This is a genomic window from Anabaena sp. UHCC 0399, from assembly GCF_034931465.1.
Lineage (GTDB): Bacteria > Cyanobacteriota > Cyanobacteriia > Cyanobacteriales > Nostocaceae > Trichormus > Trichormus minutissimus.
This window is the reverse complement of record NZ_JAYGGZ010000021.1, coordinates 1-91,700: the sequence shown is the minus strand read 5'-3', so window position 1 is coordinate 91,700 and position 91,700 is coordinate 1. Positions and strand designations below refer to the sequence as shown.

The 91,700-nt window shown below is 40.9% G+C and carries 84 protein-coding genes, 1 tRNA gene and 1 pseudogene; 51 read left to right on the top strand and 35 right to left on the bottom strand.

Annotation, left to right across the window (positions count from 1 at the left end; genetic code table 11):
* From VB693_RS13525 to VB693_RS13495, 7 genes and pseudogenes are all read left to right on the top strand, one after another.
* A pseudogene (locus VB693_RS13525) lies at positions 1-275 on the top strand (Uma2 family endonuclease); the annotation flags it as partial.
* Between the two features lie 372 nt (positions 276-647).
* The gene (locus tag VB693_RS13520) at positions 648-2,936 is read left to right on the top strand and encodes a serine/threonine-protein kinase (protein WP_323266721.1); all 2,289 of its coding nucleotides are present in this window, start codon (positions 648-650) and stop codon (positions 2,934-2,936) included.
* Positions 2,937-2,990: 54 nt separating this feature from the next.
* A complete protein-coding gene (locus tag VB693_RS13515) occupies positions 2,991-3,212 on the top strand; it encodes a hypothetical protein (protein WP_323266720.1) in 222 nt (73 codons plus the stop codon).
* Between the two features lie 3 nt (positions 3,213-3,215).
* Positions 3,216-3,545, top strand: coding sequence for a type II toxin-antitoxin system PemK/MazF family toxin (locus VB693_RS13510; protein WP_323266719.1), 330 nt, complete (start codon positions 3,216-3,218; stop codon positions 3,543-3,545).
* A gap of 83 nt (positions 3,546-3,628) precedes the next feature.
* On the top strand, positions 3,629-3,871 hold the full coding sequence (locus tag VB693_RS13505; RefSeq protein ID WP_323266718.1) for a hypothetical protein: 243 nt from the start codon (positions 3,629-3,631) through the stop codon (positions 3,869-3,871).
* 185 nt (positions 3,872-4,056) lie between these two features.
* Positions 4,057-4,857, top strand: a complete 801-nt coding sequence (locus VB693_RS13500; protein ID WP_323266717.1) for a Uma2 family endonuclease — start codon at positions 4,057-4,059, stop codon at positions 4,855-4,857.
* An 82-nt stretch (positions 4,858-4,939) separates the two neighbouring features.
* The gene (locus VB693_RS13495) at positions 4,940-5,833 is read left to right on the top strand and encodes an SDH family Clp fold serine proteinase (RefSeq protein WP_323266716.1); all 894 of its coding nucleotides are present in this window, start codon (positions 4,940-4,942) and stop codon (positions 5,831-5,833) included.
* Positions 5,834-5,836: 3 nt separating this feature from the next.
* Here the strand turns inward: VB693_RS13495 and VB693_RS13490 are convergent, their stop codons facing one another.
* The gene (locus tag VB693_RS13490) at positions 5,837-6,583 is read right to left on the bottom strand and encodes a peptidoglycan-binding protein (protein ID WP_323266715.1); all 747 of its coding nucleotides are present in this window, start codon (positions 6,581-6,583) and stop codon (positions 5,837-5,839) included.
* 258 nt (positions 6,584-6,841) lie between these two features.
* Between VB693_RS13490 and VB693_RS13485 the strand changes: the two genes are divergently transcribed.
* The 9 genes from VB693_RS13485 to VB693_RS13445 all read left to right on the top strand — a co-directional run bounded on the left by VB693_RS13485 (position 6,842) and on the right by VB693_RS13445 (position 17,614).
* Entirely contained in the window at positions 6,842-8,284 is a 1,443-nt protein-coding gene (locus tag VB693_RS13485; protein ID WP_323266714.1) for a hypothetical protein, read from the top strand.
* Between the two features lie 338 nt (positions 8,285-8,622).
* On the top strand, positions 8,623-9,084 hold the full coding sequence (rimP, locus tag VB693_RS13480) for a ribosome maturation factor RimP (RefSeq protein ID WP_323266713.1): 462 nt from the start codon (positions 8,623-8,625) through the stop codon (positions 9,082-9,084).
* Positions 9,085-9,389: 305 nt separating this feature from the next.
* The gene (gene nusA, locus VB693_RS13475) at positions 9,390-10,676 is read left to right on the top strand and encodes a transcription termination factor NusA (RefSeq protein ID WP_323266712.1); all 1,287 of its coding nucleotides are present in this window, start codon (positions 9,390-9,392) and stop codon (positions 10,674-10,676) included.
* 109 nt (positions 10,677-10,785) lie between these two features.
* Positions 10,786-11,055, top strand: a complete 270-nt coding sequence (locus tag VB693_RS13470; protein WP_323266711.1) for a YlxR family protein — start codon at positions 10,786-10,788, stop codon at positions 11,053-11,055.
* 111 nt (positions 11,056-11,166) lie between these two features.
* Positions 11,167-11,526 carry a hypothetical protein gene (locus tag VB693_RS13465; protein WP_242039405.1) on the top strand — a complete coding sequence of 120 codons (360 nt, stop codon included), beginning with the start codon at positions 11,167-11,169 and terminating at the stop codon, positions 11,524-11,526.
* 18 nt (positions 11,527-11,544) lie between these two features.
* On the top strand, positions 11,545-14,667 hold the full coding sequence (infB, locus tag VB693_RS13460) for a translation initiation factor IF-2 (protein WP_323266710.1): 3,123 nt from the start codon (positions 11,545-11,547) through the stop codon (positions 14,665-14,667).
* Between the two features lie 130 nt (positions 14,668-14,797).
* Positions 14,798-15,409, top strand: coding sequence for a low-complexity tail membrane protein (locus tag VB693_RS13455; RefSeq protein WP_323266709.1), 612 nt, complete (start codon positions 14,798-14,800; stop codon positions 15,407-15,409).
* Between the two features lie 6 nt (positions 15,410-15,415).
* Positions 15,416-15,595, top strand: coding sequence for a hypothetical protein (locus tag VB693_RS13450; protein ID WP_190705163.1), 180 nt, complete (start codon positions 15,416-15,418; stop codon positions 15,593-15,595).
* Positions 15,596-15,976: 381 nt separating this feature from the next.
* The gene (locus tag VB693_RS13445) at positions 15,977-17,614 is read left to right on the top strand and encodes a DUF1565 domain-containing protein (protein ID WP_323266723.1); all 1,638 of its coding nucleotides are present in this window, start codon (positions 15,977-15,979) and stop codon (positions 17,612-17,614) included.
* Between the two features lie 254 nt (positions 17,615-17,868).
* Here the strand turns inward: VB693_RS13445 and VB693_RS13440 are convergent, their stop codons facing one another.
* Positions 17,869-18,135 carry a DUF3493 domain-containing protein gene (locus VB693_RS13440; RefSeq protein WP_323266708.1) on the bottom strand — a complete coding sequence of 89 codons (267 nt, stop codon included), beginning with the start codon at positions 18,133-18,135 and terminating at the stop codon, positions 17,869-17,871.
* A gap of 33 nt (positions 18,136-18,168) precedes the next feature.
* Here VB693_RS13440 and VB693_RS13435 point away from each other — a divergent pair.
* A tRNA-Thr gene (locus VB693_RS13435) sits at positions 18,169-18,240 on the top strand.
* Positions 18,241-18,250: 10 nt separating this feature from the next.
* Here the strand turns inward: VB693_RS13435 and VB693_RS13430 are convergent.
* From VB693_RS13430 to VB693_RS13410, 5 genes are all read right to left on the bottom strand, one after another.
* Complete coding sequence (locus VB693_RS13430) at positions 18,251-19,294, bottom strand: M42 family metallopeptidase (RefSeq protein ID WP_323266707.1); 1,044 nt, start codon at positions 19,292-19,294, stop codon at positions 18,251-18,253.
* A 51-nt stretch (positions 19,295-19,345) separates the two neighbouring features.
* Positions 19,346-20,653 carry an S-layer homology domain-containing protein gene (locus tag VB693_RS13425; RefSeq protein ID WP_323266706.1) on the bottom strand — a complete coding sequence of 436 codons (1,308 nt, stop codon included), beginning with the start codon at positions 20,651-20,653 and terminating at the stop codon, positions 19,346-19,348.
* Between the two features lie 47 nt (positions 20,654-20,700).
* On the bottom strand, positions 20,701-21,807 hold the full coding sequence (locus VB693_RS13420) for a glycosyltransferase (protein ID WP_323266705.1): 1,107 nt from the start codon (positions 21,805-21,807) through the stop codon (positions 20,701-20,703).
* 35 nt (positions 21,808-21,842) lie between these two features.
* On the bottom strand, positions 21,843-22,955 hold the full coding sequence (locus VB693_RS13415) for a glycosyltransferase (protein WP_323266704.1): 1,113 nt from the start codon (positions 22,953-22,955) through the stop codon (positions 21,843-21,845).
* Between the two features lie 146 nt (positions 22,956-23,101).
* Positions 23,102-24,610 (bottom strand): hypothetical protein, encoded by a 1,509-nt coding sequence (locus VB693_RS13410; RefSeq protein ID WP_323266703.1) that lies wholly within the window; start codon positions 24,608-24,610, stop codon positions 23,102-23,104.
* A 128-nt stretch (positions 24,611-24,738) separates the two neighbouring features.
* On the opposite strand from VB693_RS13410, the gene VB693_RS13405 reads away from it, so the two are divergent.
* Positions 24,739-25,944, top strand: a complete 1,206-nt coding sequence (locus VB693_RS13405; RefSeq protein WP_323266702.1) for a histidine kinase — start codon at positions 24,739-24,741, stop codon at positions 25,942-25,944.
* Positions 25,945-25,969: 25 nt separating this feature from the next.
* Here VB693_RS13405 and VB693_RS13400 read toward each other — a convergent pair whose 3' ends face one another.
* A complete protein-coding gene (locus VB693_RS13400) occupies positions 25,970-27,010 on the bottom strand; it encodes a PleD family two-component system response regulator (RefSeq protein ID WP_323266701.1) in 1,041 nt (346 codons plus the stop codon).
* Positions 27,011-28,080: 1,070 nt separating this feature from the next.
* On the opposite strand from VB693_RS13400, the gene VB693_RS13395 reads away from it, so the two are divergent.
* On the top strand, positions 28,081-28,341 hold the full coding sequence (locus tag VB693_RS13395) for a chlororespiratory reduction protein 7 (RefSeq protein WP_323266700.1): 261 nt from the start codon (positions 28,081-28,083) through the stop codon (positions 28,339-28,341).
* 211 nt (positions 28,342-28,552) lie between these two features.
* Here VB693_RS13395 and VB693_RS13390 read toward each other — a convergent pair whose 3' ends face one another.
* Positions 28,553-29,098: a DUF2854 domain-containing protein gene (locus VB693_RS13390; RefSeq protein ID WP_323266699.1), complete on the bottom strand. Its 546-nt coding sequence runs from the start codon at positions 29,096-29,098 to the stop codon at positions 28,553-28,555.
* A gap of 163 nt (positions 29,099-29,261) precedes the next feature.
* Here VB693_RS13390 and VB693_RS13385 point away from each other — a divergent pair, with 163 nt between their 5' ends.
* Positions 29,262-29,444 (top strand): hypothetical protein, encoded by a 183-nt coding sequence (locus VB693_RS13385; protein WP_190705123.1) that lies wholly within the window; start codon positions 29,262-29,264, stop codon positions 29,442-29,444.
* A gap of 134 nt (positions 29,445-29,578) precedes the next feature.
* Here VB693_RS13385 and VB693_RS13380 read toward each other — a convergent pair whose 3' ends face one another.
* From VB693_RS13380 to VB693_RS13365, 4 genes are all read right to left on the bottom strand, one after another.
* On the bottom strand, positions 29,579-29,995 hold the full coding sequence (locus tag VB693_RS13380) for a response regulator (RefSeq protein WP_190705121.1): 417 nt from the start codon (positions 29,993-29,995) through the stop codon (positions 29,579-29,581).
* A gap of 154 nt (positions 29,996-30,149) precedes the next feature.
* Positions 30,150-32,363, bottom strand: a complete 2,214-nt coding sequence (gene ppk1 / locus VB693_RS13375) for a polyphosphate kinase 1 (protein ID WP_323266698.1) — start codon at positions 32,361-32,363, stop codon at positions 30,150-30,152.
* Between the two features lie 152 nt (positions 32,364-32,515).
* On the bottom strand, positions 32,516-33,550 hold the full coding sequence (galE, locus tag VB693_RS13370; RefSeq protein ID WP_323266697.1) for a UDP-glucose 4-epimerase GalE: 1,035 nt from the start codon (positions 33,548-33,550) through the stop codon (positions 32,516-32,518).
* Positions 33,547-34,959 carry a sugar transferase gene (locus VB693_RS13365; protein ID WP_323266696.1) on the bottom strand — a complete coding sequence of 471 codons (1,413 nt, stop codon included), beginning with the start codon at positions 34,957-34,959 and terminating at the stop codon, positions 33,547-33,549. Before VB693_RS13365 ends, galE begins: the two co-directional genes overlap by 4 nt.
* A gap of 711 nt (positions 34,960-35,670) precedes the next feature.
* Here VB693_RS13365 and VB693_RS13360 point away from each other — a divergent pair.
* The 9 genes from VB693_RS13360 (at position 35,671) to VB693_RS13320 (ending at position 47,433) form a co-directional block, all read left to right on the top strand.
* Positions 35,671-37,875 (top strand): polysaccharide biosynthesis tyrosine autokinase, encoded by a 2,205-nt coding sequence (locus tag VB693_RS13360; protein ID WP_323266695.1) that lies wholly within the window; start codon positions 35,671-35,673, stop codon positions 37,873-37,875.
* Between the two features lie 613 nt (positions 37,876-38,488).
* A complete protein-coding gene (locus VB693_RS13355) occupies positions 38,489-39,811 on the top strand; it encodes a flippase (protein WP_323266694.1) in 1,323 nt (440 codons plus the stop codon).
* A gap of 122 nt (positions 39,812-39,933) precedes the next feature.
* Positions 39,934-41,040, top strand: a complete 1,107-nt coding sequence (locus VB693_RS13350; protein ID WP_323266693.1) for a glycosyltransferase family 1 protein — start codon at positions 39,934-39,936, stop codon at positions 41,038-41,040.
* 72 nt (positions 41,041-41,112) lie between these two features.
* A complete protein-coding gene (locus tag VB693_RS13345; protein ID WP_323266692.1) occupies positions 41,113-42,324 on the top strand; it encodes an O-antigen polymerase in 1,212 nt (403 codons plus the stop codon).
* Complete coding sequence (locus VB693_RS13340) at positions 42,321-43,064, top strand: class I SAM-dependent methyltransferase (RefSeq protein WP_323266691.1); 744 nt, start codon at positions 42,321-42,323, stop codon at positions 43,062-43,064. The genes VB693_RS13345 and VB693_RS13340 overlap by 4 nt, the downstream gene beginning before the upstream one ends.
* Positions 43,065-43,072: 8 nt before the next feature.
* The gene (locus VB693_RS13335; protein WP_323266690.1) at positions 43,073-44,266 is read left to right on the top strand and encodes a CgeB family protein; all 1,194 of its coding nucleotides are present in this window, start codon (positions 43,073-43,075) and stop codon (positions 44,264-44,266) included.
* A gap of 68 nt (positions 44,267-44,334) precedes the next feature.
* Complete coding sequence (locus VB693_RS13330; RefSeq protein WP_323266689.1) at positions 44,335-45,204, top strand: glycosyltransferase family 2 protein; 870 nt, start codon at positions 44,335-44,337, stop codon at positions 45,202-45,204.
* 60 nt (positions 45,205-45,264) lie between these two features.
* Positions 45,265-46,362 carry a glycosyltransferase gene (locus tag VB693_RS13325; protein ID WP_323266688.1) on the top strand — a complete coding sequence of 366 codons (1,098 nt, stop codon included), beginning with the start codon at positions 45,265-45,267 and terminating at the stop codon, positions 46,360-46,362.
* A 759-nt stretch (positions 46,363-47,121) separates the two neighbouring features.
* Positions 47,122-47,433: a hypothetical protein gene (locus VB693_RS13320; RefSeq protein ID WP_323266687.1), complete on the top strand. Its 312-nt coding sequence runs from the start codon at positions 47,122-47,124 to the stop codon at positions 47,431-47,433.
* A gap of 106 nt (positions 47,434-47,539) precedes the next feature.
* On the opposite strand, the gene VB693_RS13315 is transcribed toward VB693_RS13320, so the two are convergent.
* The gene (locus VB693_RS13315; protein ID WP_323266686.1) at positions 47,540-48,217 is read right to left on the bottom strand and encodes a class I SAM-dependent methyltransferase; all 678 of its coding nucleotides are present in this window, start codon (positions 48,215-48,217) and stop codon (positions 47,540-47,542) included.
* A gap of 98 nt (positions 48,218-48,315) precedes the next feature.
* Between VB693_RS13315 and VB693_RS13310 the strand changes: the two genes are divergently transcribed.
* Complete coding sequence (locus VB693_RS13310; protein ID WP_323266685.1) at positions 48,316-49,404, top strand: tetratricopeptide repeat protein; 1,089 nt, start codon at positions 48,316-48,318, stop codon at positions 49,402-49,404.
* Positions 49,405-49,634: 230 nt separating this feature from the next.
* The gene (locus VB693_RS13305; protein WP_323266684.1) at positions 49,635-50,330 is read left to right on the top strand and encodes a uracil-DNA glycosylase; all 696 of its coding nucleotides are present in this window, start codon (positions 49,635-49,637) and stop codon (positions 50,328-50,330) included.
* Between the two features lie 41 nt (positions 50,331-50,371).
* On the opposite strand, the gene VB693_RS13300 is transcribed toward VB693_RS13305, so the two are convergent.
* The 4 genes from VB693_RS13300 to tyrS all read right to left on the bottom strand — a co-directional run bounded on the left by VB693_RS13300 (position 50,372) and on the right by tyrS (position 53,712).
* On the bottom strand, positions 50,372-50,950 hold the full coding sequence (locus tag VB693_RS13300) for a Uma2 family endonuclease (RefSeq protein ID WP_323266683.1): 579 nt from the start codon (positions 50,948-50,950) through the stop codon (positions 50,372-50,374).
* 214 nt (positions 50,951-51,164) lie between these two features.
* Entirely contained in the window at positions 51,165-51,776 is a 612-nt protein-coding gene (locus VB693_RS13295) for a hypothetical protein (RefSeq protein ID WP_323266682.1), read from the bottom strand.
* Entirely contained in the window at positions 51,773-52,495 is a 723-nt protein-coding gene (gene pyrF, locus VB693_RS13290) for an orotidine-5'-phosphate decarboxylase (protein ID WP_323266681.1), read from the bottom strand. The genes VB693_RS13295 and pyrF overlap by 4 nt, the downstream gene beginning before the upstream one ends.
* A 20-nt stretch (positions 52,496-52,515) precedes the next feature.
* Positions 52,516-53,712 (bottom strand): tyrosine--tRNA ligase, encoded by a 1,197-nt coding sequence (gene tyrS / locus VB693_RS13285; protein ID WP_323266722.1) that lies wholly within the window; start codon positions 53,710-53,712, stop codon positions 52,516-52,518.
* Positions 53,713-53,885: 173 nt separating this feature from the next.
* Between tyrS and VB693_RS13280 the strand changes: the two genes are divergently transcribed.
* Positions 53,886-55,808, top strand: a complete 1,923-nt coding sequence (locus VB693_RS13280; protein ID WP_323266680.1) for a transglycosylase domain-containing protein — start codon at positions 53,886-53,888, stop codon at positions 55,806-55,808.
* Positions 55,809-55,868: 60 nt separating this feature from the next.
* Here the strand turns inward: VB693_RS13280 and VB693_RS13275 are convergent, their stop codons facing one another.
* Both VB693_RS13275 and VB693_RS13270 read right to left on the bottom strand, forming a co-directional pair.
* Entirely contained in the window at positions 55,869-56,192 is a 324-nt protein-coding gene (locus VB693_RS13275; protein WP_190705068.1) for a DUF1825 family protein, read from the bottom strand.
* Between the two features lie 117 nt (positions 56,193-56,309).
* On the bottom strand, positions 56,310-57,257 hold the full coding sequence (locus tag VB693_RS13270) for a J domain-containing protein (RefSeq protein WP_323266679.1): 948 nt from the start codon (positions 57,255-57,257) through the stop codon (positions 56,310-56,312).
* A gap of 194 nt (positions 57,258-57,451) precedes the next feature.
* On the opposite strand from VB693_RS13270, the gene VB693_RS13265 reads away from it, so the two are divergent.
* Both VB693_RS13265 and VB693_RS13260 read left to right on the top strand, forming a co-directional pair.
* On the top strand, positions 57,452-57,826 hold the full coding sequence (locus tag VB693_RS13265; protein WP_190705067.1) for an NINE protein: 375 nt from the start codon (positions 57,452-57,454) through the stop codon (positions 57,824-57,826).
* Between the two features lie 97 nt (positions 57,827-57,923).
* Positions 57,924-58,454, top strand: coding sequence for a ComEA family DNA-binding protein (locus VB693_RS13260; RefSeq protein WP_323266678.1), 531 nt, complete (start codon positions 57,924-57,926; stop codon positions 58,452-58,454).
* A 219-nt stretch (positions 58,455-58,673) separates the two neighbouring features.
* Here the strand turns inward: VB693_RS13260 and lepB are convergent, their stop codons facing one another.
* Complete coding sequence (gene lepB / locus VB693_RS13255; protein ID WP_323266677.1) at positions 58,674-59,246, bottom strand: signal peptidase I; 573 nt, start codon at positions 59,244-59,246, stop codon at positions 58,674-58,676.
* 372 nt (positions 59,247-59,618) lie between these two features.
* Here lepB and VB693_RS13250 point away from each other — a divergent pair, with 372 nt between their 5' ends.
* The gene (locus tag VB693_RS13250) at positions 59,619-59,945 is read left to right on the top strand and encodes a hypothetical protein (protein ID WP_323266676.1); all 327 of its coding nucleotides are present in this window, start codon (positions 59,619-59,621) and stop codon (positions 59,943-59,945) included.
* Positions 59,946-59,951: 6 nt separating this feature from the next.
* Complete coding sequence (locus VB693_RS13245; RefSeq protein ID WP_323266675.1) at positions 59,952-60,401, top strand: nucleic acid-binding protein; 450 nt, start codon at positions 59,952-59,954, stop codon at positions 60,399-60,401.
* Between the two features lie 329 nt (positions 60,402-60,730).
* Here the strand turns inward: VB693_RS13245 and VB693_RS13240 are convergent, their stop codons facing one another.
* Positions 60,731-61,639 (bottom strand): DUF4351 domain-containing protein, encoded by a 909-nt coding sequence (locus tag VB693_RS13240; protein ID WP_323266674.1) that lies wholly within the window; start codon positions 61,637-61,639, stop codon positions 60,731-60,733.
* Between the two features lie 106 nt (positions 61,640-61,745).
* Positions 61,746-62,498, bottom strand: coding sequence for a hypothetical protein (locus VB693_RS13235; protein WP_323266673.1), 753 nt, complete (start codon positions 62,496-62,498; stop codon positions 61,746-61,748).
* A 98-nt stretch (positions 62,499-62,596) separates the two neighbouring features.
* Between VB693_RS13235 and VB693_RS13230 the strand changes: the two genes are divergently transcribed.
* Positions 62,597-63,334, top strand: a complete 738-nt coding sequence (locus VB693_RS13230) for a hypothetical protein (protein WP_323266672.1) — start codon at positions 62,597-62,599, stop codon at positions 63,332-63,334.
* Positions 63,335-63,543: 209 nt separating this feature from the next.
* Here VB693_RS13230 and VB693_RS13225 read toward each other — a convergent pair whose 3' ends face one another.
* The 3 genes from VB693_RS13225 to VB693_RS13215 all read right to left on the bottom strand — a co-directional run bounded on the left by VB693_RS13225 (position 63,544) and on the right by VB693_RS13215 (position 66,504).
* The gene (locus VB693_RS13225; RefSeq protein ID WP_323266671.1) at positions 63,544-64,947 is read right to left on the bottom strand and encodes an NAD(P)(+) transhydrogenase (Re/Si-specific) subunit beta; all 1,404 of its coding nucleotides are present in this window, start codon (positions 64,945-64,947) and stop codon (positions 63,544-63,546) included.
* Positions 64,944-65,237 (bottom strand): NAD(P) transhydrogenase subunit alpha, encoded by a 294-nt coding sequence (locus VB693_RS13220; RefSeq protein WP_323266670.1) that lies wholly within the window; start codon positions 65,235-65,237, stop codon positions 64,944-64,946. Before VB693_RS13220 ends, VB693_RS13225 begins: the two co-directional genes overlap by 4 nt.
* Before the next feature lie 109 nt (positions 65,238-65,346).
* Positions 65,347-66,504, bottom strand: coding sequence for a Re/Si-specific NAD(P)(+) transhydrogenase subunit alpha (locus VB693_RS13215; RefSeq protein WP_190705048.1), 1,158 nt, complete (start codon positions 66,502-66,504; stop codon positions 65,347-65,349).
* Positions 66,505-67,217: 713 nt separating this feature from the next.
* Between VB693_RS13215 and VB693_RS13210 the strand changes: the two genes are divergently transcribed.
* From VB693_RS13210 to VB693_RS13180, 7 genes are all read left to right on the top strand, one after another.
* The gene (locus tag VB693_RS13210; protein ID WP_323266669.1) at positions 67,218-67,730 is read left to right on the top strand and encodes a DUF2808 domain-containing protein; all 513 of its coding nucleotides are present in this window, start codon (positions 67,218-67,220) and stop codon (positions 67,728-67,730) included.
* Positions 67,731-67,907: 177 nt separating this feature from the next.
* Positions 67,908-68,042 (top strand): 50S ribosomal protein L34, encoded by a 135-nt coding sequence (gene rpmH, locus VB693_RS13205; protein ID WP_190705043.1) that lies wholly within the window; start codon positions 67,908-67,910, stop codon positions 68,040-68,042.
* Between the two features lie 25 nt (positions 68,043-68,067).
* Positions 68,068-68,490: a ribonuclease P protein component gene (rnpA, locus tag VB693_RS13200; RefSeq protein WP_323266668.1), complete on the top strand. Its 423-nt coding sequence runs from the start codon at positions 68,068-68,070 to the stop codon at positions 68,488-68,490.
* The gene (locus VB693_RS13195; RefSeq protein WP_237988363.1) at positions 68,477-68,860 is read left to right on the top strand and encodes a PH domain-containing protein; all 384 of its coding nucleotides are present in this window, start codon (positions 68,477-68,479) and stop codon (positions 68,858-68,860) included. Before rnpA ends, VB693_RS13195 begins: the two co-directional genes overlap by 14 nt.
* 224 nt (positions 68,861-69,084) lie before the next feature.
* On the top strand, positions 69,085-70,227 hold the full coding sequence (yidC, locus tag VB693_RS13190; protein WP_190705035.1) for a membrane protein insertase YidC: 1,143 nt from the start codon (positions 69,085-69,087) through the stop codon (positions 70,225-70,227).
* Positions 70,228-70,230: 3 nt separating this feature from the next.
* On the top strand, positions 70,231-70,749 hold the full coding sequence (locus VB693_RS13185) for a protein jag (RefSeq protein ID WP_190705033.1): 519 nt from the start codon (positions 70,231-70,233) through the stop codon (positions 70,747-70,749).
* A 114-nt stretch (positions 70,750-70,863) separates the two neighbouring features.
* Positions 70,864-71,370, top strand: coding sequence for a DUF177 domain-containing protein (locus tag VB693_RS13180; RefSeq protein WP_323266667.1), 507 nt, complete (start codon positions 70,864-70,866; stop codon positions 71,368-71,370).
* A 42-nt stretch (positions 71,371-71,412) separates the two neighbouring features.
* Here VB693_RS13180 and VB693_RS13175 read toward each other — a convergent pair whose 3' ends face one another.
* The 3 genes from VB693_RS13175 to VB693_RS13165 form a co-directional block, all read right to left on the bottom strand.
* Complete coding sequence (locus VB693_RS13175) at positions 71,413-72,054, bottom strand: Uma2 family endonuclease (protein ID WP_323266666.1); 642 nt, start codon at positions 72,052-72,054, stop codon at positions 71,413-71,415.
* Positions 72,054-72,653: a Uma2 family endonuclease gene (locus VB693_RS13170; protein ID WP_323266665.1), complete on the bottom strand. Its 600-nt coding sequence runs from the start codon at positions 72,651-72,653 to the stop codon at positions 72,054-72,056. Before VB693_RS13170 ends, VB693_RS13175 begins: the two co-directional genes overlap by 1 nt.
* 124 nt (positions 72,654-72,777) lie before the next feature.
* Positions 72,778-74,808 (bottom strand): elongation factor G, encoded by a 2,031-nt coding sequence (locus VB693_RS13165; RefSeq protein ID WP_323266664.1) that lies wholly within the window; start codon positions 74,806-74,808, stop codon positions 72,778-72,780.
* A 281-nt stretch (positions 74,809-75,089) separates the two neighbouring features.
* On the opposite strand from VB693_RS13165, the gene VB693_RS13160 reads away from it, so the two are divergent.
* The 6 genes from VB693_RS13160 (at position 75,090) to VB693_RS13135 (ending at position 82,129) form a co-directional block, all read left to right on the top strand.
* A complete protein-coding gene (locus VB693_RS13160) occupies positions 75,090-76,004 on the top strand; it encodes a tetratricopeptide repeat protein (protein WP_323266663.1) in 915 nt (304 codons plus the stop codon).
* A gap of 187 nt (positions 76,005-76,191) precedes the next feature.
* Entirely contained in the window at positions 76,192-76,737 is a 546-nt protein-coding gene (locus VB693_RS13155) for a phosphate-starvation-inducible PsiE family protein (RefSeq protein ID WP_323266662.1), read from the top strand.
* A 444-nt stretch (positions 76,738-77,181) separates the two neighbouring features.
* Positions 77,182-78,255 (top strand): iron ABC transporter substrate-binding protein, encoded by a 1,074-nt coding sequence (locus VB693_RS13150; protein WP_323266661.1) that lies wholly within the window; start codon positions 77,182-77,184, stop codon positions 78,253-78,255.
* Positions 78,256-78,406: 151 nt separating this feature from the next.
* Positions 78,407-79,417, top strand: a complete 1,011-nt coding sequence (locus VB693_RS13145) for an iron ABC transporter substrate-binding protein (protein ID WP_323266660.1) — start codon at positions 78,407-78,409, stop codon at positions 79,415-79,417.
* Between the two features lie 3 nt (positions 79,418-79,420).
* A complete protein-coding gene (locus VB693_RS13140; protein ID WP_323266659.1) occupies positions 79,421-81,040 on the top strand; it encodes an iron ABC transporter permease in 1,620 nt (539 codons plus the stop codon).
* A gap of 36 nt (positions 81,041-81,076) precedes the next feature.
* Entirely contained in the window at positions 81,077-82,129 is a 1,053-nt protein-coding gene (locus VB693_RS13135; protein ID WP_323266658.1) for an ABC transporter ATP-binding protein, read from the top strand.
* Positions 82,130-82,200: 71 nt separating this feature from the next.
* Here the strand turns inward: VB693_RS13135 and VB693_RS13130 are convergent, their stop codons facing one another.
* Complete coding sequence (locus tag VB693_RS13130; protein ID WP_323266657.1) at positions 82,201-83,490, bottom strand: Glu/Leu/Phe/Val dehydrogenase; 1,290 nt, start codon at positions 83,488-83,490, stop codon at positions 82,201-82,203.
* A gap of 158 nt (positions 83,491-83,648) precedes the next feature.
* Between VB693_RS13130 and VB693_RS13125 the strand changes: the two genes are divergently transcribed.
* Positions 83,649-84,974 carry a cytochrome P450 gene (locus VB693_RS13125; protein ID WP_323266656.1) on the top strand — a complete coding sequence of 442 codons (1,326 nt, stop codon included), beginning with the start codon at positions 83,649-83,651 and terminating at the stop codon, positions 84,972-84,974.
* A gap of 60 nt (positions 84,975-85,034) precedes the next feature.
* On the opposite strand, the gene VB693_RS13120 is transcribed toward VB693_RS13125, so the two are convergent.
* From VB693_RS13120 to VB693_RS13100, 5 genes are all read right to left on the bottom strand, one after another.
* Positions 85,035-86,558: a carotenoid oxygenase family protein gene (locus VB693_RS13120; RefSeq protein WP_323266655.1), complete on the bottom strand. Its 1,524-nt coding sequence runs from the start codon at positions 86,556-86,558 to the stop codon at positions 85,035-85,037.
* Positions 86,559-86,950: 392 nt separating this feature from the next.
* Positions 86,951-88,345 (bottom strand): folate/biopterin family MFS transporter, encoded by a 1,395-nt coding sequence (locus VB693_RS13115; protein WP_323266654.1) that lies wholly within the window; start codon positions 88,343-88,345, stop codon positions 86,951-86,953.
* Between the two features lie 161 nt (positions 88,346-88,506).
* Positions 88,507-89,670 carry a beta-ketoacyl-ACP synthase gene (locus tag VB693_RS13110; protein ID WP_323266653.1) on the bottom strand — a complete coding sequence of 388 codons (1,164 nt, stop codon included), beginning with the start codon at positions 89,668-89,670 and terminating at the stop codon, positions 88,507-88,509.
* 75 nt (positions 89,671-89,745) lie between these two features.
* On the bottom strand, positions 89,746-90,534 hold the full coding sequence (locus VB693_RS13105; protein WP_323266652.1) for a peptidylprolyl isomerase: 789 nt from the start codon (positions 90,532-90,534) through the stop codon (positions 89,746-89,748).
* Positions 90,535-90,649: 115 nt separating this feature from the next.
* Entirely contained in the window at positions 90,650-91,219 is a 570-nt protein-coding gene (locus VB693_RS13100) for a photosystem I assembly protein Ycf4 (protein WP_190704996.1), read from the bottom strand.
* Positions 91,220-91,700: the final 481 nt, after the last annotated feature.

Below are 91,700 nucleotides of genomic sequence, written 5' to 3'. Positions count from 1 at the left end.
CCGGAGAGTTAGAGGTATATCGCCTAGATCAAAATGCAGGTAGATACAGCCCACAAACCCCCAACGAAAACCAACATTACTGGATAGCCGAAATGAATCTCTACCTTGGCGTATGGCAAGGTACGCGAGAAAACCGCACAGGTAATTGGTTACGCTGGTGGGATGAAACCGGACAGCTATTATTATGGGGTTCAGAGTTAGTGGAAAAAGAACGCCAACGCGCCGAAAGGCTAGCAGCACAACTACGCGCCGCAGGTATTGAGCCGCAAGATTAGACTGACTTTTCACAGGATCTGGAAAACCCCTCTCCAAACCTTAGATCCCGGATTTTTCCCAAAAGTCCGGGATTTGGACACCGCAACCTCTCTACTTTTCCTGTCGTGGATATTCTGGCGGAGTATGAAAACCTGCTTTTATCCAAAGTTGTCGAAATTTTTGAATGAAGCGATCGCTACAACATTTATCATTTCAATCTAATCACTTCTTAGTAAGGACTTTAGTCCTTTTTTGAAAACTGGAGTTCTCTCTGCGCGTAGCTTGCTTCCCCGCAGGGGTACACTACAAGCCTAGCACCTAAATCTTCCTGCCCCCAAGAGTAAGTTTTGCCTATGCCAGAATAGAATATCAGTAAAACTACGGTTTGACCTATGGTGTGGAATCCAGGGCGGCAGTTATTTGGCAGACGCTACATAATCGAGAAAAAATTGGGTGAAGGTGGAATTGGTATCACTTACCTAGCGAAAAATAAACAGGGTCAACTGCGGGTAATTAAAACCCTGCGTGAAGAAATCCTCAATGATCCTCGTTGCCAACCGCATCAAACTAAACTCAAGCAAGACTTCAAAGAAGAAGCATTACGCCTGGCTTTATGTCGCCATCCCCACATTGTAGAAGTAGAAAATGTTTTTGATGATGGTGATTTACCTTGCATGGCGATGGAATACATCCAAGGGGAAGATTTATATAAGCGGATAACCGAGAAGGGAGCATTACCAGAAGCAGAAGCACTGCAATATATTCGGCAAATTGGCGATGCTTTGATACTGGTTCACGACAAAGGATTGCTGCATCGGGATTTAAAGCCAGGTAATATTATGATGCGTGCAGGTAAACCAGAAGCGGTACTCATTGACTTTGGCCTGGCTAGACAATTTATTTCTGGTGGAGTGCAACAACATACACAAAGCTTGACCCCTGGTTATGCGCCACCGGAACAGTATGCACCCATAGAAGAACGGGGAGAATATATTGATGTTTATGCTTTAGCCGCCACACTATATTCTTTGCTGACTGGGCAATTACCAATGCCAGCACCAGCTAGACTACAGAATTTTACCATGCAACCACCAAAGGATTTAAACCCCAGTGTTAGCGACAGGGTGAATGGGGCAATTATGCGGGGGATGGCGTTAAATTATAAGTTTCGTCCCCAGTCAGTGCAGGAGTGGTTCGATTTGTTGGGTGTAGGGATAGTAGTAACATCCCGGACAAAACAAGTCACACAAACACTGCAACCACCAAGGCAAAGTCCTAGATTTACACCAGATACATGGGAATGTGTCCACATTATTCCAGGGATTTCTGGAAATATTGCCCTTAGCCCACAAGAAAATATCCTAGCCAGCGTCGTCGCAGACGGGGTGATTCACTTGTGGTCACTAAGTACAGGTCAACTTATCCGCACTGTTTATGGTAATTTCAGAGTTTTTGACGCTATTACTTTTAGCAGTGATGGAGAAATTGTTAACCTGACTCATTCCAACAGAGTGTCTTGTACAGTCTTAAGTCCTAATGGTCAAATTCTAGCTAGTTGGGATGACACAACGAAGATAATCAAACTATCGGAAGTAGCTACAGGTAGAGAAATTAGTTCCATTACTCATGATTTTCCTTATATTGCTTCTATAGCCTTCAGTTGCGATGGGCAAATTCTGGGTATTGGTGAATTGTCTTCTCGAAATGATACTTATTTCTATGGTAGTCTTGATTCCCACGATATCCAATTATGGGAAGTAGCTACAGGTAGAGAAATTCACATTTTATCCTTCAGTCACTTTTCGACAGTTAGTTGTCTTGCCTTCAGTAGTGACGGACTCATTCTGGCTAGTGGTAGTCATGATAAAACTATCAAACTCTGGGAAGTAGCTACAGGTAGAGAAATACGCACCGTAAGTCATTCAGATTGGAAGGGCGGTTGGGTTGAATTTGTCACTTTCAGTCCTGATGGACATACCCTTGTTAGTGGTGATACGGAGAGACAAATCCGATTATGGTCAGTAGAAACAGGTAGAGAAATTTTTACCCGCACTGATGAGGATGAGGATAAGAGTTTTCACATGGCTAATTGTTATGCCTTAAGTCCTGATGGGCATACTCTTGCCATTTGTGACCACCACACAATTCAGTTGTGGTCAATGGAAACAAGTAAAGAAATTCACACCCTCACTGGTCATTCCCAATGGATTAGTTCAATGGCCTTTAGTCCTGATGGGCGTATCCTTATAAGTAGTAGTCGAGACGAAACAATCCGATTGTGGTCAGTCAAAACTGGTAAACAAATTTACAGCCTAACTGGTCTTTCCTCGTGGTCTAATTCCGTCGCCTTTAGTCCCAATGGACGTACCTTTGCCGGTGGTAGTGACAACACAATTAAATTGTGGTCAGTGGAAACTGATTGGCTGCAAAAGATAAAAGTAAAAGAAATTCGCACCCTGAGTGGTAGTTCTTCTAATACTTCAATCGCCTTTAGTCCTGATGGGCGTACCCTTGCCAGTGGTGGTCGCCGTACAATCAAATTGTGGTCGGTGAAAACTGGTGAAGAGATCATCACTTTAGATCATTTCTCAGATGTTTATTCTATTGCCTTTAGCCCGGATGGCAATTGGCTGGCGGCTGGAGATAGTAGCGGATATATCAAAATATGGCGGCGCAGCTAGTTGTGCAATAACAGCGTCAAAATAGTATTAGAACTACCGAAGAATAAAAACAATATGAAAGCATACGAATTTCCTGCCAATGTCACCACTGAAGGCAAAATAGAATTACCAAATGCGATTTTGCAACAGTTAGTAAATAATCAGCAGGTAAAAGTAATTATTCTCGTCACTGAACCCACAGAAGAAGAACAAGAAGAAGCCGCTTGGCAACGTCTGGCAGCTGATCAATTATTGAAAGGTTACAGCGAAGAAGATGCAATATACGACACAATTTAAGCAATGCAAAATTATCAATCCGGTTCTGTTATATTGCTCAAACTGCCATTTTCTGATGCAGTAACATTCAAACTTCGCCCAGTATTAGTGCTTTTAGATACCGGAGATGATGATGTTATTGTGGCGCGGATTACCAGTCAAATCACTCACACTGCTTTTGATGTTGAAATTATCGAATGGCAGCAAGCAGGTTTAATGCGTCCTTCGGTAGTGAGATTGCATAAGATAAACACAGTAGAAAAGCGTCTATTAGAACGTCAATTAGGAACTTTACAACCAAATGATTGGGAAAAAGTGCGTCAACACATCTCTCAAATATGGTCTTCTATTTAATAGAAGCCTTTCTGACTATCATTATGATGTAGCGGTAGCGGTGCGGTGCGCTAGTACTTGGCGCGTCTAAATAGTATTAGGACTTGCCAATAATCAATTTAGATGCCACAAAAATGCTAGAAATTAATAAAAATTATGTCATGGACGAAAATCAGCAACCTATTGCTGTACAAATTCCCATAGCTGACTTTGAGAAAATTGAAGAAATCTTAGAAAATTACGGCTTAATCAAACTCATGGCAGAGTCAGAAGACGATGAACGTCTCACTAAAGATGAAGCCTGGCAATATTACCAATCATTAAAACAAAATAATGTGGAAAGTTGAATATACTAAAAAGTTCTTAAAAGAATTAGCAGATTTACCACAAGATATGCAAGCTAGGAATGCTTGCGTTATATGTAAACATGGCAACACTCAACCAGGATTAGTGACGGACTTTCATAGCTGAAAACTCTCTTTCCCCTACTTCCTACTCCATCTCTAATATCAATATTTATGCAGTTCCACTTATGACTACCTTCCCTAGATATATTCCCCAATCTGAGCCGCCGCGTCCTCCGTGGGAAACCCTGCCCACGATGTATGATTTACCTAGCGACAACCCAGAGGACTCAGGTTTGCCAGACGATTTTCACTTTTTACAACCCTTACTTTTATACTTAACCTTTCAACCCATTAACTGGAATGCGGAATTAGTTTACAGTGCGGCTGACCTAAATCTCTACTATGACGTTGAGCATCCATTATGGTATAAACGCCCCGATTGGTTTGGTGTAGTTGGAGTACAGAAACTCTACAAAGGTGAAGATTTGCGGTTAAGTTATGTGACTTGGCAAGAACCAGCAAATCCGTTTGTCGTAGTCGAATTATTATCCCCAGGTACAGAGGGCGAAGATTTAGGTAATAGTCCCAAAGTAAAAAATAAACCTCCTAGTAAATGGGAAGTTTACGAACAAATTCTGCGAGTTCCTTACTATATTGTGTTTAGTCGCTACACCAATGAAGTGAGAGCCTTTCGGTTAGTCGGTGGTCATTATGAACCAATAAATTTAACTCAGGGACGCGTACTCATGCCAGAGTTAGGTTTAAGTTTAGGTGTATGGCAAGGAGTATTCCGAGGTATTGATAGGTTATGGCTACGTTGGTTCACCTTAGCAGGAGAATTGATTCCTGAGCCTACAGAGGAAGTTGTTGCAGCTACGGAACGCGCGATAATTGCTGAACAAGAAGCAGAACAAGCCAACAGAAAAGCCGAACAACTGGCGGAACGTCTGCGACAACTAGGAGTAAATCCTGATGAGTTGGTTTAATGAGAGATTAACCCGTAGATAGAAATGCGATCGCTCAAAACTTGTCAAAATTATAACTATGTTGTAATTTTTGACCTAACCTATGGGCTTTGGTATCGGGGATTTATTCTGGATTTTCCTGCTTCTTTCTTCCTTACAACCCATCTGGCAGAAACGCCAAATGGAATATCGACGCTTTCGCGCCTTGCACGAATTTCAACAACAACGCAACAGCCGTGTAATTTTATTAATACACCGCCAAGAGTCCATCAGTTTGCTAGGTATTCCCATTTCCCGCTACATTACCATTGAAGACTCAGAACAAATACTGCGGGCAATTCGCCTCACGCCCCCTGATGTTCCCATAGACTTAATTCTGCACACTCCTGGCGGTTTAGTATTGGCTACCGAACAAATTGCTAGAGCATTAATTCGTCATCCATCAAAAGTCAGCGTGTTTGTCCCGCACTATGCCATGAGTGGCGGTACAATGCTCGCTCTCGCCGCCGATGAAATTGTCATGGATGCCAACGCTGTCTTAGGGCCTGTTGATCCCCAACTTGGTAACTACCCAGCCGCCAGTATTCTCAAAGTCGTTGAAGATAAACCCATTAGTGAGGTTGACGACCAAACACTAATTATGGCAGACCTAGCCGGTAAAGCTATTCAACAGGTACAACGCTTTGTGCGGACTCTGCTTAAAGATAATATACCCAGACAAAAAGTTAAGCCTGAAGATATCGAACCAATAATTGAAGCCTTAACCACTGGACGCGTTACCCATGACTACCCCATCACCGTTGAAGAAGCTACAGAAATGGGGCTGCCCATAACTGTAGGGCTGCCCCGTTCCATATATGAACTCATGGATTTGTATCCACAACCACAAGGTGGAAGACCTACCGTTCAGTACATTCCCATGCCTTATGATGACCGTCGTCCACTTCTACCAACACCTAAAGGTAGACCAATGGAAGAACCAAATCAGAACACCTAATGTTTAGGGTGTCGCGGTTGGAGTTGGCGTCGCGGTTGGAGTTGGTGTCGCGGTTGGTGATGGTGTCACGGTTGGAGTTGGTGTCACGGTTGGAGTTGGCGTCGCGGTTGGAGTTGGCGTCGCGGTTGGAGTTGGCGTTGCGGTTGGAGTTGGTGTCGCGGTTGGAGTTGGCGTCGCGGTTGGAGTTGGTGTCGCGGTTGGAGTTGGTGTCACGGTTGGAGTTGGCGTCGAGGTTGGAGTTGGCGTCGAGGTTGGTGATGGCTTTGTACTGGGCTGATTAATAATGTTCTTCGCTTCTTTATCTAGCTGTTGGCGGAGTGCCAAATTAGCTATACCAGTTTCTTGTAGTTGATTTTTTTTCTGATACTCTTTGACTAACTCTTCTGTGCGATCGCTGTAAAATTGGTCACGAGCCAAAGGAGATTTAGGCTTAAGGACAGCATTTAAATTACCTTGAAGAATTTGCACGATAGTAGCAGCAAAATCTTGGGTTTTTGGCCCGGCTATGCCATCGACAGAGAGCTTATAACCTCTTTGAAATTCACTAATTGCTTTTTTTGTTTCCTCATCAGTGAGGGGAGCATTTGTAACTTTAACGTTATAGCCTAGACCCCGCAATACCGAACGGAACTCTTGCGGTGTATAGTTACGTTGACGCGCTGCAAAGGTTGTATTTGAAATTACTACACTAGCAGTAACCAAACAAGCAGCACCGATAATCATGCTTGATTTTCCAAAACCACACCACATATTTCGCATTCCTTTGAATTAAATCAGCATTATAAACGCTAACAGAAAAATCTTATATTTTCTTATAATTTTTTCTTAATAATTCATGATTTCTGATTATTAAAAATCACCTTGACAAAATTTAACACACATATCAAAAATAAATTTTTTCATCTATCTTAGGGAGTAAGTTAGCGGATATATGATCCTACTGTGTAATTCACTGAATGTAGTTAAGTTAAAATATCGTATTAAAAACTGTATAATTTGCAACGAAAAATGGCGAATCAAAAAAAATCAAAGAAACAGAACTTATATTTTGAAAGATTGATGGCAACTATTGCCATGCTCAACCTCTGCTTAGTGCTGTTTGATTTAAGTTATGTACCCTGGCGGAATTTCTATTTAGGTAAATTTCCCCAAATTACTCAGATATATGATCCCATTAAAGGTATTGAACCTCATAGAGAAACAAAAAATTATCTAGAAGCAGTAACCGCCCTAGAAGCGCAAGTCAGCCAGACAGGCTTAACATCACCAGAGGCCAAAACTAAATTAGAGGAACTTAGCCGATTAAGCAGTGAGATGATTGAAACTAATCCATTCGCAAGTGCTAACAAAAGTGGAACTTTAGAAAAAATTAAAAACCGAATGCGCGATCGCATCGCCAAAGGGTCAGCAAAACAGTCCTTTGCCACTTTTTGGAGTCAACCATACTTATCCCAAAATGGTTGGCAAAAAGAGATGATTTTTTTTAATCAAAAAATTCGACCTTTAATTGCTACTAACTATTATCGCCAAGTTGATGAAAGTGGTGATTTTGTTGATATATTTTGGTGGATTGATTTACCCTTTGTCTTGTTATTTAGCCTAGAGTTTTTGACACGTATATTCTATATCAAACGTCGCCATCCTAGCTTTAGTTGGTTCAATGCTATTTTGTGGCGATGGTATGATCTCTTTCTGCTTATCCCCTTCTGGCGTTGGTTGCGAATTATCCCTGTAACTATGCGTTTAGATCAAGCAAAATTAGTAAATCTTCAACCATTCAATAGACAATTACACCAAACAGTAGTCGCAAATTTTGCCGAAGACATCACAGAAGTTGTAGTTATTCGAGTCATCAACCAGATGCAGATTTCTATTCAAGAGGGTGAAATTATCCGTTGGCTATTACAGAAAGATAATTTGCGCCCCTATATAGATATAAATGATGTAAATGAAATCGAAGCGATCGCTGGTCTTCTGGTACAAACAATTGTCTATCAGGTATTGCCAAAAATTCAACCCGAAATAACTGCGATTTTACACCACAACATCGAAACTGTACTCCATCAAGTCCCTCTGTCTCGTAATCTGCAAATCCTACCTGGAGTCACAAAGATACAAACTCAACTCAGCGAACAACTAGCAACTCAACTCACCACTAATCTCTACAAAGCACTAGTTAGTGCTGTCGAAGATCCTGTAGCCAAAAAACTTACTAATCAACTTGTAGAACGCTTTAGTCAAGCCCTAGGCACTGAAATACAGAAACAGCAAGTCATTTCTCAAATTCAGAGCTTACTTGTTGATTTTCTAGAAGAAGTCAAACTTAACTATGTGCAGCGTTTATCTCAAGAAGATATCGACCAAATTTTAGAACAAACCAGACAACTCAAAACCCAACCACCCATCCAACCAGTAGCAAAACAAGCTACACTCCCGGAGATTAGGTATTAGGGACTGGGGACTAGGAATTTTAGATTTTGCGGAAAGTTCTGTAGGCGGGTTTCCCGCCGTAGGAAACTTTTCAAGACGGATTTTGGATTGAATAATCTAAAATCCACTCATTGCAAATCCACTCATTGAAAAGCTGGGGACTGGAAAAAAGCATGGGAGCAGGGGAGAGTAACTAATGCCAATGTCCAATGCTCAATACTCAATGACTATTGACTATCAAAGAAATGCGCTACACTCAGATGAGAGGCGAACCAATTATGGTTCGTCAAAATACTTCTTGGAAGATATTTCTATCGCAGGAAGTGGGTTAATGCCCACTTTTTTTATTGGTTTCGGACATGGCTCATCCTCTAGTTCCACAAATTACAGATTTGGCAGTACCAGTGGCAGAACAACTGGGATTGGAAGTCGTTGGCATAGTTTTTCATACTAACCAACGTCCACCAGTCTTACGGGTAGACATCCGCAATCCCCTGCAAGATACTGGCTTGGATGATTGTGAGAGAATGAGCCGTGCGCTAGAAGCCGCCTTAGATGCAACAGAGATTATTCCAGATGCCTATGTTTTGGAAGTTTCTAGTCCTGGTATTTCACGGCAGTTAGTAACAGATAGGGAATTTATTTCCTTCAAAGGATTTCCTGTCATTGTCTCCACTTCTCCATCCTACGAAGGACAACAAGAATGGAATGGTCAACTGATTCGCCGCGATGAGACAAAAATTTACTTAAATCAAAAAGGTCGTGTCATTGAAATTCCTCGCTCCCTCATTACTAGGGTGCAGTTAGATGAACCACGATAACTGAGTAGTGAGGGACTAGGGACTAGGGACTAGTACCGCAAGGTGGAAATCAAAGGTCAAAAGGTTTGTATATCAAGGCTTTTACTTGTTTGAAATATCGCTTTATTTAAACCACGCTGTACTAGGGACTAGGGATTAGAAGTTAAAGGCTTAAAGCTAGGGCTAGAGTAGAACTTTGCTCTAATCCCAGTCACCTAATGCGTAATTTTTATTCTTCCCGAATTCCCAATTCCTAATCCCCATTGCCCCTTATCCCCAGAGGGGCCCCGAGTTCCCCAGTCCCCAATTTTTAAAGGAGATTGCTTATGTCAATGGTTACTTTACCAGGATTAAAAGATTTAATAGAAAGTATTAGTCGTGAGCGTAATTTGCCTCGCCTGGCAGTGCAATCAGCAATCAGAGAGGCATTACTTAAAGGTTACGAACGTTACCGCCGCGCTCAAAATTTAGAACGCAAACAGTTTGATGAAGATTACTTTGATAATTTTGAAGTTGAATTAGATATTGATGGAGAAGGGTTTCGCGTGCTTTCCACAAAAACTATTGTAGAAGCAGTTAATAATTCCGATCATCAGATATCCTTAGACGAAGTGCAGCAAGTAGCACCTGAAGCCCAGTTGGGGGATTCTGTAGTGTTGGATGTCACCCCCGATCAGGGAGAATTTGGGCGGATGGCAGCAATGCAAACAAAGCAAGTGCTAGCGCAAAAACTCCGGGATCAACAGCGTCAAATGGTGCAAGAAGAATTCCAAGACTTGGAAAGCACTGTACTGCAAGCAAGAGTTTTAAGGTTTGAACGGCAGTCTGTAATTCTAGCAGTCAGCAGTACCTTTGGGCAACCAGAGGTAGAAGCCGAACTACCCAAGCGGGAGCAATTACCCAACGATAACTATCGTGCTAATGCTACATTTAAGGTGTATCTCAAAAAAGTTTCACAAGGTCAGCAACGTGGGCCACAACTGCTTGTATCTCGTGCCGATGCTGGGTTGGTAGTTTATTTATTTGCCAACGAAGTACCAGAAATTGAAGATGAAGTAGTGCGGATTGTGGCTGTAGCCAGAGAGGCTAATCCTCCCTCACGATATGTAGGGCCAAGGACTAAAATAGCCGTAGACACACTTGATCGCGATGTAGACCCAGTAGGTGCGTGTATTGGTGCTAGGGGATCACGCATTCAAGTAGTAGTTAATGAATTACGCGGTGAAAAAATAGATGTAATTCGTTGGTCTCCAGACCCAGCCACATACATCGCCAACGCTCTCAGTCCAGCGCGGGTAGACGAAGTGCGTCTTATGGACACGGAGAGTCGGCAAACTCACGTATTAGTAGCCGAAGATCAACTTAGTTTAGCCATTGGCAAAGAAGGACAGAATGTACGTTTAGCTGCTCGGTTGACTGGCTGGAAAATCGATATCAAAGACAAAGCCAAGTACGACCACGCAGGAGAAGATGCAAAATTTGCTGCTGTTCGCGCCCAGTATACACCAGAGGAAGATGACATGGAATTTGAGGAGCTAGAGGATGAAGAAAATCAAATAGACGAAATGGAAGATTTCGAGAATGAACCTTTTGACACCAATGACGAAGAGTAATTTATCAGCTTAAATAAAGTTCTGGTAGGATTAATTTCAGTACCAATCTTCATGATTACTTAACTTTAATTATTACCGACCACAATCCTGTTAAATGCTCAGAATCCCGATGAAACCCAATTATCGGCGTTGTGTCAGTTGCCGCAAAGTAGGTTTAAAAGAAGAGTTTTGGAGGATTGTCCGTGTCTTTCCTTCCGGGAAGGTACAATTAAATGAGGGCATGGGGCGTTCAGCTTATATTTGCCTGCAACAGAGCTGTTTGCAAACGGCTCAGAAAAAAAATAAACTAGGGCGATCGCTACGTGCATCAGTACCAGAAAAACTGTACCAAACATTGTGGCAACATCTACCCCCAAACAATCCCCCAAAGCAAATTTAGGTCTAAATTACTTTCTTGACCTTAATTCCTAGGGAAATTTTGCTAAAAGCCCAAATATTTCGAGGGATGACACACCCTCTACAATTGTCGGGCTTAGTGCCAAAATAGTAAATGGGTGTAGTTAGCAAACTGCTCTCCCAAAACAAAGAAGAGCAAAGCAGTACTCCCAACAAATTTCATTCAATTGTGTTGTGGAAGACTCAGAATCAACAAAACAAAAAACCACCGAATGGCAACCTGGTAGCGTTCAGGCGCAGTTCGGCATCACCAGCAACCATAAACACTTTTTCTTTAGAAAAAATTTATGGTTGTCCGTTAACAACCGTTTACGGTGGAGATGCCAATATTAAACCGACACATCTCTCTTTCCTGATTGGAGGCACCGGCAAACACACCAAGGGCAACCTAAAAACAGTAATCGAAGGATGGAGATGTCGCACTCCCAGGCAACCATCCGCAAAAAAACTGTAAATTAAAGGGGAAGAGTGGATGAACAACGGCAAAGTTAGAATCTACGAATTATCAAAGGAATTGAATTTGGATAACAAAGAGCTATTAGCAATTTGCGACCAGCTCAACATCGCGGTCAAAAGTCATAGCAGTACCATCTCAGAAACAGAGGCAGAAAATATTAGGGCGGCCGCTGAAAAGCTAGCAGCTACACATGGAACGCCCAAAAAAGAATTCAATACATCTAGTCATAAACCCAATTCATCACCCACCGGCTCGCGCAACCGCCCAGCCCAACCTCACAAACAACAAATTTTGGAAATTCGCAAACCCAAAATATTGAAAAATCCTACTTCTAATGCCCCCGAAGCTTCAGTAGCTAGCAATCATCAAATTGCTTCATCTGACGTTAATTCTCCTGCACCACCAAAGCCCTTCGCTACACAAGTCTCACCCATGAAGCCGACGGCTCCCACTCGACCTGTTCCCCGGAATCAATCTGAAACTTCTCAAGTACAAGCTGCCCCAGAAACAGAGCCAACGCCAAAAACAGAGGCATCTGAAAAAATCGCAGATGAGAAACCAGAAAAAGTAGTTTCATCCAGACCAAGACCAGAGAAACCTCAAAAACCACAACTGGTAGCTCCACCTGCTAGACCTCTAGCAGAACAGTTAGACGTAGCAGAACAGGTAAGTACTTCAGAAAAACCGATCCTCAAACGTGAACGCCCACAGCGTGCAGATGAAGATCGCGATCAACCTAGGCCGAAAGTCTCTAAACCTACACAAACAGAGACCTCCCAAGCTCCAGTACAAAAACAGCTACGCACCACTCCATCCCCAGCCAAACCCGAACATCGAGCTAATCGACCAGGTGGGTCAGCAGGAGAAGGGCAACGTCCTAGTAGACCAGCACGTCCATCCGAAGCTGTAGCAGCAATGCCAGTAGCAACTCCGCCAAAACCGATGGCAGGAGGAGTATCGAACAGAGCAGAAGCTCCTAATGATCGAGCTACACCTGATCTCCTTGATTTAAAACGCCCGACACCGCCCCGTCTAGCTAAGGGTGGGAAAAAGTGGCAAGAAGAAGAGATCATTGACGAAATTAAAGAAAAAGCCGGTAAGGTAGGGGTCAAAGGTAAGCGAGTCAAGCCCATCCTAGAGGATGATTTTGAAGAAGATGATTTACTCGATGAAGACGGACTAGAAATACCAGCCGCCGTTCAAGTGAGCCTTTCTATTGCTCGTCCTCCCAAACCTAAAGCAGCCCGACCGGCACAGCCTTCTAGCGTTGCTGTGGTTAGTTCCCCAACTACCAGAAGTAAAAAGTTCGGTTCTCGTGACCATAATCGCCGCCAACAAGAAGTTGAGGTCAAACGCGATCGTCCAAGCACATTGGTAGTTACAGGCCCCATGACGGTGCAGGAACTAGCTGACGGTTTAATAGTAGCCGACACAGAGATTGTTAAAATCCTGTTTATGAAAGGCATGGCGGTGAGTATCACCCAAAATCTGGATATCCCGACAATTACTTTAGTTGGAAAAGAACTAGAAGTAGAAATCGAAACCGCCGAACCAGAAGCTGAAGCCCGCAAAGTCACAAATATGATTGATGTTGGCGACCAGGAATACCTCATCCGTCGTCCACCAGTAGTGACAATTATGGGTCACGTAGACCACGGTAAAACTACCTTACTCGACTCGATTCGGAAAACAAAGGTAGCCTCTGGTGAAGCTGGTGGGATTACCCAGCATATTGGTGCATACCACGTAGACATTGAACATGAAGGTCAGCCACATCAGATAGTATTCCTGGACACACCCGGTCACGAAGCATTTACTGCAATGCGGGCAAGGGGAGCAAGGGTGACAGATATCGCAATTTTAGTAGTGGCTGCGGATGACGGCGTGCGTCCCCAAACAGTAGAAGCGATTAGCCATGCTCAAGCCGCAGGCGTACCGATTGTTGTTGCCATCAACAAAATTGACAAAGAAGGGGCGCAGCCCGATCGCGTCAAGCAAGAACTCACCCAGTACGGTCTAACACCAGAAGAATGGGGCGGTGAGACAATTATGGTTCCCGTGAGTGCCATCAGGGGAGAAAACCTCGATACGCTCCTAGAAATGATTCTCTTGGTCGCAGAAGTTGGAGAACTATCTGCCAACCCAGATCGTTCAGCCAGAGGAACTGTAATTGAAGCGCATTTAGATAAAGCTAAAGGCGCAGTAGCTACCCTACTGATTCAAAACGGTACTCTCCGTGTGGGAGATATGCTCGTCGCTGGTTCAGCCTTCGGTAAAGTCCGGGCAATGGTTAACGATCGCAGCAAACGGGTAGATATTGCTTCTCCTTCCTTCGCTGTTGAGGTACTGGGTTTAAGTGACGTACCCGCCGCAGGTGACGAATTCGAGGTCTTCCATAACGAAAAAGAAGCCAGATCGATCGCCTCAGACCGTGCCGACAAACAACGCCTATCGCGTCTGTTACAGGGACGTGTCACCCTCACTACCCTATCGGCTCAAGCTCAAGAAGGCGAGTTGAAAGAACTCAACTTAATCTTGAAAGCCGACGTACAGGGTTCTGTGGAAGCAATTGTAGGCGCACTCAAACAAATTCCCCAAAACGAAGTTCAAATTCGGATGCTGTTGTCTACAGCAGGGGAAATCACTCAAACAGATATTGACTTGGCCGCAGCCAGTGGCGCAGTCATTATTGGCTTTAACACCACCTATGCTAGTGGTGCAAGACAAGCCGCCGACGAAGCCGGTGTAGATGTGCGGGAATACAATATCATCTACAAACTCTTGGAAGATATCCAAGGTGCTTTAGAAGGTCTGTTAGAACCAGAGTTGGTCGAAGAACCCCTCGGTCAAACCGAAGTCCGGGCTGTCTTCCCAGTCGGTCGCGGTGCTGTTGCTGGTTGCTATGTTCAATCTGGCAAACTCGTCCGTAACTGCAAAGTACGGATACGTCGCGGCAGTAAAGTTGTCTATGAAGGCGTACTCGATTCCCTGAAGCGGATGAAAGAAGATACGCGAGAAGTCAACGCTGGCTATGAATGCGGCGTGGGCATGGATAAGTTCCATGACTGGGCTGAAGGTGACATCATTGATGCGTACCAGATGGTAACTAAACGTCGTACCTTGGCGTTAACAAGATAGTGCTGAGTAAAAAGTTCTGAGTGCTGAGTAAAAGTGATGAGTAGAGAGTTGCAGAAATTTTCTCAACTCACAACTCACAACTTGAAAATCAACACCCAGAACTCGAAACTCAAGAATCAGGACTTTAACTATGCGCTCATTTCGTTCTGAACCTATTTTGTGGATTCATGTCGCTGGCTTGGCGACACTACCTGTGTTTTTGCTGCTGTGCTTATTGTTTTTGTCAGTGGGACAGCCGCTATTACCAGTGTGGGTGGAGCTTTTGCTAGTAGCAGGAATTGGTGTGATTCCTCTTTTGTGGATGCAGTTACGCCGTCCTTTTTACATATATGCCATTTTGGGAGTTGCTCTCAAACCAGAAAATCTGACTGAGCAGCAAAGAAAAATTCTCTGTTTAATTAATACAAAGTTAAATCGGGTGCTGGCACTGCTGGCAGCAATAATATCAATTTTGATGCTATGGCAACTCTACCAAGTAACTCCCCTAGTGGTGAGTGTAGCCAGTTTTTTACCACAATGGCGGAGTCTGGCATTATTAATGGCTGGCTTAACCTTTTTGGCAAGTAATTTATTTCTTCAAATTCCACTGAGTGTAGCACGAGTTTTAGTGACAAATGACACAGAATTTGCTGCTCTAGAACCGTTACCTTTAGAGAAGATTAACCAGGATTTCACGATTTTAGGGGTGCGGGTTAATAAAATCTTGCCCCAGTTGACTGTTAAAGTTGAAACTGAGGAATAAGGGCATATGGCTAAACTTCAATTTTCTCGTGATTCAGAAATTTGGCAAAATCTCCAATACGCGATCGCTGCTAGTTCTGGTTTCCAACGCTGGCAAGTGGAAAGCTATACTCAATTACAAGAACTGCGCCTAGAACAGCAGGTGCAGCGATATTTAAGGGAAACTTTAGAAACATTAGCTTATTAACAACAAAATTCCAATTAGTTTAAAAAACAATGCCAGCTTTATAGAAAGGGGATCTATTTATTGAGATCCCCTTTCTGTTGTTTCGGGGCTAAATTCCTGAAGCATCTAAATTTTTGTGAATTAACAACATAGATTGTAACCAGCAATCTGTTCACTAATATACCAACACTAGGTGCGATCGCGAAAGGCGCGGCATATCCCCCTGATGAAGCTCAAAGTCAGATTTTGCCCTTCAATCTAGATAATTTATGTATTTTCTTGCGAAACTTAGGTGCTGATTCGCTAGTCATCCGCTATAGTTTTGCATAAGTTTTGTAGCTAGATATCCGCTACATGACACCTATTCAACTAACCCATATTCAGCATTTCACAGACGTAACAATGAAACATCAGGGCTTAAATACATACTCGGCGAAACCCCTATCCATAGGAATCATCGCTTTGTTCTTGGCTACCACTGGAATGACGCTAATTTCCAGCGAAGTAAGTGCCAATTCACAAGTAATCAATCCAAACATCACAGCGCAAGTTCCCACAACTGCACCAGTGATTTATGTCAACCCCGCCACTGGTACAGATACAGCCGGTGCTGGTAATACCACCACCCCTTACAAAACAATTACCTACGCTCTCAATCAGGCTCAAACAGGTACTACTATTCAAATTGCGCCTGGAAACTATAACAGTGAAACCGGAGAACAATTTCCACTCGTAGTCAAACCAGGGGTGACACTGCGAGGTGATGAATCTAGCCGAGGACAAGGAATATTAATTACAGGTGGTGGTTTTTATACCAGTCGCACCTTTGCCAGACAAGACATAACCATTTTAGCTAATGAAAATACAACAATTGTCGGTTTAACTGTCACCAACCCCAATCAACGTGGTACTGGTGTCTGGGTAGAATCAACTAATCCCACCATCAAAAACAACACCTTTACGAAAAGCGTTAGGGATGGGGTTTTTGTCACAGGTACAGGAAACCCCAAAATTGAAAGTAATATCTTTGTCCAAAACACAGGTAATGGAGTTTCTATCGCCAAATCGGCTCAAGGTGAAATTCGCAATAACTTATTTCAGGACACCGGTTTTGGCATAGCTATTGGAGGTGACTCTACACCTTTGGTAGTAGAAAACCAAATTGTCCAGAACCAAGACGGTCTGTTTATCTCAGAATCAGCCAAGCCCATCCTGCGTAAAAATGTCATTCAAAACAATAAGCGAGATGGTGTTGTAGTCACTGTTAATGCTCAACCAGATTTAGGTACTAACGAAAATCCTGGTGGTAATTTGATTCGTAGTAACACTCGTTATGATGTGAATAACGCCACCAGAACAAATCGCATTTTAGCTGTGGGTAATGATATCGACCAGAAAAAAATTCTTGGTCAGGTAGATTTTGTCGCCGCCACTGTGGAACAACCCGGTTCAGGAACTGCATTTAAAGATGTAGCTGCAAATTATTGGGCTAAAGGTTATATAGAAGCTTTAGCTGCACAAAATATTATTGCTGGCTTTCCTGATGGTACATTTAAACCCAATGAGCCTGTAACCCGCGCCCAATTCGCCACTATTATCACCAAAGCTTTAACACCACCATCTAAACGAGCTGCAATTCAGTTTAGAGATGTTAGCAGTAATTTCTGGGCTTACGCGGCTATTCAAGCTGCATACCAGAGTCAATTTGTAGCTGGTTATCCTGATGGAACTTTCAAACCCCAGCAACAAATCCCTAGAGTGCAAGCCTTAGTAGCCCTAGCTAATGGACTAGGATTAACTGCTGATAATCAGAATGTCATTTCTATTTACACTGATGCTGGTCAGATTCCCAATTATGCAGTTAGTCCAGTTGCGGCTGCAACCGCCAAGCAACTGGTAATTAACTATCCCAACGTTAACCAACTTAATCCCAATCGTGAAGCTACTAGAGCAGAAATTGCTGCCTTTGTCTATCAAGCCCTAGTGAATGCTGGACGCGCCCAACCACTGCCCTCATCTTATGTAGTTAGAGTTCCGTAAGTTGATGATTTAAAAATTGCCAGTGCCAGAATCAGCAAAAACTGACCTGGTACTGGCATAATTGTTGGTTTTCTTAAAATTGGGGTCTTTAAATTGTTTAACCCCTGTTTATATTATGGGTTTATATTCAGGGTCTTTATTTAGCTGACCCCGTTTCAACAAATATTATTCTCTCAGAAATTTTTAAATTTTTTGATTTCCTAATATTTTTTTTATTTTTTCTCTCTTTTGAATTCGCCTCATCTTGACTAACTTTATCGACGTTGCCGACGTTGCTCCCAACGCCAGAGAAAAATCATCAGTGCGACTATTCCTACTTGGAGAGCAAAGTTAGGTAAAGCATTTTCAATATCCCTACCAGCAAGTAATTGAAAAAAGAAGACAAATGCACCGATAAAACCAGAAGCCCCAACACCAATATAAATAAATTGCCTCAAGCCGCGATAAGGTGCTACTGTTTCGGCTTTGAGACGGGCATATTGTTCCGAGTTCAGGCGGTTTTTGGAATTTGGTTCTACCATAGGTAAATAATGCTATAATATCCTATCGTATATGCCGATGTGGCTCAGTGGTAGAGCAGCTGATTCGTAATCAGCAGGCCACGGGTTCAAATCCCGTCATCGGCTTTGAATAAAACTACTCAAATTCAGTTTCACAAAAAGCTTTTAATAAAATAATACAGTTAGCGATCGCACCCAAATGAGCAATTTCATAACCGTGGGTGTTTTGGGTAGGAAATGCCAAACACGCAGCACGTCCCACATGACCAAATTTCATTGCTATAGAAGCATCACTACCAAAGCCACTTAAGGTAGTTAGCTGTACAGGCATATTTAATTGCTTGGCACATTGGCGCAATTGTCCATTTAGCCCTTCATCATATATTCCATAGGCATCCTGAGCTAAAAGTACCGGATTTTCCCCATCTTTAACCGGATATTCCTCAGATAACGGACAAATTTCTAAAGCAATCAAAGCATCTAAACGCTGATTTTGGGTAAAAAATAATGCCCCAATCGCCCCTACTTCTTCTTTCGCGGAAGCCACTAAATAAACATCCACGGCTGGCTGTTTTAAGTGCTGTGCTAACGCCAATAAAATCGCCACAGATGCTTTGTTATCTAAGGTGTAGCTAGCAATGTGATCCTTAAGCCTGATGGGATGCTTACGATGCTTCCCAATTACCATTCTCGTTCCCGGACGAATACCAGCCGCTTCTAACTCATCCGTAGTAAGTTTAGTTTCAATCCAGGCATTTTCCCATTTAATCGGAGTCTCTTCTTGCTGGACTTTTTGCGGGGATTCGTGGGAGACGTGGCGCGAACCAAAACTGAGAATCCCACTAATAGTTTCGTTGTCTCCTAGTAAATCAACAACACCTTCCCCGTAAACCCAAGGGAAAGCACCGCCTAACTTGCGGACTTCTACCCTACCCGCATCACCAATATTTTTAACGATCGCCCCAATTTCGTCTTTGTGGGCTGTAATCGCTACTGCTCTATCAGAAATTTTACCGGGAATCTTCGCAATAATATTATCGGCGCGATCGCACCAAACTTCTACACCTAGTCCAGTAAATCGCTGCATCAGCAATTGATTGATTTCCGCCTCTGCACCGCTAGGAGAATGGTGCATGACTAATTCCGTGATAGTTTCAAATAAGCGATCGTTAGCCCACATGAATTTAGCTAAAGAGAATTTTGAATTGTTAACCTCAGTCCCCCTTTCATCTTATGGCGATCGCTTTAATTTTAGTGCCTCAGTAGCCGATATCCCCTCACCTTGAGTGCCAAAGTACCACAACGCCGCCGCCGCTTCCGCACGAGTCACTGGTTTTTTCGGTTGGAACAAAGTTGTATAGCCAAACACCCGCCGAATATTTGATTGTTCGCCATTCTGGAAATCAGCTAAAACGGCTCTCAAAGATTTGGGGTCAATTTTACCCACATCCTGAAAACCCCAAGTTTCCTTAACAGCCTCTAAATTAGCATTTGGTAAAGCTTGGCGTGTATCTAGGGGTACTTTCCACAAGACTAATTGTTCTCGTGTTAGTGGTGCATCAGGGCGAAACAAAACGGCTGTAGAGTCACCAGACAAAGGACTAGGAATTAATCCAGCTTCCGCTAATCCCTGAATTGCTGGAAAATCAAGGTCTTGAGGTGAGACATCACTAAACGTTGGTTGTACACTCTCTGATGCTGGGCGAATTTGCTTGGCGGGATTGTTGGCATACATGGCATTGTTAGTAGTCATTAGCCAACGAGCATATTCTCGCCGAGTGATAATTTTACTGGCTTCAAATTCGTTAGTTGTAGTGGTTGAATTAGTTTTATTGTTGGAAGAATCTGCCGAAAATACCCCTAACTCGGCTAAATCCTGAATATATTGCTTTATTGGTTGCGAGACTTTATTCAAATCGCTGAATTCTTGAGCCGTAAGAGTCTCAGATGTACCTGGTGATTGTGTAGCCTGTGCTGGGGGAATGTTGTTAGTAGCTGAGGTAGCTTTATCATTTGGTACATACTCAATCTTTAATAATGTAGAGGTTTGTGGTTGATTGGGTGCAGGATTCGTCACTGATTGCGGCTGAATAGACACCTTCACCAACAAATCATTGCGACGCACTTCAAAACTACCTTCTACATCATCCGTTGGCTGTTGTAGAATCTGCCAGTCGTTAGATTGAAACTGGTTGCGGTAAAAACTAGTAATAATATTGCTGGGATCAGAACTGAGCCAACGAGTCAAAACCCTCTTGTCTGTACTACTAACAGGGGTAATTTCCTCTAGTTTGGCATTGGGATATATGGGGATATCTTTAGGGAAATCCGCAGGTAACTGCACCGATGGTTCATTTTGTCCAGATGCTGATTTATCTGCTGGAGATTGACCTAAAACGACTGGGTTCTTTTTTAACCTGGGATCTGCGGCCAAAGACTGTTCTAGGTTTTTTGCGGTTGGCGCATTGGTGCAGGCTGTTAACGAAGTAAGTAAGACAGCCAAACTGAAAAATATAGCTGGACGTTTACAGAGAAGCACAGGAAATCACAAACGCGTGTCAATTCCTACCCTAGCGCATACTGCCGTCATTGAATTGTAGTTTTAGGCTTTAGTTGATCACAAAGCTCTAGAAATTGAGTAACCGCAAGGGTTGAAGAAAAATTTTCTGCAACATACTGGCTAGATAGGAAACCGCGATTAATTACTTCATCTGGATGATCTAAGCAGTATCTCATGCAACTAGCTAACCCTTTTATATCTTCATTTTCAAATAAAAAGCCGTTTTTTCCAGCCATTTCTGGCAATCCTCCCATCTTTGAGACAATGGAACAGGTTTGGGTACTAGAAGCTTCCAATACTACATAAGGTGCTGGATCTTGCCACCGCGAAGGTGCTACCAAAGCTAAAGCATCCTGTAATTGTGCGATCACTTCTTGATTAGAAAGTTTCCCTAAAAAACTGACGTAATTTACAAGTTCTAAACTGGATGTCAGTTGCTGTAATGTATTGACTGCTCCTCCATCTCCTATAATCAAAACTTGAAAATTACGATTTTCATCTTTTAAAATCGCTGCGGCTCTTAATAAGATATCTACTCCTTTATCTGCATCTAATCTACCAACAAAAACAAATTTATAAGGCGTAGATAACTTATCTAGATTTTTCGGCTGACTTTCAGAGCTAATAACAATAGGATTATATAAAGTAACTACTTGCCAAGGAAAAGCACAAGATGCACCTAAAAAATTGCTACAAGCTGTGTGGCGATTGGCCATGAGTGCAGTACCAAGTCTAGTTCCTAATCTTGCCCATTTGACAAAGGTGAATAGCTTCCATTTTAAGGGATAGTTGGGTTTGGGTAGAGTATATCTTAATTCAGCTTGTAGCCTTTTTGCAAAGGACATCTGCTCATATTGAGAGTGAATAGATTGATAGAAACAGTAGTGGTATTTAATAATAATCTTTTTATTCAGAGTTTTACACAACAGGGCAAATATTAAATCATTAGAATTCATGTGAACAATATCTGCCCAAAAAATCAGTTTTACCCAATTATTGATCTGCTCTTCTCTTGTAGAGATTGTTTTAACTTCAATACCTCTCGTTTCTAGTTCTGGTCTGATTGCATTAATATATGTTAGAACACCAGCGATTTCATTTTTTAAATGTCTGTGTTGAATTAAGAGTTTCATGCTGATTTAGTGAAGATGTAATTGCTGTAGGTGTACTAAGCAATATCTAGAAGCTTGATATATTTATTCATAGCTGCATGGGAAGTGAATTGCTCTAGCCAATGTGAATCAACGGTTGGACAATTGCCAGATAAAGTATTGACAATTGCCTCGGCCATAGCCGCATCGTCACCAACTGGTACTAGTAAACCGTATTTACCACGATTGAGGATTTCCCCAGGGCCATTGGGACAGTCTGTAGAGACTACAGGTGTACCTAAAGCCATTGCTTCTACAAGTACATTACCAAATCCTTCCCATGCTGATGATAGAGCGAAGACTGAAGCTCGTGCCATGAAAGCGTAGGGATTTTTTTGAAATCCTAGCATCGCGACATGATCTTGCAAGCCCAATTCTCGTACTAGTTTATCCAGATGCGATCGCTCTCGCCCACTACCCAAAATCACCAGTCGCGCCGAACGCACCTTTAAAACTCGCGCAAAAGCTCGAATTAAAATCGGAAAGTCTTTTTGCTGCATCAACCGTCCTACACTCAAAATTACTGGTAATTCTCCTGGTTGAAACCAAGGGTGTTCGACACTTTCTTGTGCCTTGTGCAGTATTTCCTGGGTAATCACTGGATTGTAGATTACTTGAATGCTTTCGGCAGGAATTTTAGTAATTTGCGCCAAATCATTCGCTACTCCTTTGGAAATAGCAATCACTTTATCTGCTAACGGGTAAAATAGCCGAGCGGCTAAAGGTGTCAGCCGCGCTGTGATTTCAGGGGAATATTTAGCTTCTTGGGAAAGTGTATTACGCTCCGATACAATTACTTGTGTAGAAACTCCAGAAATATATTTAGCCCATATAGCAACTTCGCAAGGGTAATGTAAGGCTGATAGTAAGTTGAGTGGTTTGTTTTGACGTAAATAACTTACCAATTTCGGCAAACTTAAGGGCAACTTTGGTGCTTTTAGATCGACAATTCGCACTTTAGATGATACCTGTGATAAGTAAGGCCCGCCTAGATGACTGAGTACCAAATCTACTTTGAAATTTTGCTCAGTCAGGGTATTTGCTAAGTTAAGCATGACTCTTTTAGCTCCACCACCCACAAGTGTCCGTAGAAATATGGCAACGTGAGGAGCGTCTTGAAGAATATCCATGTTTGCTGAGAAATTGTACTGAGGTTCTTCTAAAATCTTACCAAAGTCAATTTTTTTCTACATGAATATTCGTAAGTGGAACTGTTTGATATCTTGAAGCTTTGAACAAGGTAAAGCTTTAATATCCCCCCTACCCCCTCATATCCTTACAAATTTAAAATTTGTGGTGCAGGTAACTCACGTACAACTCGCCACAACATAGTATAACTACCATCAGCACGCTGACGCACTGGACGGAAAGCTACAATCATGTCACTACTTTGGATTTGTTGTAATTCGTCTAGGTAGCGTCTTCTTTCGGACGGAATTAGCTGGCTATTTAAGACAATTTCTGGTAGCTGAAATTGGAGAGTTCTGACTAAATAGGTATGATTCAATTTAGCTGGAGCATCAGCCAACATTACTTGGCTCTGATTCCAGTTTTGGTCTTTACCAGTCAAAAATCTGCGTCTTTCTACTTGCAAAGTTTCTAATTGCTTGGGTGGTTGGTAGTTGAGAAAAAATTCCCGTGTGGATGAGGCTATACCTTGGAGTTTGCCATCCAACTTCTCTAATGGGATATTTCCCAGATCCACCATAAAACTGTAATCTACTCCTGAATGCTGCATTTGAAAGCGATCGCCAACTAACTTCAGTGCTAAACTAGGTTTAAGACTTCCTTTAGCATTACCCAAAACAGGGAAAGGATAACGCTCACTGACTTTAGGTTGCAACCGATTCGTCATCCTATTGATGGGGCGTTGGTACGCTGAAGCAGTTAACACGCGAAAAATGCCAGTCCGGGGTAATTGTAGAAACTGAGCGTAAATTTGCGGTTCTTGGGGATCTAAGCCGTAAGTAAACCGATCAAGGGTGACAGCAGTTTCCTGAGCATCTGTAAATTGATGACCAACAGGAAAGTTAACTTGGGCTGTACTGAGAAACCGTTTGGCATTAGCCAAAATCGCAAGGGCTGATTGGGGTGCTGCGATCGCAGGTTGTACAGGTGGTTTATAGTTAGCTATGGCTGTTTTAGCAACTCTACCGATAATTGGTAATGTAGAAGAGTCAAAGGACTTGGGAGACTGTTGTGCTAGATTTGGTTCCCAGGTCGCAAAGGGTGTTGCTGGCTGGTTAAGATAGGGATACTGCACAGGCGCAATCGACAGCACTGGGTCTGATTGACGTTCACCACTCACTAGGGGTAACTTTCTCACCAAAGCTAATTCACCCCGGCGAGATAAACTCATATCCAGCACAGGCGCAAGTTTTACTAATTCCTGGCTAGAAGCATACAAGGAGCAATAAATTTGGGCTTGTGACTTGGTGAAGTTACCAGACACAGGGGAAGCATCTGGGGAATTACACAAACTTTTCGCTCTGAAGTGTTGACGCTGAAGAAACCCTTCAGTAATTTTAGTTTGGGAAATTAACTGTCCTCGTACAGATCGCATTCGATTGGCATCAGGAGTTACTAGTGCTTGCTCAATCCGTGCAATTAAATCCAACTGTTGCTGTATGATCTGACTTGCCTGAGTATAAAAATTTTCCTCTGTTGACTCTACTACCAGAGTATGATTTACAGAAGATGGAGGTTGATACTGCACAGCAAAGACCTTTCCATCCGAACAAGTTAGCCCAATTGGAAGCAAAAAGCTCAAAAAGATGTATCTCATGTCAAAAACCCCGATCAGAAGGGAGTATGAAAAATCTAAAATAGATATTAAGTTGAGAAAAAAACGAACGACCATCGACAACTGTCAGTCTAGTCTAACTTCTGCAAAACGTCGCCAGGTTGTTACCAGTGCTGAAACACGATTACATGCAAGTTTCCCAGGATCAGCCGATCTATTCTGATGCTCCACTCCAACTGCTACTGTTTATTGATGGACGACCCAAGTCCAAACAACAGGTGCAGCGTATCCGTGCTTACTTAAAAGAATTACAGGCTGAGTATAACTTTGAACTGCAAATTATCGATGTTGGACAACAACCTTATTTAGCAGAACATTTTAAGTTAGTGGCAACACCAGCCTTAATCAAAATTCACCCAGAACCTAGACAAGTTCTTGCCGGTAGTAATATTATTTCTCAACTTAAAAGCTGGTGGCCTCGTTGGCAAGCAGCTGTAGAAACTTACCTCAAACTCCAAGAGGACTTACAAGAACGTGTAGAGGACAATGGGCGAACCTCACAACCAAAATCAACCATCCGTTCTGTTGCAGTTTCTGCGGAACTAATTCGACTTTCCGACGAAATTTTTCACCTCAAACAAGAAAAAGAAAAACTTCTAGAGCAGTTACAGTTTAAAGATAGGGTAATTGGGATGCTAGCCCATGACCTCCGCAATCCCTTGACAGCTGCGGCGATCGCCATTGAAACTTTACAATCTAACTACAATCTAGAAACTGGTGAATTTCAACGCCTCAAACCAGCCTTAATTGCCCATTTATTAAAACAAGCCCGCAGTCAGACTAAGACAATTGACAGAATGATTGCGGATCTATTGCAGGTGGGTAGGGGGCATGATACTGAGTTTCCCATTACACCGCAGAAAACACATCTCGGTCAACTGTGCTTAGATATATTAGAAGAATTGCGCGATCGCTACATTACTAAATCCCAAAAGATAGAAACCGACATCCCTCAAGACTTACCCTATGTCTATGCTGATCCAGAACGTATCCGCCAAGTCTTGATCAACCTTTTGGATAATGCCATTAAATACACCCCAGAATGTGGCACAATCAGCATCGCCGGCTTGCACCGCACTACCCAAAAAGTTCAGTTCAGCATAGGTGATACTGGCCCTGGCATCCCAGTAGAAAATCGCGATCGCATTTTTGAAAACCACTACCGCCTAGAACGAGATGAAGGTACAGAAGGTTACGGTATCGGTCTTTGTCTATGCCAACGTATCGTCAGAGCGCATTACGGCCAAATTTGGGTAGACTCTAACCCTTATGGTGGTGCATGGTTTCACTTTACTTTGCCAGTTTACCCCTCTTGACGAATTACGAATTACGAATTACGAATTACGAATTACCTTCACTCTCCGATAACAAACAAATCCGATTGCGCCCTTTCTCCTTTGCTTGGTAAAGAGCTTTATCTGCTGCGGCAATTAAATCTGAGGGGGCTAATTCCCAGCTTGGTATCATAGTCGCTACACCCATACTTAGAGTCAGATATTGACTCACAGTAGATTTTTCATGGACAATATGTAAATCACCAACGCCATTTTGCATCATGGTGGCAACGTGAACTGCACCGGCTGCGTGAGTATAAGGCATGATTACAGCAAATTCTTCACCGCCATAACGGGCTACCAAATCTCGATGTTTCTCTGCTGTATGGTTTAAAACATGACCTACTTTTTGTAAACAATCGTCACCAGCCGGATGCCCATAGCAGTCATTGTAAAGTTTGAAAAAGTCAATATCACACAAAATCAGCGATAAAGGCACTCTTGCTTGTGCTAGGTTAATCCACTGCGTATTCAAATAGTTATCAAAACGACGGCGATTAGCCAAGCCAGTTAAGCCATCGACATGAGCCAGTTCCTGCAAGGCTAAGTTTGCAGCTTCCAATTGTTTATAAACTTGTGCTTGTTGTAGCAGTCTACGTAGACGTTGACGCAACACAGCCCAATGAATTGGCTTTGTGATGTAATCTGTTGCGCCTGCTTCAAAAGCACGATCTACAGATTCTTCATCATTCAAGCTGGTAATCATTAATATAGGAGTCCGCTCCCATAGTTTTGAGATGACGGTATTACCTAATCCAGAATCAGTATCTAGATTTGCCAAAGCTGACATTAAATTATTTCTAGCAATTTGTAGTAATTGCTTACAGCACGTAAAGCCATCCATAACAGGCATCACAGCATCTAGCAGGACTATATCTGGTTTGACAGTCTCATAAGCATCTAAGCACTGCTTCCCATCTGTCACCTCAATGACTCGATAGCCTTCTTTTTCCATGACTTTACGCAACATGGTTCGGATGGTTGTGTCATCATCAGCCACCAAAATGACAGGAGGTTCTTTAAGAGAATATGGGCTTATGCGTGACATGAGTTGCGTTCCACAGAAATCCTCAGAGTTTAAAAGGAGCAAACCTAGAAAAATCCTGCTCCTGTAAATTAATTACTTGTAACCGAAATTTGTTTAAAGTAGCCATATTTAGGTGAATAACTAGTTGGAGAGTAAAATAATGACTTAGTTTTGATCAGGTCACAAGCAATATGCAAAATATCTTGTGCTAATTTACTCTTTAATGGCGATTGTGTTACTGTCCGACTAGATCATGTGTGTAAACAGTGACAAGTAATGATGCGATCGCCTAAAGATCATCGCTCACTTATCAATATGGGAATTCTCAAAACGCATCTATCCGATCTACCTCGAAAACTTGTGTGGATGAAAAACTGTTCGATAATCTTTAGCGAAGAAAACGACATCATACTAAGTTGCATAGACAATTTATCAATATATAGGTATCTGATTGGATTTTTAAAATACACGTAGCCCACTATATCTAGGTTTTGGTTGACAAAGCCCACCCTACATTACTGAAAATTTTTCATATATCATTTAGGATTCCTGTATACAGGTAATTAAGGTAACAAATACCTTAATACTCATGTCTAGCTATGCTAAGAAATGTTACTTTTATAGTTCCCGCTTGCTAGCATTTAATTGCGATGGTATGCAAAACTTTAAATACCAAGTTTATATCTCTACCAATATAGTCATTTTAGATACTAGTTTAATAAAGTAGTTCTATCACCAAATGACCTGAGAAAGTTAGCTTAACCAGCATCTTGCTTGATTGCTAGCAATTTATTCGGCATTTTTCAAAAGTTTGATTTTGGATATTTATTTGGGGTAATTACATAAATTACACCATGTTAATATAAAGCTATTAACAAGACTTTATTTTCAGTTGCATTCGGCAATTTGATTTAGTAAAATCACTTAAAAAAGTTATTTTATATACTAAGTTTTAGAGGATTAGGTGAATTTTTCGGCAAAATGTCAGCAATGTGTCTAAAATTAAGATCAATACAAATAAGTTGGCGAGAGAAGGAAGTAAAAGGCAAACAGCAAATTAATTATATCCACGCATTAAGTTAATCTATTTTATGCCTGATCCATTAATGTATCAACAGGATAATTTTGTGGTTTTAGAAACAAATCAACCAGAACAGTTTCTGACAACAACAGAATTATTAGAAAAGCTCAAAAGCGAATTACAAAAAATTGATTTTAAAGATTTGCCATTTGAGTTACAACAGTTTGATTCTCCAGCAGCCCAAGCCCAACATTTAATTGACACAAGTTGTGAATTGGATGTAGGAATTGGCAAATATTTGCAATGGTATGCAGTACGTTTAGAAAAGTAACTATATCTGTCCAACAGAAAGTTGTGACGGAAAATTTATCTAAATATGGCACACCATTTTAATAACCGTAAGCTAGGCAATGCCAATAACATAAAGATTAGGATTTCAGCACAGGAAAAACAGTGCCTACTCTTCTACAAGAATTAGCATTAAATAACTGAAATCTTACATCAACATCAGTTATTTAATGCCCACGCCTGATTCCTAATGACTATTTATTAGTAATCACGGCTAATTCAATTTGATTTTCATTGACTAATGTAATTTTTATCTCTATTTCTGGACCAAAGTATTTAGTCATTTTTTCTTGCTTTTCCTGCCAATCGCTAATTTGTACGGATGGCGAATCAAATTCTAAAATTAAGGCGTAAGCACCATTAATTTCTGTTTCCCGTAAACCTGTGATTATGGGTCTTTCGTCATCCGAAAGGCCTAGACCCAGATAAGAAAGCGCACTATCTAAATGGGCATCCTGTCCATAGCAATAACGAGTAATATCTTTACGAATTTTATTTTGGGTAACAGTTGCTTGCTGTTCTCGCAATAATAAAACTGATGGTTGAGTTGGTTTGCTGAAGGGAATCGGCTTGATTTCATTAGCTTTGAGTGCTAATCCTCCTAGAAACAGTGGAAAGCCGTAGAAAAATCCCACTAAATTCAGTGTAGCGTTATCCGCAGCGTAAGCAACAAAGCCTACGATAATCAATATGCCACCGACGCTTAAACCAAGAGTTCCCAGAGAAATTTTACGTAACATAATCTCAGAATCGTATAAATTCTTAACACATCTAGCTTTATTATCATCAAATTAGGCACTAAATTTCCTGATGCGATCGCTAGTTGCCCTAATCGAGATGTGTTACAAGCATGGCTTTTTTGAGTTAACTTTAAACTTAGAGATAATATAAGGAGAAAAAACAATGGATTTACAGACACTCAAAGAGAGGATTGCGATCGTTGAAAGTAAACGTGAGTACCTACTGAGCCTTTTAGAGCAACCAAATTTGGGAATTTTGAGAGTTGACGTAAATCAAGCCTTGGAAGAACTAGATGAATTGATTGAAGAATTTAGACGTACTATTCCACAACCAGAGAATAATTAATCTAGTATGGCGGCTAGAGGCTAGTAAAGCATGGCATAAATCAATCTACCATTTCAAACAAGTAAAAGCTTTGAGATATAAGCTTGTTGAGTTTTGAATTTTGACTTTTGCCTTGCAATACTAGCTCCTTTTATCTACCTAGAAATAGAATTATTACCTACACTTTTTCCTAGTTGTCTGACTAAAGCAACTAGTTCACTGGTAGGAACATCTTTTTTACATACTTCATCAAAGTTAAACATTGTGTTTTTGTCAGGCAAAGCAGCTTCTTCGACCGAAGAATAAGCCAATATCTGAGTTTTGGGAGAAAGGGCTTTAATATGTCCAGAAGCACTCCAACCATCCATAATTGGCATCTGTAAATCCAGAACAATCACATCAGGATGAAAATCTTTTACCATTTCTATAGCTTCTTGACCGTTACTAGCTAAACCCACAACTTGAATATTTTCCTGACCTGCGAAAGCTAATTTTAGTGTTAAACGAGTCAGTTCATGATCGTCAACCACTAGAACTCGTAAGGTAGAAGACTCACAGGAGAACATTAACATTCCAGGGAAAAAGTAAATACGATAATCCCTCTAGTCTATGGGAACAACTACTAATAACTACTCTATCTTATGGTTGAATAATTGGTACATAAGCAGAGGAATTGATAAAACTTCTTATAAAAAAATTGAAGTTTTGATAAAGAATGGACTTGATCTAATTATCTGTTAATGAAGAACTTTTTTTGGCATCAATTAAATTTGCTGTTATCCCAGTTGAACCTAAGGCCATATTCATCAGTGTGTTTTGGGAGTGAGATTCGGGGCAATCATCTCCAGGACGGCGTTGAATATAAGTCCCATCACCTTGTAAATCCCAAGCTTGACGATTATCTGCTAGCATTATTCCCAATATTTCTTGCAAGTCTTTAGCAATATCTTGGTCTTTTATGGGGGTAATTACTTCCACTCGACGGTCTAAGTTCCGGCTCATCCAATCAGCACTACCAATATAAATTTCTTCTTGGCCGTTGTTGTAGAAATAATACATTCGCGAGTGTTCTAAAAATCGGCCAATAATACTAATCACACGAATATTTTCACTCAAGTCAGGCAGCCCTGGACGTAAGCAGCAAATGCCTCGTATGATCAAGTCAATTTGTACGCCGGCGCGAGAGGCTTCATACAAAGTAGTAATAATTTGGGGATCAACAAGGGAATTCATCTTGGCCACAATGCGACCTGTGCAGCCGTTTTTGACATTGGTAATTTCACGATGAATTAATTCCAAAAAGCGATCGCGCATATTCACAGGCGCAACCAATAATTCTCGATAAGATTTCTGCCGCGAATATCCTGTCAAGAAATTAAATAAATCTGTAATATCAGCACCTAATTCTTCTCGACAACTAAATAAACCTACATCTGTATATAGTCGTGCCGTTTTAGGATTATAGTTGCCCGTACCGATATGTACATAGCGGCGCATCCTGTCTTTTTCTCGGCGCACCACCATGACGGTTTTGCAATGGGTTTTTAAACCAACCAAACCGTAAACAACGTGTACCCCCACCCTTTCTAATCGCCTTGCCCAGTAAATATTATTTTCTTCGTCAAATCGGGCTTTTAATTCCACCAAGACTGATACCTGTTTGCCATTTTCTGCTGCGGCAATTAAGGCATTAACAATTGGCGAATCCCCAGAAGTACGGTACAAAGTCATTTTAATGGCTAGTACATTCGGGTCGTGGGCAGCATGGGTGATAAAGCGTACCACTGTAGCTGAAAAAGATTGATAGGGATGGTGGACAAATAAATCTTTTTCTCTAATTACAGAAAAGAAATCTTTACCCTCTTCTAACTCCAACACATCGCGGTCTAGACTAGGTTCTCCTAATCGTTGCAAGCGCATCGGTACTACAGACTGGCGTGGTGGATCTTTGAGTTCTGGCAAGGGTAAGGCCATAAAATACATCAAATCTCGCAGTCCTAACAGACCTTCCGCTTGGTACACATCATTTTCTGTGAGTTCTAAATCTTGTAATAACCTAGTACGTATTGGTTCAGGGGTTTGGGATTGGATTTCGATGCGGACAGGGTTTCCACCGATGCGGCGTTTTCTTAGTTCTTGTTCTATAGCGAGTAATAAGTCATCAGCTTCGTCTTCTTCTAAAGTCAAATCAGCATCACGCGTTATGCGGAAAGGATGATATTCCTGGATATTCATCCCTGGAAACAGAGACTCTAAATTATGAGCGATCGCCTGTTCTAAGGGTACACCAGTCCAGTTAGCTGGTTTGCCATTTTCCATATTAATGCCCAACTCTGGCGGTAGGGGCAAAAATCGTGGCAAGACGCTGGGAACTTTCACCCTCGCAAAAAATTCCTCGTCTGTGTCCGGATTTTTCACCAGAACCGCCAAATTCAAGCTGAGATTAGAAATGTAGGGAAAGGGATGGCTGGGGTCAACTGCTAAGGGTGTCAGAACAGGGAAAATTTGGTCTTCAAAATAATTATCTAGATAGGTGCGCTGCTTTTGAGTCAGGTTAATGTAATCCAGGATATGAATACCCTGACCAGCCAACAATGGACGGATAACTTGTTCAAATTGTTGGTGTTCTTTGCTGACTTGAGGTATAAGGTGTAAGCGAATATCATCTAACTGCTGTTGTGGGGTGCGTCCATCGGGGGTTAACTTACTCACCTTCGCTTCTACCTGTTGCTTGAGAGCTGCAACCCGTACCATAAAAAATTCATCTAAGTTAGAACTGAAAATTGCTAAAAACTTCAATCGTTCTAACAACCGTGTGCGTGGATCGCAAGCTTCATGTAATACCCGATTGTTGAATTCTAACCAGCTTAACTCTCGGTTAATATAATATTGTGGATTGTTTAAATTAATAGAATCAGAAGCTTTTTTAGATTTAGGCATAGCGATCGCTGGCTAGGTTAATGTAGCCCATGAAGATGGATGACAATACACATGGTAATTGAAATCCGGCATCCAGTGAAAGCGGCCTGAAATGATCATTTCTTGCTGTTGATGTTTTTACAAAGGTTGAAGTGAAGTCTTCACTACAAACGTTAGGCTACTTTTGGTTGAGTTGTGAATTTGGGTTGAGTTATTAAATTGGGTGTTGCACCTTTCTGACGCATTTCCCACGCCAGGGTTGTATAAACGATCAGATCCAAATCATTATATTTGGGTTTCCATCCCAATACTTGACGGATTCTGTCGGCACAGGTGATGACACAAGCTGGATCTCCAGGCCTGCGATCTGTTTCGATGACCGGGAAATCTACTCCAGATATGACTTTCACTCGTTCAATGACTTGCCGCACACTATACCCTTGTCCATAACCACAATTGAGAATTTGGCTCTCTTGACCTTCTTCTAGGTAGCGCAAAGCGTCTAAATGTGCTGTTGCTAAGTCTTCAACATGAAGATAATCCCTAATTGCTGTGCCATCTGGGGTGGGAAAATCTGTACCAAAAATGCGTATACCTGGTTGGCGTTTGAGTGCGGCATTACAGGCTACTCCGATTAAATGAGAGACATTTTTGGACATTTGCCCTAGTCTGCCGCCAGGTTCTGCGCCGGCGATATTAAAGTAGCGTAAAATTACGTACCGCAGAGATGAGGCTGTGGCGTAGTCTCGAATTAGCCATTCACAGGAAAGTTTTGAGCGTCCGTAGGGGTTAATGGGTTCGGTGGGTGTGGACTCGGTGACAGGATTGGTTGCTGGTTGTCCATAGACGGCGGCTGTGCTGGAAAAGATGATTTGATTAACACCCATATCGCTACAACAACGCAGTAAGTTTAGGGTGTTACGGGTGTTGTTGGCGTAGTATTCCAGGGGATGAGCCACTGATTCCGGGACGTTGAGACTAGCAGCAAAGTGTAGAACGGCGGTAAATTGATGCTGGAAAAACACCCGGTAAAGAGTATCTAAATCTGCTAAATCCCCAATGATTAAATCACCGTGGAGGACGGCTTGGGCTGAACCTGTAGAACAATTGTCATAGATCACGGCATCATAGCCGGCTGCACCCAATTGGCGGACTACGTGAGAGCCGATATATCCTGCTCCGCCTGTGACTAAAATTTTCTTTTTCATCTGCCTTTACCTAATAACACGACCCGGATGGTTTTGAAGGCGATCGCTAAATCTAAAAATTGTGAATAATTCTTGATGTAGTAGAGGTCATAAGCTAACTTTTCGTAAGCGTCTTCTACTGATGCGCCGTAGGGATACATCACCTGCGCCCAGCCTGTAATTCCGGGTTTGACGATATAACGCAAGTCATAGTAGGGAATCTCTTGTCGCAGTTTGATATCAAATTCTGGTCGTTCTGGACGAGGGCCAATTAAGCTCATTTCTCCTGATAAAACATTGAAAATTTGTGGTAGTTCATCAATTCTCAACAGGCGTAGCCAGCGTCCAACCCTAGTAATGCGCGGATCATCTTCATTTGCCCACTGCACGCCGCGTTTTTCCGCATCCTGATACATGGAACGAAATTTGTAAACCCGAAAGGTTTGTCCTTTTAACCCTGTCCGTACTTGACTGTAGAAAAATGAGCCAGGGCTATCTAATTTGATAGCTAAGGCTGTCAGTAACATGAGGGGAAACAAACCTAGAAATAATAGGGATGCCAAAATTATGTCTGTGACGCGCTTGATTTTTTGACTAATGCTGCTAGAAGTGAGGTGATAACCAGAACTAAATACCAGCCAGTTATCTTGCAGTAGAGACGAAGGGAGTTTGTACCAGAGGTTTTCACAAATATCTGGGATACCGTAGATGGGGACACCAGCTAGGCGCAACTGCATCAACTGCTGCACCTGGATGTCAGATAATTCTGTTGGGGTGGCTACTACTACCCCTGACCACGCCTGCTGTGTCCATTGGGGTAAGTCATAGAGATTAGTCACACAAATGCGATGATTGTTAGCTAACTTATGGGTGTTTTGGTCTGGGGTTGCTAAGATGACTAGCCGACCCAATGAGTTGTGCTGGAGAAAAGTTTTGCCAAATTCGATGGTTTCTTTGTTCGCGCCTACAATTAGCCATCGACTATTTTGAGCTTGCGATCGCGCCCATTTTGCTGCCCATATTCTTAAGCATATCGTCCAGATGGTCAATATACCCAGACTAGGGAGCAAAATTTGCCATTTCCACAAGGCTAGTTTTTCCCCATTTTCAATGATATGGAGGATGACAAAAAAGATGCAGCCTACGACTAAATTAGTAATTAAAATCCGAGCCGGAGCGCGTAAACCTGAAATTTGGTTGTCTGGATGGTAGGTGTCTGCTAGATATAGCCCAGTAATGACTAGCAAGCAAAATAATAAATTAACAAAGAGGTCAACAGTATTGAGATTTTTATCCCAATTTGTCCAAAACGTTAGAGATAAACTCAACACTAAACCGACAATATCCCCTAGCAGTAGCAATATACAGAGGATGTTGTGGGTTTGAGATAACTTACTTCCTTGATTGCTAACACTAAGAGTAATCTGCATCTGTATGATTTCCAAAGATTAAAAATGGCAAAGCAAAATCGGCATTACCAGATGGAATACCTGCCAGCCATACTGACCTTAGATAAATTGATAATCACAGCCAATAGCTGTTGTCAGACTAAAATTTTCTCAAAAGCCCAAGATGGTAACGCAATTCATACAGTAGATTTCAACTTGATAAAGTATTTATATGCTTCTCAACGTTGATATACACCCAAATATTCACTAGAAGTTGATTATTTTAGTTCTATTACCTTATTTTTTATTACTGATTATCACTATTTAGCTATGTGGATATTACTTAAATATTTAGAGATAATTAAAAAACTTTATTATTAGCAGTTATTAGTTAGCTATCTTGCTCCTACAAAGAACCCCGTCTCCTTGAAGAAAAAGGGTTTCTATATCCCTAAACTGAAGTGTATTAATTTAGAAATTATACCTTAATAAATGCCGTAAATAATTATTTTTACTTCTTAAAAAAATTATACTCTAAAAAAAAATGTAGTAAAAATACGTAGGATATCTAGACAAAAAAGCTTGATAATGCCTTATTAAAAGGAAATAAATTAGGGATTCGTATCTGCTAGCAAAGTGAAACAATACCAAATTTGAGATTACACATGATAAATCATTGTTATGTGTAGCCTCACAATCACATGGTATGCAATGAAAACTGATAGCTGAATAAATAAAATTATTAGGTGAATTATGCCTTCTGATCAAGAAGAACAAGATTTTATTAACTTTCAACAATATTGCTTAACTTTAAAAAGACGTTGGCTATTGATAGCCCTGATTATCGGTTCTGTGTTTGGTCTGACGGGGTTGGTAACTTTCAGCCAAAAACCAGTTTATGAAGCCAATGGCAAACTACTGTTTAATAAGCAGAGTGGTGTTTCTTCTCTCACTGGTGTTAGTGAACAGGTGGGACAACTTAGTGGGGTGACAAACCTTTCTAACCCGTTGGAAACTGAAGCTGAGGTGATTCGTTCTAATACGATTTCTCTGAAGACTATTGCTGATTTACAGCTTAAGGATGCGGAAGGAAACCTTTTGGAATTGGATGCTTTTCTTCGTCTTTTGACGGTGAAAAGTGTACGCGGGACTGATATTTTACAGCTTTCCTACCGCAGTACAGATGCTCAAGAGGCGGCTAAAGTCATTAATTCTTTGATGAGTGCTTATCTGGAAAATAATATTCTGGTTAACCGTTCGGAAGCAAGAGCGGCGCGGGAATTTTTGGATAAACAGCTACCTCAAGTGGAAGCCAAGGTTGCAGAATCAGAACTGGCTTTGCGTATGTTTAAAGAAAAATACCAAGTTGTTTCTCTAGGGGAAGAAGCCAAAGAAGGGGTCAAGCAGTTGAATGATTTATCCAACCAGATGACCCGACTTCAGGCGCAACTGGCGGATGCTAGAAGCCGTTCTGGTGCGTTGCAAAAGCAATTGGCTTTAACAACAAAGCAGGCTGTAGCACTTAGTACCTTGAGTCAGTCGAATGCTGTACAGCAGGTGTTAACAGAATATCGGAAGGTGCAAGACCAGTTAGCTGTGGAGCGATCGCGCTATACTGACGAGCATCCTATAATTGTAAATTTGTTAGAGAAAGAACAAGCTCTCAGACAGCATTTGGAGCGACGAGTTTCCCAAACTGTTGGTATTGATGAATCGATAGAAGAGCAGGATTTACAAGTTGGACAACTCCAGCAAACTCTAACTACTGATTTGGTACAGATAGAGGTACAACGGTTAGGGCTGGAAAATCAAGTTGGTGTCTTGATGAAAGCCTTTGTGCTTTACCAAGCACGGATGAGAAGTTTACCCAGACTGGAACAAACACAGTTACGTCTAGAGCGACAGTTACAGGTAGCACGTACCAGCTACGAACAAATGCTGAAACGTTTGCAAGATGTTCAGGTGGTGGAAAACCAGAATGTTGGTAATGCTAGAGTAATTTCTGAGGCTTTGTTGCCTAAGAAACCTATTTCTCCGCGTATCGCTTTGAATTTAGCTCTGGGAGGATTTTTAGGTATTTTCGCAGCTTTGGGAATTGCCTTGTTACTAGAATCTGTGGACAAGTCTGTGAAGACCGCAGAAGAAGCCAAACGCTTACTCAATTATCCCTTGTTGGGTACAATTCCGATTTTTGACCAAAAAGCGAGATTGGCTAATGGTGAAAAATCGACAGAGTTACCTGTACTCAATAACCCTTATTCTTCAGTGAATGCAGCTTTTGAGATGCTGCAAATCAATTTGGGTTTCACTCTTTCTGATAAAGAGTTGAAGGTGATTGTCGTCAGCAGTTCTGTGATGGGTGAGGGTAAGTCTTTTATTGCGGCTAACTTAGCGGTAGCTACCGCCCAGATGGGTAAGCGCGTGCTATTAATTGATGCAGATATGCGTCGTCCCCATCAACATGATATTTGGCAAATACCCAATATGATGGGGTTGAGTAATGTTTTGGTGGGACAGTCCGAGTTTGGTAAAACGACTAAAGAAGTAGTGGTTAATCTAGATTTATTAACGGCTGGGACAATTCCGCCTAACCCAGTTGTCTTGCTAGATTCCCAGCGTATGGCTAGTTTAATTGCCCAAGCTAAGGAAGATTATGATTACATCATTATAGATACACCACCGATGAGTATGTTAGCTGATGCCATGATAGTTAGTAATTTGGCTGATGGTATGTTGTTGGTGGCTAGACCTGGTGTAGTTAATTCTGCGGCTGCTAAGGCTACCAAGGATTTGCTAGAACATTCACGAGCAGGCGTTTTGGGAATGGTAGTGAATGGCGTGGAGAGTGACCATTATCGTCATAATTACTACGATTACTACTACTCTAATTCTGGAGAAAAGCATTCTCGCAATAAAGATAAGATAAAGTCTGGCTTGAGTAAAATTAGTGGTTCATGACTGCTTTGATTGGTTCACAGTTAAGATAAATCAGTGTTATCTCTGAGGTGGTTCAATATTTAGATTGTGTAAAGTCATGGGCATTAAATGAAGTTAATACAGTTGATTCATGATGCCTAATGACTAATAGCTCATGTCATGGTGTTTGTGCAGCTTCTGTCTAATATACTCTACGCGAATGGAGAAAGTGGAAGACGCGATCGTCAATGTTTCAGCAAGTTTACATTAGACCTCTTGCATATATTCTTAAGCTGTCATGTTGAGCGAAGCAAAACATCTCAAAGATTATACATTTCATTGGGAATGACACATCTGATTTTCGGAATTTCACAAGAGGTCTATTGCATATTTAGGGGATGTTTTAAAAGTCCTATTGTGGATAACAAAACGTTTTAGATCCCCCTAAATCCCCCTTAAAAAGGGGGACTTTGAATCTATTCCCCCCTTTTTTAAGGGGGGGTTACGGGGGACCAATCAGTACCTAAAATCACAGCCAAACACTTTTCCAACAACCTCTGAGTTTCATTACTCGCTGACTTGAAAATGCTTTGGTTTGTGCCTCGGTGGTAAAAATATCAACCACTCCAGGCACAAACCTACAAAGAGAAATTAAATGTTCGGTAAATACACAATTCAAAATTTATTGTCGTTTCGTCAGCAATTTAGCTCTGGAAAGTTGGCGGTTATTCAAAATATAGCTTGGCTATTTATTGACCGCATTCTTCGCATGGGTGTTGGGTTAGTAGTAAGTGTCTGGATTGCCCGTTACTTAGGGAGACAACAGTTTGGCATTTTAAATTACGCTACTGCCTTTGTCGCTTTATTTAATCCCTTGATTACTTTGGGTTTAGATAGTTTCGTTATTCGTTCTCTTGTACGTGACTCTACTGTGAAAGAGGAAGTGTTAGGAACGGTTTTTTGGCTGAAATTAGCGGGTGGATTTGGCAGCGTATTGTTAGCAGTTGGTTGTATTTCTATATTGCGATGGAATGATCAGTTAACTATTGGTATAGTCGCAATTTTGGCAACTGCGGGAATTTTTCATGCTTTTGACACAATTGATTTGTGGTTTCAGTCTCAAGTGCAGTCTAAATATACTGTACTGGCTAAAAATACAGCTTTTGTGATCGTTGCACTCATAAAAGTTGCTCTGATTAAAATGCAAGCCCCGTTACTTGCTTTTGCTTGGGTAGGATTAGCAGAAATTAGTTTGGGTTCGTTAGGTTTAATCTTCGTCTACAAAATTAAGGGATATTCACTCTGTTTATGGGCAGGGAGTTGGTCAATTGCTAAGAATTTGCTCAAAGAAAGTTGGCCTTTAATGTTGTCTGGACTGACTGTCGTAATTTACATGAGAATTGACCAGATTATGTTAGGAGAACTGATTGGGAATGATGCAGTAGGTCTCTACTCAGCAGCTACTAAAATTTCTGAGGTTTGGTATTTCATCCCAATAGCGATTGCTTCTTCAGTTAATCCTGCAATTTTTGCAGCCAAAGAAGTTAGTGAAGACCTCTACTATCAACGAATAAAAAAGTTAATTCGGCTGTTGGTGCTAGTTTCTATTTTCGTTGCTGTGCCAATGTCCTTTCTATCTGAAAGAATAATTACCATGCTGTTTGGTAATGGCTATACAGCAGCAGGATCAATTTTAGCAATTCATATCTGGGCTTCTTTGTTTGTTTTTATGGGGGTTGGGACATCATCCTGGTTTGTTGCAGAAGGCTTAACTCACCTTTCTCTACGCAGAACCTTAATTGGCGCAATGACCAATGTTTTGCTAAATCTATTGTTGATTCCTCACTATGCTGGAGTCGGTGCTGCGATTGCTACTGTATTCTCTCAAGCTATTGCCTCATTTTTCGGTAATGTTACTCATCCCAATTCACGAAAAATATTTAAAGTTCAGGTGAAATGCCTTTTACCTTTTGATTAGTTAGTATTTTTAAGATTATTTACATTGATTAATTGATAACAAGAAATGCTTGGAAGTATAGCTTAAATATTTGGCTTAAAAATAATATGAAGTATTTAAGTAATTGGTTTGGTGAATTATAAATGCTGAAACTTGCCTACGACTATCAAGTTTTTTCATGGGCTAAGTATGGTGGTATTTCCCGCTACATATATGAAATAGCCTCTCGTACTGCTGATGTTAATGATTTTGAAGTGAAAATTTTTCCTGGTTTATATGTGAATGAATATATAAAAAAATGTGATTCAGAATTGGTTAAAGGATTGAAAGTTCCTTTTATACCAAAGGCTGCAAAAATTTTATCTGCTATCAATTTTCAAATATCCAACATATGTATGACAAATTATATGCCTCATGTTGTTCATGAAACTTATTATTCGTACAGAAGCATAGCACCCAGTAAATCTAAAAAAGTGGTAACTGTTTATGATATGCTTCACGAAAAATTTGGACATACAATGAATAAAAAAGACAGAGATTTTACTGTTATTAAAGCAGAAGCGATAAAACGAGCAGATTGTGTAATCTGCATATCGGAAAATACCAAAAACGATTTACTAGAATTATTAGATATAGAAGCAGAAAAAATTTTTACTATTTATTTGGGATGCTCTTTACAAAATAACTCTTTTAAAGATTATTCTATCCCAATAAAGTGTCCATACCTACTTTATGTTGGAGAACGAAGATTAGAATATAAAAATTTTAAAAGATTGCTGCAAGCATATGCTAGTAATGAATCTCTAAAAGAGAATTTCAAGTTAGTATGTTTTGGCTCTAGGGATTTCTCTACTAATGAAAAAGCTCTTATTAATAGTTTGAAATTAACAGAAGGTCAAGTTATTTACATTGGAGGAGATGATTTAGTGTTATCGAGTCTTTATAGTCATGCTACTGCCCTAGTTTATCCCTCTCTGTATGAAGGTTTTGGACTTCCACTTCTTGAGGCTATGTCATTTAATTGCCCTGTAGTTTGTAGCAATATAAGTTCAATCCCAGAGGTTGTGGTAGATGCTGGAGAATATTTTGATCCTTATCAAATCGATAGTATATCTGATGCTTTAGAAAAGGTAGTTTTTGATGAGATAAAACGTAAAGAACTAATTATGAAAGGACAAGAAAGAGTTAAAAATTTCTCTTGGGAAATTTGTGCAAAGCAAACACAACTAGTTTATAAGTCACTTTTGTAAATAAAGTACAAAAGTATAAATTTTTATTAGTTAATCAAATCCGTAAAAAATATTACATAAACATAGATACCAATGTGGCGAACAATATTTACTCCTGAAATACTATTTTTTTTTGGAATGATTCAAGCACTTTCACCCTATATACTATGGAATCTTCAAGGTTTAAATCCAAGTTATCATTATGAAATAACCTATTTACCTATCGTCATTTGGGTCATTGGTTATGTTAGCTTCTTGATTGGCACTAAAATTATCAAAACTAATAGAAATTCAAAAGTTAATCTCTTAGTAAAAATTTCTTTAAATGATTTAAATTTTATAACTAAAATTTTAATTTTTTTGTCTATTGTTCAAATATTATTAGCTATTAAACTCTATGGTGTTATTCCTATTTATGGTTATGTTAAGGGAACAGCTAACGTATTAGATATCAATAGTATTCAGCGTGAAGCAGGTTTTGGTCAATTAGGTTTTTTATCAGTTACTTTATTTTTTATTAATGGAATATTATTGATTTGGACATTAAAGTTAAATGAAATCAGAGGGAAAGCTAATATATGGTTTTTATGTATCTTAATGATTGAAATTTTTGCTGGTATCATGGCAGGAAAACGTCAATCATTATTAATGACTATTATGTTTTTATCATGTGGTTTATCGATTTATTATAATAATTTCTTGGTATATATATTTAACATAATATATATACCAAGAAATCCAGTCTTAAGATTGATACTATCAATTATGGGATTGGTTTTTATTGTAACATTGATTGGGATTTTAGGTTCATTAAGAACTGGTAGTAATTCAGATGATTCAGGTATTGATCAAATAATTACATACCTCCAATTGCCATTAATTAATTTAGAAGCTCAATGTCGAGACATAGGATTAATCCCTGAGAAAACTAACCTTTTATACCCTTTACTCTCTTTATTGCCAAAAAAAATTTATGAGGGTTTAATCTTTGATGAAATAGATTTTCCTATTCGTCCTGAGCCAACTATTGGTGCTGGATTTTATGGTACAATACATTGGGGTACTGGAATAATTGGCATAATAATTTACTCTTTAATTTTTGGATTGATTTCTAAATACTTTTATAAAGGTTCATTTAATAATTTATTGCATTTACTAGTTTACTGCCAAATTTCTTGGACTCTTTTCTCAGCCCATACTTATAATCATTTTCTTAATCTAATATATTTACCTATCCCTACTGTTGTTTTTGTAATATTTTGTTATATTTTTAACCGAACAAACAAAAAGATTTTAACTATATGAAATCTATTAAATACAGATTTGTAAACAGCAAAATTTTTAACTTTAATTTAGTAGAAAGAGATATTTGGGTTGCTAAACAAGCATCTTTAGTCCCAGAGAATAGTTCAGTTATAGATATTGGCGCAGGTTCATGTCCATATCGGCACTATTTTTCCCATTGTGAATATAAAACTCAAGACTTTACCTGCTTAACACCAGAGCAACTTCGAGGAAAAACAGGTTACGACAAAATAGACTATATCTGCGACGCAACTAATATTCCAGTTACGGATGCAAGTTTTGATGTGATTTTATGCACTGAAGTTTTAGAGCATGTACCAGAGCCTATCAAAGTAATATACGAATTCTCTCGCATACTGAACCCAGAAGGCAAGCTCCTGTTGACTGCTCCTTTAGGTTCTGGAATTCATCAAGAACCCTATCATTTTTATGGTGGATATACACCATATTGGTATCAAAAATTTTTAACTGAAGCTGGATTTTCAGCTATCTCTATAGAACCAAACGGCGGATTTTTTAAACACTATGGTCAAGAAAGTATCCGTTTTGTACAAATGACTATTCCTTGGAAGTTAAATATCAATTTCTTAGTGTGTGTTATGTGGGCATTAATTTGGTTAATTATCCTACCATTCTTTGTATTTGTCGTCCCGATTGTATGTCATTTCTTAGATATTATTGATCAAGATAAAAAATTTACTATCGGTTATCACGTTATTGCAATTAAAAAAGGTACTTAATTTAAAGTATGAAAATTTTATGTACTTTTGGTAAATATCAATATGGTAATCCTGACCGTGGAATTGGTACTGAATATGCTGCATTTGTATCTGCTCTAAAAAGACTAGACCATCAAGTTATACATTTTGATTCATGGGATAAAACAATATTTTCCAACTATGCTGAACTGAATCAATCACTACTTAAGATAGTGGAGCAAGAAAGACCAGATGTGATGCTAACTGTTCAAAGAAACTACGAAATTTGGTTAGAAACATTAAAAATTATTCAAGCACGCGGAGATGTTGCAACTATCTCTTGGACTACAGATGACTCATGGAAGTATCAGGAAGTATCTCGATTTATCGGTACTGCTTATCATGCAATGACTACAACTTATGCGGAAGTTGTAGATAAGTATAATAAAGATGGTATACCAAATGTTCTCTTAACTCAATGGGCTGCAAATCCTGAAATACTTCAAGAACCCATTCCTGCTGAATTGTGCCATTATCAAGTTTCATTTGTTGGTGCAGCACATGGTGATCGCAAGCAAAGAATTACAGAGTTAAAATCTAAAGGTATCGAAGTAACCTGTTTTGGACATGGTTGGCCTAATGGTTCAATAGCAGCAGAAGAGATACCCCGTATTATGCGGGAATCAATTATTAGCCTGAACTTTGCAAACGCTTATAAAGGAGTCAATCAAGTTAAAGCCAGAAATTTTGAAGTACCTGGGGCTGGTGGGTTTTTACTCACAGAATATGCACCAGGACTAGAAAGAGCATATATTGATAACAAAGAAATATCTGTGTTTTACTCTACAGAAGAATTAGCAGAAAAAATTCAGTATTTTTTGGCAAACTTAGCAGAAAGAGATGCAATTACACAAACTGGATTTTATAGAACTAAACAAGAACATATTTATGATATTCGCATCCAAGAAATATTGAATTTTGCATTAGAATCTCATGCAAAATGGAAAATTAATAATCCTAAATATCATACAATATCCTTTGAAAAGGCATTTGAGGAGCATACTCTTAATTCGGGACTTCAATTTTTACAGACTTTCTTGATTTTCTTATGTTTTCTAATTTGGGGACGTAAACGCTGTCTTCAAGCCGCCCGTAGACTAATGTTTGAAATAAGTTGGCGTTTTTTGGGAGATAAAACATTTATGGCTTCAGGTTGGGTTGGAAGAATGTTTCCCTATGTTTAAAAAACAGTTTTTTTTTAATTGAATAATTACTAATATGAATATTATAAGTTTTATATTAAATATCTGTTATGAATTATCAATTGACAATTGCCATATCCTTTAAAAACCCTGGTGAATATTTTAGACTGGCTCTACAATCTATTTTTGCCCAAACATTCACCAATTGGGAATTGATTCTATTAGATGATGGTTCTAATGATGAGTCTTTAAAATTAGCTAAAAGTATTAAAGATAAAAGAGTACGTATCTATAGTGACAATAAATCTAAAGGCTTAAATGTGAGGTTGAATGAAATGGTTCAGCTTGCTAGTACGCCTTATTTTTTTCGCATGGATGCAGATGATATCATGCACCCTCAACGTTTAGAAAAACAATATCAGGTGCTGCTTCAGCATGACAATAACACAGTTATTGGAACTGCTGCCTATTCTATAGATGCTCATTCTCATGTCGTTGGCTTGAGAGTGAGTCGGCAACTTCAAAAAACTGGCTTTGAGGCTAGACATAGCTTTTTTCATCCTACTGTGGCAGCTTCAACTGAATGGTTTCGCAAAAATCCATACAACGAAAGCTCAATATATCATAGGAGTCAAGATGCAGAAATATGGTGCAGAACCACAAACAGAACAAAATTTATAAACTTAGCTGAACCTTTATTATATTACCGGGAAACTGGCATCTTTTCTATAACTAACTATATAGGCAATACTTTAGGACTACTGCACATAATTCATAATCATTTTAATTCACCCATTAATACATATATATATTTATTTACCAGAGAATTACTGAAACTATGGATTGCTTTCATATATAACTGTTTTGGTATAGCAGACTACTTGGTTGCTATGCGCTATAAAGCATTGAATTATCAGGCAATACAATCAGCTAATGAAATATTAGAAATTATCAAAAAACAACAATTACCTTATCAATAAACTTTTATGGTTAAAGTTATACACAGCATTCATTTCCCAGTAAGCGCACGTTCCTTTGTAATGCCAATTGTTACTCAATTAAATCAGTCTGGAATTTCTACTGAACTTTGGGTAGAGGAAAACTTAGAGCATTCAGAAATTATAAAACAGATAAATATACCTAAACAATTCATCGCTATTGATATAGTCTTAAACCCTCTTAAATTATTTCATAGATTCTCTAACTATCGTCGTCAATTAAGATTAGCTAAACCGAAAATTCTACATACTCATCAAACCCGTGCTTCATTGATTCCGCTACTAGCTGCTTACCTAGAAAAAATACCGATACGAGTTTACCAAAATCATGGTCTTCCCTATCTTGGATACCAAGGAATTTTGCGTTGGCTACTACAGTGGATAGAAATTTTCAATATACATTTGGCGACTCATGTGTTGCTAGTCAGCAATTCTAACCTAGCAGCAGCAGAATTTGATGGTCTTTTACCTAAAGGTAAAGGTACTGTAATTGCTAATGGCTCGGCTGTAGGAATTAACTTGGCTGATTTTGCATTAAGCCGTTTTAATAACGATCGCATGAAGCAAGCTAAAGAAAAATTTGGTCTACCTGAAGCTTCTTTTGTATTGGGCTATGTAGGGCGACCTGTGAAACGTAAGGGGTTTCATCTATTATTGAAAGCATGGGAAAGGTCTGATTTAGCTGCACAGGGTAATATTCTTTTAATTGCAGGTTGTAATGCTACAGAATGTGATACAGCTTTAGGATATTCAGTTCAAGGTGTAAAAGGATTGGGATACCTGAGCAATTTGTATGAGTTCTATGCAGCTTGTGATGTGATCACACTACCTAGTGAACATGAAGGTTTTCCCTATTCTCTATTGGAGGGAGCAGCAGCAGGAAAGCCTCTTATCGGTACTGATATTCCTGGTATTCGTTGCGCCATTAAACCTAATCAAACAGGTTTATTAGTTCCAGCCCGTGATGAAGTTGCTTTAGCAAATGCGATTATTCAATTAGCCTTAGATCCACAGATGCGATCCAGTTTAGGTCAAAATGCAAGAAAGCGAGTTGAAGAAGAATTTTCTAGAGAAATTGTTTTGAATGCTCTACTTGATTTCTACCAAAAAGAGTTAAAAATAACAGCAAAGGCTGAATGAAGGCTCAACTTTATACACAAAGTTAGTATACCTAGTTAACCTGAGTTCTGGTTAAGCCAGAAGCTAAAAAGCTTATTCTGTCAGGATTAAATAAAACTAGAAGTGATCAAAGCAGGGATTAAAGTGGAATCATTTTGTCAATAAGGTTCACAAAAAAAACTAATCTCAATAATATGTCTTATTGAGAATATATGAAAACAGAGCTTCAGACCAAACAACGATAAGTCAAGGCTTTTGAGGATTTCTTCTCTCGAACTCAGGTTAGTTAAGCGATCGCCATCCTCACCGGAATTATACTGGTCAATATCAAGGCGATCGCTAAAATTAACCACATTAATCTATGCTTGCGTTTCATTCAAAATGCTCTCACAGACTTAGATAATCTGGGATAAGAAGAAAAAGAAGAAGACAAATGAAACCGCAGCATAGCATTGTTATTCAATTTCACTGATAGTTGTTATGGAAAAATGAATCTAACTCCACAGTAAATTTGATGGGAAATTTCATTTTAATTTTTATATTGTTAATTCTGAGTCTTGCTAACGATTAAAATTGTTACAATAAGGAAAGCCATCTCAGCGTGTAAAATTAAAATCTATTAATTGATAGCCAGTCAGCTTCTCAAGCCAACTGTTCTCAACAGCATATCAGTGACTGTAGTTAACTTTTAATCTTATCTAAAGATACTCACTTAGATCCATACCAATTATATTCTTATAGAATATCTTGCAAGTAGCCTTTTGTAGGAGTAAAGAGATTATGTCTGTATCGATCAAAGAAAAGAAATATTGTAAGTGGTTCTGGGATGAATCCCTTGGTGGTGACTTTGACACTTGGGGTACTAGCACCTACTTTATCGAATTAACGTTAGTAGGTAATGATTTATGTCCTACCAGACAGATAGAGGTTTACGAAAATGGTAACGTTTTGTTTTATGACGACAACCATTTTGCCGATAATTATGGGATGTTAAGCGATAAACCTTTAGAAAAGAAGGATTTACAGGAATTTGGCATTACTAAAGCAGAGTTTGAATTAGTGTGGAGTACAAACACACCCATGAACAGATGAACCCATCTAAATTAAGCTGGTGAAGTTAGCTTTACTGTAGTTGGATTGATTCTGAGAAATCAGAGACAGCCCAATTTATTCACCAGCTAGTACCGTTACGCAGAAGTCATAGACGCGAAGGTGGTAAAGTCCAACTGCGTTTAGCCGTCCAATGGCGATCGCTTGATTGATAAACCTGTAATCCAACTAAATCTGCTGCTACAATCAAATCATTCACTTCATCTATTGTCAGTGCTGCCAGCAGAGAATCACGAAATAATTTCTTTTGGTGGTCGTCGTATTCCTTCCCAATACTTTCAACTAAAGCATTCGTTGTCATTACATCCTGTGGACGGACTAAATCCCGTAAGAAAATACCACCATGAGGTTTTATTACACGCTTTAATTCTTTGAAAAACGGTAATGGATTGGGTAAGTGATGGACAAGGCTATTTGAAATAACCAAATCAAAGCTACCATCCTCATAAGGTAAGTTTTTTGCATCCACCAATTCCAAGGAAATTTTTTCTTGCAGCCCAGCCTGCTGAACATGGTACGCAGCAATTTGCAGCATATTTTTAGCCATATCAATAGCGATAACTTGCCACTGAGGACGCATTTGACACATCAAAACTGGAATCCGACCAGTACCAGTACCCGCATCCAGCACCAACCCTTCTGCTTGTATTCCCAGAGTAACTACTTCTTCTACAAAGGTAGTATTCACCTCTGTAAAATCCATAGCATCATATTCGATAGCTTCCTCCCAGCTATCCATTACTTCCGGTTCTAATTGTCTGTGCATAGCTAATTTCTGTATTCACTTGACTATTGACTACTGACATAAGTGACTAGATTTTTGGGAACAATATACGTATCACCACAGTTAGCAGGAATTGGTCAATGTCACAAGGGGAACATAATAACAGCACCAAAAATACCGTTCCTGTGGAAGTTGCGAAATATCTCAAACCAGTCAAACGCAACACAATTACCTATGAATTTGAGCAAGGTTCACCAGAAGAATTACTGCTTACGCAAGAGAGTGACAACAAATTATCCGCAGCATCCCACCTAATGAGGCAAGGGATTCAGCAGCAGAAAGCAGGAGATTTGATCACAGCCATCAAATATTTAAAACAATCTCTAGAGATGTTTCAACGGACTGGTGATGCACAACAAGAGCAAGTACTTTCTTTGTTGGCATTAATCACTTACACTTCTGGGGACTATCAAAACACGATAACTTACTCTCAACAATGTTTATCTTTAAAACATACCTCAGATCCATCAGTACGGATACAAGTGCTTTCTCATTTGGGTAATGCTTACCGTCATCTTAACAATTACAGCAAAGCGATTGAATTTTTAGAAGAGTGTCTGAAATTAACTCAGCAGATACAAGACAAGCGCAGTCAAGTTGCAGCTTTAAATAATTTGGGATTGGTGTATAAAGCTTCTGGCAATTTTATCAAGGCAATTGAGTATCAGGAGCAAAGTTTAGAAATTGTGCAGGCAATGCAAGATAATTGGGGCATAGAGCAAGTTCTCAAAAACTTAGGCAATGCTTGGTATGGTTTGGACAACTACCCGAAAGCGATCGCCTATTATGAAAAATGTGTCAAAGTAGCCATTTCCCTGAATAATCCCCGCAGTGCTACTCAAGTGCTAAAAAATTTGGGTAATGCGTGTTATGCAATAGGCGACTACGCCAAAGCAATTAAGTATTATGAAAAGCGTTTGCAATTAGCCAGACACCTCAAAGATCAGCGTAGTGAAGAACAGTCCCTTGGTAGTTTAGGCGTTGCTTGCGAAGCTTTAGGCAACCATAGCAGAGCAATTACATACTATGAAGCCCGCTTGTTATTAGCTAGAACTCTTAACGATCGTCGCATTGAAGAACAAGCACTTGCTAGCTTAAAAATTGCTTGCTATGCCTTGGGTGATTATGCTAAGGCTATGCAATACCAGCAAGGGATGGGGGAGAGGTGACAGGTGACAGGTGAGAGGGGACAGGTGACAGGTAACAGGTGATAATTTTTTTTCAATTGTCAGTTAACTTTCCTTTGCTGCATCACGCCTTGAATTCACTGATACAATAGGAAGTCTAGTCAATTTTAGTATTCAGTAACAGTATTTGTCTGAGAAATATTTCTAAAAAACTATAGCTATATTTAAATTTAGACAAGTTTGCTGGTGCTGACTCCATTACCCAGATTTTCATGAGCAGCGAAATCCAACTCAGCCTCTTTAATGAAGAACCCAATTTTAACCAAAAAGAGCTGATTCCCAAAGATCCAAAAATTCCCATTCCACCTGGAACTTATCCCAATATGACGGAGTTGGTACAGCATTGCAATCAGTGCCATCGCTGTGAATTAGGTAATACCCGTACCCATGCCGTAGTTGGACGGGGAAACCTCAAAGCACCAATTATGATTATCGGAGAAGCACCAGGTCAAAGCGAAGACGAAACAGGTTTACCCTTTGTCGGTAGGTCAGGGCAGTTGTTAGAAAAAATCTTGGCATCAGTTAATCTAACTACTGAACATGATGTATATATCGGTAATATAAATAAATGCCGTCCACCGAGTAACCGAGTGCCGACTCCCGACGAAATGGCGGCTTGTTTACCATATTTATTAGAACAAATCCGCCTTGTTGACCCCAAGATTATTTTGTTAACAGGTGCAACAGCAGTTAAAGGTATCACCGGGGATAAACGAGGAATTACTAAAATTCGTGGTCAGTGGCTAGAGTGGGAAGGGCGTTTCTGTATGCCTATTTTTCACCCATCTTACTTATTGCGTAACCCTTCCAAAGAAAAAGGTAAGCCTAAATGGTTGATGTGGCAGGATATCCAGACGGTACGCTCCAAGTATGATGAAATTACGGGCAACAGTGGTAGCAATATTTAAATAATTGTGGCAATTGTGGCGATCGCGTACCTGCTATATAATCATTCTTCGCTACCAAACACAACACCTTCATACAGGAGTTCAATAGGACACTGAAATTCAATGCTGGATAGAGTAATCATGTCTCCCTCTGTGTAAGGATAGTAAAGCCACATTCTACCCTCTCCCCGCAAGTAACGCTCAACAGAGATTTTTTCCGAGTCAATTAATACATACTCTTGCAAAGTCGGCATTTTCAAATAAGCAGAAAATTTTTCACCTCTATCTCTAGCACTTGTACCTGGAGAGAGAACTTCAACGATTAGCTGAGGATATTTGATAAACTTACGGGCGTTGAGGTCTTGCTCGTTGCAACTGACAATAACATCAGGATAATAGTAAGGACTTTCTGGTGTTAGTTGTACTTTCACATCTGACACATTTACCCGACAACCTCTAGAGCGTAGATGAGGGCGTAAAGCTGCGTAAAGGTTAAGTGTAATATCATTATGGGGAATTGTGCCGCCTGTCATAGCAAAGACTTCACCATTGACATATTCATAACGAATATTTTGTTGAGTTTCCCATATCAGATATTCCTCAACAGTCATTTTTTGGGGTTGCTGGGGGACGGCTATCATGGTCTTTGAACGACAGGACTTTTCGGGCTTGATTTGATTTTAGCTAGATGATTTTAACGAAGGGACTTCCAGATAAAAAAATATCCAAATTGTAGGGTGCGTCAGTGCGATAGAACCTAACTATACTCAGAAATTATTCATACTGACGCACCCTACCCAACCATCAATTGCGGATAATTTATTTTTTGGTGTTCCCTAATAACTAATAACTGATTTAACGCTGGGAACTACGCAAACTTCCTGCTTGACAATCTCTCAGCCAAGCTTTGATACCTTGGGCAATTGTACCGTTGCTGCTATCTCGTGGTGGTGATGGCGGCTGTCCTTTGGGATAAGAAGCGGTTTGAGTAAACATCATTACTAATCGCCAACTATCTTGAGTTGGTGTCAATAGTACCCAGTGAAATTCTTGTAATTCGACTACTGTTTTATTTATGTACTGCCTTTTTAAAGTAGTAAAAAATACTTGCTCAATATTTTGATTAGTGCTTTTGTTTTGATCTAAAGGTTGCAATGGTAACGGCTGAAATTCAGGTCTACCAGCTAGCAGTACGTAACTATAAACATCACTACTTCTACCCAAACGGCGGCCACGTTGACTAGCACGATTGGCATAGCCAGGTAAATCTCGCAATAGATGAGTAGTTAATGTTGACAAATCTTTTGCAACACAAAAAGACTTCTCCCCCCTCTGGCTTTGTAAAGACGGTTTGGGGGAAATTGCCTGAGCCAATGCTGCGTTATCCCAGCCATTCATTACTACCAGCCATAAGCTGCAAGTTAACAGCCACCAGCGATAATTATGCTTCTGGATTAATGCTTTCATGCTGTGGTTAACTCTTGGGTAATTCGTTGCCAAGCTAACTCAGGTTCAGCCGCCGCAGTGATGGGACGACCAATTACTAGGTAATCTGCACCAGCTTGGATAGCTTGGGAAGGGGTAAGCGATCGCTTTTGATCTCCCGCTTCTGCCCATGTGGGGCGCACCCCTGGACACACGAAAAGAAAGTCATCGCCGCAAGTTTGCCGTAACTGCGCTACTTCTTGGGGTGAGCAAACTGCCCCATCTAACCCTGATTCTTTAGCTATCAAGGCCATTTCTAAGGCATATTCTGGCAACTCTAGGGGAATTTTTAAATCAAAAGCCAACTGCCTAGTAGAAATACTCGTCAGCAGCGTCACAGCAATCAATTTCGGTGGTTTGACTCCCGCTTGTTCAGCCCCCTCTTTTACTGCCTCCGTGGCAGCTTTCAGGGCATTTCTCCCCGCAGTGGCATGAATAGTCAGCAAATCCACCCCATAACCAGCCGCAGCCCGGCAAGCCCCCGCCATAGTGTTGGGGATGTCGTGAAACTTTAAATCTAGAAATATCTGCTTATCCCTAGATTTCAGCACTTCCAGAATTTTTGGCCCCACACTGGTGAATAATTCTAAGCCAACCTTCCAGAAACTAACTGCTTCTAGCCTATCGATGAGAGCGATCGCACTTTTTTCATCCGCCACATCTAAAGGGACAATAATTCGCTGTTCTTTCCCATTCCCCATTCCCAATTCCCCATTCCCCTTTAGGATACTAAGCGGACAAACTTATTTTTACCAACTTGCAAAACTTTACCCTGTAAATCACTCACTTGCTCAAAAGTGGTATCAACATCAGTAATGCGATCGCCATCTAAGCGTACACCACCCTCTTGAATTTTCCGTTTCCCTTCCCCGCTACTTTTACACAAGCCACTAGCATTCAGTAAATAAGCTAATTTCACAGGAAATTGGGCAACATCGGTTAACGAAAATTCGGGAACTGCACCCTCTTTCCCGCCGCTTTTGGCTGCTTCCTTGGCTTCATTAGCCGCCTGTTCACCGTGGTATTGTCTAACGACTTCCCAGGCTAATGACATTTGGCGATCGCGAGGATTTTCCGGTAGCTTATCTAAAGGTAAGTCTGTCAACAACTCAAAATACTGTGCCAGTAAATTATCTGGTACACCTTGCAACTTTTGATATTTTTGTCCTGGATGTTCTGACAATCCGACGTAATTACCCAAAGATTTGGACATTTTTTGCTGTCCATCAGTACCAATCAAAATTGGTAGAAGTAACCCAAACTGTGGCTTTTGACCAAAATGACGCTGTAAATCTCTACCTACAGCAATGTTAAACTTTTGATCAGTTCCCCCTAATTCCACATCTGCCTCCACTGCCACCGAATCATAACCTTGCATCAATGGGTAGAGGAACTCATGGAGAAAAATCGGATTCTCTTTCTTATAGCGTTCTGCAAATCCTTCCTTGGCTAGCATCTGCCCCACCGTCATAGTAGCTAGTAACTCTGTAGTTTTTCCCAAATCAAGTCGGGAAAGCCATTCCGAGTTATAACGCACCTCTAATCTACCCGGTGTGTCAAAATCCAAAATAGGACGCATTTGGTCAAGGTAAGTTTGAGCATTTTGCATCACCTCTGCCTCTGTCAGTTGGCGACGCACCTCAGATTTACCAGTTGGATCACCGATGCGAGCCGTAAAATCACCAATAATTAGGACTGCCGTATGACCAGCATCTTGAAATGCTCGCAGTTTTCGTACTGGTATGCTATGACCAAGATGAATATCTGCACCAGTAGGATCAATTCCCAACTTGACCCTTAGAGGACGGTTCGTAGTCGCCAAGCGTTTCTCTAAACTTTCAACTTCGTGATCAGTATCAGTTGGTTGTGGGAATACTTCCACTATCCCACGCTTTAGCCAAGAAAAATTTTCCGCCATAGTAGGAGATTCGCTATTAACTACGCTTTTTACTTTATAAGTTAGCTTGGTTATGTTCACGGCCAAATTGTCCGCCATTTCATCTGCCAAACTAATATAATTGCAAAAAATTAACCGCCCTGCTGCAAAGAATCAATTACAGTAATATTTACAAGTGAGGAAGTGAAATCGCCGTGTCGTCTAGGACTTTTGAAGAAAAGCAATCCCAACGTCGGACTTCATCGGGTTTTGAGTTTTTAAAAGGAGTCGGCCAGGTAGCTGGCGGAACTCTGTTATCAATCACGATGCTAGCAAGTTCCATTGTAGCCGGAGGGCTAGTTGGCCTGGCTATCAGCTTCCGCAATTTGCCAGATGTGAGACAATTACGTAACTTTTTACCCACAGAAACGACGTACATTTATGACATTAAAGGAAAACTGTTAGCTAGTGTCCACGGAGAAGCTAACAGGGAAGTTGTACCTTTAGATAAAATTTCCCCAAATCTCAAACGGGCGGTACTGGCTAGTGAAGATGGTCATTTCTATTATCACCACGGCATTAACCCTACTGGTGTAGGGCGTGCTGTTGTCACTAACTGGTTGGCTGGCGGTGTCAAAGAAGGTGGATCTACTATTACCATGCAGTTGGTAAAAAACCTATTTTTGAGCCGAAAACGTGCTTTTACCCGGAAATTAGCTGAGGGAGTCCTAGCAATTCGCTTAGAGCAAATTCTTACTAAAGATCAAATTTTAGAACTGTACCTCAATCAAGTATATTGGGGTCATAATAATTACGGCGTGCAAACAGCAGCACGTAGTTATTTTAATAAGTCATCTGAGAACCTAACTTTGGGTGAATCAGCAATGATGGCGGGTTTAATCCAAGCACCAGAGGAGTTTAGCCCCTTTGCGAGTCTAAAGTTGGCCAAACAGAAACAAAGAGAAGTCTTGGGGAGAATGCTGGACTTAAACTGGATCACCAAGCAAGAATATGATGATGCCCTCAAAGAAGAAATTAAACTAGGCAGAATCAGGTCATTCCAAGGTAGTGCCTTGCCATATATCACCAATACTGTGGCACAGGAATTGGCTAAAAAGTTTGGGCGTGAAGCCTTGCTCAAAGGTGGAATGCGAGTACAAACAACAGTTGATGCTAGCTTCCAAACTATGGCAGAAGATACTGTCAAAAAGTGGCATAAAACACTTCTGGGACAAGGATTAAGCAGAAATCAAATTGCTCTGGTAGCAATTGATCCGCGCACACATTTTGTGAAAGCATTGGTCGGTGGCGTAGACCCAAAAAGTAGTGAATTTAACCGCGCCACACAAGCGCAGCGTCAGCCAGGATCTTCTTTTAAGCCTTTTGTATATTATGCTGCCTTTGCTACTGGTAAATATGCACCAGACAGTACAGTTATAGATTCTCCAGTCAGTTATCGAGATGGTAGCGGTTGGTACTACCCCCGAAACTACGATGGCGGCTTTGCCGGAGCAATGTCAATTCGCACAGCCTTAGCTCAATCACGTAATATTCCCGTGATTAAAATTGGCAAGACCATAGGCATGAATAGAGTTGTAGAGACTTGCCGAATTTTAGGTATTAACAGTCCGATGGAACCTGTCACCTCTTTACCTTTGGGTGCAATTGGTGTCACACCTCTAGAAATGGCTACTGCCTACGCTACCTTTGCTAATTATGGTTGGCAGTCACAAACAACGGTTATTGCCCGGATTACAGATAGTAGTAACAATGTATTATTGGACAATACGCCCAAACCCCAGAGAGTCTTAGATCCTTGGGCTTCAGCAGCTACGATAGATGTCATGCGCTCGGTTATGACCGATGGTACCGGTAAAGGTGCAGCGATAGATCGCCCATCTGCTGGCAAAACAGGTACAACTTCATCCGAAAAAGATATTTGGTTTGTAGGGACTGTACCACAGTTAACAACTGCTGTCTGGGTGGGTAGAGACGACAACAGACAACTAGCTAGTGGAGCAACTGGTGGTGGTATGGTTGCTCCCATCTGGAAGGAGTTTATGACTAAAGCACTCAAAGGTGTGCCAGTGGAAAACTTTAAGCCACCTTCTCAGTTTCCCCGTCCCAAGGCAAATTAGAGTGATTGGTAATTGGGCATTGGGCATTGGTGATCAATATCCCCTATTCCCCATGCCCCATTACGACTGTTTTTCTAACTCAGATTTCATCCGTTCCAGAGTCATCTGCATTTGATCAAACATCTGTTGTGGGGTGATACCAAATTGATTTAGCTGAGTTTTGAGTTGCTCTACGGTCATTTGTGCCATAAAGTCCTCAGATAGCTCGAATCGCTTCATGAAGACGCGATAGCGATCCATCATTGCTTCCATTTGCTCAATAAACAGCTTTTTGCCCTCACGGTCAAACTTACCGTAGCTGTTACCTAATTGAATCAGTGCTTGATAGTCTTCAAACAACTGCTTTGCTTCTTGCTGAACTATATCAGAGTCGAAGAATCCCATGTGCCTCTATTCAACTGAGTCATGACACTCAGTAGCTTATAGTTTTTGCTTTTATCTATGTTTATTTTAGTCTAGGGGACTCAATTCAAGAACTAGCTACGGTTTAAGTACGGTTTTTTACCGAAATTTCAACACTTGACTTAAGTTAGCTTCTGCCTTGACAAAGAATTTATTTAACCAAACTGCAATTCCTAAAGCCTTAGCTACTGATTTAGGATCAATTTGGTTGTGAAGCGGAATTTTTAGATGGCTAGCATATTTTACAGCTAGTGTGTGTTGAGGGTTAAGCTTTAATGCCTGACGAATATAGACTTTGGCCATACCGATATAATTCTGTCGCAGATGTACTATTCCCAACAAAGCATAGTAATCACTGTTGCTAGGTTCTAGTTTGATGGCATCACGCAGTTCCCGGACTGCTAATGACCAGTGACCTTGTTTTGAATAATCTATTGCTCGCTGATAATGACGTTGAGCATAATTGATGACAGTTGGTGCAAGATTTTGTGTTTTGTCTACTTGAACTACAACTGGCTGGTATTTAGCTTCAGCAATAACAGGATGAGGCGGTTCAAGGATAAATGAGTTGTTTGTATGGAGGTACAAGTAGGCTAAATTAAATTCATTTAGTTTTTGGATCATCCAATAGGATTGAGTTAGCGATTGGTATTGGAGTGTAGTGTAGGAGACGATCGCTTCTTCATAGAATGACGTGGCTTCCTTGATAGACATCCCCTTGAGTTGCTCAATTAAAGGATTTTGCACAGATACAGCACTTTTGCCCCAAGTAATCGCTTCTAACCGCAGTGTTGTTATGATATCAGCACGCTTTCGTAGATGTTTCAACTCATCGTAAGCTGGGTTAATTAAACGGGTAAATATTGCTGTGGCTAATTCTTGGTCTACACCGTTGTTATTAGCATAGTGATCTGGATGTAACAGTTTTGCTAAAGCATGATAACGCTGGAAAATGCGACGTTCATCTGCTGTCACAGCAATTCCCAAAACGGCATAGGGATCTGATAGTTGCTGTAACCATTCTGTAGGGAGGGTATTCTGTGGCATCGTTTTGGATTGGCAGATGAGAATTTCAAGATAGCATTAGGAATTGGATACTGGGAACTGGCAAATGATAGTTAATACAATAGATTTATATTTGCGTGTCAATCTGAATTTTGTAATGCTGTATTTATGCAGGTGCTTTGTTACTATGGCTGTCTAATGGTCAAAATTGTGGTACTCGTGGATTAAGAGAAGATATGTTAATTAAGCGTAAAAGTAGAAGCGTTGCCGCTATTCTAGCCTTTGCTGGAACAGTCAGCATCTCTGGATTACACAAGTTTTATTTAGGACAGCCCTTGTGGGGTTTTTTGTATCTTTTGCTATCTTGGACACCGATTCCCAAGGTTGCTAGTGCTATTGAGGGAGTTTGGTACTTAGCTCAAGATGAGGAAGCTTTTGATCGCAACTTTAATTTTGGTAAGTCAGCAGTAAAAACTTCACAATCTGTAGGTAATCAAGTAGGCGCGATCGCTGATGCTTTACGTGAGTTAGATACTTTGCGCCAAGACGGATTGATTTCTGAGTATGAGTTTGAGCAAAAACGTCGCCATCTACTTGACCAGATTTCTTGATAGGATTGGAGACTAATCAATTCAAAATTTAAAATTCAAGAACTTCGGGTGATTGACTAGGGACTAGGGAATAGTATTTTACTCAAAACTCAGCACTATGCAATGGCTACCTTGGAATTCTAAGTTACAAAAGCTTAGAGCTAAACTACTGAATGACCCCTACTATCGGCTACAGTCTGGGGAAGAAATTCAGATAGCAGCGCAATTGGGTATTCGCATTGATGCTAATCAAGCAACTGTTGATGATTGGTTGCGCTTACCGGGTTTATCGATTCATCAAGCGCGATCGCTTGTAGAACTTTCCCGTTCTGGTGTGACATTTTACTGCATTGAAGATATTGCTGCGGCCTTGGGAATGCCCACACTGCGATTAGAACCATTAAAACCTTTATTAAATTTTAGTTATTACGATCACGAATCTCTAGTTAATCCTACTTATATAATTAATCCCAATACTGCATCAGTAGAACAGTTAGTCCAAATCCCATTCATGGATATATCCCTAGCTCAAGCAGTGGTACAAAATCGCCTATCATCTGGTTTTTACCGTAATTTAGCTGATTTTCAGCGTAGATTAGAACTATCTGGTGAAGCGATCGCGCAATTGATGTATTTTTTGAGGTTTTAGGACGGACTGGGGACTGGGGACTGGGAAAGAACTTCTCCCTTATCTCCCTAGTACAGCGCGGCGTAAATAAACCACCCATTCCAAATCAACAAAACTCTTACGCTGTCTTCATTTTGACTTACCCTCCGGGTACTCCTGCGGAGAACTCGGAGAGTAGCCGCTTTCACGTCTATGACTTTTGACTTTTGGCTTTTGACTTCCGCTTTGCGGTACTAGCTTCTAAATTATTCCAACTCGATCAGGTGGCCAAAAGCGAAACACTGCGCGACCAATGATATTTTCTTGAGGTAAAAAGCCCCAGTAGCGGGAATCGTTACTGTTATTGCGGTTGTCTCCCATGACAAAAAATTGGTCTTCTGGGACTTTGACTGGTTGGAATGGTTGGCTAGGGGGTTCAGCGATATAGTCTTCTGTTAATGGTTGTCCATTGAGATAGACTTTACCGTTAGCGACGCTAACTATTTCGCCAGGTCTTCCAATAACGCGCTTAATGAACGCTTGGTCTTTAGGGTATCCCCGTTTTTGCAATTCTGCGGGTGGCTGAAAAACGACGATATCCCCAGATGTTGGTGGATGAAACCGATAAGAGACTTTTTCGATCACTAGGCGATCGCCTTCATATAAAGTAGGAAGCATTGACTCGGAAGGGATGTAACGAGGTTCAGCGATAAAAGTCCGAATCAACAGTGCTAAAACTAGAGCGATCGCAATTAGAGTAAAATTTTCTTGCCAATTACGCCATGATTTTGACGATGCAAGAGTTTCTTTCGGATTATTTTCCTGAGAATTCATAGAATTTTTCAGCCAGTTAAACAAGTATAAATTCCTTATTTTGATGCCAAATTTATGCCTGTAAGCAAGGCTTTTGCTTACTGCACTTACAAATACTAATTCATCATACGGCTATCTCACATACTATCACCAAGCAAAAATACTTACGAGCAAGGAGGATGAGTTAGCGATCGTATGATGGATATTTAGCGTTAGCGGAACTTACCAGAGGTATCGCTGTTTTATCCTCCGCAGCCCAGAGGGGAAAGAAAAGATTAATTTAGCAAAATTTCCAGTGTTGAATCTGACCTCACTACATATTTTTCCGACTGGAGTTCTGCCAATGTAGATATTCTGATTTAAAATGTTAAATAATCTAGCCATAAAATACTTATGCAAAATGATCAACACATTGCAGAGATATCATCAAACAATTTCCGTAATGATTTGTTATTAGAAATCGAAAAAACACCAGAAAGATACATACCAGAATTACTAGAAATTGTTCGGCTATTTCGCCAAAGTGTAATGCTTAAACAAGCATCTAGTCAGCAGTGGGAAAATGCTATCAATCAAGTTAATCATAGTGATGTAGTTAAACAACAAGAAAGAAAGTCTAAAATTAAACATTTATTTGATTCATGGAATGAGTTGGAGACTCAAGAAGAACAAGAAGAGATTTTAGAAGTCATTAAATCTATGCAAGATGTTTCTATTTAAAATTGAATGAGTAAAGTTATTGTTTTAGATTCTGCACCTGTGGGGTTAATCACGAATCCCAAAGCAACGCCTCTAGCTGTAGAATGTCAAGAATGGTTTTATACTCTATTTGATCGAGGCTATGAAGTAATTTTACCGGAAATTATAGACTATGAAATTAGACGAGAATTGTTAAGGGCGAATAAATTATCAGGGATTAGAAAGCTTAATCAACTTAAATTAGAAATAATTTATCTGCCAATTACAACAGAGGTGATGTTAAAAGCAGCCGAATTATGGGCTGAAATCCGAAATCAAGGTAAATCTACAGCAGATAATAAAGCATTAGATGGTGATGTTATTTTAGCTTCTCAGTCTACTTTAGTTGCTAGCTATGGGCATGAGGTTATTATTGCTACGAGTAATAAAAAACATCTGTCTATTTTTATTGATGCTAGAGAATGGCAAGAAATTTAGTTTGTGGAAACTTTGTATAATTTCGTAGTCTAACTTTTTAAAACACAAAGGTGTGCGGAAATTAGCGCAAAGGAACACAAAGTGTTTCCGATATCAAAGTTTAGCAGCGATCGCTCTCCCAATGCTATGGAAGTATTCATTAGTTGCGCCAAAAGCGACAAGATATTTAGCTATCACAAACACAGTTTGACTATCTCTACAAATCAAAAAACCTCAACTTTATCAAGAATCTATTGCAACATTTTAGCTAAAACAGTCCACTACAATTTAAGGTTTACTTTATCAAGTATCTCTTAATAAAGAGAGCGATCGCATGGTGAAATACAATCTTACTGCTGTTGCAACCAAGTTACTAGATCATCTTCAGTAGAAAAATCTAGTAATGCTTCAGCTAAATCCTCTAACTGAGTTGAAGATAATCCTCGCACGCGCTCTTGTAATTCAGGGGTAATTCCACCAATTCGTTTTGTTAATTGACGCTGGATTACTTTCAATTCTCCTTGTTGTAGACCTTGTTGTATCCCTTCCTCCATCCAACTAGTGACGATTTGCATAACTACCTCTTGTTGAGTTGGTTCAAATTGAGCAATTTCAGCTTGGAAAATTTCTGTTTCTTGGGCATTTAGGCGTAGGTAAGTGTCAATAAACCCAGAAATTAACTGCATTCGTGCTGGATCTAACTGCAATGTAGCTAATAGACGCAGACACTCAGATTTTACTCTGGGGCGGTCTGGTGGTGCTATGTTCATTTTAGCCATCAGCGCACTAGCTACGGGATTTTGTTGTTGCAGGTATTCTCGCCAATTCAAGCGATTTAACTGAATAACATCATAGTTGAATTGCAAGACCAGCTTATTGGGAAATGCTACTTGATGAAAATTTGGTTCGGCTTTTTTGGGGCGATCGTAAGAAAATAAGGCAATAGGATAGACTGGCAGGGCGTATTTTTCGTACAATCTGGCAAAGTAGCGATACATCCGCAAATCAAATGCTTCTTGATAATAAGCTTGATGTTCTAGATGTACTAGGAAAAACGATTCTTGCTCTCTAAATCTGGCTTTTACTATTAAATCAGTTTCATATTTTTCGCCAGCAGTAACATCGGTAAATATTTCTTTATCAATGAAGCTGATAGTGTCCCTTTCCAGATAAGCGGTTATATCTGGGAAGAATAAGTCGATGAACTCCCAGAAGAAGGTAGTTAATAGTTCTTTAAACAGGCGATCGTGGTCTATCATGATTAAATTTATATCATGTCACTGATGAGCGATCGCTGTTTTTGTCTCATGCCTTCGCCGCCAGGCGTTCCGCTTGCAGTAGGCGCAGAGACGCAAAGAATTATTTTTACGCTTGGTTAGCAGCGATCGCTCTCCCAATGCTATGGAAGTATTCATTTGGTAAAGCTCTAGGAAATTTAGCGATCACAAATACAGTTTGACTATTTCTAGTAACCAAGAAATCTTCTAAATAAGATGATGAAGGTTTTGTAAATTCTATATGGTTTATATTATTCGTAATTTCTTTCCAAAAATCGTCAAATTCCCTTCCATAGAAAACGACTAATTCAGGTTTCTGTTCTTTAATTTTTTGACTAATGTGATTTATTCGCATATCAATACAATAATCTTCATAATTTTTTCTATTAGCTAAAAAAGGAAGATTACAATGTTTACCATATATCCAATGCTTACGAGATGGTGAGGGTAAAGGCAATAATTCTAATAAACAAGTCTCTTTATCTTTCCTACCTAATTCACTTATTTGATATTTACGAATATCTTCTACAGTAATATTTTCTTGTCCTTTCGCACTTAATACCATACGCATTATTGCCCTCCATACCGGTACACTTAATTTTGCACCTTCCTTAAAACCAGCCGCACATCCGATCGCTATATGATATTCTGCAAGATCATCTAGTTCTTTTTCTTTTCTTTCCGCCCATATATTTATTCTGTGCTTAACGTCTTCAAAATCTCTTCCTGCTTCTTCCATGCCAATAAACCAATATTTTCCTTGATAATTACCATATCCATAAAAAGTCTCAATTCTTTTTTCTAGAAGTGCATCATCAAAAAAATCTGAATTATTCATCATCTAAGTGTTTATACTTAAAAAGCAATCTTTGTTAAGTCAAAAATAATGGGTTATAACAAAAATGTCTAGTCACATTACAAAAATTATCAGGAATCAACATGGGTGCATATTGGTGTTCTCAAGCTGAAGTCGTCACAACTGAACCTAAAATAGTCAAAAATTTAATTCTGCAAATTGCAAGTAAAAAAAATACAACATCAGTCCATAACCTAGAAATAAAAGGCAACTCTATATTTTTCGACTCAGATGGATACGGCTGTTTTGGTGTAGAGTGGGAAAATTATGCTAAGGATCTTTTATTTGAAAAACTATTTGAAAAGTACACAGGAGCATTAATTTGCTTTGAATCTGTCAACCAATATCAGGATTTAGGCTATTTATTTTCATCAATTTGGATTAAGCCTGAAGGTGAAGTTAACTGGGATGATGATGAAGAAATTGATGAAACTTTTTATAAAAGAACTCGCGTTTTGTGGATAGAAGGGGATGTTTCGGAACAACCGTGTGAAGGTCAATTTAATGAAGCTGATATATGGTATATCACATTTGATTATTTAGAACAAAATAAAGAAGATATGCCCAGTCTCTATGCTGCTTACCGTAAAGCCAAAGTCGAAGGATTTGATGATTGGTCAATTTCCTTTATTGATAAGAAGAAAGTGATTAGTTGTGAAATTGCCCAACAAATAGGAGAATTATATAGTGATAATCAAGATGCTGTACTTGAAGAATGCCTAGAAAACATGAGAGAGTTAAATTCTTACCCGATAGATGCTGAGTATGCAGATTTTGAGTTTGAACTTCCAGAAAATTTTCCTAAATTATCCAAATTATAGTCAATATAGCTGTAGCCATTTTGATCAGGAAATTGACATGAGTATAAGAAAGCGACAAATCTTAAAATTTGCGTCCTAATTTACTGAGTCCATAGCTATAAACTTCTTTTCTTTGCGTCTTTGCGCCTTTGCGTGAAACAATCCAAAAAACTTGCCTCAGAAGCATCACACCCCCAAGGCAAGCAAAACTAGAAATTATTCTTAATTCCCTAAAGTTGCTTCACTTCCGAAACTAACTTCGACACCATATCTTTCGCACTACCAAAAAGCATAGTGGTTTTATCTTTGTAGAACAACTCATTATCTACACCAGCAAAACCCGCACTCATCCCGCGCTTAATAACAATGGTGTGCTTCGCCCGATCAACTTCCAAAATCGGCATCCCGTAAATCGGACTAGCGGTATCACTACGCGCCGCCGGATTAACTACATCATTAGCCCCAATTACCAAAGCTACATCGGCTTGTTCAAACTGAGGGTTAATGTCTTCCATGTCATACAATTGGGTATATGGCACATTCGCCTCAGCTAACAACACATTCATGTGTCCCGGCATTCTTCCAGCGACGGGGTGAATGGCATACTTAACATCAACACCCATGCGTTCTAGTTGATCTGCCAATTCTCTCACACTATGTTGTGCTTGAGCTACAGCCATCCCATAACCAGGGACAATCACTACAGAACGAGCATAACCTAACATCATCGCCCCTTCTTCGGGATCAATGCTGTGGACGGTTTGATCAGTTGCACCAGCAGCAGCACCAGCAGCCGTACTTCCCCCTGAACCAAACGCGCTGAATAGCACGCTAAACAGGGAACGGTTCATGGCTTTACACATAATTTCGGTGAGGATTAAACCAGAAGCCCCCACTAATGCACCGGCGATGATTAACATATTGTTCATCACCACGAAACCAGCAGCCGCCGCCGCGACACCTGATAAAGAGTTTAACAGCGAAATGACTACGGGCATATCACCGCCACCAATGGGGATGACGAACATCACACCCAAGAAGAGGGAAACTCCAACGACTGCCAAAAATACAGGTAAGCTATCTGGTGTGATGATTAAGTAGGCACTACCAGCTATATAAGCACCCAGCAGCAAAAGGTTAAATGGTTGCTGTAACGGAAAGGTAATTGGTGAACCGCTAATTAAACCTTGCAATTTGGCGAAGGCGAGAAAACTACCTGTGAAGGTAACACCACCAATTAACACATCCAACAACATGGAGATGTTGACATCTAGGGGGATAGCTGCACCAGCATCCAATAACCGCCAGAACTCAGCTACAGCAACTAACGCCGAAGCCGCACCGCCCAAACCGTTAAGTAAGCCCACCATTTGGGGCATTTCTGTCATTTGGACTTTGTAGGCTGCGATCGCACCAATTGCCGAACCAATCGCTAAACCTACTAAAATCATCTCATAATTCAATACGTGTTGGTCTAGCATGGTGGCGACAATAGCCAGCAGCATCCCAACCGCCGCAATCACATTACCGTTGCGTGCAGTAGCAGGAGAACCCAGTTTTTTCAAACCCAAGATAAATAAAGACGCAGCAACTAAATACGTCAGCTGAATCCCAGTTGGTAACAAATCGCTCACGCCTTAATCTCCTTCTTCTTGAACATTTGCAACATTCTGTCAGTCACAAGAAACCCAGCCACAACGTTGACTGTAGCTAAAGTCACAGCAATCAAACCGAGAATTACAGATAAATCGGTGTTTCTTTCTCCGGCTGCTACTATCGCCCCAATTACAGCAATACCCGAAATGGCATTTGAGCCTGACATTAGGGGAGTGTGTAAGGTTGGGGGGATTTTGTTGATAACTTCAAAGCCGATGAACGATGACAACACGAATACAAACAAAGCTGCAATTAATGCCTCTGTCATGGAAAACTCCTTCTTATTGATGGGCTATATGAAGCAGGGGGGAGCAGGGAAGGCAGGTTGAGACAAGGGAGAATACAAAATCTCAGTTCTTCCCAATCCCCAGTCCCCATTACCTCAACACTGCATCTTGTAGCGCATCTTTGACACGCTGATTACGAATTTCTCCCGCGTGGGTAATGCAGGCTGCATCGATGATGTCGTCAGCAAAGTCTATGTTTAAGGCTTTGTCTTTGATGAGCAGCTGTAACAAAGATGTCAGGTTCTTGGAATAGAGTTGGCTGGCGTGGACTGGCATTGATGAAGGGAGATTAATCGGCCCGATAATTGTCACGCCATTCCAGACAATATCTTTACCGGGATCAGTGCAAGCACAGTTACCACCTTGTTCGGCAGCTAAATCTACAATGACTGAACCGGGTTTCATCTGTGCCACCATTTCGGCTGTAACTAGCAGTGGAGCTTTTCTACCGGGGACTTGGGCAGTTGTAATGACTACATCCGCATTTTTGATGTGTTCGGCGACAACTTCCTGAGTACGTTGTTTGCTAGCTTCGGAAATTTCTTTGGCGTAACCACCTGCGGCAGTTGTTTCTTCTTCTAGCTTGACTTCAACGAATTTTGCGCCTAAGCTTTGCACTTCTTCTTTGACGGCTGGACGAATATCAAAGGCTTCTACTACTGCACCCAAGCGTCTGGCGGTGGCGATCGCTTGCAATCCTGCTACACCAGCTCCCATAATAAATATTTTGGCTGGGGCAATTGTACCGGCAGCCGTCGTCAGCATGGGGAAATATTTTGGTAATGCGGCTGCGGCGATTAACACTGATTTATAACCCGCCAGGGAAGCTTGAGACGACAAAGCATCCATACTTTGCGCCCTGGTAGTGCGGGGGATTAACTCCATACTCAAAGCTGAGATTTTGCGATTAGCTAGTTGCTGCGCTACCACAGGGTTTCCCAAAGGATTCAGGAAGCTAATTAATACAGTTCCTTCCCGCATTAACTCAACTTCCGAACGCCCATCTTCTCTCTCTTGTGGTGGGCTAACTTTCAATAAAATATCTGTTTCGCCCCATAATTGGTCTGAATTATGGATAATTTTAGCTCCTGCGGCTTCATAGTCAGCATCACTAAAAAATGATCTCTCTCCTGCACCTGCTTCTACCCAAATTTCCAATTCCTGTTTCACTAATTTAGCAACGGTGTCAGGATTTAATGCTACACGCCGTTCACAAACTTCTATTTCTTTAGCAACTGCTATTTTCATGAAATCTCCTGGAGATAAATACCTAACCTCTGCCGAATATGCCACTGTTGCAATTAGCTATGTAATCAACTCATAGCTACTGCTTTGAAGCATGAGTGATGGCTTTTTCGTTTAGATAGAACCTTGAACTTTTCCGTTTCTTCTTGCTTTACGACAGACGAAGCTTCACTTTGATTCCTACAAGTCTTACTTTTACTGATAACTGCCAATTGCTTTACTTATTGCAAATCTTAATTTTAATACTCTATTTTCTATCTATGTCTTTAGTATTTTTTAGGGATCTAAAATTTTTGTTTATATTTTTGATTACATCTTGTAATATTCAAACCAATTCTTTGATTTTTTAGCTTGAGAGTTCCCCAATGGTTGTTTAATGATAATTGATGAGATACCAGCCTATTTTTTACGCTCTCTCCCAACTTAACAGGCGATCGCTAATTACAAAGCTCAATTTTTATAACGAAAAGCCTAAATTACGATACACTTATACATATTTAGCAACACAATCAAATGTTAACAGTGTTTATATTTAGCGCAAATTTGACCAAGCTAATGGCAGAAGACGAAGGTTAAAAGGCAAAGGACAGACAAAAAAGTTGGTACATTAAGGCACTTTTTATCGCTACATCACGTCTCCTGTCAGCAAGCCAACAGTAAAGTTTAGTTATAAAAACTCAAATTACAGACATAATTTTTGGTGGAGGAGTTACATTATGCGCCGTTTACTTTCCGTTTTAGCTCTGACTAGCTGTGTACTGACTAGTTTACCCGCTATTGTATTGGCACAAGGAGGTCAAGGGTTCGTACTGTTTAGCGGGATTAAACGGGAAAATCAGCTGCCCTTTCGGTTAGATTTTGGCGGGCAAACTGACAGTATAGATAGATACATATTTAGGATTCCTGCCCAAAACATGAAATTGGCCGTTGCTCAATTTGCTGTTACTTATCCTAACTATTACAAAGGCAGTTTTGATCCCAAAAAAATTGAAGTCAGAGTCAAGGGTAAGAAAGTACCCCTATCTGAAGCTAAATGGAACAAAGAAAGCGGTTTAATTGAAATTTTTCCTGAAGAACCAGTACCAGCAGGTAGCAGCGTAGCATTAGTGTTTTCTGGTGTCAGAAATCCAACCTTTGGTGGTACGTTTTATTTCAACTGCCAAGTTCTCTCTCCAGGAGATTTACCATTATTGCGTTACATTGGGTCTTGGATTGTGACTATTAGTTAAGTCTTTGGGCATTGGGCATTGGGAAATAGTTACTCTCTGTTCTCCTGTGTCCCCGCTCCACCCTACTTTAATTTTTAGCTATGGACTCTGAACTATGTACTCTGGACTATTGACTCTTAACAATGATATATTTTTAGATTGTGACTTTTTATAAAAATCGCCTAAAAGGAGAACAGTATGCAGAGAACACTGGGTGGGACTAACCGCAAGAGAAAAAGAACCTCTGGCTTTCGTGCCAGAATGCAGACACCAGACGGCAGAAACGTCATCAGAGCTAGAAGAAAGAGAGGACGGCATCGTTTGAGCGTGTAGGGTATTTTAAGCGAAAAGAACAGCTGTGGCATTGCCAAAAGCAAATCGACTAAAATCCCGCCGAGATTTTCAGGCAGTTTTCCGAGAAGGAATGCGGCGATATAGCTCCCATTTAACTTTGAGAGCTTTAAAACCGTCATCTGCCAAAGAGTCTTCTTTGGATACTGCCCCTAAAAAACCCATAAACACTGACTGTGAAAATTTCACCAGTACAAAAATTGGCATCTCAGTTAGCACCAAAGTCAGTAAAAAAGCCGTGGTGCGTAACCGAATTAAACGTCAGATTGCGGCAGCGTTGCAGCAATTACTGCCAAAAATAGCACCAGGATGGAAATTGGTGTTAATTGTCAAACCAACAGCAGCAGAATCTGAGTGCGGAAGCCAACAATTTCTGCAAGAATTAGAGCAGTTGTTGGCACAAACTGAGGTATTAAATGGGCATTCGTGAAGAGATTTATTATGAAGGTGGCCCCCACATCGGGGACTTGATTTTAAATATCCTGATTGGCTTCACTGTTATAGGTATACCACTGGCAGTTGGTGCAATAGTTAGAGCCTTGTGGCTGCGTTACCGCATTACCGATCGCAGAATATCTGTCATGGGTGGTTGGATGGGACGCGATCGCACTGACGTAATTTATGCAGAAGTTGTCAAAATTGTCAAAGTTCCCCGTGGTCTAGGAATTTGGGGAGATATGGTAGTGACTTTAAGAAATGGTAGTCGTCTGGAAATGCGGGCAATTCCCAACTTCCGCGAAGCTTATGACTACATCAATGAAAAAGTTGCGGCTAAAAATCCTCAATACACAGCTAAGTAGGAAATAGGGAGTAGGAAGTAGGGAATATCCAATTTGCTGATATAAAACAAAAAATTTCCCATATTCCACTTAACAAAGTCTACAGACTACTCCCCATTGCCTACTGCGACTCCCATTTTTGGCGTTGTGCGGCTATCCGTAGCAGAGGATAGTCGCATAGTCATCACTATTTAGATAAATTAGATTCAGATCAATTTACAGTACCTCAGGTTGAATTCAGAATAATGGATTTTGGTATCGGGTTTCTCTCAAACAACGTAATGCTGCCAATCATAGACTTGTTCTACAGCATTGTACCTAGCTATGGATTGGCGATCGTTGCCTTGACATTGATAATCCGCTTCGCGCTCTACCCCCTGAGTGCTGGTTCAATTCGCAGTATGCGGCGGATGCGAGTTGTACAACCTCTGATGCAAAAGCGGATGGCGGAAGTTAAAGAACGTTATAAGGACGACCAGCAAAAACAGCAGGAAGAACTGATGAATGTGCAGAAGGAATTTGGCAACCCCTTGGCGGGATGTTTGCCACTTCTGTTGCAAATGCCAGTCCTGTTGGCTTTGTTTGCCACCTTGCGGGGTTCGCCGTTTGCTGGAGTTAACTATTCTGTTAACCTGCAAATCGTTCCTTCTGAACAAATCGAACAAATTCAACCCCAAGCCTTTGCTACTGCTCCTCAGAACATTTATGTTGCTGATCAAGAACACGTTAAAGTTGCGGCTATTATCCCTAGTGGCAACAAATTAGCAGTAGGTGAACAAACTAAGATTCAATACCAGACCCTTGAAGGTAAACCATTCCCGGTATTACTGGCAGAACACCCAGAAACAAAGTTAATCCCTGAATGGAAAATTACCAAAGGGGAAGATAGGATCAAAATTGACACCGAAGGCAATATAGAAGCCTTACAGCCAGGTGATGTCACAATTCAAGGTACAATTCCTGGATTGGCAGCCGATAAAGGATTCCTGTTTATTGATGCCTTGGGCAGAGTTGGAGCAGTAGACCCAGATGGTGTAGTCCACTGGGATATTGTGGCGATGATTCTCTTTTTTGGGGTCAGCCTTTACGTTAGCCAAATACTTTCCGGGCAGAACTCCAGTGGTGGCAACCCACAACAAGAAACCGTCAACAAAATCACCCCTGTCATCTTTTCTGGGATGTTCTTTTTCTTCCCGTTACCTGCTGGGGTATTGATGTACATGGTGATTGGGAACGTTTTCCAAACCCTGCAAACTTACATCCTCTCTCGCGAACCCTTACCAGAGGAACTACAAAAAATTGTAGAAACTCAGGAAAAACAAGTAGCGGCAGAACAAAAAACATTGCCTTTTGAGCCAAAAAGTTCCAAGAAAAAGACCACAGGTTAATAGATGAGCAATATTCCCATGCAGCGAGGTCAGCAGTGGCTAAAATCACTGCTGGAACTCACTGGGATGTCATCTGAGATTAGAGGTAGTGTAGAAGCTCCCCATTCTCCAGAAGAAGATGCCCCAGCAATAGATAGTTACTGGTTGACAATAGATGAAACCAGCTTGACCCCAGAGCAAATTCAGACCCTAATTGGTGCTGATGGTTCTGTGCTAGATGCAATTCAGTATTTGGCGAATTCTACCCTTAACCTCAATCAACCCGAAGAAGAACAAGCTTCCTACACGGTGGAATTGAATGGGTATCGAGTTAAAAGACAAGCTGAAATTCAAGCAATAGCCGAAGCAGCAGCCGAGCAAGTACGCTCCACAGGGCAAGAAGTAGAAATTAAATCTTTAAGTTCTGCGGAACGGCGGTTGGTGCATACCTTCTTCCAAGATATGGGCGATTTAGAAACCTTTAGTCGTGGCAAAGAACCCCATCGTCATTTGGTTGTCCGTCCGGCAGGGGTTGAATCCTGAACATCTCAACCAGTACAGAATATTCGTTCTTGCTAAAGGCTAAACTATATATGGATTGTCAGCAGTATTGCTGATGATCAACATACATTTTCGTGATGATGTTTTACCAATCCTATGGACGCAATTTTTATTCCGCAGCTAAATAAAGCCCCGGAGCGGACAGAGGAAGTTCAAGTTAAAGAATTTCTGCCTGGGCTAGAAACGTTGACACCAGTGCGCGGCCACGTCTGTGTGCAGCATCATGGCAATTATTTGGATGTGTCAGCTCAGGTAGAAACTATTATTACTTGTACCTGTAATCGCTGCTTACAACAGTACAATCACCGTTTAGTGGTGAATGCTCAAGAAGTTATCTGGTTAGATGAGGCGGTAAATCAAGAGCAAGACTTGCCTTTAGAAAGGGAAGTGGCTATAGAAGATTTGCTAGAAACTTTATCGCCTAATGGTTATTTTTATCCCAGTGAATGGTTGTATGAGCAGATGTGTTTGGCTTTGCCTCAGCGTCAGTTATGTGATTTAAAATGTCCAGGTATTCTTAGCACTGCTATTGAAAGTGAAGAAGATTCTGTTGATAATCGTTGGGCTGGGTTGAAGGCTTTGAAAAAGCAACTTCCGGGATAGGTTTTGATCAGCTCACGTAGAGGCGCAAAGTGAACTTCTTGGCTACATTTGCGCTCTTACCCACTTCCTAAATGACCTGAGTGTTGGACTTCTCCCTATAGTTTGGCTTTGTTCATAGAATTGAGAAATTGCTTCCACAATTGGCAAGTTGGGAAAAGTTGGACTAATTTCTGACTCAATATATTTGCCATCTTGAAGGATGTTTATTTGGAGTCTGCCTTTTTCATATCGCCAAAGTTCAGGGACTTTTAAGGCTTCGTAGGCTGCAAGTTGAGTTTTAGAGGTGATATCAACTTCAATTACTAAGTCGGGTGGTGGGTCAACTGTTAGGTCTATACGTTCTTTCCCAATCATCCGAGCATGATTTTTAATATAGAAAGAATCATCAGGCTCTACACCAAAACTCATATCTTCACGTTTAAAGGTGGTTGAGCCAAAGGATTCACAATCAACTTGTAATTCTTCCAAGAGAATTTTTACCATATCACCAATGATGACCTTGGCTACCTCATGCTTCGGTAATGGCATTCTTATCTCCAAAGTTCCCTGAATGTAAGCCAACCGAGTTGCACGATGGTCGCCTAGTTCGGTGAGAATTGCCTCAAATTCTTGCCAGCTAACATTGTGGAGTATTACTCTATGTCCTGGCGGTACACTTAATTGTCTGAATTGAAGTGTTACCATTAGTAACTTAGGTTATTTCTAATAATTTGAATAAATTCCTGCACAGCATCATATTGGTCAGGCATAGAAATATAATGCAGCAGCAAAGCTGGGTCTAAATCTGGGAAAAATCTACTCCGGTTGACTTCTTCATATTCTCCCTGCTCATTCAGACAGAATATTTGAATTTGATTAGCTTTCCAGAACCAAACTTCGGGTATTCCCTTGGGCTTGTATAAATCTTTCCTATTAATAGTTCCACTGGTGACGATAACTTCAATTACAATGTCGGGTGTTTCTTTATTACTCCCAATGCAGTAAGATTCATCCGGTGTACCAGAAGCATACCCTGGTTCTTCCAAGGTAAAACCACCACGACCGTAGAAGCGGATACCTTTTTCCCTCATATAAGCTTCGAGTAAATAACCGAGAGTTGTTTTCACGTACTCGTGTTTATCTCCAACGGGAGACATAATTTCCATTACCCCTGCTAAATAAGTTAGTCTAACTTCTCGGTTATCTTCTAGTTGTGCGGCGATGATTTGGAACTGTTCCCAAGAAACGCCATGAACAGTGACGAATTTTTCTTCTGTTGGCTGTTCTAATAATGAGATTGCCATGAGCGATCGCAATTTCAATAAATAATCTGTATATTCTCTAGTCTAGTATTGTCAACAAGAAATTGGAGTGACAATTATTGCCACTCCAAGATTCTGAATAGAGGAGACATTTTTGAACTTAAGACTATTTGCCATTACCGTTGCTAGCAAGTACACGTTCAGCCAGCTTTTCTGGGACTTCTTGCAGGTGGTCATATTCCCAGTGGAAAGAACCAACGCCGAGAGTGAGCGATCGCAGCTCTACAATAAAGTCTTGCATCTCGGCTTGTGGTAAGTAAGCAGAAATATTATCCCAGCCTTGCCAGTCGTTTCTACCTTCATAGCCCAAAATCTGACCCCTGCGACCACTCAGCAATTGCAGCACCTTAGAGGTAAATTCGCTGGGTGTGGTTACTTGTAACCGCAAAATTGGTTCTAGGAGGGTGGGTTGCGCCTGGGGTACGCCTGTTTGCATGGCTAACCGCGCAGCTTGCTTAAAGGCTTGTTCGGAACTATCAACGTTGTGATATGAACCATTGGTTAATGTCACCGCCACATCTACAATTGGGAAACCCAAAGGCCCGTGGGTGAGGAATTCCCGCACTCCCATTTCTACGCCGGGAATGTATTGTTTGGGAACTACACCACCAACGATAGTTTCCTGGAAGTTAAAGCCTTCCCCACGGGGTAACGGTTTAATATCTAGGAAAACATCCCCAAATTGCCCATGACCGCCGCTTTGATGCTTGTAGCGTCCATGTACTGAGTTTACAGGTTTGCGAATGGTTTCTTTATAAGGGACTTGTGGCAGATGGGTAGACATGGGTAAGTTATATTTGCGGCGCAGTCTATCTAAGGCCACTTGCAAATGAATTTCACCTTGTCCCCACAGAATAACCTCGTGGGTGTCGCCGTGCTGTTCCCAAGTTAAAGAGGGGTCTTCTTCTAATAACTTAGTAATAGCAGCACTTAATTTCACTTCATCGTTGCGCTTTTCTGGAGTAATCGCCAGGGCATACACTGGTTCTAATGGTTCAGCTTTGGGTAATGCTAACGCCTGTTCTGTAGAAATGATATCCCCGGTTTTAATCCCTTCTAATCGGCTCAAGGCCACAATTTCACCAGCCGCAACTTCATTGACTGACTGCTGCTGTTGTCCCATGAGGCGATAAATACCGCCAGTCCGCACACCGTTGAGGACAATCCCATCGGTTAATTTGCCTTGCCAAATCCGCACGAGGGAGAGTTTACCACCTTGGGGAGTGTAATAGGTTTTCAAAACCTGGGCTATGGGTGTATTGCTGGGTTTACTACCTTTAAGGCGGCGTTCTGCGGTGGCTTCTGGTGCTGGTGCTTCCCGTAGCAGTGCATCTAATAGTGGTCTTACACCATAATCTTGTTCGGCGACACCAAAGAAGACGGGGACTACCAAATCTGCCCCTAATTCCATTTTTAAATCTGTGAGAATTTCTTCTTGGGGTGGTTCGATATCTTCTAAAAGTTCTTCGAGTAAATGATCATCAAAATTGGCTAAAGCTTCGAGCATTTCGGCTCTGGCTGTATGTTCTTCTGCTTTTAAATGTTCGGGGAAAGGAATGGGGTCTGCTGGTGCGCCTGGATGATATTGATAGGCTTGTTCGCTCACCATATCAATGAAGCCTGTTAGCTGTTCCCCTTGCATGATGGGGTATTGATGGGCTACTAATGGACGACTAGAAACCGCTTTGAGGGCGTGTAATGTTTCCAGAACGTTGATATTTGCCCGATCCATTTTATTAACAAAGACCAAATGGGGTATTTCCCAATCGTCTAGGAATTTAAATAGAGGCGCAAGCGTGAGGACTCGGTCACGGATAGGTTCGCAGATGACAATGGCTGCATCAACCCCAATTAAAGCGTTATAAGTCTCTTGAGCAAATTCTATACTTCCTGGACAGTCAATAAAAGTAAAACGAGTGTCATTATACTCTGTGCTAGCGGCAGTAACTTCTACACTCATCCGGCGATCGCGTGCTTCTGCTGCACTATCACCGGTTGTGTTACCATCCTTAACGCTGCCTTTGCGAGAAATCGCTCCTGTGACAAATAACAAGCTTTCTAATAATGTTGTTTTTCCACTTAAATAAGGGCCGACAATGGCAACATTCCGCGAACCTAATATGACTTTTTGGCTCATAAAACCTCCCTTGCAGTAAGTCTCTCTTACCGCATAACCCTGTGTTTTTCAGGGGATGAATAATTAGACCTATTGCCGGAGAATTATCCCCCCTTTAACTTGTCATTATCATCTGTTTAACTAAAAACAAAAAAAATTGTAGCCTGTCGTAAAATTCTTCTTAAGAAAGGTTAAGTAAAACTAACTTTAATACCGAATAAAAAAGTTTTGTTAAAACCTAATTTTTGACAAAACTTTTTTATGAATAACTGTGACAGAAATTAGTTTGAGTCAATATATCAATGGAAGTATCTTTATATAATTATCCTATCGTTGGGATGTTGGGTTTAACATTACTATGGGGATGTATGCTGCCAGTCTCAGCTAACTCTCTTACTCCCCAACTTTTCAAGATAGCACAGTCTAGTGTGCCAACCGCAACAACCTTGTTAAATCAAGGCTTACAAGCAATTCAATCGGGGAGAGTACAAGATGCGATCGCAGCATTTCAAAAGGCAACTCAGTTAGATCCTAACTTAGCCGCAGCCCATTACAATTTAGGTTTAGCCCTGCGACAAACTGGACAATTACAACCAGCCGCTAATGCTTTTTATCGCGCTACTCAAGCTGATCCTAACTTCTCCCTCGCCTTTGCCAATTTAGGGGGAGCGTTGTTAGAAGGTAATAATTTACAGCAGGCGGGTGAATACTTACAACGGGCTTTAGAAATCGACCCCCAGCTAGGTTTTGCTCACTATAACTTAGGATTAGTCAGACAACAGCAACAAAATTGGGAAGGTGCGATCGCATCTTTTCAAAAAGCGATCACATATAGTAAAAATGCCCCAGAACCTCATTATCATGTAGGTGTCTGTTATCTGCAACAAGGTAAGCTTAATCAAGCTCAAGCAGCGTTTGAGCAAGCCATCAAAATTAATCCTAAATATCCAGATGCTCACTACAATCTAGGTGCAATTTGGTTTAATCAAGGCAAACTGCAAGACTCTTTAGTTTCATTTAGGAAATCAGCAGAAGCTAATCCTAATTACCCTAATGCTTATTATGGTGCAGGGTTAGTTTTTATGCAGTTAAATCAGTATGGGGAAGCAGTGAAAGTCCTTACCCATGCCAAAAAATTATATAACGCTCAAGGCAATCCTCAATGGGGAAAAAATGCTGAAAGATTGTTGCAGCAAGTACAAAATACTAAACAATAAATAGTCAATATCGAACATCTATTTATTAGATAGTGTGATTTGTATTTAAGAGCTATTAGCTAATAGATAATAACTCTTAAATTATCATTATTGCTGATGCAAAAATACTTAAGTTTAGATAAGAATAAACATATGGCATGAATTGGCTGTGCTGGTCTGTCCTGACCAGATAAAAACGGAAAACTACATGAAAAAGCGCGTCAAGAGTCGATTTTTATTTTGCGATCGCTGGCTAGATAGACACGCGATCGTTGGCTATATGGAAGCTTTCCAAGACTTGCTGGTAATTATCTTGTGTTTAGCTTTATTTGCAGTCATGGTCGCACAATTGTGGGGAATATTTATTGCGATCACACAACAAGTAGATTATAAATTATTAACATCAAAAGTCCTTTTTGTATTAATTTTGGTGGAATTATTTCGGCTCTTAATGGTTTATCTAAAAGAGCATAGTATTTCCGTAGGAGTAGCTGTAGAAGTAGCAATCGTTTCTGTTCTCCGAGAAGTAGTTGTTCACGGCGCATTAGAAATTTCTTGGATTCAAACTATAGCAATTTGTGGGTTATTATTTATTTTAGGTGGTTTATTAATAGTTTGTGCTAAGACACCGCACATGGATTGTATGAGTGCTAATACAAAATATTGTCCAATTAGAGATAAAGAAAAACACAACAAAATAGAATTTAATTATTCAAAAAATTATGATGACAATCAACCTCGAATTAAAGAATAGAGATGTTTTCAACTAATTGCAGTCTTGTAGAAATAATCCAACTTTTCACGTTATGTGGAAAATCTAACGCCAAACCTAACCCCCTAACCCTCTTCCCTAGTAGGGAAGGGGGAATATGTAAAGGAGATGTACTCTAGCGTTTGCTATCAGCAAACATAATCCTTCTGTTTAGCTACTTATCACACGCTAATAGTTTCTCTTTGTCTGCTATTGCTTTGAGGCAGACTTTTTGATTTAATAAAAACTATTGTCAAATATTTATGAAAATTGCATTTAGTAAAATTCTCAAGATAATCAATCAAAAACTCCTGTAATAGCTAGTAAATGATGCTTATTAGCTGATTTACCAAAGATGTTATACTCAATGGGCAATAATGAAAATAGCCTATTTTAATAAAATAAAATCTTAATTATTTATAGTTTTTAATAGAAAAGGAGAAAAATATGCAGCGTCGTCAGTTCATCTACTTAGTAGGATTAGCAACAGTGAGTGGTGGTTTAGCGATCGCCTGTAATGCTAATCCCGACCCTAGTGACACGGCTGAATCTGCAACCCAGGCGACAACTACCAGCACCACCAGTGGTGAATTAGAAAAAACCTTGGTAGTTTACTCAGGACGCAACGAAAAACTCATAGGTGAACTGATTAAGCAATTTGAGCAACAAACAGGGACTAAAGTACAAGTGCGTTATGGTGATACGGCTGAGTTAGCATCAGCAATTTTGGAAGAAGGTGCAAACAGTCCCGCCGATGTATTTTTTGCCCAGGATGCAGGTGCTTTGGGGGCTATCCAAAAAGCAGGTAAAGCATTAACATTACCTGCATCGCTGCTTAATCAAGTCGATAGTGTTTACCGTTCCCCTGAAGGTCAATGGCTAGGTATTACTGGTAGAGTGCGGACAGTAGATTACAATACACAATTAGTAAAATCAGGGGAATTGCCAACCTCTATCTTTGGCTTTACTGAACCAAAATGGCGCGGGAAAATTGGCTGGGCCCCGACAAACGGCTCATTTCAATCGTTTGTGACCGCCCTACGGGTAGGCGAAGGAGAAGATAAAGCTAAACAATGGTTAGAAGGTATCAAAGCTAACAATGCTAAAGTTTATCCCAACAACACCTCAATAGTCGAAGCTTTATCTAGAGGGGAAATAGCTGTAGGGTTTGTCAATCACTACTATCTAGAACGCATCAAAAAAGAAAATCCTCAAACCCCCGTGGAACATCACTTTACCGATGATGTTGGTTCTTTGGTGAATGTCGCTGGTATAGCGATTCTCAACAACGCCAAGAATCCTAATATGGCGCAAAAGTTTGGGGAATTTATGCTCAGTGAAACTGCTCAAAATTACTTTGCTAATCAAACCTATGAATATCCCCTCGCTTCAGCAGTTGCTACCCCGGAAAAATTGAAATCTCTCAAAGATATTAAAAAACAAACTCAAAGTATCGACTTGAGTAATCTGAATGATTTAGAAACAACGCTCCAACTCATGCAGCAAGTTCAAGTTATCTAAGCTGTTATTAGCTGCATTCTATAAAGTAAAAAAGAAACCTCTAAAGTTTTTGAGAATTTTTCTTGCTTAGAAGTGCTAGTTAATGGTAATGGTTGAGAGGAGAAAAATTATTGCAAAAACTTCCTGTTAAGGGAAAATGGAGACTGAGAGAGTGAAAACGTTGCCATTGATGAAAGTCTCAGCTGGAGCTATGGCTTTTATGCTCAGCTGGGGAATGGGCTTAAGTGTCAATGCCCAAACCAAAACCATTACTATCTATTCAGGTAGAGGGCAAAAACTGATTGAGCCATTGCTTGCACAAGCCAAAAAAGACTTAAATTTAGATATTCAGGTGCGTTATGGCGATACAGCCGAATTAGCGATCGCACTTTTGGAAGAAGGTAAAAACAGCCGTGCTGATTTATTTTTTGCCCAAGATGCAGGTGCATTAGGCACTCTAGAAAAACAAAAGCGTACCCTACCCATTTCATCTAACTTACTCAATCAGGTAGATTCTCGCTTTCGTTCTCCCCAAGGACATTGGCTAGGAATTTCTGGACGCGCGCGGGTGATTAACTACAACACCAAGCTAGTCAAGAAAAATCAACTCCCGACCTCTATTTTGCAATTAACACAACCACAATGGCGCGGTAAAGTTGCTTGGGCCCCCACTAACGGCTCATTTCAATCATTTGTCACCGCCATGCGGGTGCTAGAGGGAGAACCCAAGACGCTGCAATGGTTACGGGCAATGAAAGTCAATGGTGTTAAAGATTACCGCAACAATACCACAATCGTAGAAGCACTAGGACGGGGAGAAGTTCAGCTAGGGTTAGTTAATCACTACTACTTACCTAACTTGAAAAAAACTAACCCCAACTTACCAGTAGCCTCTCACTACACCAATAAAGACTCAGGCTCAATGATTAACATTGCTGGAGTCGCCATTGTCAACTCCACCAAACAAAAACCGGAAGTAGAAAAATTGATTGGCTACCTACTCAAACCGAGTTCACAAACTTACTTTGCTCAACAGACTAACGAGTACCCCCTAGTCAAAGGAATACCAGGGCCAGCAAATCAATTACCACTGAACAAGCTGAATCCGCCTAACGTTAACCTGACTAACTTAAATGATTTGCCAGGAACATTGGAATTATTACAACAGGCAGGAGTTTTGTAGACATTGAAATCTTCGGTTCGCCCTCCCTTATTTCTCACCATAGCAGCAGGAGTAGTAGCGATCGCTATTGCCCTGCCTTTGGTCTACTTAGTTACCCGTGCAGTAGGTATTGGCGGGGAAGAGTTCTGGGAATTGATCTCTCGTCCTCGCAATATCGCCATTTTTTGCAACAGTGCATTAATGGCCGCAACTGTCACCTTATTCTCAACCCTGATTGCCGTACCCTTAGCATTTTTGACCGTGCGGACAGACTTACCAGGGAGAAACTTTTGGTTAATCGCCACAACATTACCCCTGGCAGTGCCTAGCTACGTTGGTAGTTTTGCCCTGATTGCCACCTTAGCCCCCAGGGGTAGCTTTTTGCAATTATTGCTAGAACCTTTGGGGGTAGAAGAGTTACCTTCGATTTATGGTTTTCCGGGGACAGTTCTCGCAATTACTTTATTTACCTATCCCTATTTACTGCTGAGTGTGCGTTCTGGCTTGCAAGGGATAGATCCTTCCATAGAAGAAGCCTCCCGCAGTTTAGGTTACAGTAGCAGCGAAACCTTTTTCCGGGTCGTATTGCCGCAGTTGAGACCATCAATCATCGCCGGGGGATTATTGGTAGCCTTATATGGATTACGAGACTTTGGTACACCATCTTTGATGCGGTTTGATACCTTTACACGGGCTATTTTTCTGCAATATAAAGCCAGTTTTAACCGTAACACCGCCGCAGTTTTATCTTTAATGTTGGTAACACTGGTATTGGTAATTTTATGGCTAGAGTATCGAATGCGATCGCGTGCTGCATATTATAGTCGTGGTTCAGCCTCCCTACGTCCACCGAAAATCATTAAATTGGGAATTTGGAAATGGCCAGCCCTCGGTTTTTGCTTACTCATCACTAGCTTTGGTGTGTTCTTACCAGTCGGTATTACCCTATTTTGGCTACTACGGGGATTTAATACTGGCTATACCTTCCCCAATTTACTCCCCACTATCTTCAACTCAGCCTCGGCAGCCGGACTAGCGGCTTTAGCTGCCACCATCTTTGCCTTACCCATCGCCATTTTATCAGTCCGCTTTCCCAGTAAAATTACAGCTGTTATTGAACGTTTTTCTTATATAAGTTTTGGTATCCCAGGAATTGTCATAGCCTTATCACTGGTGTTTTTTGGAGCTAATTACCTGCCATTCCTGTACCAAACTCTACCAATGTTAGTCTTTGCATATTTAGTCTTATTTTTACCGCAATCAGTAGGCACAGTCCGCACTTCTCTATTACAAGTAAATCCCCAATTAGAAGAATCAGCCAGAAGTTTAGGCAGATCAGCTTGGCAAACTTTAATAGAAATTACCCTCCCCTTAGTCAAACCAGGCGTATTAAGTGGTGCAGTCTTAGTATTTCTGACCGCAATTAAAGAACTACCTGCAACTATGCTGCTAGCCCCCATAGGCTTTAACACCTTAGCAACGCAAATTTGGCAAGCGACAGAAAATGTTGAATTTGCCGATGCCGCAGCTGCTTCCCTGGCTATGCTATTAGTCTCTATGAGTTCAACCTTATTAGTGTTATCTCAAGAGAACATTAAAAAAGAGAAAGTGATAAACCAAGTACCAGCACCAACAAAACTCTAATTTATTTCGCCTTTGTATCTCCCTAGTTATCTACCTATGCAGCCAGCCATCCTACACCTACAGAACGTCACCAAGCAATTTTCAGAAAACACCTCTCCTGCTGTGGATAACGTATCATTTATACTGCAACAAGGGGATGTTTTAGGATTACTTGGCCCCTCTGGTTGCGGTAAAACTACTCTGTTGCGACTAATTGCAGGTTTTGAGCGTCTACCAACAGGAACAATTAAAATTGGTGAACAGATAGTTAGCAACAACTCTATTTTTATCCCTGTAGAACAGCGTGATATTGGTGTTGTCTTTCAAGATTATGCGCTATTTCCTCATCTCAACGTCGAAGAAAATGTAACCTTTGGGTTGAGAAATATTAGTAAACAGCAAATACAAAAACGTGTAGCCGAAGTCCTAGCCTTAGTGAGATTAGCAGGACTCGAAAAACGTTACCCTTACGAACTCTCTGGTGGACAGCAGCAGCGTGTCGCCCTAGCCCGTGCCTTAGCACCCCAACCTCAACTGATGCTTTTAGATGAACCATTAAGTAATCTGGATATTCAAGTTAGGTTACAGTTGCGGGAAGAAGTCCGAGACATTCTCAAAGCAGCAGGTACTTCAGCCATTTTCGTTACCCACGATCAAGAAGAAGCATTAGCCATCTCTGACATAGTCGGCGTGATGCGACAAGGACATTTAGAACAAATAGGCACACCAGAAGAAATCTACACTCATCCAGCCTCAAGGTTTGTCGCGGAATTTGTCACCCAGGCTAATTTTCTATCTGCCAGTCGCCAAGGTAATGTCTGGGAAACAGAAGTTGGTTGTTTTGAGTTACCAGCTAATTACATCAACAATTTAGGCGAAATTATGATCCGCCAAGAAGACTTGATTTTAACACCAGCCACCGATGCCCCTGTATTTATCCGCACCCGCAGGTTTTTAGGGCGCGAGTACCAATATTGTTTGCAAACTCCTTCTGGTAAAGAAATTCATGTGCGGACAACAACAGATATGGCATTACCCGTAGGTACACGAGTGCAGATATCCATCGTAGGTGATGCTGTGAAGGTTTTTCCCCAGGGAATAAAGGAATAGTAGAGGTTATCCAGAAACCTTTTAGAGACGCAGCAATCCTACGTCTCTACTTTGTCAGAAAAAGTTGGATGTTAAGGATATAGACCCCTGTCATTTAAGGCTTGAGCAACTCTACCGACTCCCAGAGTATACGCTGCTAACCGGAGGGGAACTTGCCGCACTTTGGACTGTTGGATTACGTGATGATATGCTTGCACCATCAAGTGTTCCATTTCGCGGTTGACACGTACTTCATCCCAAAAGAGGTACGAAAGACCTTGCACCCATTCTAAGTAACTTACTACTACACCACCAGCATTGGCTAGGATATCTGGTAGGACAGTTACACCCTGCGCCTCTAGAACTTGGTTTGCTTCCAGTGTTATTGGCCCGTTAGCTGCTTCTGCAATAATTTGCGCTCTCACTTGATGGACATTTTCTGCTGTAATTTGGTTTTCTAAGGCGGCGGGAATTAACACATCACAGCGTAAAGTCAGTAACTCTGCATTGCTAATAGCTGATGCTTGTGGGAAACCTACTACACTTTTACGATTTTCGGCAGCATAAGCTTTTAATGCGGGAATATCAAGACCATGAGATGAATAAACCCCACCTGTAGCAGTGGAAACAGCAATGATTTTTGCTCCGGCTTGGTAGAGTAATTCCGCTGCTGCGCCTCCCACATTCCCAAAACCTTGGATAACTACTCGCATTCCCTCTAGAGATTTGCCCATATCTGCTAATGCTTCCCGGACGATAATCATCACACCGCGTCCGGTGGCCATTTCTCGTCCCAGTGAACCGCCGATAGATAGAGGCTTACCTGTGACAACTCCGGGTACAGAATGACCCACATTCACTGAATATGTATCCATCATCCAAGCCATTTCACGGGCGGAAGTTCCCATATCTGGTGCGGGTATGTCTACTGAGGGGCCAATATCTTTAATTAATTCGCTAGTATAGCGGCGAGTAATTCGTTCTAATTCGCCCACACTATAATTTTGTGGGTCGATCGCAATACCTCCTTTTGCACCACCATAAGGTATACCCAACAGCGCACATTTCCAAGTCATCAGCATAGCTAAAGCCGATACTTCCCGCAGTGTAACAGCCGGATGGTATCGAGTTCCGCCTTTGTAGGGGCCTAAAACATCAGAATGTTGTACTCGATGTCCTGCTAATACCCGAATATCACCATTGTCTAGCTTTACGGGAATGGAAACTGTCACTACCTTGCGTGGGTGACTGAGAATTTCCAAGATACCTTGATCTAACCTTAATTCTTTCCCTGCTGCTTCTAAATAACTACAAGCTTGGTCAAATGGGCAAATATGTGCTGGAGTAGCAGCTTCTAAAGGAATGATAGGGGTTGACACCATAAGATTTTCTCCTAATCGCGGTTTTTGGCGAACCGGATACATATATGCCTAGCTTATCCCGCGTTTTCGGGAAATATAGATTTTTTGTAGTTTTTGTTACATTTTTATTTTTATCCAATTTAGTTCAAAATTGTTAATAAATAGTTGGAGAAATTAATATGAACATTAAGTATAATAAGCAGCCACCTTTACCGCCTGGCAAATTGGGTCTGCCTATGATTGGGGAGACAATTAGCTTTTTACGCGATGCCAATTTTACTAAAAAGCGACAGCAGCAATACGGGTCGATATTCAAAACGCATTTGTTTGGTCGTCCTACAGTGTTAATGATCGGATTTGAAGCCAATCGTTTTCTGCTAACCAATGAGAATCAATATTTTTCTGCCACTTGGCCTGCTAGTACCAAGGCTTTATTAGGGCCAGCATCATTAGCAGTACAGACAGGAGGTATACACCAGAAGCGACGTAAGCTGTTATCACAAGCCTTTCAACCCAGGGCTTTAACTGGGTATGTGACAAAAATGGCAGAGATTACTCAGACTTATTTGCATAAATGGGAGAGTCTGGGTACATTAACGTGGTATCCCGAACTCAGACAGTATACTTTTGATGTTGCCTGTAAGTTACTCATAGGAACAGATACAACCAGCGATCGCCAATTGGCTGAGTTGTTTGAGGAATGGTGTGAAGGCCTGTTTACAATTCCCATATCCTTACCCTGGACTAAGTTTGGACGGGGGTTAAGTTGTCGTCAGCAACTACTAGCAAAAATTGAAAAGCTCGTGCTACAGCGTCAACAACAACCTAGTTCTAGTGAAGATGCTTTAGGAATTTTGTTACAAGCCAAAGATGAAGAGGGAAATAGCTTGAGTTTACCGGAACTCAAAGACCAAGTGCTATTACTGCTATTTGCTGGTCATGAAACTTTAACATCAGCGATCGCTTCTTTTTGTTTACTATTAGCCCAGCATCCAGAAATTCTAGCAACTGCCCGTGTAGAACAACAGCAGCTAAATATTACCGAACCTTTGTCTATAGAACATCTCAATCAGATGACCTATCTTGACCAGGTACTCAAGGAAGTCTTGCGCGTGATTCCGCCTGTGGGTGGTGGCTTTCGGGATGTAATTAAATCATGTGAGTTCAATGGCTACTTAATTCCTGAAGGTTGGTCTGTTCTCTATCAAATTGGTGGAACTCATCAAGACAGCAATATATATACTGACCCTCAAAGCTTTGATCCACAAAGATTTAGTCCAGAACGCATAGAGAATAAAACAAAACCTTTTAGCTATCTCCCCTTTGGTGGTGGAGTGCGTGAATGCTTGGGTAGAGAGTTCGCCAAGTTGGAGATGAAGTTGTTTGCAGCCCTCTTGCTGCGTGAGTATGATTGGCAACTAATACCAGATCAAAACCTGGATTTGGTGATGATTCCCGCACCTCATCCCCGTGATCAGCTAAAGGTAAACTTTCAGCATATTTAGGGTCAGAGTATAGGCTAAACCATTACCCCAGTTTGTTGAATCAACTGGGGTGACTTTCAGCTAAATAGGCGCGAATACCTGAGAGGTAAAGCTGCCATGTAGACCATAGGGGATATGATGTTTGAGATGAAGTCGAGCGATGGGCTTCGCCCCGCCAAAGGCGATCGCACCTTTTGCTAAATCACGAGCATCTAAAATCACCACATCTGAGCGATGATGCGCAGCATCATAAACTAAAGCTAGCAACCAGCCATCATCTTCTGTTTCAGCATCTGGACGCGGTACAAAAATCGGCTCACCCATAAACCCACGCGGCGCAGCACTCCAAAGTTGTCTTTCTCCAGACTCTAAATCAATTTTTAGTAATGCTTGCAATGGTGCATTACCAGTTTCTGCATGACCTGCACCTATATAAATATATTTGTAAGTGCGTCCTACATGGTCAGGATGTATGCTGGGAAATTCACAACAACGACTCTCAATTAAATTACGTTCTACCGTCTCATTCTGAAGATTGAGATGGAAACGCCAGAGTTGACCAGGAGAACCCGCATCAAAATCAACTTGACGAAAATCGCTTTCTGGTTCTACTTCTGGTAAAGCATCATAGCAAATGGAGTCAACATAAATTTCATGCCCTAGAGCAAAAGCATTAACGTGGTGAAACACAAAACCTGCTTGTGTTTCCAGAATTTTTACTCCTGTATTTTCCCCTTTTGGAAAGCGAGGAATAACAATAATTCGCGTCGGTTGATTCGGCTGGAATTTGATACATTCCCCAGCTGCGCGTATACCCAAAGCAAAAGGTATAGGATTAAAAACGACAGGATTTTGAAAGAAGATACAGTGTTCAGGAGTAATGACAAAATCGTGAATGAAACAAAATCCCGAAACACTATGAGCTTGCTTCCTGAGAACTTTACCTGTTGGGTCTAATTCAAAAATTGTAATTGTAGTAGATAGTCCCGGTTTAATAGAAAAATTGACTAGACAAGGTGAGCCATTATCTTGAATACAATTAGGGTCAATGCGAGGATGTGCGCTAAAAGCTTCGCCCTCAGACAAAACTCCATTAAAGTATTCTTTGCCTAAAGTTTCTAGGGTGTAAGCATCAATAAGATGGGGTTCACAAGCTTCCCATAAAGCCAAAAGTTTATCACCCCAATAGATAACGTTGGTGTTAGCAATATTTTTAATTTTGAAATCAAATATATTCGCTAACCAACCACCTGGTTTTTGAGTACCAAATACACCACGATAGAGGATTTTGCCGGCTTTTTGTTCTGCTAAATAGCCTTCTGTACGAACAAATTTATTACAAAAATGGGCGCGACCATCGACAAAAGTGATGCGGCTAATCATCCCATCACCATCAAAAGGATGATGAAAATGCTGACCATTGACATCAAGTAATCCTGGCCCATTTCTAAACAATGTGCCTTGCAGTTCTTGGGGGATTTCTCCTTCGACCTCATCAATCCAATAATCAAACTCTTGGGTAAGAGATTCGTATCCTCCCTGCCAATCTTCACGAGTATAAGATTTTGCTAAAATTGCTGTTTCTGGAATTTGAAAACTCTGCATATTATTTGAGTGCTGAGTATTGAGTGTTGAGTATTGTTAGCGGTAGCGCGGCGTTTAGATGTTTTTTGAAAAGTCGGAAGGGGTATAAAAATGTCATTCTGACTGGAGTCCTGAGCGAAGCGTTCGCGCCAGCGTTCCCGTAGGGTAGGAACGGGAAGGTAAAGCCTGCGGCATAGCTGCGCTTAACGCGAAGCGTTCCGTAGGAAAGAATCTAGGCTTTGTGGCACATACACCAGATGTTACCCTGCGGGAACGCTTTCAGCGTTGGCGAAGCCTGCGCTTTGCGCTTACATTCCGCTACGCTGCATACTCCTGCGGAGAAGCAAGCTACAACATGACAAAAAACAGACTTTTCAAACATCCTCTTAGCCAGTGTTGAGTGTTGAATATTTTTACTCTACAGTTTCTGATTCGGGTTCTCGCAGCATTATTTCTGACATCAAGTTGGGTATTAATTCTATTTCTGCTTGTGAATCATCAGCTGGTAGCCAGTTAAGGAAAGGTAATGGTAGTAAGGTGCTGAGATTAGTAATCAGTACCAAGAACCAAAGGGAATCAAAATTGCTTTCGGTGATTCCTAGCCAGTGCATAATAATAGCTCCGAACTCATAGGAAACCATGCCGGCTAAATTTGATACTGACATCAACAAAGCGAATAGGCTGGCTTCTACTCCGGGGGGACAAAGTCTCGCTGCTAAGACTAACACAGGCATATAGGCAATTTGTCCCATAACTGTGAGAACCAAACTATCTCCCAGGCTAAACCAGTGGTCATCTATGCCTAAAGCTCGGTTTGTGTGTGTCACCAGTAACAGCATTGTCATTCCCAGGGCGGCGGAGATAACTGTACTCCAACCAAAAATTACTCGGAAGGGAACACTTTTTAAGAAGCGTTGAAAAATCCAAACCCCAATTAAAGCAGCGAAACTTGTCACTAACCGCACTCGCCCCAAAAATTCTGGTTCAAAGTGGAGTTCGTTGGTGCTGAAGAAGAAAAAGGCTGCATCGGCTGTTGGGGTAGCTTGCCAGATAAAGACAAATGCTGTTGGTAGCCAAATAGTTTTTTGGGTAATGGCTTGACGTAGCTGTCCTATTTGATACTTGATACTGAGAGTATTGGTTTTATCCTTAGCGTCTTTGCTAACAGGCGATTCAGCAATCAACCAAGCTACACCTGAAACAATCAAAGGGAATGTAGCAGTAATCCAGAATACAGTACGGGTTGTAAAGTGTTCCAGGAGCAGTCCACTAAAATAGGCTGTGATTAAGCCGCCTAATGCGGAAGCACCCCAACATAATGATTGTAACGAACCGGCATCGGCTTGTGATTCTACCCTGGCTCTTTCCACGACTAACGAGTCAACGATCACATCACTAACGGCAACGGAGAGAGAACCGAGTGCGATCGCTACTGTAGCCGCCCATCTATCATGAACTATGGTCGCTAAACTTACCCAGGATATAGCACCTAGTATCCCTGATAGTACCAAGTATGGCCGACGACGGTAGCCAAATATAGGTAACCCATCAGACATAAAACCAAATAGAGGCTTGATAATCCAAGGTAGGGCGACAATTCCCAATAGTGATGATACCTGTACAGGACTCAGTGACAATTCATCCTTAAGGAAAAAACTGACAGCTAAACGCGCCAATCCCAAAATTCCTTGGACAAAGTAAACGGTAAGAATGGCGATTAACTCGGCACTAGGTTCATTACCGAAGAAGATTTTCTCTTTTATTGAGTCCTTGACCTTCTTGGATAAGCCAGGGGAGTGAATCAGCATTTGGTGAATATTTTTTAAGTTTTATCGACTTTTATATCATATCGATTTCTCTGAATGTGCGTTTTATTTGGCAATTATTCAAATTCTGAATTTTGCCTACCATCAATGCGAATTTCCAAACCGAAACTTTGATTCTCAGCGATCGCATCAACATGAGGTAACTAAAGTGTAGATTGACCCAATACAACAGCTGCATTCTGTCCACCAAAGCCAAAACTCAAACATAATGCTTGCTGAATTTTACTTTTATATGCAGTCCTGACTATGTTTAAATCAAATTCTGGTTGATTAAATCCTACAGTGGGTGGCAAAATATTATGTTTTATAGCTAACAATGTGAAAGCTACCCCCAATGCTCCTGACGCGCCTAGGGTATGACCTGTCGCCCCTTTAGTCGAACTAATTGCTACTTGATGGGGAAATAGCTTTTCTATGACTATGCTTTCTATACGATCATTTAGCTGGGTAGCTGTCCCGTGAGCATGAATGTAATCTATCTCATGGGGTTGTAGGTCACTGCGTTTTAAAGCTTGTTTGATAGCTGCAATCGCTCCCCTACCTTCCAAGTCTGGCTGATTGGTATGATATGCGTCTGTGGTTAAGCCAAAACCCAAAACTTGACCATAAATCTTTGCTTGACGCTGCTGGGCTAATTCTTTTGACTCTAAAACAAATATAGCCGCCCCTTCACCCAATACTAAGCCTTCACGGTGTAAATCAAAAGGGTAAGCACCAGTTTTGGCTAAAGCACCCATCTGTTGAAACCCTGATATCGTCAAGGGTGTAATCGGTGCTTCTACAGCCCCAGCGATCGCTCTTTGATATTGCCCTGTTTGAATCAAAAGTGTCGCCTGAGAAATCGCCCAAATCCCTGTAGCACAAGCAGCCATCGGTGCTAAAACTGTGCCAGTCGCACCAATTTGTCTGGCAGATGCGATCGCATTCATATGGGGTAGAATCTCTAACCAATCCTCTAATTTTTCTCCTGTATAGGGGGATTGGCTAGGATATTTTGCATACATATTCTTTGCTAAATTTTCCCACGATGCCTGATGGCTACGACTTGAACCAATAACCACAGCACAATCAGATAAATTTGTCAATAAACCAGCATCTTTCATTGCCGCATCTACAACCTGCTGGGTCAATATTCTCAATTTTGCGGGTGTCTGACTAATCAAGCCTAGAGGTAGTGGCGCAAGTTCTGAAAAAGGCTGATACAGGCTAATTCCAGACTTCCCAACAATTAATTGTTGCCAACTATCCTCTAGGCTCTTACCCAAAGCGGAAACTAAACCAATACCAGTAACAACAACTTCAAACAATCTTAGGGAATGGGAAATGGGGAATTGGGAATTGGGACAAGGAGAAAATAATTACTTTTTCTCCCTACTCCCTACCTATGGAGTTTTTAAATTCTCACTGCCTTGAGTGACTTTAGCAGAGTCAATGCGATCGCCTTGCTGAATTTTGTTAACTACATCAAAACCGTCGGTAACATAACCGAATACGGCATAGTTACCATCTAAAAATCCTAAATTTGCTAAAGCAAAGTAAAACTGAGAGGAAGCAGAATCTGGTGGCTGCGATCGCGCCATTGCTACTGCACCTAGTTTATGCTGTAACTCTGGTGGTTTCGTTACACGGGCCATTTCCAATGTCTTACTGTAAATGGGGCTGGACTCCCCTTCTGGCTTAATTTCTAAGGGGATACGACGCTCATTACCAGTTTTTGCATCAATGTAGCCGCCTGTTCCCAGTCTATCTACTGGAACTTTAGGATCTTTACTTTGGGGATCGCCACCTTGGACTACAAAAGGTTGAGGTTGGCGTACAACCCGATGAAAAACAGTACCGTCGTATACACCCTTCTGCACCAAATCAACAAAGTTGCCAGATGTGATAGGGGCATTTGTACCGTCTACTTCGATGGTAATTGGTGAGCCATTAACTGTCATCACCACCGTAGCTTTACCTTCAAGACGTGGTAAATCTTTCATTCCCGGAATACTCTCACTTATGGTATCTGATACAGATGTTGCTTCAGTAGTAGTAGTTGTCGTGGTTGTCTCGGTCGCTGTTGATGTTGGCGAAGAATTAGAATTAGCCTGCTGTGTAGAACAGCCGCCCAACATCAAAGCACCGACGATCAAAAATGCAACCAAGAATTGTGAAACTTTTAACCGCATTGCTAATTACTGACTCAACCAGTGTATCTTAGCCTCTTTTAGAGAACGGGGAATGGGGAATAGGGATGAAAACTCAATTCTATCTTGTCTCCTCTGCCCCTCTACCCCTCTGCTCCTACAATCCTTCCAACGGTACTTCTAAAAATCGGGCTAACTCTGCGCCTTGAGTTTCTAACTCTGCTAATGACAAAGGTTGTCCTACCCGTGTTAGGGGGATGTCTCGGCGACCTTTAAGACGGAGATACAACGCACGACGAGGATTAAGACCTTCTTTAATATCTATTTGTACAGATTGTACGTCTTGGATGCGGGAATCAATTTCAATCCGGCGATTTTTGCCAGGAAATCCCCAACGAAAGATTTTGAGGTAGCCAGTTTCTCTATTGAAATCATTGTAGCCGCCCCCTAAGTCCCAGAGGATAGACAGCCATAGGTACGATGCTAAAAGTAAGCCAGCCGAACCATATAACCCCATTACCAAACCCTGGGGGAAAAATACCAATTGAGTTGGATCGGTAACTATGAGAAAATTTACGTTTAAATAACTCGATATCCCTGCCAATAAAAAGCCTGTAGCTCCCATCGTCACGATAGTTGCCCACCAGTAGTTGCTAAACCTACGAGAACCGAGAACTTTTTGATGCAGAAGGCGATCGCCTTTGTTAACTGTTGTTGATCCAGTCATTGAACTACCTTGGCCTGTAAGTGCTTGCCTTTAATTAAAAGTCTGCCATTTTACCAGGATGTCTTGCAAGTTAAATTTTCTCCCTTTGCTTCCCCTCCTAATCCTGTCACCTGTTACTTGTAATAAGATTTCTGAGAAAAGTTGTGTCAGATTGTAAAAATTCTGATATTCATAGTATTTAGTAGGTTCATGTTAAATACTTGATTTCCCTAGGTGGGTTGAGCGAAAACCCCAACAATGTGATAAGTTAAGAAGCATTAAGTTACCACAAGCTAGGTAACTAGCTCATGGTACGTGTAACGACATAACCCTGAGAAATGTCGGCTTGAAGAAGTAGTCAAATCTCAGAAACTCAGCAATTATAAGCTGCTGAGATTGTCAAAAAAAACGTTATTTCCTCGCGGCAGTCGCTTAAAGGATGGAATTCCCAGAAAGTTCTGCTTAGAAACGTTGCAATTTTAGTAAAAGAGGATTTAGTTAG

Bases quoted from the DNA above. Each gene is read 5' to 3' on its own strand.
- VB693_RS13380 (WP_190705121.1), bottom strand. From the start codon at position 29,995: ATGTTAATGTTCTCCTGTGAGTCTTCTACCTTACGAGTTCTAGTGGTT.
- VB693_RS13470 (WP_323266711.1), top strand. From the start codon at position 10,786: ATGAAACCCAATTATCGGCGTTGTGTCAGTTGCCGCAAAGTAGGTTTA.
- VB693_RS13125 (WP_323266656.1), top strand. From the start codon at position 83,649: ATGAACATTAAGTATAATAAGCAGCCACCTTTACCGCCTGGCAAATTG.
- VB693_RS13465 (WP_242039405.1), top strand. From the start codon at position 11,167: ATGGGTGTAGTTAGCAAACTGCTCTCCCAAAACAAAGAAGAGCAAAGC.
- VB693_RS13400 (WP_323266701.1), bottom strand. From the start codon at position 27,010: ATGTCACGCATAAGCCCATATTCTCTTAAAGAACCTCCTGTCATTTTG.
- infB (WP_323266710.1), top strand. From the start codon at position 11,545: ATGAACAACGGCAAAGTTAGAATCTACGAATTATCAAAGGAATTGAAT.
- VB693_RS13105 (WP_323266652.1), bottom strand. From the start codon at position 90,534: ATGCGGTTAAAAGTTTCACAATTCTTGGTTGCATTTTTGATCGTCGGT.
- VB693_RS13135 (WP_323266658.1), top strand. From the start codon at position 81,077: ATGCAGCCAGCCATCCTACACCTACAGAACGTCACCAAGCAATTTTCA.
- VB693_RS13365 (WP_323266696.1), bottom strand. From the start codon at position 34,959: ATGCAGATTACTCTTAGTGTTAGCAATCAAGGAAGTAAGTTATCTCAA.
- VB693_RS13485 (WP_323266714.1), top strand. From the start codon at position 6,842: ATGGCGAATCAAAAAAAATCAAAGAAACAGAACTTATATTTTGAAAGA.
- VB693_RS13440 (WP_323266708.1), bottom strand. From the start codon at position 18,135: ATGGTAGAACCAAATTCCAAAAACCGCCTGAACTCGGAACAATATGCC.
- VB693_RS13520 (WP_323266721.1), top strand. From the start codon at position 648: ATGGTGTGGAATCCAGGGCGGCAGTTATTTGGCAGACGCTACATAATC.
- VB693_RS13415 (WP_323266704.1), bottom strand. From the start codon at position 22,955: ATGGATATTCTTCAAGACGCTCCTCACGTTGCCATATTTCTACGGACA.
- VB693_RS13160 (WP_323266663.1), top strand. From the start codon at position 75,090: ATGGAAGTATCTTTATATAATTATCCTATCGTTGGGATGTTGGGTTTA.
- VB693_RS13215 (WP_190705048.1), bottom strand. From the start codon at position 66,504: ATGAAAATAGCAGTTGCTAAAGAAATAGAAGTTTGTGAACGGCGTGTA.
- VB693_RS13410 (WP_323266703.1), bottom strand. From the start codon at position 24,610: ATGAGATACATCTTTTTGAGCTTTTTGCTTCCAATTGGGCTAACTTGT.
- VB693_RS13155 (WP_323266662.1), top strand. From the start codon at position 76,192: ATGAAAAAGCGCGTCAAGAGTCGATTTTTATTTTGCGATCGCTGGCTA.
- VB693_RS13335 (WP_323266690.1), top strand. From the start codon at position 43,073: ATGAAAATTTTATGTACTTTTGGTAAATATCAATATGGTAATCCTGAC.
- VB693_RS13120 (WP_323266655.1), bottom strand. From the start codon at position 86,558: ATGCAGAGTTTTCAAATTCCAGAAACAGCAATTTTAGCAAAATCTTAT.
- VB693_RS13275 (WP_190705068.1), bottom strand. From the start codon at position 56,192: ATGGGATTCTTCGACTCTGATATAGTTCAGCAAGAAGCAAAGCAGTTG.
- VB693_RS13185 (WP_190705033.1), top strand. From the start codon at position 70,231: ATGAGCAATATTCCCATGCAGCGAGGTCAGCAGTGGCTAAAATCACTG.
- VB693_RS13360 (WP_323266695.1), top strand. From the start codon at position 35,671: ATGCCTTCTGATCAAGAAGAACAAGATTTTATTAACTTTCAACAATAT.
- VB693_RS13165 (WP_323266664.1), bottom strand. From the start codon at position 74,808: ATGAGCCAAAAAGTCATATTAGGTTCGCGGAATGTTGCCATTGTCGGC.
- VB693_RS13450 (WP_190705163.1), top strand. From the start codon at position 15,416: ATGGCTAAACTTCAATTTTCTCGTGATTCAGAAATTTGGCAAAATCTC.
- VB693_RS13500 (WP_323266717.1), top strand. From the start codon at position 4,057: ATGACTACCTTCCCTAGATATATTCCCCAATCTGAGCCGCCGCGTCCT.
- VB693_RS13210 (WP_323266669.1), top strand. From the start codon at position 67,218: ATGCGCCGTTTACTTTCCGTTTTAGCTCTGACTAGCTGTGTACTGACT.
- VB693_RS13490 (WP_323266715.1), bottom strand. From the start codon at position 6,583: ATGTGGTGTGGTTTTGGAAAATCAAGCATGATTATCGGTGCTGCTTGT.
- VB693_RS13265 (WP_190705067.1), top strand. From the start codon at position 57,452: ATGTTAATTAAGCGTAAAAGTAGAAGCGTTGCCGCTATTCTAGCCTTT.
- VB693_RS13315 (WP_323266686.1), bottom strand. From the start codon at position 48,217: ATGCACAGACAATTAGAACCGGAAGTAATGGATAGCTGGGAGGAAGCT.
- VB693_RS13260 (WP_323266678.1), top strand. From the start codon at position 57,924: ATGCAATGGCTACCTTGGAATTCTAAGTTACAAAAGCTTAGAGCTAAA.
- VB693_RS13395 (WP_323266700.1), top strand. From the start codon at position 28,081: ATGCCTGATCCATTAATGTATCAACAGGATAATTTTGTGGTTTTAGAA.
- VB693_RS13195 (WP_237988363.1), top strand. From the start codon at position 68,477: ATGGGCATTCGTGAAGAGATTTATTATGAAGGTGGCCCCCACATCGGG.
- VB693_RS13320 (WP_323266687.1), top strand. From the start codon at position 47,122: ATGTCTGTATCGATCAAAGAAAAGAAATATTGTAAGTGGTTCTGGGAT.
- VB693_RS13300 (WP_323266683.1), bottom strand. From the start codon at position 50,950: ATGATAGCCGTCCCCCAGCAACCCCAAAAAATGACTGTTGAGGAATAT.
- VB693_RS13495 (WP_323266716.1), top strand. From the start codon at position 4,940: ATGGGCTTTGGTATCGGGGATTTATTCTGGATTTTCCTGCTTCTTTCT.
- VB693_RS13245 (WP_323266675.1), top strand. From the start codon at position 59,952: ATGAGTAAAGTTATTGTTTTAGATTCTGCACCTGTGGGGTTAATCACG.
- tyrS (WP_323266722.1), bottom strand. From the start codon at position 53,712: ATGGCGGAAAATTTTTCTTGGCTAAAGCGTGGGATAGTGGAAGTATTC.
- VB693_RS13240 (WP_323266674.1), bottom strand. From the start codon at position 61,639: ATGATAGACCACGATCGCCTGTTTAAAGAACTATTAACTACCTTCTTC.
- VB693_RS13355 (WP_323266694.1), top strand. From the start codon at position 38,489: ATGTTCGGTAAATACACAATTCAAAATTTATTGTCGTTTCGTCAGCAA.
- VB693_RS13310 (WP_323266685.1), top strand. From the start codon at position 48,316: ATGTCACAAGGGGAACATAATAACAGCACCAAAAATACCGTTCCTGTG.
- VB693_RS13325 (WP_323266688.1), top strand. From the start codon at position 45,265: ATGCCAATTGTTACTCAATTAAATCAGTCTGGAATTTCTACTGAACTT.
- VB693_RS13115 (WP_323266654.1), bottom strand. From the start codon at position 88,345: ATGCTGATTCACTCCCCTGGCTTATCCAAGAAGGTCAAGGACTCAATA.
- rimP (WP_323266713.1), top strand. From the start codon at position 8,623: ATGGCTCATCCTCTAGTTCCACAAATTACAGATTTGGCAGTACCAGTG.
- VB693_RS13230 (WP_323266672.1), top strand. From the start codon at position 62,597: ATGGGTGCATATTGGTGTTCTCAAGCTGAAGTCGTCACAACTGAACCT.
- VB693_RS13420 (WP_323266705.1), bottom strand. From the start codon at position 21,807: ATGAAACTCTTAATTCAACACAGACATTTAAAAAATGAAATCGCTGGT.
- VB693_RS13430 (WP_323266707.1), bottom strand. From the start codon at position 19,294: ATGTGGGCTAACGATCGCTTATTTGAAACTATCACGGAATTAGTCATG.
- ppk1 (WP_323266698.1), bottom strand. From the start codon at position 32,363: ATGCCTAAATCTAAAAAAGCTTCTGATTCTATTAATTTAAACAATCCA.
- VB693_RS13150 (WP_323266661.1), top strand. From the start codon at position 77,182: ATGCAGCGTCGTCAGTTCATCTACTTAGTAGGATTAGCAACAGTGAGT.
- VB693_RS13455 (WP_323266709.1), top strand. From the start codon at position 14,798: ATGCGCTCATTTCGTTCTGAACCTATTTTGTGGATTCATGTCGCTGGC.
- VB693_RS13510 (WP_323266719.1), top strand. From the start codon at position 3,216: ATGCAAAATTATCAATCCGGTTCTGTTATATTGCTCAAACTGCCATTT.
- VB693_RS13220 (WP_323266670.1), bottom strand. From the start codon at position 65,237: ATGACAGAGGCATTAATTGCAGCTTTGTTTGTATTCGTGTTGTCATCG.
- VB693_RS13100 (WP_190704996.1), bottom strand. From the start codon at position 91,219: ATGACTGGATCAACAACAGTTAACAAAGGCGATCGCCTTCTGCATCAA.
- VB693_RS13180 (WP_323266667.1), top strand. From the start codon at position 70,864: ATGGACGCAATTTTTATTCCGCAGCTAAATAAAGCCCCGGAGCGGACA.
- VB693_RS13270 (WP_323266679.1), bottom strand. From the start codon at position 57,257: ATGCCACAGAATACCCTCCCTACAGAATGGTTACAGCAACTATCAGAT.
- VB693_RS13340 (WP_323266691.1), top strand. From the start codon at position 42,321: ATGAAATCTATTAAATACAGATTTGTAAACAGCAAAATTTTTAACTTT.
- VB693_RS13305 (WP_323266684.1), top strand. From the start codon at position 49,635: ATGAGCAGCGAAATCCAACTCAGCCTCTTTAATGAAGAACCCAATTTT.
- VB693_RS13350 (WP_323266693.1), top strand. From the start codon at position 39,934: ATGCTGAAACTTGCCTACGACTATCAAGTTTTTTCATGGGCTAAGTAT.
- pyrF (WP_323266681.1), bottom strand. From the start codon at position 52,495: ATGGGGAATGGGAAAGAACAGCGAATTATTGTCCCTTTAGATGTGGCG.
- VB693_RS13130 (WP_323266657.1), bottom strand. From the start codon at position 83,490: ATGGTGTCAACCCCTATCATTCCTTTAGAAGCTGCTACTCCAGCACAT.
- VB693_RS13515 (WP_323266720.1), top strand. From the start codon at position 2,991: ATGAAAGCATACGAATTTCCTGCCAATGTCACCACTGAAGGCAAAATA.
- VB693_RS13170 (WP_323266665.1), bottom strand. From the start codon at position 72,653: ATGGCAATCTCATTATTAGAACAGCCAACAGAAGAAAAATTCGTCACT.
- VB693_RS13385 (WP_190705123.1), top strand. From the start codon at position 29,262: ATGGATTTACAGACACTCAAAGAGAGGATTGCGATCGTTGAAAGTAAA.
- VB693_RS13175 (WP_323266666.1), bottom strand. From the start codon at position 72,054: ATGGTAACACTTCAATTCAGACAATTAAGTGTACCGCCAGGACATAGA.
- nusA (WP_323266712.1), top strand. From the start codon at position 9,390: ATGTCAATGGTTACTTTACCAGGATTAAAAGATTTAATAGAAAGTATT.
- galE (WP_323266697.1), bottom strand. From the start codon at position 33,550: ATGAAAAAGAAAATTTTAGTCACAGGCGGAGCAGGATATATCGGCTCT.
- VB693_RS13445 (WP_323266723.1), top strand. From the start codon at position 15,977: ATGAAACATCAGGGCTTAAATACATACTCGGCGAAACCCCTATCCATA.
- VB693_RS13235 (WP_323266673.1), bottom strand. From the start codon at position 62,498: ATGATGAATAATTCAGATTTTTTTGATGATGCACTTCTAGAAAAAAGA.
- VB693_RS13330 (WP_323266689.1), top strand. From the start codon at position 44,335: ATGAATTATCAATTGACAATTGCCATATCCTTTAAAAACCCTGGTGAA.
- VB693_RS13295 (WP_323266682.1), bottom strand. From the start codon at position 51,776: ATGAAAGCATTAATCCAGAAGCATAATTATCGCTGGTGGCTGTTAACT.
- rpmH (WP_190705043.1), top strand. From the start codon at position 67,908: ATGCAGAGAACACTGGGTGGGACTAACCGCAAGAGAAAAAGAACCTCT.
- lepB (WP_323266677.1), bottom strand. From the start codon at position 59,246: ATGAATTCTCAGGAAAATAATCCGAAAGAAACTCTTGCATCGTCAAAA.
- yidC (WP_190705035.1), top strand. From the start codon at position 69,085: ATGGATTTTGGTATCGGGTTTCTCTCAAACAACGTAATGCTGCCAATC.
- VB693_RS13345 (WP_323266692.1), top strand. From the start codon at position 41,113: ATGTGGCGAACAATATTTACTCCTGAAATACTATTTTTTTTTGGAATG.
- VB693_RS13250 (WP_323266676.1), top strand. From the start codon at position 59,619: ATGCAAAATGATCAACACATTGCAGAGATATCATCAAACAATTTCCGT.
- VB693_RS13390 (WP_323266699.1), bottom strand. From the start codon at position 29,098: ATGTTACGTAAAATTTCTCTGGGAACTCTTGGTTTAAGCGTCGGTGGC.